This window comes from Butyrivibrio hungatei DSM 14810 (assembly GCF_900143205.1).
In the GTDB taxonomy this organism is placed as follows: Bacteria; Bacillota; Clostridia; order Lachnospirales; family Lachnospiraceae; genus Butyrivibrio; species Butyrivibrio hungatei.
In genome coordinates, this window is the sequence record NZ_FRDH01000006.1 from 1 (window position 1) to 115,343 (window position 115,343).

General features: G+C 40.6%; 121 protein-coding genes (1 of these 121 running past the window's edge). 32 read left to right on the plus strand and 89 right to left on the minus strand.

Features of this window, described 5'->3' with window-relative positions:
• The coding region (locus tag BUA02_RS07765; RefSeq protein ID WP_178297622.1) for a transposase domain-containing protein at window positions 1–219 on the plus strand (219 nt) is incomplete at its 5' end.
• A gap of 633 nt (window positions 220–852) precedes the next feature.
• On the opposite strand, the gene BUA02_RS07770 is transcribed toward BUA02_RS07765, so the two are convergent.
• From BUA02_RS07770 to BUA02_RS07790, 5 genes are all read right to left on the minus strand, one after another.
• Entirely contained in the window at window positions 853–1,521 is a 669-nt protein-coding gene (locus BUA02_RS07770) for a hypothetical protein (RefSeq protein WP_072702480.1), read from the minus strand.
• A 23-nt stretch (window positions 1,522–1,544) separates the two neighbouring features.
• Window positions 1,545–2,474 (minus strand): helix-turn-helix domain-containing protein, encoded by a 930-nt coding sequence (locus tag BUA02_RS07775; protein WP_072702483.1) that lies wholly within the window; start codon window positions 2,472–2,474, stop codon window positions 1,545–1,547.
• Entirely contained in the window at window positions 2,467–3,897 is a 1,431-nt protein-coding gene (locus tag BUA02_RS07780) for a carbon-nitrogen hydrolase family protein (RefSeq protein ID WP_072702486.1), read from the minus strand. The genes BUA02_RS07775 and BUA02_RS07780 overlap by 8 nt, the downstream gene beginning before the upstream one ends.
• A 521-nt stretch (window positions 3,898–4,418) precedes the next feature.
• Window positions 4,419–5,384: an IS3 family transposase gene (locus BUA02_RS07785; RefSeq protein WP_072702489.1), complete on the minus strand. Its 966-nt coding sequence runs from the start codon at window positions 5,382–5,384 to the stop codon at window positions 4,419–4,421.
• On the minus strand, window positions 5,381–6,058 hold the full coding sequence (locus BUA02_RS07790; protein WP_072702493.1) for a helix-turn-helix domain-containing protein: 678 nt from the start codon (window positions 6,056–6,058) through the stop codon (window positions 5,381–5,383). Before BUA02_RS07790 ends, BUA02_RS07785 begins: the two co-directional genes overlap by 4 nt.
• Before the next feature lie 141 nt (window positions 6,059–6,199).
• On the opposite strand from BUA02_RS07790, the gene BUA02_RS07795 reads away from it, so the two are divergent.
• From BUA02_RS07795 to BUA02_RS07805, 3 genes are all read left to right on the plus strand, one after another.
• Window positions 6,200–7,039, plus strand: a complete 840-nt coding sequence (locus tag BUA02_RS07795) for an FRG domain-containing protein (protein WP_083572697.1) — start codon at window positions 6,200–6,202, stop codon at window positions 7,037–7,039.
• 43 nt (window positions 7,040–7,082) lie between these two features.
• The gene (locus tag BUA02_RS07800; protein ID WP_072702496.1) at window positions 7,083–7,934 is read left to right on the plus strand and encodes a retron St85 family effector protein; all 852 of its coding nucleotides are present in this window, start codon (window positions 7,083–7,085) and stop codon (window positions 7,932–7,934) included.
• A 169-nt stretch (window positions 7,935–8,103) separates the two neighbouring features.
• Complete coding sequence (locus tag BUA02_RS07805; protein ID WP_072702499.1) at window positions 8,104–9,117, plus strand: retron St85 family RNA-directed DNA polymerase; 1,014 nt, start codon at window positions 8,104–8,106, stop codon at window positions 9,115–9,117.
• A gap of 140 nt (window positions 9,118–9,257) precedes the next feature.
• Here the strand turns inward: BUA02_RS07805 and BUA02_RS07810 are convergent, their stop codons facing one another.
• The 17 genes from BUA02_RS07810 to BUA02_RS07890 all read right to left on the minus strand — a co-directional run bounded on the left by BUA02_RS07810 (window position 9,258) and on the right by BUA02_RS07890 (window position 21,375).
• The gene (locus BUA02_RS07810) at window positions 9,258–10,052 is read right to left on the minus strand and encodes a hypothetical protein (RefSeq protein ID WP_072702502.1); all 795 of its coding nucleotides are present in this window, start codon (window positions 10,050–10,052) and stop codon (window positions 9,258–9,260) included.
• Between the two features lie 116 nt (window positions 10,053–10,168).
• On the minus strand, window positions 10,169–10,912 hold the full coding sequence (locus BUA02_RS07815; RefSeq protein WP_072702505.1) for a glycosyltransferase family 2 protein: 744 nt from the start codon (window positions 10,910–10,912) through the stop codon (window positions 10,169–10,171).
• 146 nt (window positions 10,913–11,058) lie between these two features.
• On the minus strand, window positions 11,059–12,075 hold the full coding sequence (locus tag BUA02_RS07820) for an AbiH family protein (RefSeq protein ID WP_072702508.1): 1,017 nt from the start codon (window positions 12,073–12,075) through the stop codon (window positions 11,059–11,061).
• A gap of 226 nt (window positions 12,076–12,301) precedes the next feature.
• On the minus strand, window positions 12,302–12,976 hold the full coding sequence (locus BUA02_RS07825; protein WP_178297623.1) for a DUF2806 domain-containing protein: 675 nt from the start codon (window positions 12,974–12,976) through the stop codon (window positions 12,302–12,304).
• 42 nt (window positions 12,977–13,018) lie between these two features.
• On the minus strand, window positions 13,019–13,294 hold the full coding sequence (locus tag BUA02_RS07830) for a hypothetical protein (RefSeq protein ID WP_072702514.1): 276 nt from the start codon (window positions 13,292–13,294) through the stop codon (window positions 13,019–13,021).
• Window positions 13,291–14,403, minus strand: coding sequence for an AAA family ATPase (locus tag BUA02_RS07835; RefSeq protein ID WP_072702517.1), 1,113 nt, complete (start codon window positions 14,401–14,403; stop codon window positions 13,291–13,293). Before BUA02_RS07835 ends, BUA02_RS07830 begins: the two co-directional genes overlap by 4 nt.
• 154 nt (window positions 14,404–14,557) lie before the next feature.
• Entirely contained in the window at window positions 14,558–15,364 is an 807-nt protein-coding gene (locus BUA02_RS07840) for a DUF2238 domain-containing protein (protein ID WP_143147395.1), read from the minus strand.
• A complete protein-coding gene (locus tag BUA02_RS07845) occupies window positions 15,345–16,370 on the minus strand; it encodes an acyltransferase family protein (protein ID WP_072702523.1) in 1,026 nt (341 codons plus the stop codon). The genes BUA02_RS07840 and BUA02_RS07845 overlap by 20 nt, the downstream gene beginning before the upstream one ends.
• A gap of 228 nt (window positions 16,371–16,598) precedes the next feature.
• Complete coding sequence (locus BUA02_RS07850; protein WP_072702526.1) at window positions 16,599–17,336, minus strand: hypothetical protein; 738 nt, start codon at window positions 17,334–17,336, stop codon at window positions 16,599–16,601.
• 3 nt (window positions 17,337–17,339) lie between these two features.
• On the minus strand, window positions 17,340–18,185 hold the full coding sequence (locus BUA02_RS07855; RefSeq protein WP_072702529.1) for an ImmA/IrrE family metallo-endopeptidase: 846 nt from the start codon (window positions 18,183–18,185) through the stop codon (window positions 17,340–17,342).
• On the minus strand, window positions 18,178–18,528 hold the full coding sequence (locus BUA02_RS07860; protein ID WP_072702532.1) for a helix-turn-helix domain-containing protein: 351 nt from the start codon (window positions 18,526–18,528) through the stop codon (window positions 18,178–18,180). Before BUA02_RS07860 ends, BUA02_RS07855 begins: the two co-directional genes overlap by 8 nt.
• 206 nt (window positions 18,529–18,734) lie before the next feature.
• Window positions 18,735–18,965 carry a hypothetical protein gene (locus BUA02_RS07865; protein ID WP_072702535.1) on the minus strand — a complete coding sequence of 77 codons (231 nt, stop codon included), beginning with the start codon at window positions 18,963–18,965 and terminating at the stop codon, window positions 18,735–18,737.
• A 4-nt stretch (window positions 18,966–18,969) separates the two neighbouring features.
• A complete protein-coding gene (locus BUA02_RS07870; protein ID WP_072702538.1) occupies window positions 18,970–19,311 on the minus strand; it encodes a hypothetical protein in 342 nt (113 codons plus the stop codon).
• On the minus strand, window positions 19,308–19,706 hold the full coding sequence (locus tag BUA02_RS07875; RefSeq protein WP_072702541.1) for a hypothetical protein: 399 nt from the start codon (window positions 19,704–19,706) through the stop codon (window positions 19,308–19,310). Before BUA02_RS07875 ends, BUA02_RS07870 begins: the two co-directional genes overlap by 4 nt.
• A 45-nt stretch (window positions 19,707–19,751) precedes the next feature.
• Window positions 19,752–20,309, minus strand: coding sequence for a rhomboid family intramembrane serine protease (locus BUA02_RS07880; protein ID WP_072702545.1), 558 nt, complete (start codon window positions 20,307–20,309; stop codon window positions 19,752–19,754).
• Entirely contained in the window at window positions 20,306–20,494 is a 189-nt protein-coding gene (locus BUA02_RS07885) for a hypothetical protein (protein WP_071175228.1), read from the minus strand. Before BUA02_RS07885 ends, BUA02_RS07880 begins: the two co-directional genes overlap by 4 nt.
• A 245-nt stretch (window positions 20,495–20,739) precedes the next feature.
• Window positions 20,740–21,375, minus strand: a complete 636-nt coding sequence (locus BUA02_RS07890) for a flavin reductase (protein WP_072703088.1) — start codon at window positions 21,373–21,375, stop codon at window positions 20,740–20,742.
• Window positions 21,376–21,549: 174 nt separating this feature from the next.
• Here BUA02_RS07890 and BUA02_RS07895 point away from each other — a divergent pair, with 174 nt between their 5' ends.
• On the plus strand, window positions 21,550–22,149 hold the full coding sequence (locus tag BUA02_RS07895) for a hypothetical protein (RefSeq protein WP_072702549.1): 600 nt from the start codon (window positions 21,550–21,552) through the stop codon (window positions 22,147–22,149).
• A gap of 28 nt (window positions 22,150–22,177) precedes the next feature.
• Here BUA02_RS07895 and BUA02_RS07900 read toward each other — a convergent pair whose 3' ends face one another.
• From BUA02_RS07900 to BUA02_RS07920, 5 genes are all read right to left on the minus strand, one after another.
• Window positions 22,178–23,770 (minus strand): hypothetical protein, encoded by a 1,593-nt coding sequence (locus BUA02_RS07900; RefSeq protein WP_072702552.1) that lies wholly within the window; start codon window positions 23,768–23,770, stop codon window positions 22,178–22,180.
• A 39-nt stretch (window positions 23,771–23,809) separates the two neighbouring features.
• Window positions 23,810–24,775 (minus strand): glycosyltransferase, encoded by a 966-nt coding sequence (locus BUA02_RS07905; RefSeq protein ID WP_072702555.1) that lies wholly within the window; start codon window positions 24,773–24,775, stop codon window positions 23,810–23,812.
• 44 nt (window positions 24,776–24,819) lie between these two features.
• Window positions 24,820–25,227: a sugar 3,4-ketoisomerase gene (locus tag BUA02_RS07910; RefSeq protein WP_071175224.1), complete on the minus strand. Its 408-nt coding sequence runs from the start codon at window positions 25,225–25,227 to the stop codon at window positions 24,820–24,822.
• Window positions 25,228–25,319: 92 nt separating this feature from the next.
• Window positions 25,320–26,597 carry a glycosyltransferase family 4 protein gene (locus BUA02_RS07915; protein WP_072702558.1) on the minus strand — a complete coding sequence of 426 codons (1,278 nt, stop codon included), beginning with the start codon at window positions 26,595–26,597 and terminating at the stop codon, window positions 25,320–25,322.
• A 47-nt stretch (window positions 26,598–26,644) separates the two neighbouring features.
• On the minus strand, window positions 26,645–27,793 hold the full coding sequence (locus BUA02_RS07920; protein ID WP_072702562.1) for a glycosyltransferase family 4 protein: 1,149 nt from the start codon (window positions 27,791–27,793) through the stop codon (window positions 26,645–26,647).
• 80 nt (window positions 27,794–27,873) lie between these two features.
• Here BUA02_RS07920 and BUA02_RS07925 point away from each other — a divergent pair, with 80 nt between their 5' ends.
• On the plus strand, window positions 27,874–29,490 hold the full coding sequence (locus tag BUA02_RS07925; protein WP_072702566.1) for a hypothetical protein: 1,617 nt from the start codon (window positions 27,874–27,876) through the stop codon (window positions 29,488–29,490).
• 70 nt (window positions 29,491–29,560) lie between these two features.
• Complete coding sequence (locus BUA02_RS07930) at window positions 29,561–29,899, plus strand: hypothetical protein (protein ID WP_072702569.1); 339 nt, start codon at window positions 29,561–29,563, stop codon at window positions 29,897–29,899.
• Window positions 29,900–29,904: 5 nt separating this feature from the next.
• Here the strand turns inward: BUA02_RS07930 and BUA02_RS07935 are convergent, their stop codons facing one another.
• The 13 genes from BUA02_RS07935 to BUA02_RS07995 form a co-directional block, all read right to left on the minus strand.
• The gene (locus tag BUA02_RS07935; RefSeq protein WP_072702572.1) at window positions 29,905–31,083 is read right to left on the minus strand and encodes a glycosyltransferase; all 1,179 of its coding nucleotides are present in this window, start codon (window positions 31,081–31,083) and stop codon (window positions 29,905–29,907) included.
• A gap of 23 nt (window positions 31,084–31,106) precedes the next feature.
• Window positions 31,107–32,126, minus strand: coding sequence for a hypothetical protein (locus tag BUA02_RS07940; RefSeq protein WP_072702575.1), 1,020 nt, complete (start codon window positions 32,124–32,126; stop codon window positions 31,107–31,109).
• A gap of 12 nt (window positions 32,127–32,138) precedes the next feature.
• Window positions 32,139–33,551, minus strand: a complete 1,413-nt coding sequence (locus tag BUA02_RS07945; RefSeq protein WP_083572698.1) for an MBOAT family O-acyltransferase — start codon at window positions 33,549–33,551, stop codon at window positions 32,139–32,141.
• A gap of 13 nt (window positions 33,552–33,564) precedes the next feature.
• A complete protein-coding gene (locus tag BUA02_RS07950; protein WP_072702580.1) occupies window positions 33,565–34,476 on the minus strand; it encodes an SGNH/GDSL hydrolase family protein in 912 nt (303 codons plus the stop codon).
• A 279-nt stretch (window positions 34,477–34,755) separates the two neighbouring features.
• A complete protein-coding gene (gene rd, locus BUA02_RS07955; protein ID WP_072702583.1) occupies window positions 34,756–34,914 on the minus strand; it encodes a rubredoxin in 159 nt (52 codons plus the stop codon).
• Window positions 34,915–35,507: 593 nt separating this feature from the next.
• The gene (locus BUA02_RS07960; protein ID WP_072702586.1) at window positions 35,508–36,803 is read right to left on the minus strand and encodes a polysaccharide biosynthesis C-terminal domain-containing protein; all 1,296 of its coding nucleotides are present in this window, start codon (window positions 36,801–36,803) and stop codon (window positions 35,508–35,510) included.
• 79 nt (window positions 36,804–36,882) lie between these two features.
• Window positions 36,883–38,139: a glycosyltransferase family 4 protein gene (locus tag BUA02_RS07965; RefSeq protein WP_083572699.1), complete on the minus strand. Its 1,257-nt coding sequence runs from the start codon at window positions 38,137–38,139 to the stop codon at window positions 36,883–36,885.
• Between the two features lie 60 nt (window positions 38,140–38,199).
• Window positions 38,200–39,240, minus strand: a complete 1,041-nt coding sequence (locus BUA02_RS07970) for a polysaccharide biosynthesis protein (RefSeq protein ID WP_072702589.1) — start codon at window positions 39,238–39,240, stop codon at window positions 38,200–38,202.
• Window positions 39,241–39,332: 92 nt separating this feature from the next.
• A complete protein-coding gene (locus BUA02_RS07975) occupies window positions 39,333–40,715 on the minus strand; it encodes a sugar transferase (RefSeq protein ID WP_072702592.1) in 1,383 nt (460 codons plus the stop codon).
• Entirely contained in the window at window positions 40,715–41,884 is a 1,170-nt protein-coding gene (gene wecB / locus BUA02_RS07980) for a non-hydrolyzing UDP-N-acetylglucosamine 2-epimerase (protein WP_072702594.1), read from the minus strand. The genes BUA02_RS07975 and wecB overlap by 1 nt, the downstream gene beginning before the upstream one ends.
• A gap of 12 nt (window positions 41,885–41,896) precedes the next feature.
• Entirely contained in the window at window positions 41,897–43,096 is a 1,200-nt protein-coding gene (gene pseC / locus BUA02_RS07985) for a UDP-4-amino-4,6-dideoxy-N-acetyl-beta-L-altrosamine transaminase (RefSeq protein WP_072702597.1), read from the minus strand.
• Entirely contained in the window at window positions 43,059–43,562 is a 504-nt protein-coding gene (locus BUA02_RS07990) for a hypothetical protein (RefSeq protein ID WP_072702600.1), read from the minus strand. The genes pseC and BUA02_RS07990 overlap by 38 nt, the downstream gene beginning before the upstream one ends.
• A 33-nt stretch (window positions 43,563–43,595) precedes the next feature.
• Complete coding sequence (locus BUA02_RS07995) at window positions 43,596–44,828, minus strand: sensor histidine kinase (RefSeq protein ID WP_083572700.1); 1,233 nt, start codon at window positions 44,826–44,828, stop codon at window positions 43,596–43,598.
• Window positions 44,829–44,923: 95 nt separating this feature from the next.
• Between BUA02_RS07995 and BUA02_RS08000 the strand changes: the two genes are divergently transcribed.
• On the plus strand, window positions 44,924–45,109 hold the full coding sequence (locus tag BUA02_RS08000) for a hypothetical protein (protein ID WP_071175207.1): 186 nt from the start codon (window positions 44,924–44,926) through the stop codon (window positions 45,107–45,109).
• A 183-nt stretch (window positions 45,110–45,292) separates the two neighbouring features.
• A complete protein-coding gene (locus BUA02_RS08005) occupies window positions 45,293–46,087 on the plus strand; it encodes a PDDEXK family nuclease (protein WP_072702607.1) in 795 nt (264 codons plus the stop codon).
• 161 nt (window positions 46,088–46,248) lie between these two features.
• Here BUA02_RS08005 and BUA02_RS08010 read toward each other — a convergent pair whose 3' ends face one another.
• A complete protein-coding gene (locus BUA02_RS08010) occupies window positions 46,249–46,443 on the minus strand; it encodes a DUF6465 family protein (protein ID WP_072702610.1) in 195 nt (64 codons plus the stop codon).
• A gap of 163 nt (window positions 46,444–46,606) precedes the next feature.
• On the opposite strand from BUA02_RS08010, the gene BUA02_RS15830 reads away from it, so the two are divergent.
• Window positions 46,607–46,765: a hypothetical protein gene (locus tag BUA02_RS15830; RefSeq protein ID WP_161487283.1), complete on the plus strand. Its 159-nt coding sequence runs from the start codon at window positions 46,607–46,609 to the stop codon at window positions 46,763–46,765.
• Between the two features lie 17 nt (window positions 46,766–46,782).
• Here BUA02_RS15830 and BUA02_RS15835 read toward each other — a convergent pair whose 3' ends face one another.
• The 4 genes from BUA02_RS15835 to BUA02_RS08025 form a co-directional block, all read right to left on the minus strand.
• Window positions 46,783–46,932 carry a hypothetical protein gene (locus BUA02_RS15835; RefSeq protein ID WP_178297624.1) on the minus strand — a complete coding sequence of 50 codons (150 nt, stop codon included), beginning with the start codon at window positions 46,930–46,932 and terminating at the stop codon, window positions 46,783–46,785.
• A gap of 214 nt (window positions 46,933–47,146) precedes the next feature.
• Window positions 47,147–47,449, minus strand: a complete 303-nt coding sequence (locus tag BUA02_RS08015) for a hypothetical protein (RefSeq protein WP_072702613.1) — start codon at window positions 47,447–47,449, stop codon at window positions 47,147–47,149.
• 149 nt (window positions 47,450–47,598) lie between these two features.
• Complete coding sequence (locus tag BUA02_RS08020) at window positions 47,599–48,342, minus strand: lysophospholipid acyltransferase family protein (RefSeq protein ID WP_072702616.1); 744 nt, start codon at window positions 48,340–48,342, stop codon at window positions 47,599–47,601.
• Between the two features lie 57 nt (window positions 48,343–48,399).
• Window positions 48,400–49,434 (minus strand): 5'-3' exonuclease, encoded by a 1,035-nt coding sequence (locus BUA02_RS08025; RefSeq protein WP_072702619.1) that lies wholly within the window; start codon window positions 49,432–49,434, stop codon window positions 48,400–48,402.
• A 132-nt stretch (window positions 49,435–49,566) separates the two neighbouring features.
• Between BUA02_RS08025 and BUA02_RS08030 the strand changes: the two genes are divergently transcribed.
• On the plus strand, window positions 49,567–50,349 hold the full coding sequence (locus BUA02_RS08030) for a mechanosensitive ion channel family protein (protein WP_072702621.1): 783 nt from the start codon (window positions 49,567–49,569) through the stop codon (window positions 50,347–50,349).
• A 27-nt stretch (window positions 50,350–50,376) separates the two neighbouring features.
• Window positions 50,377–51,645, plus strand: a complete 1,269-nt coding sequence (locus tag BUA02_RS08035; RefSeq protein ID WP_072702624.1) for a hypothetical protein — start codon at window positions 50,377–50,379, stop codon at window positions 51,643–51,645.
• A gap of 435 nt (window positions 51,646–52,080) precedes the next feature.
• Here BUA02_RS08035 and BUA02_RS08040 read toward each other — a convergent pair whose 3' ends face one another.
• The 4 genes from BUA02_RS08040 to BUA02_RS08055 all read right to left on the minus strand — a co-directional run bounded on the left by BUA02_RS08040 (window position 52,081) and on the right by BUA02_RS08055 (window position 55,196).
• The gene (locus BUA02_RS08040) at window positions 52,081–53,190 is read right to left on the minus strand and encodes an ATP-binding protein (RefSeq protein WP_072702627.1); all 1,110 of its coding nucleotides are present in this window, start codon (window positions 53,188–53,190) and stop codon (window positions 52,081–52,083) included.
• Window positions 53,191–53,293: 103 nt separating this feature from the next.
• The gene (locus BUA02_RS08045; RefSeq protein WP_072702630.1) at window positions 53,294–53,599 is read right to left on the minus strand and encodes a helix-turn-helix domain-containing protein; all 306 of its coding nucleotides are present in this window, start codon (window positions 53,597–53,599) and stop codon (window positions 53,294–53,296) included.
• Between the two features lie 32 nt (window positions 53,600–53,631).
• Window positions 53,632–54,879 (minus strand): type II toxin-antitoxin system HipA family toxin, encoded by a 1,248-nt coding sequence (locus BUA02_RS08050; RefSeq protein ID WP_072702633.1) that lies wholly within the window; start codon window positions 54,877–54,879, stop codon window positions 53,632–53,634.
• 5 nt (window positions 54,880–54,884) lie between these two features.
• A complete protein-coding gene (locus BUA02_RS08055) occupies window positions 54,885–55,196 on the minus strand; it encodes a helix-turn-helix domain-containing protein (RefSeq protein WP_072702636.1) in 312 nt (103 codons plus the stop codon).
• 251 nt (window positions 55,197–55,447) lie between these two features.
• On the opposite strand from BUA02_RS08055, the gene BUA02_RS08060 reads away from it, so the two are divergent.
• From BUA02_RS08060 to BUA02_RS08085, 6 genes are all read left to right on the plus strand, one after another.
• Window positions 55,448–56,500: a hypothetical protein gene (locus BUA02_RS08060; RefSeq protein WP_072702639.1), complete on the plus strand. Its 1,053-nt coding sequence runs from the start codon at window positions 55,448–55,450 to the stop codon at window positions 56,498–56,500.
• 91 nt (window positions 56,501–56,591) lie between these two features.
• Window positions 56,592–57,197, plus strand: coding sequence for a thymidine kinase (locus BUA02_RS08065; RefSeq protein WP_072702643.1), 606 nt, complete (start codon window positions 56,592–56,594; stop codon window positions 57,195–57,197).
• A 270-nt stretch (window positions 57,198–57,467) separates the two neighbouring features.
• Window positions 57,468–57,932 carry an Hsp20/alpha crystallin family protein gene (locus tag BUA02_RS08070; RefSeq protein ID WP_072702646.1) on the plus strand — a complete coding sequence of 155 codons (465 nt, stop codon included), beginning with the start codon at window positions 57,468–57,470 and terminating at the stop codon, window positions 57,930–57,932.
• A gap of 106 nt (window positions 57,933–58,038) precedes the next feature.
• A complete protein-coding gene (locus BUA02_RS08075) occupies window positions 58,039–58,245 on the plus strand; it encodes a hypothetical protein (RefSeq protein ID WP_071175197.1) in 207 nt (68 codons plus the stop codon).
• Window positions 58,246–58,261: 16 nt separating this feature from the next.
• Window positions 58,262–59,569, plus strand: a complete 1,308-nt coding sequence (glnA, locus tag BUA02_RS08080) for a type I glutamate--ammonia ligase (RefSeq protein ID WP_072702649.1) — start codon at window positions 58,262–58,264, stop codon at window positions 59,567–59,569.
• 35 nt (window positions 59,570–59,604) lie between these two features.
• Complete coding sequence (locus tag BUA02_RS08085; RefSeq protein ID WP_072702652.1) at window positions 59,605–60,153, plus strand: ANTAR domain-containing response regulator; 549 nt, start codon at window positions 59,605–59,607, stop codon at window positions 60,151–60,153.
• Window positions 60,154–60,219: 66 nt separating this feature from the next.
• Here BUA02_RS08085 and BUA02_RS08090 read toward each other — a convergent pair whose 3' ends face one another.
• The 7 genes from BUA02_RS08090 to BUA02_RS08120 all read right to left on the minus strand — a co-directional run bounded on the left by BUA02_RS08090 (window position 60,220) and on the right by BUA02_RS08120 (window position 68,423).
• Window positions 60,220–61,386 carry a serine hydrolase domain-containing protein gene (locus BUA02_RS08090; protein ID WP_072702655.1) on the minus strand — a complete coding sequence of 389 codons (1,167 nt, stop codon included), beginning with the start codon at window positions 61,384–61,386 and terminating at the stop codon, window positions 60,220–60,222.
• A gap of 15 nt (window positions 61,387–61,401) precedes the next feature.
• Window positions 61,402–62,679 (minus strand): O-acetylhomoserine aminocarboxypropyltransferase/cysteine synthase family protein, encoded by a 1,278-nt coding sequence (locus BUA02_RS08095; RefSeq protein WP_072702658.1) that lies wholly within the window; start codon window positions 62,677–62,679, stop codon window positions 61,402–61,404.
• A gap of 33 nt (window positions 62,680–62,712) precedes the next feature.
• Entirely contained in the window at window positions 62,713–64,056 is a 1,344-nt protein-coding gene (locus BUA02_RS15840; protein ID WP_072702662.1) for a hypothetical protein, read from the minus strand.
• A gap of 169 nt (window positions 64,057–64,225) precedes the next feature.
• Entirely contained in the window at window positions 64,226–65,212 is a 987-nt protein-coding gene (locus BUA02_RS08105) for a diaminopimelate dehydrogenase (protein WP_071175191.1), read from the minus strand.
• A 39-nt stretch (window positions 65,213–65,251) separates the two neighbouring features.
• Window positions 65,252–66,439 carry an EAL domain-containing protein gene (locus BUA02_RS08110; RefSeq protein ID WP_083572701.1) on the minus strand — a complete coding sequence of 396 codons (1,188 nt, stop codon included), beginning with the start codon at window positions 66,437–66,439 and terminating at the stop codon, window positions 65,252–65,254.
• Between the two features lie 348 nt (window positions 66,440–66,787).
• Entirely contained in the window at window positions 66,788–67,774 is a 987-nt protein-coding gene (locus tag BUA02_RS08115; RefSeq protein WP_072702666.1) for a DUF4003 family protein, read from the minus strand.
• Window positions 67,758–68,423 carry a hypothetical protein gene (locus tag BUA02_RS08120; protein WP_072702669.1) on the minus strand — a complete coding sequence of 222 codons (666 nt, stop codon included), beginning with the start codon at window positions 68,421–68,423 and terminating at the stop codon, window positions 67,758–67,760. Before BUA02_RS08120 ends, BUA02_RS08115 begins: the two co-directional genes overlap by 17 nt.
• Window positions 68,424–68,759: 336 nt before the next feature.
• On the opposite strand from BUA02_RS08120, the gene BUA02_RS08125 reads away from it, so the two are divergent.
• On the plus strand, window positions 68,760–69,560 hold the full coding sequence (locus BUA02_RS08125; protein WP_072702673.1) for a zinc ribbon domain-containing protein: 801 nt from the start codon (window positions 68,760–68,762) through the stop codon (window positions 69,558–69,560).
• A 49-nt stretch (window positions 69,561–69,609) separates the two neighbouring features.
• Window positions 69,610–69,783 carry a chorismate--pyruvate lyase gene (locus tag BUA02_RS08130; protein ID WP_071177404.1) on the plus strand — a complete coding sequence of 58 codons (174 nt, stop codon included), beginning with the start codon at window positions 69,610–69,612 and terminating at the stop codon, window positions 69,781–69,783.
• A gap of 84 nt (window positions 69,784–69,867) precedes the next feature.
• Here BUA02_RS08130 and BUA02_RS16080 read toward each other — a convergent pair whose 3' ends face one another.
• Both BUA02_RS16080 and BUA02_RS08140 read right to left on the minus strand, forming a co-directional pair.
• On the minus strand, window positions 69,868–71,178 hold the full coding sequence (locus tag BUA02_RS16080; protein WP_083572702.1) for a hypothetical protein: 1,311 nt from the start codon (window positions 71,176–71,178) through the stop codon (window positions 69,868–69,870).
• A gap of 488 nt (window positions 71,179–71,666) precedes the next feature.
• Entirely contained in the window at window positions 71,667–73,694 is a 2,028-nt protein-coding gene (locus BUA02_RS08140) for a glycoside hydrolase family 127 protein (RefSeq protein WP_143147401.1), read from the minus strand.
• A gap of 156 nt (window positions 73,695–73,850) precedes the next feature.
• On the opposite strand from BUA02_RS08140, the gene BUA02_RS08145 reads away from it, so the two are divergent.
• Entirely contained in the window at window positions 73,851–74,687 is an 837-nt protein-coding gene (locus BUA02_RS08145; RefSeq protein WP_072702676.1) for an AraC family transcriptional regulator, read from the plus strand.
• A 42-nt stretch (window positions 74,688–74,729) separates the two neighbouring features.
• On the opposite strand, the gene BUA02_RS08150 is transcribed toward BUA02_RS08145, so the two are convergent.
• From BUA02_RS08150 to feoB, 7 genes are all read right to left on the minus strand, one after another.
• Window positions 74,730–75,191, minus strand: a complete 462-nt coding sequence (locus BUA02_RS08150; protein WP_071175186.1) for an RpiB/LacA/LacB family sugar-phosphate isomerase — start codon at window positions 75,189–75,191, stop codon at window positions 74,730–74,732.
• Window positions 75,192–75,209: 18 nt separating this feature from the next.
• Window positions 75,210–75,986, minus strand: coding sequence for a hypothetical protein (locus BUA02_RS08155; RefSeq protein ID WP_072702679.1), 777 nt, complete (start codon window positions 75,984–75,986; stop codon window positions 75,210–75,212).
• Window positions 75,987–75,998: 12 nt separating this feature from the next.
• Window positions 75,999–76,688: a DUF4230 domain-containing protein gene (locus BUA02_RS08160; RefSeq protein ID WP_072702682.1), complete on the minus strand. Its 690-nt coding sequence runs from the start codon at window positions 76,686–76,688 to the stop codon at window positions 75,999–76,001.
• 38 nt (window positions 76,689–76,726) lie between these two features.
• Window positions 76,727–77,119, minus strand: a complete 393-nt coding sequence (locus BUA02_RS08165; RefSeq protein WP_071175183.1) for a pyridoxamine 5'-phosphate oxidase family protein — start codon at window positions 77,117–77,119, stop codon at window positions 76,727–76,729.
• Window positions 77,120–77,269: 150 nt separating this feature from the next.
• Window positions 77,270–77,812, minus strand: coding sequence for a hypothetical protein (locus BUA02_RS08170; RefSeq protein WP_072702685.1), 543 nt, complete (start codon window positions 77,810–77,812; stop codon window positions 77,270–77,272).
• A gap of 23 nt (window positions 77,813–77,835) precedes the next feature.
• A complete protein-coding gene (locus tag BUA02_RS08175) occupies window positions 77,836–78,132 on the minus strand; it encodes an STAS domain-containing protein (RefSeq protein WP_071175180.1) in 297 nt (98 codons plus the stop codon).
• A gap of 177 nt (window positions 78,133–78,309) precedes the next feature.
• Window positions 78,310–80,649, minus strand: coding sequence for a ferrous iron transport protein B (gene feoB, locus BUA02_RS08180; RefSeq protein ID WP_072702687.1), 2,340 nt, complete (start codon window positions 80,647–80,649; stop codon window positions 78,310–78,312).
• Window positions 80,650–80,849: 200 nt separating this feature from the next.
• On the opposite strand from feoB, the gene BUA02_RS08185 reads away from it, so the two are divergent.
• The 3 genes from BUA02_RS08185 to BUA02_RS08190 are packed head-to-tail and all read left to right on the plus strand — an operon-like array spanning window position 80,850 to window position 82,188.
• A complete protein-coding gene (locus BUA02_RS08185) occupies window positions 80,850–81,080 on the plus strand; it encodes a hypothetical protein (RefSeq protein WP_072702690.1) in 231 nt (76 codons plus the stop codon).
• Window positions 81,081–81,089: 9 nt separating this feature from the next.
• The gene (locus BUA02_RS15845) at window positions 81,090–81,227 is read left to right on the plus strand and encodes a hypothetical protein (RefSeq protein WP_178297626.1); all 138 of its coding nucleotides are present in this window, start codon (window positions 81,090–81,092) and stop codon (window positions 81,225–81,227) included.
• A gap of 4 nt (window positions 81,228–81,231) precedes the next feature.
• Window positions 81,232–82,188, plus strand: coding sequence for a PstS family phosphate ABC transporter substrate-binding protein (locus BUA02_RS08190; protein ID WP_072702694.1), 957 nt, complete (start codon window positions 81,232–81,234; stop codon window positions 82,186–82,188).
• Between the two features lie 106 nt (window positions 82,189–82,294).
• Here the strand turns inward: BUA02_RS08190 and BUA02_RS08195 are convergent, their stop codons facing one another.
• Together BUA02_RS08195 and BUA02_RS08200 are read right to left on the minus strand one after the other, a co-directional pair.
• The gene (locus BUA02_RS08195; protein ID WP_071175176.1) at window positions 82,295–83,242 is read right to left on the minus strand and encodes an L-lactate dehydrogenase; all 948 of its coding nucleotides are present in this window, start codon (window positions 83,240–83,242) and stop codon (window positions 82,295–82,297) included.
• A 137-nt stretch (window positions 83,243–83,379) separates the two neighbouring features.
• Window positions 83,380–84,183 (minus strand): ATP-binding protein, encoded by an 804-nt coding sequence (locus tag BUA02_RS08200; RefSeq protein ID WP_072702697.1) that lies wholly within the window; start codon window positions 84,181–84,183, stop codon window positions 83,380–83,382.
• A 145-nt stretch (window positions 84,184–84,328) separates the two neighbouring features.
• On the opposite strand from BUA02_RS08200, the gene BUA02_RS08205 reads away from it, so the two are divergent.
• The 3 genes from BUA02_RS08205 to BUA02_RS08215 all read left to right on the plus strand — a co-directional run bounded on the left by BUA02_RS08205 (window position 84,329) and on the right by BUA02_RS08215 (window position 87,068).
• Entirely contained in the window at window positions 84,329–84,979 is a 651-nt protein-coding gene (locus tag BUA02_RS08205) for a Crp/Fnr family transcriptional regulator (protein ID WP_072702700.1), read from the plus strand.
• Between the two features lie 429 nt (window positions 84,980–85,408).
• Complete coding sequence (locus BUA02_RS08210) at window positions 85,409–86,104, plus strand: YczE/YyaS/YitT family protein (protein WP_083572713.1); 696 nt, start codon at window positions 85,409–85,411, stop codon at window positions 86,102–86,104.
• A gap of 184 nt (window positions 86,105–86,288) precedes the next feature.
• Window positions 86,289–87,068 (plus strand): hypothetical protein, encoded by a 780-nt coding sequence (locus tag BUA02_RS08215; protein ID WP_072702703.1) that lies wholly within the window; start codon window positions 86,289–86,291, stop codon window positions 87,066–87,068.
• Between the two features lie 248 nt (window positions 87,069–87,316).
• Here the strand turns inward: BUA02_RS08215 and BUA02_RS08220 are convergent, their stop codons facing one another.
• From BUA02_RS08220 to BUA02_RS08230, 3 genes are all read right to left on the minus strand, one after another.
• A complete protein-coding gene (locus BUA02_RS08220) occupies window positions 87,317–88,087 on the minus strand; it encodes a histidinol-phosphatase (RefSeq protein ID WP_083572703.1) in 771 nt (256 codons plus the stop codon).
• A gap of 54 nt (window positions 88,088–88,141) precedes the next feature.
• A complete protein-coding gene (locus BUA02_RS08225; RefSeq protein ID WP_072702706.1) occupies window positions 88,142–91,297 on the minus strand; it encodes a toll/interleukin-1 receptor domain-containing protein in 3,156 nt (1,051 codons plus the stop codon).
• A 109-nt stretch (window positions 91,298–91,406) separates the two neighbouring features.
• Entirely contained in the window at window positions 91,407–93,551 is a 2,145-nt protein-coding gene (locus BUA02_RS08230; protein WP_072702708.1) for a M13 family metallopeptidase, read from the minus strand.
• Window positions 93,552–93,739: 188 nt separating this feature from the next.
• Here BUA02_RS08230 and BUA02_RS08235 point away from each other — a divergent pair, with 188 nt between their 5' ends.
• Complete coding sequence (locus tag BUA02_RS08235) at window positions 93,740–93,955, plus strand: hypothetical protein (RefSeq protein ID WP_072702710.1); 216 nt, start codon at window positions 93,740–93,742, stop codon at window positions 93,953–93,955.
• Window positions 93,956–94,025: 70 nt separating this feature from the next.
• Here the strand turns inward: BUA02_RS08235 and BUA02_RS08240 are convergent, their stop codons facing one another.
• The 4 genes from BUA02_RS08240 to BUA02_RS08255 form a co-directional block, all read right to left on the minus strand.
• The gene (locus tag BUA02_RS08240) at window positions 94,026–95,741 is read right to left on the minus strand and encodes a CotH kinase family protein (RefSeq protein WP_072702713.1); all 1,716 of its coding nucleotides are present in this window, start codon (window positions 95,739–95,741) and stop codon (window positions 94,026–94,028) included.
• 10 nt (window positions 95,742–95,751) lie between these two features.
• The gene (locus tag BUA02_RS08245) at window positions 95,752–96,423 is read right to left on the minus strand and encodes a DUF4956 domain-containing protein (RefSeq protein ID WP_072702715.1); all 672 of its coding nucleotides are present in this window, start codon (window positions 96,421–96,423) and stop codon (window positions 95,752–95,754) included.
• Between the two features lie 34 nt (window positions 96,424–96,457).
• Window positions 96,458–97,153 (minus strand): polyphosphate polymerase domain-containing protein, encoded by a 696-nt coding sequence (locus BUA02_RS08250; protein WP_242946492.1) that lies wholly within the window; start codon window positions 97,151–97,153, stop codon window positions 96,458–96,460.
• Window positions 97,154–97,618: 465 nt separating this feature from the next.
• Window positions 97,619–98,023, minus strand: coding sequence for a (deoxy)nucleoside triphosphate pyrophosphohydrolase (locus tag BUA02_RS08255; RefSeq protein WP_072702720.1), 405 nt, complete (start codon window positions 98,021–98,023; stop codon window positions 97,619–97,621).
• Window positions 98,024–98,504: 481 nt separating this feature from the next.
• Between BUA02_RS08255 and BUA02_RS08260 the strand changes: the two genes are divergently transcribed.
• Window positions 98,505–100,178 (plus strand): hypothetical protein, encoded by a 1,674-nt coding sequence (locus BUA02_RS08260; RefSeq protein ID WP_072702723.1) that lies wholly within the window; start codon window positions 98,505–98,507, stop codon window positions 100,176–100,178.
• Here the strand turns inward: BUA02_RS08260 and BUA02_RS08265 are convergent.
• From BUA02_RS08265 to BUA02_RS08285, 5 genes are all read right to left on the minus strand, one after another.
• Window positions 100,164–101,720 (minus strand): PP2C family protein-serine/threonine phosphatase, encoded by a 1,557-nt coding sequence (locus BUA02_RS08265; protein WP_072702726.1) that lies wholly within the window; start codon window positions 101,718–101,720, stop codon window positions 100,164–100,166. The two genes, BUA02_RS08260 and BUA02_RS08265, sit on opposite strands and share 15 nt — an antisense overlap.
• Window position 101,721: 1 nt before the next feature.
• Window positions 101,722–103,494, minus strand: coding sequence for an MATE family efflux transporter (locus tag BUA02_RS08270; protein ID WP_072702729.1), 1,773 nt, complete (start codon window positions 103,492–103,494; stop codon window positions 101,722–101,724).
• A gap of 140 nt (window positions 103,495–103,634) precedes the next feature.
• Window positions 103,635–104,636 (minus strand): hypothetical protein, encoded by a 1,002-nt coding sequence (locus BUA02_RS08275; protein WP_072702732.1) that lies wholly within the window; start codon window positions 104,634–104,636, stop codon window positions 103,635–103,637.
• A 29-nt stretch (window positions 104,637–104,665) separates the two neighbouring features.
• Window positions 104,666–104,953 carry a Nif11-like leader peptide family natural product precursor gene (locus tag BUA02_RS08280; RefSeq protein ID WP_072702735.1) on the minus strand — a complete coding sequence of 96 codons (288 nt, stop codon included), beginning with the start codon at window positions 104,951–104,953 and terminating at the stop codon, window positions 104,666–104,668.
• A 17-nt stretch (window positions 104,954–104,970) separates the two neighbouring features.
• Window positions 104,971–105,498, minus strand: a complete 528-nt coding sequence (locus BUA02_RS08285) for an NUDIX domain-containing protein (RefSeq protein ID WP_072702738.1) — start codon at window positions 105,496–105,498, stop codon at window positions 104,971–104,973.
• A 204-nt stretch (window positions 105,499–105,702) separates the two neighbouring features.
• Between BUA02_RS08285 and BUA02_RS08290 the strand changes: the two genes are divergently transcribed.
• Complete coding sequence (locus tag BUA02_RS08290; protein WP_072702741.1) at window positions 105,703–106,851, plus strand: PP-loop family protein; 1,149 nt, start codon at window positions 105,703–105,705, stop codon at window positions 106,849–106,851.
• Between the two features lie 36 nt (window positions 106,852–106,887).
• Here BUA02_RS08290 and BUA02_RS08295 read toward each other — a convergent pair whose 3' ends face one another.
• From BUA02_RS08295 to BUA02_RS08310, 4 genes are all read right to left on the minus strand, one after another.
• Entirely contained in the window at window positions 106,888–107,484 is a 597-nt protein-coding gene (locus BUA02_RS08295) for a TIGR04100 family radical SAM protein (protein ID WP_072702744.1), read from the minus strand.
• Between the two features lie 12 nt (window positions 107,485–107,496).
• Window positions 107,497–108,024, minus strand: a complete 528-nt coding sequence (locus BUA02_RS08300; protein ID WP_072702747.1) for a TIGR04002 family protein — start codon at window positions 108,022–108,024, stop codon at window positions 107,497–107,499.
• The gene (locus BUA02_RS08305) at window positions 107,999–108,868 is read right to left on the minus strand and encodes a bifunctional hydroxymethylpyrimidine kinase/phosphomethylpyrimidine kinase (RefSeq protein ID WP_178297627.1); all 870 of its coding nucleotides are present in this window, start codon (window positions 108,866–108,868) and stop codon (window positions 107,999–108,001) included. Before BUA02_RS08305 ends, BUA02_RS08300 begins: the two co-directional genes overlap by 26 nt.
• A gap of 196 nt (window positions 108,869–109,064) precedes the next feature.
• Entirely contained in the window at window positions 109,065–109,691 is a 627-nt protein-coding gene (locus BUA02_RS08310) for a flavodoxin family protein (RefSeq protein WP_072702750.1), read from the minus strand.
• 178 nt (window positions 109,692–109,869) lie between these two features.
• Between BUA02_RS08310 and BUA02_RS08315 the strand changes: the two genes are divergently transcribed.
• Entirely contained in the window at window positions 109,870–110,514 is a 645-nt protein-coding gene (locus BUA02_RS08315) for an SDR family NAD(P)-dependent oxidoreductase (protein WP_072702753.1), read from the plus strand.
• A 1-nt stretch (window position 110,515) separates the two neighbouring features.
• Here the strand turns inward: BUA02_RS08315 and BUA02_RS08320 are convergent, their stop codons facing one another.
• From BUA02_RS08320 to BUA02_RS08345, 6 genes are all read right to left on the minus strand, one after another.
• Window positions 110,516–111,097: a hypothetical protein gene (locus BUA02_RS08320; RefSeq protein ID WP_072702756.1), complete on the minus strand. Its 582-nt coding sequence runs from the start codon at window positions 111,095–111,097 to the stop codon at window positions 110,516–110,518.
• Window positions 111,094–112,041, minus strand: coding sequence for a nucleoside hydrolase (locus BUA02_RS08325; RefSeq protein WP_072702759.1), 948 nt, complete (start codon window positions 112,039–112,041; stop codon window positions 111,094–111,096). The genes BUA02_RS08320 and BUA02_RS08325 overlap by 4 nt, the downstream gene beginning before the upstream one ends.
• Window positions 112,042–112,229: 188 nt before the next feature.
• Complete coding sequence (locus BUA02_RS08330; RefSeq protein WP_072702762.1) at window positions 112,230–112,817, minus strand: class I SAM-dependent methyltransferase; 588 nt, start codon at window positions 112,815–112,817, stop codon at window positions 112,230–112,232.
• A 2-nt stretch (window positions 112,818–112,819) separates the two neighbouring features.
• Window positions 112,820–113,599, minus strand: a complete 780-nt coding sequence (locus tag BUA02_RS08335) for a class I SAM-dependent methyltransferase (RefSeq protein WP_072702765.1) — start codon at window positions 113,597–113,599, stop codon at window positions 112,820–112,822.
• Window positions 113,600–113,695: 96 nt separating this feature from the next.
• The gene (locus BUA02_RS08340) at window positions 113,696–114,484 is read right to left on the minus strand and encodes a hypothetical protein (protein ID WP_072702768.1); all 789 of its coding nucleotides are present in this window, start codon (window positions 114,482–114,484) and stop codon (window positions 113,696–113,698) included.
• A 14-nt stretch (window positions 114,485–114,498) separates the two neighbouring features.
• On the minus strand, window positions 114,499–114,978 hold the full coding sequence (locus BUA02_RS08345) for an RNA polymerase sigma factor (RefSeq protein ID WP_072702771.1): 480 nt from the start codon (window positions 114,976–114,978) through the stop codon (window positions 114,499–114,501).
• 182 nt (window positions 114,979–115,160) lie between these two features.
• On the opposite strand from BUA02_RS08345, the gene BUA02_RS08350 reads away from it, so the two are divergent.
• A protein-coding gene (locus tag BUA02_RS08350; RefSeq protein ID WP_072702774.1) for an RNA polymerase sigma factor crosses the window boundary here: on the plus strand, window positions 115,161–115,343 show its 5' end (the start). Its footprint extends 381 nt past the window's final position; 183 of the gene's 564 nt are visible here — the first part of the coding sequence; its start codon is at window positions 115,161–115,163; its stop codon lies off the right edge, out of view.

The window sequence follows — 115,343 nt, forward strand, 5'->3', positions numbered from 1 at the left end:
GGAGCTAATGCCAGTGCTTTAGTCTATTCACTGGTCGAAACAGCCAAGGCAAACAATGTAGATGTTTACTATTACCTAAAGTACCTGCTTCTCAAAACTCCGACATCACAAACAAGTGATGAAGAACTAGAAAAGCTCTGTCCATGGAATCCAGAGTGTAAGGAAGCTCTGGAAGATCTTCACAGGCAGCATCAAAAGGAAATCTTCGATGCGATGTGATCTTAATCATATGTGAATTGTCAAGGTGCTCCAGTCTCATAAGAGGCTGGGGTATATTTATGGGCAAAAGCCCTTGTACCCAATAACATATATGTGGTGGTAGCGCTACCCACCTAATTATTTAGCGCTTACGCTCTATCCCGCTTGTTTGCTTGGCTTCCCCTCACTGTCTGCCCTCTTGCTCTAGTCTGTAGTCTATGGCACGGAACGAAATGGAAAGGAAAGAGAAGGGCGTAAAAGGGAAGGAAGAAAAGAAAAACCATGCCTCGATAACTACCGCAACAATGCAAAATAAAAAAGCGTCAATGAAAGAATCTCCATTAACACTTTTTTAAGTCCGTTCTCACGGTAACTAATGTATGAAATTTACAAAAATAGGTATCATTCTACGCTACTTCTCTGCTATCTGTTATATCTAAATCATCATCAAAAATATCACTCATTTCCCCTCTTCCTATGCCCCGAAATGTATAAACATAAAGCTGCTTTTATCTTGATTTTTTCAATCAAGTACTATCACTTATTATCCCAACTCCATCTCTGTAGGTTTATGTTAGTAATGGAATCCATTTCCATTTACCCAATGCAGAGAGTTCCTTTTTCTCTTCTCATGCATTTCAATCTGTGTAATTATTATTGTTCCCTTTCATTTGTTAATACATTCACCAAAATTTGAATATTGCTGAGTATCTCTTCCTGATCATTCATCAGCATTTTCATCCGAAGTTCATTGAAATGCCTATCAAATATCTCTGCGTATACAGCGCAACAAGAATCATCTAGGTCTGTAAGCATTTTAAATTCCTTTTTTGCTGTTTTTTTGCAATATTCCATATGGGTATGATTCCATACAATTGCGCTAATCACACTAATTGCAGCAGACATCTTCTGTTCAGAATCAAATCCATAATTTTGCCACTCATCTTTGGAAAAATCAGGGTCTCTACGTAAAATGGCTTTATTGAAACACTCCATTATAAACATAGCTGGATCACTTTTTTTTGATAAATCTTGCATAGTGCGAAATATACGAATCATCGATTGCATCTTTTTATATAATCCAACAAATGCCTTTTTTCCCAAAATCAAGGAGACGTCTTCGTTAAATTTATCAAAATCTTCATTTGTCTCTATGACGAATTTTACTGCAGAAAAATAAAAATCCTCCAATTCATCTTCTAATGATTCAAATTTTTCATCATCTTTCTTTGAGTATATAATGCTTTTCCATTTTGAATCTATCTTGCTAAACTTCTCTGACATTTTATCAATCTCATCTAAATATTCTCTTATTTTCTCCATGTTTCTTTTCTCCATCCTGTACCTTATATCACCACACTATCAAAACAAGTATTATAATTATATTTATAATTATTTTTATAATTACTCGCTATCCAAGAGATTTTATCCACATTCTCAGCCGAATACTCTATCCCATTCGTATTATCGCCCCATACTCTATTCATTTCAGCCGAATCATATTCCATTCCATCCTCAAGCATCAAACCATCCACTTTTTCGGCATAATGTTTGCAACTTGTATTTTTACCAAATGACTCATATATATAATTTCTTTTTAAACAATTTGAATCCACGATTATTTTGCAAGCCTCTCGGAATTCCTGATTATTCTTATATCCCCCCCAATCTCTACCAACTTTTTCTTCTATTAAAGTTGTCAACTCATTCTGTTTTTCTTCTAATTCACACCTGCTCCCCCCAACTGATTCCAGGTATTTTCTAAACCACCATGTTAATCCATAATATTTATATTTGCTATATTCATAAGCAACAATGATTTTATAATCCAACATATCTCTCATTATCTTCGATAAATAATTGGGCTTAATATTTAATTTTTCCGATATGAATTTACTTTGTAACAAATCTCGCCCATACAATAAACTAATTATTTTTTCATAATGTTTTTTTCCAATTATTTTCTGATACACCTTATCGAATTCTTGAATTCGCTCAAGCTTTTCTAATAATAGCTCTAGCTCTTCTACAAGTGCCGTAAAATAGCCGCCATCAAAAAAGCACCTCGTTTTGCTGACATTTGCATTCTCACTAAGTAAGGTGGCTATTTTTCCATATTTCATCGCAAGTTCATAGACGTATGACAAATCAAGTTGTTCAGGCTTATCTTCATGCAGTGTCTCCTTTACATCGTCTATGTACTTCTCAAAAATTTCTATTAATCGATCATATTTTTTTTCAACCATAAGCTTTTCGATTTTTTGAATATCATTCATTTCGAACTACTCCTTCTATATCCGCAGTAAACAAGCACACTCCACCGTTTATACATTCTTTATTACAATTATTCATCGGAATAAATCTTTTATAGTTTGGAACCTCCATATTTCGAACTTTACATATTTGAGTGGCCATACATATCGGTTCCTTATATTCTTTCTTGTTATCTATATTTTCTATAGCAGAGCACGTATTTACCCATATAATATTACAGTTCATATCAGCAACACTAAGCATCATTCTTTCAAATGAATGGCTCTTAGAACTCCACGAAGGTATAATTAAGAGTTTAACGCCAAGCTCATCCACAATCATATTTCTTACCTTAGTCTCCAGTGCACTTCTACAAATCATGATTCCCATGCATCCATGTGCATCATCGTATAGCAAATTAATAGTATCATCTGGTGTAAGAGCTTCTGCCCTATCAGTATTCTTATCGTTATATGCAATCAACTTGCCTTGCGAAAAGACTTCAATTCCATCATATGTCTGAATAAGGCATGATGTATTTGTTCCTTTGTCATCGCAAATTGTCCAAACAGACGGAAGCACAATCAATTTTAAATATATATGATTATTACTTCTAACAAAACTACATATTTCCTCTTTCAAGCCGATGTACCCAAGCATTTCAGGAAACACAAGCAAATTTACATGTTCTTTCTCCGCTTTCTTTATAACGTCAATAACTGTACTCTTAATTTTCTCTTTATCCATCCTATTCCAAGGCTTAGGCAAAAAAAGATCACCCTTTTTGCAGTTTTTATTTTGAAGTTTGTAATCACAAGACATCGGAGACATACCGATTTTTAGAGAATTCTTTCCTATCGCATAAACATCAGGATGTGCAGCTTTCAATCTTCCAAGGAAATAGCAATTGATTTTATACTTCTTCTTGCTATATTCACCTGACATATCCATATATCGTGCATATTTCAAGAAAACATTAAAACTATCAGATTCAACCTCTCTATCCTCTCCACTTCCTTCCCACATAGCTATACACCTTGGAAAAATCATTAAATTTGTAGTTGACTGACTTTTACTGGAATTTATACCATTTTCAAATTTTAAATAATGATTTTTACCTATCCGAATAGAAGAGTTCTCCACACATTTTCTAAGACATTTTCCTATCAAATGATCCGTTCCAACCAAAAGTGGATATGCTTCAACCAAAATAGACATTGCATCTTTCTCATGTTTTAGCTTATGAAATGCACTTTCTATCTCTTCTTTTGATTGATAATCATATCCTGATTCGTATTTATTTTTATCTAAACCTTTATGGTTTCTATTTTTATTAACTTTGTTGTATACCTGTTGTATTCGATCTTTATGTTTAATTAGATAAGCAATCATCTCCGCCAACAAATCGGCCGTTGCTGTTAATTCATCAATTTCTTTCTTCCCCATGATAAGAATTGTACCTTTTTTCTTTAATTATATCTCTCATGGCACATGTGTCAACATTATTGTTCACTTATTGTTCACTTGAAACGTTTTTGCATCTTCTACCCCATGCGCATCTGAACAATTCATTCCAAGGTATTATCTGTTCAAATTTCATCTATAAATCATCTTCTAACTAATCACTACTCCATAACAATATGCATTCCGATTAATAATTGCATTATTGATGAATATATTCTGTACAACAAAGCGATGTGTATATAATTTTGAACAGGGGTCTGTCAAGTAGATAAGCCAAATAAACAAAATAAGTCAAGAGAAAAGGTGATCACTTCATTAGAGGTGGTCACCTTTTTAGATGCTGAAATCATATAGATTTGGAAATGGTGACAGTTTGAACTGTCACTATAATCCTTGGTCTGCTTAATGACAGATATTCTGTAGTCAAGCAGATCAAGGATATTTGTGCGCTTGGCGCACTTTATTCAAGGCCAGTAGCCTCTGGATTCATTTCTATTCTTTTGTTAAGCTGCCCATTTAGCTTTATACTTCTGGATACGCTTATTCTCAGGAATGGGATAATCAGTAGGCTTATCTGTAAGCATTGCTTCATTACGTACCTGGGCAGACGTCTTTCCACCGAATCTTTCCTGTGGCCTTTCGTTGGTATAAAAGTACATGTATTTCTCTATGGCGTTCCTTAGTGAAGTTTCATCAGTTATATCAAACATGCAGTACATTTCAGTCTTGATGATGCCCCAGAATCCTTCAGTCGGTCCATTATCTATGCAGTGTCCTACTCGAGACATTGACTGTTCCATTCCTTGTTCTTGTAACTTCATTTTAAAGACTTTACTGGTGTACTGAAATCCACGATCCGAGTGAAAAAGTGGGGCGGCATCAGGATTTTCAGCTATTGCTTTGTCAAACGTTTTAAATACGAGTGCATTATCATTTCTTGTACTGATAACATAAGATACCGGCGTTCTGTCATAAAGATCAAGGATGGCACTCAGATACAGCTTCTTATTAGCTTCAGGGATCTTAAACTCAGTAACATCAGTTGTCCATTTTTCATTAGGTTTGTTTGCGTGAAAGTCTCTTTTGAGCGTGTTCTCTGCAACAGTTTCTGGAGTTGAAGGTTCATACTGCTTTCTTTTCGCACGAATAATCGCATGAACTCCAATAGCCTTCATGATCCTGTGTATGCGCTTAACTTTATAATCAGTCCCATTGAAGTGGTTAATCCAGAGAGTCATCCGTCTGTATCCAAGGATATGACCAAAGCGATCATCGTATTCTCTGATAAGCTCAGCAATTCTATGGTCTTCCAATTCTTGTTCTGGAACTTCTCTGTGAAACCATTTGTAATAAGCTGCGTGTGATACACCCAGCGTCTTACACATCCAGTTTATACTCCAATGTTTATCATTAGAATAAGCCTGTATAGCTAAATATTTACATTCAAATCGAGTCTTACCGAGCCTCACATCCCTTCTAATTCTCTCACTTTTTTTAACAGTTCTACTGTCATGTCCCTTTCCTGAAGTTGTCGCTTTAGTCTTAGGTTCTCACGGCGTAAGCGCTCCAATTCATTAACTTCATCATCTGTTTTGTGATGACCGCGTCTATCAACAAGCGCATCTTCTCCATCTGCGTCATACTTTCTTACCCAGCTATAAACCTGTGTATAAGAAACATCATACAAAGAAGCAGTGCCTTTATAATCGCGATTGTGCTCTATGCAGTACTTGACGATTTCTTTGCGTTCCTCGATAGTGGTTTTTCTTCTAGCCTCTGCCATATAGACCTCCCGCTTAGGATCATAGTCCTTAAGCTCTCTATTGGCATTATACTCTGAAATCCATCTTCGAAGTACACTATCACTAGATATCCCAAACTTTGCAACACATCCATTTACACTTAACTCACCTTTTATAACTGTATCTACACAAGATGTTTTAAATTCTTTGCTATACTGCTTGTTTCCAGCCCCTTTAGTAAATGCGTCTGCTCCATAATTACGGTAAGCAGCCACCCATCTTATAAGTGTGGCTTGAGCTATATCGTTAGCATGGGCAATTGAATCATATGAGCCCATTCCGCTAAGGTATTCATTTACTCTATCAATCATCCATTCTACGGAATGTTTCCTTTTAGCCATAAAAAATCCCCCTAAAGGAGACTTTGGTTATTTCCATTGTCTACTTTAGGGGAATCATATCATTTGCGCAGTACTACTCTTTTTATTGTATAATAAAAGTGTTTTCACAATAATCCCAATTGATCGCCGGAAAGGAATAATATGGCTATTAAAACAGTTAACATAACTACCATTGAACAAATCAATGACATGATATGGGAGCAAAATCTAGAACCAAGTATAAATAGATATAGATCAAACTATCTATTCAGAGGTTTACCAAATATCGACTATCACTTAGCTACTTCTTTACATAGAAATTGTCAAGGTAAAGAATCCACTATCGAAGAGTCTCTTCTTAGGAATTTTACAAAATATGCTGCAATTGAAGACGATTCTCTCAAGTCTTCCGTGTGGAGGCAGTTGGTAATAGGTCAACATCACGGTCTTCCTACAAGATTATTAGATTGGACATACTCCGTGATGGCCGCACTTCATTTTGCAACAAGCGGCGAAGACTTAGGATGTATGGAGCAGCATGATGGTGTTATATGGCAAATAGACATTATGGAAATGAACGATTCGTTGCCCTCTAGATACAAAAAAACTTTAGCTAGAAAAAAAGCTTATTTAATGACTATAGAAATGTTAGATGACCTCATCCATGATGAAAGCTATACTGCGTTGAAAAAATATGATGATGAACTAAATGGAAAAGGTCTATTATTGCTTGAGCCACCATCAATAGACCAGAGAATAATTAGCCAGTATTCTTATTTTTCTGTTGTTCCTGCTGGTATGGAAAATCCTAAAGATGATAATGGAATTGAAGATTTTTTATGTAAAACCGCAAACACAAGAAAGTATATTATCGACAAAAGCATAAAATGGAGAATACGAGATATGCTCGATCAAATGAATATCAATGAACGGACAATATATCCCGGTATTGATGGATTAACCGCTTGGTTAAAAAGGCATTATTATGTCAAAAGAATTTAAAGCTCATTATAAATTGTTCTTTTACTGATGCGAGGGCATACTAATGAACGAAAAAATTATCAACGAAATATATCATGACATTTATTGCAGAATATATGAAAATCATATTACCATTTTTTTGTGCGGTGGAACAGATACAGACAATCATCGCAGAGACAAACTTAGAGATTACTTAGTTAGTCAAAAGAAGAACATCTCAGTACTATATCCTGAAGATTTACTAATCGAAATGCTTAATGGAAAGCAGAAGGATTTAGTTTACCTAGAACAAAAGTTAGCAGAAAACTGCGATATCATCATATTATTCTGCGAAAGTCCAGGATCCATGGCTGAACTAGGTAGTTTCGTAACAAATGAATCCATAATTAAAAAACTAGTGGTACTAATTCATGCAAAGCATAAGAACGATAAAAGTTATATAATGTACGGTCCTGCAAACCTCGTAAAAGCTAATAAGGAAAGCTCACTAATTTTCTATAATAATGATTTCAGTAAGATGCAGAATGAAATAGACCATTTTATAAAGAAAGCTAAAGTTCCTTATCACACAAGAAGGAACATAGATACTATTGTAGGGTTGTTTAACTTTGTCATTATATTATTATATTTTTACGACACAGCTGAAAGCAAGGAAATAATTAATGAAATCATAAAACTATCAAAAAAAATTGAAACTGATACAAAGCAGATCAAACTTAAATATAGTATGGTAATTAGGTGGTTGTATAAAGAACGACTAATCGAAAAAAAGATAGATAAAACCATTGCTAAGCTTGCGCTTACACAAGATGGGTATAACTATGCCAAACGACTAATTCATCTAGCCATAAATAATATTGGCGAGTATAATGTAAATGGAATACGTATAAGAATACTAAAAGATCAATATTATTAGCATCTCATATCTTAGATGCGTTGCAGCAAGTGTTGTGTACGGAAGATGATTCGTCTTCCCAAGAAAATCATTTGGTTTAGTTGAATAAAACTAGTCTTTATGCGCATAGCCATGCACATAAAGATTGTTTTATCCAAAATATATTTGGTAAGAATGAGGTGCTAATAATTTGATTGATAAAACAAATAAGTTAATATTAGATTCAATTGGTATTCCGTATTTCTGGGATATTAATTCATTTGCACAGAAGGTAAGATACACAAATAAATTGCTGTTCTTCTTGTCCAATTACAAAGCTGTTGAAAGATATAATATCTTCTATCTTACAAAAAAGAATGGGAAAATGCGGAAAATAATGGCACCATCGTTTTCGTTGCTAATGTTGCAAAGATGGATTTTGCACAACACATTGTACAAAATCCGCGTCTCCGAATATTCCTATGGTTTCGTAAAATCAAATTCTGACTCTGAGTCCCCCTTGGTTGAAGTAGCTGGGGCCCATAAAAATCATAAATACATTCTAAAAATAGACATAAAAGACTTCTATCCCTCAATATCGAGAGCAAGAGTATTTTTCTTATTTAAGAATTTAGGATACAATTTCTGCTGTGCCAATATGCTAGCCAACATATGTACTAATAATAACGAACTCCCTCAAGGCGCTGCAACATCGGCGCGCCTTGCAAATATATTATGCACTAGGTTAGATGCAAGAATATCTGGTTATTGTAACAAAAGAGATATTACTTATACTAGATATGCTGATGACTTAATCTTTTCATGTGACAACAGAAATGTTCTTCATCATATTTACAAAATGATTAATACAATAATTCAGGATGAGGGGTTTGAAATCAATCAATCAAAGACTCGTTTTCTGTCTCCCAAAAATCATAAGGTTGTATTAGGTGTGACTATTAACGATGGCTATTGTAAGGCTGATCGAAAATTAAAGCGCAAAGTACGAGCTATGATTCACTCATCCATAGTAAATGGAAATTACTCTGAACGTGCCATAATTCAGGGATATATTGCTTATTTTTCTTCTATAGAAAAAGATTATACAGAAAAAATAAAGCGTTATATTAACAAATTCTATGGAACTTTGCCAAAAGATAAAGCAATAGCATACAATAATAATAAATTTTTAAACAAAATGCCTGATATGTCAACGCAAAGCTAAATTGCCAAAGGAGATTTTATCATAATCTCCTTTGGCAATTCTCTATTGTCATGTAATCAAAGTTCTTAAGTAAGTCTTTTATTTCAGCTCGCTGTCATTAATTCATGATAAGCAAAACATGTACAATATTATATCCAATCTCAATCTAACTCCGCAAAACCACACTTAACCGCTTCAAGAAATCTTTCCGAGTATTGATAATTATCATAAAAGTTTTTCATATATTCAAAAGTACGAGGATAGAGTTCAATATCTTTTTCTTCTGCAAATATAATATGATTATCCAAGTTTTTATAACGCTCATTCGCATAGGTACAATACCAAATAGCAAACCCCTGTGCAAAAGATTCCTCTAGATATCTATTCATCTGTGCATCAGGAGAAAGCTTAGTGTTTGTATATCCTTCATTCAGCCACTCATTGTCTTTCCATTCAGCTTCATACACACTTTTCCATTCTTTGCCATGGCTGATCCATGAGTGCGTATCATCAGAAAAATGAGCTAATTCATGAAATAAATCTAGTGATTCTAAGCATTCATCCCAAACATATATATCTTTAGTATAAGGCATGTAATATGCTCTTGTATTTTTGTTATCTTTACCTATGTCCGAAAAAGTCTTCATGACCAAATCAGAGTCAGGACACCAAGAAAAATCTTTATATAACTTACATTTGTATAATCCTTCTTTACTATCAAACAACCCCAAAACTACATCATTTAATTCCTTATCTAAATTTATACGACCTTCTGGTAGGTCGACAGATATAGCATACTTTTGCGCATAGGTACCTGTGTTTTCCACATGTCTCTTATCAATACACAAATAAATATCACGTGCAACAAATCCAACTAAAGCCATAAATAGAGAAAAGATTATTGCTATATCTATACGAACCTTTTTTATATTCTTTTTCTTTATATTTCTTCTCACCCTTTTCACCTGAAACTTATAGTCATTTTTTAACTGTATTTTCTATGTATAGCTCTACTTTCTCATAATTGTTATTATGCACCATTCAAAGCAAAAATAATGATGCTACTGGCATTTTACACTCCACGTATCTTTCTAACCACATCCCCCACATGGCTCTTTATGGTATAAAACCAGAAATATGATTTTGGAATCTGATGATATTCCAGTTGAAGTTTCAGTGTTTCTCTATAGCCAAGGTTTGATCCTGACATGCCGCCAGCTCTCATGTTAGCAATCATCTCATAATTGGTTGAGAACGTGGTCTTGCCTTCGGAATATCTTTTTAACATCCAATCATAATCTGAGGATGAGCGGTACTTGAGGTCGAAAGTCCCTAAGTCTTCGTAGGTTGCTTTGGTTACGAAACATGAAGGATGGCAGATCATGTGCTGCAGCATGAACTCGTGGCTGTAGAACTGGATTTCACTTATCTTTTCATCCTGATAGATTCTAATCATGCCATAGACGATTTCGTACTTCTGGTGCTGATATGTCCTAAGAGTCTTTTCAATGGCATCTGGCTCGTACCAGTCATCAGAGTTAATGATTCCGACGAGTTCGCCAGTGGCTAGGCCTATGCCTTTGTTCATGGCGTCGTAAATGCCGTTATCTTTCTCAGATACAATCTTGACTTCGTATGGAGCTTTTTCTTTGTATGCATTTACGATGACGAGTGTGTCATCAGTGGACTTGCCGTCGACGATGATGTGCTCAAGGTTTGTGTAGTTCTGGGTCAGGACGGAGTTTAGGGTGTCTTTTATTGTCTTGGCACTGTTGTAGGTTGGGGTTATTATTGAGATTTTTGGGGTTGAGGTCATATTTATATCCTTTTGTTATATCTAATTTGTTTTTTGTATAATTGAAGCGGCGCAAATGCGCCGCTTCAATTATACTATTTTGGGGATTGTGGGGCAAATTATCCTGCTTTTGTCGGATAGTCATAAAATATATTGTGTGTTGTAGATTATTTCAAATCAAAAATCGGTGAATTTAGGCAAACAATTATCCTTTGAGCAACTGTATTCCTAATTTCATCCTTGATTCCAGCCCTCTCGATGAACAAATCTCTTTGTCTGTCTTTACTCATAGCCTGAGACATAGCTACTCCTTCAACAACTGTCGTATCACGAACAAAAATAACCAATCTTTTTCCTTCACCCGATAGTAACCATGTTCCAAGATACTTCCATAGAGCATTATCTGTCACTCCTAACGATGCGCCAAAAATACATATGTACCTGCTGTTATCAATTATGTTTTTGGCTTGCTCCACATTTCTAGCACCGATTTTCCTATTTAAAGATTCCTTAATAATATAGTCAGCACATAAATTTCTATCCCTATAATCCGCATTTAAAATCTGCTCTTCATTAGCTACACCTAAAATCATTCCATTCTTATTATTTGGATCATCGATTCTTCCATGCAAATAAAGTGGTTTAGAAATTTTGTCAGGATAATTCACTCCGTTGTTAGCACGATGTGTTAAGACTGGGGTTGCCTTTTTACCAGCCTCTTTATAGATTTTATCTAACACACTTGTGTAGTTCATTGTAATTAGTTTGTAGTCAATAGTATCAGCAACGCTCCTTATAAACTTTTCATATTCAAGCAGACTATCTGAATCAAATGCACTACTAAAATTACCTATCGCCACTCTAAATTTTTCTCCAGCAGAAGCATAATCAATAGAAATGGATTCCTCTTGGTTTTTCAAATATTCCAGCAATCTGCATTCCAACTTCAACTTATTATTTAAAAATGTAACAATGCCATCTTTGGGTAAGCATGATGTATGTTTTCCCAAACTTTCTTCAAGATCAGACCAATTATCTCTTCCTGAATCAATATCGTCCTTCATTACCTGCGCAAAATATTCATCTTCATATTTATCCATATACCACTTTTGAAAGTTAGCATAGCTTGTCTTCATCCCAAGGTTTATGTCAAAACCATTCCCAAATATAAAAGTAATATTCATAGTTTACTCTTCTTTCTCTCAGTTAGTTTTTGCTTGTTCCAAGATTATTCAGTATATTCCCTTCTACTACTGATTCCCAAAAACCATCTAGTTTTTTAGTTTTCACCAAATTATATAGTGCCATACCATCACGAGTAAAAAGGACATTTCCAACAAATACTCTATCTTTCTCTTTAGGAATACTTACTTTCTTATCAAAGTAACATATGCAACCTTCAGTTGATTCTCAACTTTTCTCATCTATCTGTATAAAAAATCCTCCCGCATACACAGCACTTGTCTTGACTAATCCTAATGCTTCCAATTGTGTCAAATCTTCATAAGTCATACCACTCGTTTCATAGATACCTCTTTTTTCCTTGCCCGATTCATAAAATTCATCAAATAAACATGGTGCCGGCACTCCACACACTTTAACTACTAACGAAGAAAACCTAACAAATAATTCAGCATCATTCTTATCCATTCTCTGCAAAACAAACAGCAAACTTTTGGGAACGCTTCCAGGTTTACTGCATTCTGAAGCAAAAATCAAAGCCCAGACTTTTTGAAACTCCACATCAGAAATATTTTTGACAGATTCCATAAATTGAACTATCCAGTCATTATCAACATCTTCTATTTTATCTGCTTTAGTTATGCTATTTATTGCAATTGATAATGTATTATGCTGATTTGTTCTTTCTCTAATTATCTTCCCTGATTGTGAAATTAGTAATGCCTTTGACACTGGATCAATATCACTATTTTGTATATCTTTTATGAATGTTTTTTGCGCTATACGATGTGCTGTATCATGATTCACTATCCAACCTGTTGCCGATGCCAGCTTGTTTATTAAGTTATTTACCACATCTGAAGCACCATCAAAATTAAATAAACTATAATTATCTCCTGCCATATTTTGCCCCCAATCTTTTTCTGAAATCATATATTGCATTTTTTATCTTAATAGCTCCGCCAAGCAAAACTCATCCTTCCCATGAGCTTTGCCCTTAAGCTTCTGATACTGTTTTATTGCATCTACAAGCACTTCCACTTCTCCAGGGAACATATTAAGTTCCAGCTTAACTTGAGCATTATTCTTTATCTGTCTAGCGTGAAAAATGCTTAATCCTAGCAGATCATCTTCTGAAAAAGTTAGGCAGCTGTGTTCCAAAAGAATATCCATTATCTTCTTTTCATTCGAGCCTTCGCACATTACTAGCAGTCTTTTCATTTAAGCTCCTTCTTCAATGACATCAGAGCTTCGTAATTTACTGCTGTCTCGAAAACGTTATTATAGAACTGCTTACTCTTTAAGAGTTCTGATCTTACATCATAGTCTTTGTACATGTTGTGGATATTGACCTTTTTATCTGCCTTGGTGATGTAGATATTGTCCTGTCTGCCAAAGAGATCCAATAACTCACAATAATGAGTTGAAAATACAAGGGTTGAATTGTATTTATTTACGCTCTTATCCTTGTAAAGACTTATGATGTTCTCAACTAGTGTCTTATGGAAATGATTCTCTACTTCATCAATGATGAGGTCATCGCCTTCGAGCAGAGTCAGCACGACTAATGTATAGAGCAGTAGTCCTTTTGTTGTACCGTTTGATAATCTTGAATATAGCTCTTTATCTGACAAAATCTCAGTCTTTCCGCATGATGTGAGCTTGAAATTGCTATCATCTACCATCTTGAGGCTAGTAATGTTCTCATCAAAAATTCGGATGATGTTCATGAGCACTCTATCTGGCATATCTATTATTCTCTGCGCCATGAATGCAGCTTTATAAATGCCATATCCAAGGTCGAAGCTACCATAGTAAAAAGCTCTTCTACCAAGTTTTTTCATCACAAAAAACACGCTGGATGTATCCTCAGGAAGTTCACCCTCTAGCGGATACTCTTCGTAGCCTTCTTCATCAAATATGCTATTTACGTTGGTTTTGTAGTACTTCTTGTATGTGATCTTCTGATCAGCAAACAGGACTTTATCGCTTATTTCATCTTCTTTTAACTTGGTCTGATATTTGTAGATATTGCCCTCATGATAAAAATATATGGTTAGCTTATCGCCGTCTAAACTGTATTCCTTCTTGTTTACGCGAAATGTTCCTAGTATGTCATAGCAAACGCTGAGAAGGTCTAACACAGAAGTTTTACCAGAAGCGTTTTTACCCACAACTCCTATTGTAGAAAAAACATAGAGTCCATCTGCTATTTCCTGTAATTCGTATTCTTTATCTTCAGCAGTTTTCCTAGCTGTAGGAATGTAGCTTACTTCAAAATTATCTGCGCAATTTTTAAATCCAGAAGCGATTACTTTTAATATTTTCATGAGTTTTATCTCCCTTCTGAGTATATTTTACAATACCAAACAATTTAAAACAACTTTTTTGTTTGAAATTGTTTAGAGAGATTTAAAAAAGAGCTTTTGGAAGCATCCAAAAGCTCTATAATACGAATAAAGTCACTTTATTTTCCCAGGTATACTAATCCTCGCTTTTATCAACTGGTTTAATCATAAGATTGTCCGCTATAGCCGATTTCTTTGAAAACTTCAACGTACTATAACCAACGATGCTAAAAACAACTGCCCCTACAAGATTTACCATCAGATCCTTCATTGTATCGATAATGCCGATATCAAGATATCCACCATTTACAGCATATGTTTTACCATCAGCTGTGTTTATTACAGTATCAGTGATATCCCTGATTACAAAAGGCATCCCACTATTGTTGGGATCAAGTGTCACTGAACCAATTTTCTGCACTATAAAATCCTTTTGCATATCAAGGGCAAAAAACTGATCCATAGTAAACTCAAAAAATTCCCATATTACTCCTACTGTCATGGAAAAGCAGAAGGCTACCAATGTCAGATAAAACGGTGATAGATTAAAATGTTTACTCCCGCGATTTAACAGATAAATGAGTGAAAAGCCTATTGCCGCACACAAAAATCCATTGATAGTGTGGAGCATGGTATCCCAACCGGGAATAATCACATAATAATGATCTACCTCTCCGAGAATTTCCGCAGCATAGATGAATCCAAAAATGATAGCCTGAAAAAGCGGTGGAAACTCTATCTTCATCTGCTTTTGCAAAAATGCCGGCAGTAAAAACAGCAATAAAGATAAAACACATATTGCTGCGCTTTCATAATTTCTGGTAAAAATGCACCTTATAAGTGTAAGGATTACCAGTCCTCGCAAAACGAGGTAAAAAATAAAGGTTCTCTTATTCTGTTTGTAGCTGTTTACAAGGGATTTTTTATAATCGAATATCTTCATTTTCCTGTTCCTTACGCCTCCTCTTTTCCACAAACCAAGAACCTATCATCGTAATCCCAAACGCTATGACACTCCAAACCCAGATATTCACATCTCCAACCTTGCTATACACTCCATGAACCAGGTTGATCACGGGAACGTGGATCAGGAATGCATATTGGGAAATTGTTCCTAGGTATAGTATCTTTTCTGTAACCGCCTTTATTGCTTTACCTGAATCAAGGAGTTTACTGATCTTATCTTCAGTCTTGGCAAGGAAATAGATGAGTATAGCTGTAGGAATAGTGAAATAGAATCCTGTTGAAACGATCCATTTATTATCTCCTGATAAAACAGAAGTACCCAAGTAAATGAGTGCGCAGGACAACAATATGGACAAAACTACTGCTGCTACTGCAAGCTTACTGTTTTCCTTAATGTCTTTTTCCTGCTGCGAGTGCAAGTATATGTATCCTAATTGTAGAGCTATGAGATAGTCGCCTATTCTGGATATTGGAGACTCATATGTATAGAGGAAAGCTCCTGATGGTCCAAGCTCTTTTACCAAAGCTAGATTTATGGCTATTGTCACCAGGTATATGACGAGCGAAACTATAAGGGGCCTACGCCAAAAGTTATTACTGCTCTTGTTGTCATATAGCCTATGCATTAGCCTCAGGAATAATGGTGTTAGGATAAAGAGCAGAAGGCTTAGTGATAAATACCAGGTAACTATATTGTATTCGCTAAATACGTTGTACCACCAGCCGCTCTTTGGGCTCCAGTCAGACACTAGAAGGATGTTTGATAATATCTTAAGGCTCTCTGTTACGATCCTGGACTTGAAGTTCTGCATAATCTCTGCTCTGAAGCTATACATATAGAGTCCAAAGGCTACTACCAGCATCACAAGGTGCAGGGGATAGAGCTTTTTTATTTTCCTTGTAGCATATTCCCAGGAGCTACGTACGTCTGCCTTTATATCTTTTTCATATCCATGAAGAGCGTTTAGGAAGCCGCTTAGCATGAGGAATACTGTAATGCTCTATCTGGAGAAGGTATCGTCCAGTACTGTCACATGAAAGAAGAATATGGATAAGAACGCAAGGGCTCTCAGGATTTGAAGGGATTTGAAGTATTTATGGGTCATGGTTTTGTCCTATAGGGGTATGGTGATAGGGTGAATAGAAAAGCGGCGCTATGCGCCGCTTAAATTATACTATTATGTAGGGGTGAGGAGCAAATTAGATGTTTTCTATTCTGCATTTTCACATGCCTCGTTTTCTCTTATGGAAACAAATTCCTTGTACATAGAATCCATTTTTTCGATAAAATCGCCCCACGATGGATTGACCTTCTTATCCGTTCTAGTAGCATAGTACATATATTTATACAAATTGCGAAGTCCATCCGTATCAGACATCTTCATCACAAATAATATATAGATAATTTCATACATTTGGAGCACTCTCATATGTTCCAAACCAGTTTCCAATTCTTCTGCCTTAGTAATCAATCTAATAGGTAAATGATCATTTGCAGAAAAGTACAAGTACTGTTTTACAGCCATATAAGCCAATGAATGCACTTCTCCTCTATCATCCGAATTATCTAAGTCTGGTTGATAATTTGAAAATTGCGCTAGAACATCAATGTTTGCATAGAACAAACTCCTCTCTTCTTCATTTAGCTGATCATTATTGTATATCTTCAGCTTTGGAGGAGTATCATTCACATTCATATCTGCATATTCTTTGACCTTATTATCAACAAGTTCCATATAAACAGATTCATGAATAGCCAAGTTTTTCCAATTATCAAATAAAGGTTCCAAAATAATTTCTTTATAATTTTTGAAATCGAAAGCATTCCTTGCTCCAATGCTAGTTCTATCTGGTGGAATAAAAATATTCGCATCCAAAAAGACTACACTTTCCCTATTACACAGAAAAACACATACTGCCTCATTCTTATGTGATAATTCAATTTTCATTTATCACTCTCCTTCAATATCACAGTCTGCATCAAAATCCCCTATTTGATAACCGTAATCTGAAGGCTCTAGCTTAAACACTCCTAATAGTTCAACAAACTCATCCTCTGAAATATATTCATCATCATAGTTTTTTAGTATCGTTCGTATTACTTCATTAGACACGGTCAAATTCCCAGTTGGGTTATTTAATCGAATTGCAGCATTTTTATCAATGGCCTTTAATATAGTATAGTATTCACTATTTTCATCACGTACATCAAAGTCCTCGTATAGCTTATTAAATAGCTCCTCATCAATTAGCTTTTCTTCGCGCAATCTTAATACAATTGATTTATATGGTAGCCACCAAACAACCTGCAAATTAGCAATAAATCTCAATATTCGAAGGACATTATCATCACTAATGCTTTCATTTGAAAATTCATTTATCACATATGTTCTTAGTACTGTCTCAGGTAATAGTAACTCAGCAGCAAACCTATCTGCTTTTTTCTCAGTTCTTGCATCCTCGTCATCCTTTTCTAAACTATACGCTTTTCCAGATTTAGTTTTAAAATGAAATATCTCATGAGCCAAAGCAAAAATCTGCTCATCGTAATACAACGAAGAATTTAACCCAATAAAAATAAGAGGTTTGTCCACTGTTTCAAACCTCACTATTTCTGCATCTATTTTGCTATTATTTTCAAATGGATATTCGCACAGATATATACCTTGCCTATCTAAAAGCATCTTCATATCATTGGCAATAGGAACTTCATCATTAACACCAAATGACTTTCTTGTGTCTTTTGCCAATTGCTTTATTTCTGATATTTCTTTTATTGTTAATTCAACATCATACATCTTTTTCTATCATCTTTCTCAGTAACAATTGCTGCTTAGAAACCATCATCATCTTTAATAAATAGTCTATTCCTCTTTGGTCAGTATCTGTACTATTTTCGCCTCTAAATGCAGAATAATACATAGGTTTTCTTTCCTCTAAAACATCAGTAACCTCAAAATCCAATTTTTCGCACAACTGCTCTAGCTGTCCCAACGAAGGAATATATGATTCTTTTTCAATTTTCCCAATCATAACCCTATTTATACCAGTTTGTTCACCTAATTGTTCTTGAGTCATGCCCTTTTGTTCACGTCGGTTCCTTACAATGTCAGCCAATAATTTCTGTGACATCTTTTTCATCTTAGTTCCTCCATTTATAAAACATATCACTAACACTTCTAAGAATATGATGATGTCATTCCTTGTACATTAATGATATCATAAATTACATTTTTGTGTATCAAGAATAGAATTTTAACAGTTTTTTAACAGTTATGCAACATTTAATTACACCATTCTTTGCTTCTGGCGACATCCAAAAGCTCATTAATACACATAAATTCGCATTATTTCTTTTGTTTTCTTTTAGCCTGCATCTCTCTTCTATACTCATCCGCTATATAATCAGGTCCATTCATCCACATATCTGTTGATTCATCAAAAAGCATCTCACCAGTTTTCGACTTCATAAACTTGAAAAATGCTTTAGTTCTAGAAATCTTCTGCTGCCTTGCAATATTTATAGATGCCATAGCAGCAAGTAGCTGCATGGTATACTCATATTTACTAACTTTCATTTTGCTATCTCTCATATACCAATGCATCATAGTATCTAAACATTTCCAGCAATTGTTTGGCAATTATATTGTCTTCTTTCTTCAAATATCCATTGCAATACGAAAACTGCTTATTTGAACTTATCTCACCAAGAATTGTCGCCTTATCACCTAGGAAAAAGGCAATATCCTTGCCCAACATCGATGCCAGTTCCTCTGCATCAGCCATCTTTATTTCTACTTCACCATTAAGGATGCGGCTAACTTTACTCTTATCCCATCCAGTAATCAGTGAAATATATGAATTTTTAATCTTTTTTCCACCTAAATATATATTTAAGTTCTCTATAAACTTATTCATTTTCATTCTTCCTCTTTAAAATCAAAGTCATGGAACAAAAATCTCCTACACGCCAGTAATATAGCAATGCACACTATACTAACAAGTGTTTCCAAGGTCTTTTCATGTCCAACCACAAGTGATCTGGCGATGGCAAAGATCAGGACTTCCACCACAGTGTTCATGGAGTGTTTGACCAGCATACGTATAAACTCTATGACGATTACTGCGTTGAAAGCTGTTACCAGTATATCTTCCACATATATACCAAAGTCAAGGCTTGAGAAGGTAAATACGTGAAGTGCCAGCTGAATGCAGCTGTAGACGACACCTACCAGCAATATGGCAGCTACTACTTTTTCCAAAAAGCTCGGAAGCTTTAGGATTAGGGTGTGTATTTTTTCGCAAGTGGATTTCTTCATGATATGTACCTCCTCTTTAAAAAATGTTCCATTATCTCTTTTGACTTAATATGCCACAAAACTATACATATTCACAACCACTATTCCGCAGATAAGCCCTGTCAAAAGACCTGTGAAATGCCCTACAGAATCTATCTTTGGAGATAGTGTCATGGCTACCAGGATGACAATGGTTGGTATCATTGATCTTATCCCGGCAAATCCCCATATACTAAAGGCTATGACCATATAGATTCCAAATAGTCCGCAGAGAACACCTGAGGCTCCAATTGATAAAGTGAAGGGGCTTTTCTTTTTCTTTATCCTGGCGGATAACAGACCGCCTACCACCATGATGAGTGCGTAGAAGAGTATGTATAGCTCTTTTCCCAGGGCACGTTCCAGAGTTGTGCCAATGTTGTAGAGGGAGTACATGTTGCAAAAAAGGTGCATGACTTCTCTCTGTGTGAAGGCGCTGGTGATTACGCGGTGGTACTGGTGATTTTGAATTGTCATCATGTAGGATGAGCCAAGGCTACCTACATCTAGTTTCTTGGTATTTACGAGGCCGAATATGGCAATGTTGATCAGGATTATGATTATTGTAACTTGAGAATTCATCATTTCTTTTTCTGCACCTGCTCTATGATAGTAAATACTATTACAGCTATTCCAGCGATTATCATTGCAATTCCACGCAATGTAGATCTAATAGGATTTCTTGAAGTTTGGGCTGTGCATATTGCAAAGATTCCTACTAAGATCACTAATACTCCAAATGCGATGTATAGTAAGTTGTTCTTTTTCATTATTGTACCTCCAATATAAATTTATCGTCTTCGCACGACAAAATAATGGATTTTTATCGTTCGTGAACGATACTCTTGACATTTATTCTTTTTGCTAATATTATATCGATGTTTCATATGAAGTAAATGAACTTTCACGATTCATCTACTTCTCTCAAAAATATTTACGTTATATTTATCTAGTTATTTATGACACGAAGAAGAAAGGAGATGGACGGGAAACCATCTCCTTTTTTGCTTTATGCTTATCTGATTATCTTCTCAAAATCATCTTTCCCATGCTTGCATATAGGACAGATAAAGTCATCTGGAAGATCTTCGCCAACGTATTCATAACCGCAGATGGTACATCTCCAAATGGTCTCGCCTTTAACTGTTGTGCCGACAGGCTGTGGCTTTGGCTTAATGTTGTTCTGGTAGAAGTCGTATGTGCAGGATGGATCTTCATTTAGAACCACCATGGCTGTTGGTTCACAAATGAAAAGAGTATGTGAACCGAGGTCTACTTCCTTATCTACCTTCAGCGAGAAATAGGCATTTGTTCCAGTTGTGATATATGGAATGCCGTTATCTGCAAGCTTATATGCGATATCTTTTATAAGTTCTGGTGCGAACTTATCCACATCGCGTCCAGACTGGAATCCAAAGTGTTTAAAGAGATCAAAGCTTGCCTTCTGGCTAATGACAGAAACGTTGCACAGCCCAGTCTCTTTTACCATGTCATGGGTGTAGTTTGCCTTGTTGATGGCGATGGAAATCCTGTTAGGATCTGAAGCCACCTGAATAGCTGTGTTGGTGATGCAGCCGTTCATCTTGTCACCGCGAACTGCAGTGCAGACAAATAGTCCGTAGGATAACTTGTACATTGCCTTTGTGTTCATCTCGCTCATAGGTAACCTCCCTCTATCATGGTTTATTGTTATAAGTATTTCTTTGCTTCTACTATGTATTTTCGCACTTTGGACACTTTCTTTGCAACATCTTCTTGTGATCAGCTGATATAATTACAGAACATTCTTTTATCTACATAATACAAAAATCCAGGGAGAACTATCATGAGAAGATTCAAATATACAGTATTACTAACACTTAGCCTTGCACTTTTATCTGCATGTGGGACCACCAATCCTTACCCAAATTTTTTGAATGGCGATTTGAGTCAAGTGAATGAAGATTCAGTTGAAAGCTTTTTTCTTAAGGATATGGCTAGTGGTGATACTCGTTCAGAATATGAGTATTTACTCATGGATTTAGACGGCGACGGGAGCCAAGAATTACTGATTCAGTATGTTGATGACCCTGGTTCTTTTAATGCTGTTTTCCATTATGAGAATGATAAGATTGTCTGCTGGTGCAGCGATTCTATGGAAATGATCTGTTACAGTTATCCTCTAAAGAATGGCATGATGGTGGAAGAATACGACTACGACGGGTCTATTTCATACAACTTATACCGCTATCTTCCTTCAGGCGAGACAGAGCAGATAGGTAGCTTCTTTATTCGAGAAGAGCCTTCAAGCTTAGAAGAATCTCTGGATGCTCCTATTTATAAGATTGATAATGAAAATGTCTCTAAGGAAGAATTTGAAAAAGAACTAAAAGATCAAGTGCTTGATGAGATGGTGAGTAGAAACGGCTGGACGAAGATGAAGTGAGCTAGGGGGACGGGGTTGGTGAGCTAGCTCATTTTCCAATTCCATAAAGGGTAGGTCTGACGCTTAATTTATCCAGATACTCTTCGCCTATCTCATCTATTACTTCCTTTTTGAAGTAGATGTCGATACTTCCACATTTCTTTTGCACATAATCAGAGAAGTCTATGTTAGGCTCTATCACGAAGTGCCTGTCGTCGCGGTTGTAGGCGTAGATCACATCCATCTCATCTATGTCATAGAGGTTGACGCTGTCTGCCTTGAGCATAGGTCTTACATCTGTAGCCTTGTTCATGACTGTGTTGAGGTAGTAGATATCAGGAAGGCCTTCTGATTTCATATACATGTCTACAGTCCAGTCTGCTTCCGGATTGGCATTTCCGAGGCAGCACATGACCTTATAGCCTTTCTGAGACATATCCTTTGTAGTAGTCAGCACCTTAGTGACGCTTTCACCGCGAAATCTGAAGTAATCCCCTTCTACCACCATACCTCTTACATTGAGGATCAGCATCAGAGCCAGGACCACTGCATATATTCTTTTCCTGTGTCCATCCAGAAAGCCATTCCTGTAAACGAACAGGATAAAAAGCATTGCGATACCGATCACTACAGGAATGATGTACCTTTCTGCGATACCTTCCTTGCTATATAGCACGAACTGTGGAGCAATGAAGACAATAGCGATTACCACATCCGCCCACTTGTTTTTGATCTTGTCGTAATAGGTCAGGATCACGCCAAGAAGCGCTATTCCAAAGTAGTAGTACCATTTAAGGCCATCTTTTAACGAATAGATGAATGTAGTTATATACTGATAGATCGAGGTGCTCTGATCAAAGCTTACAGGATCATAGCTGTTAAGGCCAAGCCTTAGAACAATCTCCAAGAGAACTACTGCGCAGCAGATCATAACTGCGATGGTGTACCACCAAAGGCCTGTGCACTCTTTCTTGAGGTTTTTGATCATGCCTTTAAGCTTGATGTCTTGCTGGTTTATCTTTTCATAAATTGGGAAAAGAGCTAAAAATGGCATTACCAGAATAAAAGACTCATGGAAAAAGCCCATAAGAACTGAGAAAACAATGCTCCACACTGCGAAATGTCTTTTGTCTGGAGTTTCGAGCCACTTAAGGAGCAGTAAAAAAGATATCCCAAAGCAGATACCTGCCTGAACCTGCTCAGGACCAAGCTTCCACCACAGGGCACTCTGATATCCCACAAGACAAGTGAATGCAAAGAAAAGCGAAACAAAGAATTTGCCTGTGATCTTCTTGCCGCAGGCATAGAGAAGCACCATGAACACTACTATCTCTACTGCTTTGATGATTGAAATCGCAACAGAATCAGCACCAACAAGGTAACACATGGTGATCCTGAGCGGATAATACAGGAAATTGTTCCTGGTGGTCGTATCCCAAGACATAGCCCACTTGATGACGTCCCATAGTGACTTGCCCTGATACTTGAACATATATTGAAATTCCAGAAATTCGTGATCATCAACGAGATGCCAGCCTGATGTCAGTGTTCCAAGGCCACACACTACGCCGAATACCACCAGTATAGAAAGAGCTGTGACTGCAACTAGCTCTTTGATAGAAATTTTCTTCCCCTCAAACATATTCTTTGACCCCTCATAAATCTTTTAGTCATCTAATACCTAGGCAGTTGGCTTAACTCGCTTAAATCTGTTAAACACAAATGCAAACATCTTAGGAAGCGCCTTCCAAAAGATTCCCTTATATCTCTTTGGAATTGTTGCCATTATCTTTTTATATCCCTTGAAATCTCTGCTAACAAGCATACTAAGAAAACCTGTAGCATAGTACTCTGCGTACCATCCGGAGAAATCTATCTCATCGCCCCATCTCTCGCTCATGCCATTCAAAAGTCCTATGTGATGACCGAACTTCTCAAGGCGAGAGTAGCGGGAGTTGTAGTTCTTTTTGTCCTCAGTTGAACTTACTACGCGGTGCGCATCAGTTACGATGTCTAAAATGTAGACTGGGCCTTTCTTTAAGATCAAAACCTCGTCTACTGCATCGTCTACGAATTTACTGATCTGCTGAGCCTGAGCGAAATATTCTCTGCCTTCTTCGGTAAGGAAATAATTGCGCATAAAAAAGCCATGTGTTCCGAGAGGTTCGCACTTCTCATAGTCTTTTAACGAATACTCTCTGTTAAACTGTGACTTATCCCTTGGTATAACATCATAAGCAGTTGTGGAATCATCCATTCTGAGCTCGATTCCGTTGAATGCTGCAACGTACTGCGGATGCTCATCCAGAAACTTAACCTCAGTTTCGATCTTCTGGTCATTGATCCAGTAATCATCTCCGGAAAGAGCTGTGATATAACGTCCTCTGCACATGGAGCGGGCTTTGTAGATGTTCTTTGGGATTCCGATATTTTCATCGTTTAGATTAACTCTGATGATGTCAGGATATTTCTCAGCATACTCCCTTAAAATATCTCTTGTGCCATCCTGTGAGAAATCATCTGAGATCACAAGTTCATAGGTGTACTGAGTCTTCTGAGCTAGAACGCTCTCTATGGCCTGACGAATATATTTTTCATGAAAATATGTGAGCATATAAATGCTCACATCTATCTGTTTTTCTGACATATTCTTACCCTGTCTATATCTTTTCTAATACAAATGTGGTTGTGTTACTTCTTTTCTTCCTCTACCATCTTGAGGAACTCGTCATAGTCCCTAATATAATCGCTCTCATCATAGAGTTCTGAAGCAAGTACCATGAGAACTGCATCAGGTGAAAAGTCGTACATCTCACGCCACATGTTATTGGCAATGTAAAGGCCCTCGTAAGGCTTTTCAAGAGGCACTACCTTTTTCTCAACGCCGTTATCAAGGCGAACCTTACAGCTTCCGTGAATGCAAATAAGAATCTGCTCAAGCTTCTTGTGAGCATGCTTGCCTCTTGTGACGCCATCAATGGTGTCGTACATGTAATATACTCTTTTTATCTGAAATGGTATGTCTTTGAACTCTTCCAGTGCCACCAGCTGGCCTCTCTCGTCGCCGTGGGGCTGGAACATATATTTAACAACCTGCATAATAACTCCTAAAACAATTCATGAATTCCTATAGATTATATCATACATCTACCTGGTCTCGTAGTGTTACAAACATAATAATCCAACGTATATTACTTGATTTCGCTTATTAAATCAAGAAGCCAATCGGCGTACTGATCAGCGTCCATGCGCTTAAGGTTCTGGAGATTAACGCGGATTTTCTTTATATCTAGATCCTGGTCAGCCTCCCAGATTTCTTTGATCCTGGCTGCAAGCTCCTTGGCATTTCCACTCTCAAAGAGCCATCCTGTCTTGCCATCCTCTACAAGCTCAGGAATTCCGCCAATTCTAGCTCCCAGTACCGGAGTGAGCCTCTCCTGGCTCTCCATTACTGAGAATGGACAGTTTTCGTACCATTCAGATGGGCACACTGAAAATAGCGCTCCGCGGATTAAGTCATCCAGTTCTTTTCCAGATCTAAAACCAAGATTCTCGGCATTAGGAAGAGCCTCTATCTGCTCTGCGTACTCCCCTGCTCCTGCAAAAAGAAACTTCACTTCAGGGAGTTTTTTTGCTGCTTCTATAAGTGTACGTACGCCTTTCTCTTTGGAAAAGCGTCCAAAATACAGGACGTATCTATTATTTCCAGAAATGAGCTCTGGCCGACCTCCCTGGGGCTCATTTTCGGAAATGGACCAGGAACCCCGTCCCTGTGGACCATTCTCTACATGCTCAATGAAGTTGTGCATGGCCACTGTCTTCCCTACAAATACAGGATTTGTGTCCATCTTGGTCTTCATAAATTCTGAACAGCAAATGATCTTGTCGATATATTTATAGGTTCCCTTAAGCTTCCAAAACTCAGCTTCCATGGCGCCTACAACGGACTTGGCCATAGAGCCGTGGATGCACTTACCCTTTATACAATTTCCAAACCTGCCACCGATGCACTTCTCACAGTTTTCGTGGGTTGCAGGGTTATTAAACATATGGTTTGGGCACAGGAGCTGATAATCGTGGGCTGTGAAAAGAATCTTACACTGACGGGAAGTCTCTTTTCTCCACTTCACAATTTCCAGGATAATGGAAGGCGTCAGCTGATAATTGAAGTTGTTAAGGTGCACCACATCTGGCTTAAAGTCATCGAGAACGGCTCTTATCTTTTTCCTTGCTTCGCTGCTGTAGATTGTTTTAAGTGGATAAGTCAGCTTTTTTAACTTGCTGCCACCGTGGAAATCCATATCGGAAGTGTAGCTTTCAGCCTTATTTCCAACAATCCTGCCCTCGTGTTCCATGCCAAAGTACTGGACTTCATGGCCTTTTTTTACAAGGGCTTCACCCAGCTTAAATATATATGTCTCCGACCCTCCGTTTGGGTGGAGGAATTTGTTTACCATCAAATATCGCATCAGGCTATCCTACTCATCTATCACTATTTGAAAATTTCTGAAATTCTTTACAGTCCCCTGTAAAGCTCCAGGGTCTTCTCTGTAACCTTGTCCCAGTCATACTTGCCGCAGATGAACTCCGCAGCCTTTTCCTTGTACTGTGCAACCTTCTCCGGGCTTTCATCCAGCTCTTTTAACTTACTCCTCAGATCCGTCACATCGCCCTTGTGAAAAGAGATCGCTCTATCCTCCACAACCTCGGTGCACTCCGGAATGTCCGATGTGAGGCAACAGTTGCCATAGCTCATAGCTTCCAAAAGAGTAAGTGGCATGCCCTCAAGGTCTGACGGAATAACGTAGGTATATGCGTTGCTAAGAAGCTCCGCCAAAATCCTACCCTGTACAAATCCAGTAAAGATGATCCTGTCATCGTCCTTTGCGAGGCTCTGAATCTTATCTTCAAACTCTTTCATATCGCTGCTGCCGCCTGCAACAACGAGCTTTTTGTCAGTATCAAGATCTTTGTAGGCTTTGATCAGGTATTCAAGCCCCTTCTCTGGCACAAGCCTTCCAAGATACAGAAAATAGCTATCTTTCTGAAGTCCGTATTTCTTTTCAATCTGAGTTGGAAGTACGGTAACAGGCCTGTTCACACCGTTTGGAATAAGGACTGTTTTTCTTCCGTATTTATTCTGGAAATAGTCCTGAACGCTCTTACTAAGGACTATGATCTCGTCAGCATGCTTCACTGCGCCTTTTTCACCAGCCATGATGTATCCACTGGCAAGACGTCCCCACTTCTGTCGCTTGTGATCAAGGCCGTGGATGGTTGCGATGCATCTTTTACCAAATAATTTGGGAATCCACATGGCTGCGCAAGGTCCCTCTGCATGGAAATGCACGATGTCATAGGGGCCAAATGCCGCCATTATGGCGCCAAAATAAGACGAGGTGGCTGCCGCAAAGCCTCGCCTGTTGATCGTTGGAACATTTACGAGCCTGACTTTCTTGTACTCGCCCGTTACGTCGTTGTCGTACTGCTGTCCTGCCACGTGGTGCCCTGACCTGTTAAAACAAGTCACCTTGTGCCCCAGGGCTGCCATCCTTGTGGAGAGCTCCTCCACCACAACCTCAACGCCGCCTTCCCTTGACGGAACGCGCTTTTGTCCCAGCATTGCTATGTTAAGTTTTTCTTTATTCTTATATCTATTATCCATCTAACAGATTATATCATGGCACGATGCATAATGGTATGCTAGAATTTAGTGGTAATATTACAGTTTTTGAGGGAGTTTTTATGTCTGACTTTATATATAAACATCAAAAATTATTCACTTGGATTCTAGCGATTATCTTCGTGATTTCGCTCATTCCTATATTTATAGTTGCGGGCTTTGACGCCGCATCAGGTGATGACTACAACTACGGCTCAGCATCACGCCTGGCTTTCCTGAGCACTGGCTCAATTTGGGCTGCTATCACCGCTGCTGCCCGCACCACAGTTTCTATCTGGCACAGCTGGCAGGGCACCTGGTTTGACTGCTTCTTGTTCTGCCTCCACCCGGAAGTCTTTTCAGACTCTGCCTACGTGATTGTGCCCTACATCTTCGTGATCATGCAGATTCTGGCATATGTCTACTTTGCTCATCATTTTGTCAAAAGACGCTTCGGCATGCCTGGGCTTACATACCTGATTATCAGTTTGTTATATCTACTATTCGTTTTCCAGCTTGTTCCATCTCAGAAATCTGCATTCTTCTGGTGGGTTGGTTCTATTCACTATGCAATGCCCATGTGCCTTGCCCTTGTGGGAATCGTCCTTGCAGATAAATTCCTTGAAGATCACAAGACATCAGATTTGGTATGGCTTTCTGTAGTTGCCGCTTTAATTGGCGGTGCAACCTACCCTGCTGCCTTGCTACTTCTAATGTCACTGTTTTTGCTGTGGCTATCCGGATTTGTTCTTGGAAAAGTGCGTAACAAGCGTAATCTCCTGTTACTTATTCCTGTAATCCTTGAAATCTCCGGACTTGTGATCAGCATGATTGCTCCTGGTAACGCGGTTCGCAGTGCATCAGATATTGCTGATGGTGCCGCGCCTACAGGAGGCATTTTATCTACTATCATTAATTCCATAACTTTTTCTGTGACGGATGCTGCCACAAGCTTTGTAGGGGAGAAGACCTTCGTGGTCATTTTGTTTCTTTCCGTTATAATTGCTTCTTTTTCACCGCTCAAAGAAGCATATAAAAAGGATACTGAGAATTTTCAAAAGACCTTCTCACATCCTGTTCTCTTTATACTTGTGGTATTTCTTTTAAATGCCAGCATCTATGCCCCCAGGCTATATGCCGGCAACCACGCTTCATCTGGCTACAACAACTTTAATTTCTGGGTTTTCACCCTCTGCAAGATTGCAGGGCTGATCTATATTGAGGGTTTTGTGATACAATGGTTAGTTGGAAAGCCTGGTTTCAGGTTATCTCCTATCCTTGGAATCAGCTCTCAAGCTGATAAAAAAGGCTCCTCTACCGGTAATCTTCTTCTACAATTTGTGGTTTTGTTTGCAATATTTGGGGGTATTGCATTCTGTGGCCGTCACGGCGTCAAGACCTACACTGATTTTGTCTGTCTTGACTACTACTTATCTGGTCAGGCTGCTGACTACAAGGAGCAGATGGCTCTTCAACGTTTTCTTTTTGAGGATCCTTCCGTCACAGAGGTGGTTGTTCCAGAAATCAACGACAAACAGGGACCTCTTATGCATATGCCTGTTGTTGCTGATGCCGATAACGTTGACAACTACATGACCAGAATCTTCTACGGCAAAGACAACTGCCGCGCCATTCCTCGCACAGAGTGGATGGAAACCTACGCTGACAAATATCAGGAGTTTTTAGAATCTAAGAAATGATCACTTCCTGAACTTTATGTTCAAGAATGATGATTTGTAAAAAACGCGCTTCAAGAAAGGAAAGACATCGATGTATTTAAAAAAGATCAGAAAAAGCCTACTAGTCCTTGTTGTGGTCCTGGCTGCAATTATTTTAGGCGGGCTCCTTGCCCTCCTTGGTTATTCAATTGACGGAAATGATCATCCGCTTTATGTAATCGGATTTGCCGGCGCGATGCTTATCGTAGTTTTCGGTTGGATCATTGCTCTTGTTGGCGAGATCATCGCCCTTATCAATATCATCAGGACCAAAAAAATAAACGCCCCTCTCCCCACAAAGTACATTATCTTCTGGGTATTAGAAGTAGCGTTTACTCTTGCCTGGATGATCTATAGTTTTGCGGTCTTCCAGAGTTCTATGAGTGTTTAAACTAATTACATATCACAAATTGCATTCCGCAGGGCTTCAACGTTCTGCGGAATTACTTTACTATCCTGACTTTTTATTGTCTCTTTACATCCCCCTGTATCATAGGTGATTACTGGTGTTCCGCAGGCCTCTGCCTCCATGTTTACTGTAGGGAACGTATCTTCATAGGTTGGATTTGCAAATACATCTGCAGCGCTGTAGATCTTTTTGAGCTCCTCTACGCTGCTGGTACGCTCTAAGCCAATAATATTAAGCTTCTTTTCTGAAATCTCATCTACCTGATCTTTACTAAGTCCCACCAATACTATTTGGAACTTGTCTTTATCCAGCATCTCAGAAAGCTTGTAGAAATCCTTAAGTCCCTTTCTGTCATTCCAAAGGCTCGCAACTCCAAGAATCATCTTCTTATTTTCAATTCCATTGTCTTTTTTAAATGTACTTTCTACTGGTTTGAACACATCTGTATCCACAGTGTTGTACTTTACTTCTACTGGATATCCACAAAGATAGCTCTTTTCCACATTTTCTTTTAGCCACTTGGAGGGAGTGATAATTGTAAGATTCTTGACTCCTGTGAAAGCAGCTTTTTTCCTGCGGTAATTGTCACGGCTGTTGTCAGCCTTCGACTGCGGATATTGTGCTAGCTGTGGGCAATTCATACATCCCTGTGCTTCCTGTCCACTCTTCTCACTACATTCACTCTGTCCATCAGTTCCTTCACATCTCCACTTTTCGCACCCCACATATGCAAAGTGTGAGCAGTGCCCTGTAAATGTCCAGCAATCATGCAGTGTCCACTTTACTTCCATCTGCGGTCTTGACTTGATCCAGTCAAAGAGCATCTCATAGTTAATATAGTAGCCGTGGATGTTATGCATCCAGAGAACATCCGGATCATACTCACTGGCCCACTTAAGGAACTTCTTTGTTGCCATCTTTGACGCTAGGCCATGCCTATCAGTCAGTCTTGTATATAGCACATGATAGTAGACGTCCATATCTTTCCCGATACGTACGCCATATTTCTTAACATCTTTCTCAAGATGACTTGAAACCTTCATGTTTCTTCCGTATGCAATTTTTGCTTCGTATCCGTCTGCCTCGTACTCTTTTGCAATGTCCAGAACTATGCGACCTGTCGAGCCAAAGCCAATGACGGAGTTTATAAGGAGTAGTCTTTTCATAGCAATGATAATTATACTCTATGTTACGCGTTTTGTTCTACTTTCCGCTTGATTTCTTCCACATGTCTGTCCCAGGACTCATACCCCTCCTGGCCTCGCCTGTCGGGAATCTCATAGGATTCCTTTATGAGCTTTCCCAAATACCTGGTGTATTTACAGCTACCCCAGTAATTTAAGTGGGACTCATCATTAAAATCCTTTGAGCAATCTATTCCTAGCTCATCGAATAGCTTCATTCCATTTAGGAAAAGATATCCCTCATCAAGTGCCATCTGCTCTACGCGGTTGTAGATTTCATGCGCCTTGTCAGCCTCTTCAACATGAGGCGCCGTCACAAACATAAGCTCCATATCATTTTCCGCGCAAAAGTCTTTTATCTTTTGCAGATACTCTGCTTCCTTTGGTTCAAGTTCAGTAACTTCTGTCACTTCCTGCGGTTCAGCCTTTTCCTCCACACCAAAGTATGGTGTATATCCTTTAAATGCCATTCTCTCATAGTCAGTCGCAAAAAGCTGTTTTAGATCCACCTCTGACAGCTCTTTATACCTGTTGTGCCAGGTCACAAAGCTGGGGAAATGATCTGCCAATGTCTCAAATCGGCAGCTGTTCTTCATCATCTCAATTTTATTTAATGAAAACTTAAAGCCATTAAGATTGTCTGACAAAAAAATGAAATCCTTGAAATACTCTGTATCGTAGACCGCTACACTAAACAGATCAAGCACCACCAGCTTAGGCTTTTGATACTTGCATATTTCTTTTAAATAATTGTAGCTCATCCACAGAGGCTGGTCAGCGCCGCTATAATCATAGGCTGCAATTCCATGCTCGCTCCAAAGCTGCGCAGTATTTACATTGGTGTGAATATGGCTAGACCCTAGAAACACCACATCTATCGAGTCCTCAGGCTGCACATACATGTCGCTTGCCTGTCTGATGCCATGCTCTGTCTTGATTGCAAGGAGTCTTTCGCAAAAGAAATATGTTACAATGAGCGCCGTCATCAGAATTATCAATCTAACTTTTTTCAAACTTTTCTTCATAACCTGCTCCGATCAAAACTGCATGTAGATAGGCTTTGTTGCCATATCAGGCCCATAGATTCCGAAAATAAATATAGTTACTACAAGTACGTAAAATACTGCATATCTTATACTGTCACTGTTTGAAGCTATCATGGATGGAATATCTTTGTTCTTTTTGTATGCAATATAGTCAAAAATTATCTGAAGAGTTACTAATACTAATATCAGTATCAATTCTACCTGGTTGATTCCTAGGCTGTGAAGCTGCGCCCACAACGTTTCTCCCATCACCAGATTTTTTACGGTAAAAGAGATATAGCTAACCGCCGCCGTAAAAGAAGATGCCCTAAAAAAGATCCAGGCAAAAGCCACTTCCAAAAACATGATGATTCGTCCAATCGCGCCTTTTCTAACCAGCTCGATTCCTTTAGATTTGAGTATAGCATCAACTCCAGAAAACAAGCCATGCATCAATCCCCACGCCAAAAAACTAAAGCCAACTCCATGCCACACTCCGCATATTGCAAAGATGATCATGGTATTAATAATCTTCCTGACTGGTCCTTTTCTATTGCCTCCAAGAGGAATGTACACATAATCCTTGAGCCAACTACTAAGAGACATATGCCATCTGCGCCAGAATTCTGTGATATTCTCTGCCATATATGGAACATTGAAATTTTGCAGGATATCGATTCCATAAATCTTGGATACTCCGATAGCAACAAAGGTGTATCCAGCAAAATCACAGTAGATCTGGAAAGTGTAAGCGATCACTCCTGCAATCAGTATCAGTGTTCCGTAATTCCCCCTATCTTCAAAAAGCTTATCAACGTAGATTCCGAGCCTATCCGCGATAACGAGCTTCATGAACATTCCAAATAGTACATAATACAGTGCAAGCTTAAAGCGCTCTCCATCTTTAAATTTTACATATTTTAGCGCATAGATCTGCTTGTTAAAGCCTTCAAATCTCTCGATTGGTCCACTTACAAACTTAGGAAAAAAGCTGAGATATAAAACGACATTTATTGGATCCTTTTCAGCTTTGGTAGTACCTCTTTTGACATCAACAACATAACTGATAGCCTGAAAAACATAAAAAGAGAAGCCAATTGGTAGAAACAATTTCCCAAAAAGCCCGCCTCTGGCAGGAAGAAATTTAAACATGCAAAGAACAAGGACATACAGGCACACTGCCGCAAAGGTGCATAATTTAGCCTTTTTTTGCTCTTCTTTTTCCACGAATGAGCCTATCATCATAGAAAAGAGCCATGTAAATAACGAAGTTACTGTTACTATGGCACCTGCATACTTATCAAGTCCAAAGACATAGGTAAGGCTCGCAAGTGCAAGCAAGTATTTCCGCGCATTTACAGGAATTATGTAAAATATGATCCCTACTACAAATGCATACAGTAAGGACACTACAGTAATGGTCATAAGCGTCACCCTATCAAAAACTTCCGGTTACTACTCCCCAAATGTTACTTGTTGGCTTTGGTCCATAATGGATGCCATCATCCGCATCAATAGTTACGTTATTGCTAACGTATGTGTATAGGTCGATCACCTTAACGCCATGCTTACTAGCCCAGGCATTAAGCGCGACGTTAAAGGAAACAATTCGTTCATTGTCATAATATGGTCTGTCATCAGCTGCAAGACAGTTATCATCTGTAGGTCCAACTGTACAGAGAATGAGTGTCTTTCCGCTTGCCAGGACAGAATTATAGAATCCTTCATAGGATGCAAAATCGCCGTAATCATTTGCTCCCATCCAGGATACAAGAGTATCAAAGTTATCAAAGCCGTATGAGTTTACCGTATCTATGAGATAGTTGTGGTTTGAAGCATCCCTCGCATATACAACGACGTTCCCTGCAGAGTAAGCGCTCAGCTCTGATGCCGACTCTGAGAAAATGTCTACAGTACGGGAATCACCCACAAAGAGAATTCGTCCATAATCTGGTTTACTTGGATTCTGAACCTGCTGTTGTGCTACTTCTTCCTCTGAAGACTGCACATTTACTTCTGCAGACTGTGTACTCTCCTCTGAAGACTGCACTTTTACCTCTGCAGACTGTGTATTCTCCTCTGAAGACTGCACTTTTACTTCTGAAGACTGTGTACTCTCCTCTGAAGACTGCACTTTTACTTCTGCAGACTGTGTGCTCTCCTCTGAAGACTGCACATTTACTTCTGTAGACTGTGTACTCTCCTCTGAAGACTGCTCATTTACTTCTGAAGACTGTGTATTCTCCTCTGAAGCTTGTTCATCAATTTTTTGACTTCCGCATCCGAAAGCAAGCAATATGCATGCCATCATCAGTAGAACAGACACTTTTTTCCTGATTCCCCGGACCATTTCCTTCTCCCATAAAAAACAAATCCCCACTATTGTTTTCATAATTATATCGTACTCTTTAGGATTATTCACGTCGTAAATATGGCCAAAATCCCTCCATATACTTTATCTATTTATTCACTTGTAAATATGGTCAAAGTCCCTCCGTATACTTTATCTATTTATTCACTTGAAAAATGAAAAGTCACTACCATTGATTTATTTTTTCCACAAATACTGGGAAAATATCATTGGCAGTGACTATATGCTTTTTTATTAAGTTGTTTTTTAGCTGTTATCTTACGCCTGAGCTGAGAACTCTTCCTTGCCTACTCCGCAAAGTGGACAAGTAAAATCTGCTGGAAGATCGTCCCACTTAGTTCCAGGGTTTATTCCGTTATCTGGATCACCTTCTGCTTCATCGTAGATATAGCCACATGTGTTACATACGTACTTCATAAGCCTTGTCCTCCTATCTTGTTAAGTGACTGTAGTTTGTTGCAAATTAACAATCGAATATTTCTTATCGCTATTATATCATATTGTTGTGATATCTATCTTGCTATTTGCTTTTTTGTGCTATCTCCATATGATTATGGTTTCATTTAATTCAGCACTTAGCCTACTTTACGAGTGTGATTCGTTTTAGGCTAAAACTTCTCGGCTTGCAATAGAGCTTACTTTTCTCTTCTTTAGCTCATTTTACTTGCATTGAATATTTTAGGCTAAAAATTATTCTTTCTTAAACAAGCTAGCTTATTTTGTCTTTAGCCTATTCTTAATAAAGACTAAAAAATAGGCTAATCTTCCGCAATAGTACTTCTGAAACCGCAAAAAATTCTTTAGCCAAATCAACTTAAACAAACGTTAATAGGCTAAGTTAGAAGCCAACTCCCTAGATTCCCCCTTAAAACAAGTAAAAAAAATTAGCCTAAAACAAACAAATATATGCTTTAGGCTAAAATAACAATTCTCAATCCATTTCAACATCGCAAGCTTTTCATCAAATCTCAATCCATTTCAACATCGTAAGCTTCTTATCAAATCTCCCTTTACTCCACAATCTCTCTATAGGTTTCAGGCTTCTTCTCATCAAAGATCTCATTAGCCCACATAACTGTCACAAGATCCTCTGTATCTGACAGGTTGATGATGTTGTGGGTGTATCCAGGAAGCATCTGAACTGCCTGGATCTTGTCTCCGGAAACCTCGAAGTTCACAACAGGATACTCCTTGCCAGTCTCGGGATCTATGCCAAGCTTTCTCTCCTGAATAAGTGCCTTACCGGACACAACGATGAAGATTTCCCACTTTGAATTGTGCCAGTGCTGGCCTTTGGTCACACCTGGCTTGGATATGTTGATGCTCACCTGTCCACAGCTAAGGGACTTGATGAGCTCTGTGAAATGTCCACGCTCATCAACTGCCATTGGGATGTCGTAGATCATCTTTTCAGCTGGCAGATATGATAAATATGTAGAATAGAGCTTTTTAGCAAAAGAGCCTTCTGGGATATCCGGAATTACTAGGCTACGAGGCATATCCTTGAACTTGTTAAGAAGCTCTACGATTTCTCCAAGTGTTACCTTGTGAGAAACAGGAACGTAGCAGTATTCCCTAGAATCGCCAACAGCAACTGTCTTACGAGCACTTGCCCCATTGCCTGCATCTGCGCTTCCATTAGCTTCCATCAGGGCTCTGACTTCTGCCTCATTAAGTCTTTCTTTTCTCTTGTGCTCTTTGCCCTCAAGAGCATCCAACATCTCATTTACAAGATCATCAATGTAAACAAGCTCAAGCTCGGTCTTAGGATCATTTACCTGAATAGGCTGGTCTGTTGCGATGTTGTTGCAGAACGTAGCAACAGCTGAGTTATAATTTGGTCTGCACCACTTTCCAAAGAGGTTAGGGAAGCGGTAAACAAGCACCTTTGCGCCTGTTTCTTTTGAATAATCAAAGAAAAGTTCCTCTCCTGCAAGCTTGGACTTACCATACTCTGAGCCCTCAAACCTGCCTTCAAGAGAAGCCTGAATCGATGATGAGAGCATGATTGGTGCGGTATTCTTGTACTCTTTTAACAAATCAAGGAGTTTGCTTGCAAAGCCAAAATTACTCTCCATGAACTCCCTGGTATCCTTGGGGCGATTAACACCGGCAAGGTTAAATACAAAGTCCGCCTCCTGGCAATAGTCCTTCAAAAGGAGCGGATCTGTATCGACATCATATTCAAAAATTCCCTCAATATGGAGCTCTGGTCTTGTTCTATCCTTGCCATCTCTAATGTTCTTGAGATTCTCCACAAGGTTCTTGCCAACAAAACCCTTGGCTCCTGTAACTAAAATCTTCATTCCTGTAACACCCTTATTTTTTCTATATGTTTTTATCTGTGCAAGCTTATAGTCTTCAGCTTAACTTATCCCTGCCTGCTTACTTTTTTCTGCGCTTTTTACGCCTTTTTGCATAATTCTTGATCAGCAATTTAAGACTATTCTCAAGGTCATCAAAATGCTGATATTCCATGAAGTTCTTCATGAAATACTCTCTGGCATTCATGCCGCTTTCGGCATATTTCTCCCGATGCTCTACAAAGTCTAAAAGATAATCACCAAGTTCCTTGCTATTTCCAGCATCTGCGCATCTTCCGCAGCAGGCCGACCTGATGATCTTTTTAGCAGCACCGTTAGCCGCAGCAAAAATAGGCTTTCCTGTCGCCATATAGGTCTGAAGCTTGCCTGGAAGCGTATCTCCAATGTGGTTACTGCCATCAAGGGTCAGCACGCAGGCATCCGCCATCCTGTAGAACTCTTTTGCTTCATTAAATGGTTTTGGACCATAGAAAAGAACTATATCATCCAGCCCAAGGTCACGGGTAAGCTTCTTGATATTCTCAAGATTTGTTCCGCCGCCGACCATATGTAGCTTAACATCTGTTCTGTCTTTGAACACTGTCATGGCGTGGATCAATGTCTCAAGATTCTGTGCATTTCCTATATTTCCGATAAAGACAAAGTCGCAGGCATTCCCAGTTTCGATATCCTTCCTGGGATCAATATCCAGAAGCTTGATATCGCCGTACTGAGGCAGATAGCTCATCTTTTGCCTGGAGATTCCATTAACCTTCTCCATATATTCAAAGAATGGCTCCGAAGAAACCGCGATGTGATCGCATTCTTTGTAGATCCTCTTGGTCCAGCTATGGATCATCCTGTAAGGGAGCGTGCCCTCGTTAATGTGCATAGCCTTCACGCACTCTGGCCAAATGTCCATGCAATACAGGAAAAGAGGCTTGTCGTATCTCTTTTTCAGATGAATTGCCGGAACAGCCATGGTAACTGGCGACACTTCCCAGACATAGATAACGTCAAAGTCGCCCCAGTTCTGAAGTCTTGCCCGCAGTGAGCCAAAGAACACGAAAGACAGATAACTAAGGCTCCTCCAGATTGGTCCGTGGTGCCTTGCTATGGTCTGAACGCGATAGACATCAGCCCCTTTATAGTTCTGATGTCTATTTCTAAAATGTCTATATTCTTTTGGAATTTTGGTCGTTGTATAATCTGGAAGTCCGGTCAGTACCGTGACTTTGTGACCTCTTTTGACCAGTTTCTCCACAATATCATTGATTGCGTAGATATCAGGCCAAAAGCACTCAGTGACTACCAGGATCTTCAATCCTTCACTAGACATGCAAACTCCTAACTCTTGGAATTCTCACTAAGCTCATAAACATCGCTACTTGCCCGTGAATTACTTTCCTATTATTTCCAGTTCATCCTGAACATACTTGGTTGTAAGGAGTTTCTTAACAGTGCCTTCAACATCGAGTCTGTCTGTGTTGTGGCTTGTGTAAGCCTCGTCAGCAGCTGTGTGCACTTCGCCGTCAACGTAGAACTTATCGTAGTTAAGGTCTCTTGCGTCGGCAACGACTCTGTAATAGTCGCCCATATCCTCTGCGCGGAGTCTCTCTTCTTTTGTCAAAAGAGTCTCATACAGCTTCTCACCGTGTCTAGAACCGATGATCTTGGTCTCTGTCTCGCCAAAGAGCTGCTGAACAGCCTTAGCAAGGTCGCCAATAGTTGACGCATCTGCCTTCTGGATGAAAAGATCTCCAGGATTGCCGTGTGTAAAGGCAAACATAACAAGATCAACAGCCTCATCAAGGTTCATCATGAATCTTGTCATGTTAGGGTCTGTGATTGTGATAGGATGGCCGTTCTTGATCTGCTCAATGAAAAGAGGAATTACAGAACCTCTAGAGCACATAACATTGCCGTATCTTGTGCAGTTGAGGATAGTTCCCCTCTCTGCAGCCATTCTGGCGTTAGCATATACTACGTGCTCCATCATAGCCTTTGAAATTCCCATAGAATTGATAGGATAAGCTGCCTTATCTGTTGAAAGGCAGATAACATGCTTAACTTTGTTCTCAACTGCGGCATGGATCAGGTTATCTGTACCAATGATGTTAGTTCTAACAGCTTCCATTGGGAAGAATTCGCAACTAGGAACTTCCTTAAGTGCTGCAGCGTGGAAGATATAGTCAACACCTGGCATGCAGTCGCGAAGACTCTGAATATCACGCACATCACCGATGAAGAACTTAACCTTGCTGTAGTACTCAGGGTAAAATGCCTGAAGCTCATGTCTCATGTCGTCCTGCTTCTTTTCATCACGTGAAAAGATCCTGATCTCGCCGATATCACTTGCAAGGAAGTGGTCCAGAACGCAGTGACCAAAGCTTCCTGTTCCTCCTGTTATAAGTAGTGTTTTGTCCTTAAATTCACTCATTTTTATTTCCTCTGTTCTAATATAATGCGCTTTATTTCGTCATGTATTTTATGCGCTACTTAGGTCTATTTACCAATGCATCTCTTCATATGTCACTTAGAATCATGCATCTCTTCCTGCCTCTTCTCGGAGAACCCTTCAGTGCTCTCTTTCTGGGCCAGGATCTTCACTGTCTCGAACAGGATCTGGAGATCTAGGAGCAGTGAGTAATTTGTAATGTAAAAGAGATCCATCTTCAATTTATTTAATGGGCTTGTGTTGTACTTTCCAAAAACCTGCGCAGGTCCTGTAAGACCGCCTTTTACTTTAAGTCTGTACACAAACTCCGGAATTTCTTCGGTGTATTTTTTGACATGTTCGATTCGCTCAGGTCTAGGACCAACAATGGACATATCGCCCTTTAAGATGTTTATGAGCTGTGGAAGTTCATCAATTCTCGTAGGTCTGATCACATGGCCTACCTTGGTGATCCTATCGTCTGCTTCGCCAGCTGGATGAGGCTTTCCGTCTTTTTCTGCATCCACGATCATGGATCTAAACTTCAGGATATCAAACTCAGCTCCGCCGATTGTAGTTCTTTTCTGCTTGAAAAAGACAGGTCCGTGGTCCTCAAGCTTGATGGCAATAGCCACAACAAGGAGTATTGGACTTGTTAATACCAGGCCAATCAAAGAAAAAACTATGTCACAGATTCTTTTAACAATTATCTGAGACGCTGTCAGCCCTGAGTTTCTGCACAGATAAAGAGGTGTGTCAAAAAGATTTATGTCCTCGGAATTCTTACCGATTATATCAGAAATCTTCGGTGTGAAGTAGACTCTTTTACCTCTGTAAAAACATTCCTTCAGGATGTCATTTTTCTTTTCAGAAGGAATATCGTTGATGAGCACAGCTTCGTAGTCATCGAGCTTGTCAAAGATCTTGTCGAGGCCTTCGTGAATGCTGATAACATCTGCGATGTGGTACTTGTCAGGTCTTGCGTTCATGAAGTGAAGCTTCTCATCGTCGGCTTCATCGTAGATCTCAAGCACCTGCTGAGGCTTGAACATTGATCTATACAGGTCTACAAGTGGCAGTATCAAAAGACATATGACAACGCTCTGAACCAGTGCCAGCAGCACATATCTCCACAAGAAGTTTGGGAAGAATCTGAACTGTCCGGTGATAGCACAGGAGATGAAGGTCTCGATTCCGTCAACGCAGAAAATAGCCATAACCTGCGATGCCAGGAGATTTGCTTTTCTGTCAACGCCGATTCTAAAGGCTTTGAGGGCATTTCCAATGATGTAATACAGCACAAAGTAGATGCCTGCTGCCATCAAAAGGTTACCTGTTCCAAGGAGGTTACCTGTCTGGTTGTTGTCCTCAACGAACTCGTGCCAAACCCAGAAGAACATAGCTGTCGCGATCAGCACCAGTGCCATTTTGCAGAGCCATCTATATACATATCTGTTTTGTATTTTGACATGCTCCATCAATACTTTCTCCAAACCATTTTATCTACAACTCCAGTAAAACTCTGGATTATCTTGACAACCTTATCTGAAACATTTGTGTCAACGTAGTCAGGAACTGGGATTCCGAGATCTGCATTTTTGTTCATCTCAACTGCAGTATCTACGGCCTGTAATAGGCTCTCCTCAGTGATTCCAGCAAGGATAAAGTTGCCCTTATCCATGGCTTCAGGCCTCTCTGTGCTGGTTCTGATGCACACTGCAGGGAATGGATTGCCCTTGCTGAGGAAGAAGCTACTCTCCTCTGGAAGTGTTCCTGAATCTGAAACTACCGCAAATGCGTTCATCTGCAGGCAGTTGTAATCATGAAATCCAAGTGGCTCATGCTGAATAACTCTTTTATCAAGCTTGAAACCTGACTCTTCAATTCTCTTTTTGCTACGTGGGTGACATGAATATAGGATCGGCATGTCATACTTTTCAGCCATTTTGTTAATAGCTGTGAAAAGAGATGTGAAGTTCTTTTCAGTATCGATATTCTCCTCTCTGTGAGCAGAAAGAAGAATGTATTTGTGAGGCTCGATGCCGAGCTTTTTGTGAACATCGCTTGCTTTGATCTTGTCGTAATTGGCATCCAAAACTTCTGCCATTGGTGAACCTGTTACGAAAGTTCTTTCCTTTGGAAGTCCGCAATCTGCAAGATATCTTCTGGCATGCTCTGAATATGCCATGTTTACATCAGAAATAATATCTACGATCCTGCGGTTGGTCTCCTCAGGAAGGCACTCGTCTTTGCATCTGTTACCTGCTTCCATGTGGAAAATAGGAATATGAAGGCGCTTAGCACCTATTACTGAAAGGCAGCTGTTGGTATCGCCGAGAACCAGCACTGCGTCTGGTTTAATTGTTGCCATGAGCTTGTAACTCTTGTCGATGATGTTGCCCATGGTCTCTCCAAGGTCTGCTCCAACAGCATCCATGTATACTTCCGGCTCATCAAGTTCAAGATCCTTGAAAAATACGCCATTTAAGTTGTAATCATAGTTCTGACCTGTATGTGCCAGTACTACATCAAAATATTTTCTGCACTTTTTGATAACTGCTGAAAGTCTTATTATCTCAGGACGTGTTCCTACTATAATAAGAAGCTTAAGTTTTCCGTTGTTTTTGAATCCCTTAAATTCAGGCATGGTGTACCTCGTTCAATCTTTGTGATAATATGCTGCGATCTTTTTGACTGCTGCGATAGTATCTGCTACATCCTGATCATTCATCATTGGATAAAGAGGAATGCTCATGATTCCTTTGTAGATATCCTCCGCAACAGGGCAAAGTCCACGCTTGTAGCCCATCTTTTCATAGAATGGGAACCAGTATACAGGAACATAATGTACCTGAGGCTGGATATTCTCTGCGCTCATAGCCTGGAAGAACTCTGCTCTTGTGCAGCTAAGCTTGTCCAAGTTGAGTCTGATAATATAGAGATGTCTCGTTGTATCTGACTCTGGAATTTCTTCCTGCACGATGATCTCTGGCATATCCTTGAAGGCTTCATTATATGCATTGACAATTTCTTTTCTTCTCTTAGAGAACATGTCGAGCTTGTTGAGCTGGCTGATGAGAAGTGCTGCCTGGAAGTCAGTCATACGATAGTTGTATCCAAGCTCCTGCATCTCGTAGTACCAGATTCCTTCAGGGTTCTTTTCAACAAACTCTTCTGGATGACGTACGATTCCGTGCTGTGAAGCAAGTCTAAGTCGTCTATATAAATCTGGATCATTTGTTGTGATAGCACCGCCCTCACCTGCAGTTACAGTCTTAACTGGGTGGAAGCTAAAGCAAGTCATATCTCCAATTGAACCTTCTGGCTTGCCCTTATACTTGGTGCCGATAGCATGTGCTGCATCAATGATGAGCTTGAGGTCGTGCTTGTCGCAGATCTCTCTGATTCTATCATGCTCTACAGCCTGACCTGTAAAATCTACTGCTACGATAGCCTTTGTCTTTGGTGTGATGTGTGCCTCGATGCTGGCTGGATCAATGTTATATGTCTTAGGATTAACGTCTGCAAATACTGGTGTTGCTCCTACGTATACAGCGCAGTTAGCAGATGCAGCAAATGTAAGAGGAGTTGTGATAACTTCATCTCCTTCTCCAAGTCCTGCAGCGATGCATGCACAGTGAAGCGCAGCTGTTCCGTTACATACAGCTACTGCATATTTAGCCCCTGTTACTTCGCAAAGCTTTTTCTCAAGTGCCTCAACTGATGGACCACAAGTAATAAGGTCTCCCTTAAGCACTGAAGCTACTGCCTGAACATCATCATCACCGATCCACTGACGTCCATAATATATTTTCTCTTTTCTAACCGGAGTTCCACCGTGAATTGCAAGCTTCTCCATATTGTTTCCTTCTTTCTAAATATAAAAATTCTTTAGTATTATACCATAATTCTAATTGCGTGTATGTATATCCTTGAAGTGCGAACATATTTACCTGCATCCGGTTATGTTCACTGATTTCAGGTAACGTTTTCTCTCGCCATACATCCTTTTTAACTTGTTTTATTACCTGCATTCCTCCAAATCCTTCTCGTGCAGGTAACACTTTCTTTCGCCATAACCCTCTTTTAGCTTGTTTTATTACCTGCATTCCTCCAAATCTTTCTCGTGCAGGTAACACTTCCTCTCGCCATAACCCCCTTTTAGCTTGTTTTATTACCTGCATTCCTCCAAATCTTTCTCGTGCAGGTAACTCCTTCGCCAGCCATACCCCTCTTTTAGCTTGTTTTTTTACCTGCATCGCTTTAATTTGCCTTCTTGCAGGTAACACATCTCCGCCAGCCGCCACTAATGCAAATCCCCGCAAGCCATAGCCTCGCGGGGACACAATTTTTCATATTTACATGCATGTCATGACAGCCTTCACCGTGAAGCTATCCTCATTCTGGATAAAGCTAGCTACGCCACTATATTTTTCAGCAATTGACTTGATCTGTGAAGTTCCAATGCCACTCTGCACCTCACGAGTACTGATAGGAAGACCATTTTTAGTAAATCGAGTTGCGATAACGCATGGGTTCTTGGTAAGAAGTTTTAGTTTACGACCATCGTAAGTCAGTTCAAATTGAATACTTCTCTTTTCCTTGTCAGTTATGCGTTCCTGGGCCTCGACAGCATTCTCAAGGGCGTTGGCCACAAGACTTGTGAGATCCATCTCTTCCATCGGAAAGTGTTCAGGCACGGAAACCTTGACCCGGAGCTTGAATCCCATCTTTTGACATCTGGAAGTGTAGATTGTAAGTAGCTCATTAACGATCTGATTGTCGCAAAAAGAGACAGCGGTCACGTCTTCAAGCATAGAATCGAACTCTTTTAAATAAGCTGAAGCTTCGTCATATTTCTTTTCATTGATAAATCCAGCAAGCACGCGGTTGAAATGCCTGATGTCATGCTTGTACTTGCGGATGACCTTCTCGTTTGTATCGTAGATCTGGAGCTGCTCTTTGAGCCTGTTAGCGCGGACTGTCTGGTAATATGCAAGCTTGGCATCAGTCTCCGCCTTGGCTATCTGAAACGAAGTAAGCTCATATTCGATAACAGCTGCCGACATCATTCCTACTATGTAGATGATCGCAAACCACTGCATCATGTTCTCACCATAGGGCTGAAGGCAGTATTGGAGCGGAGTGTAGAACAGCACAATGCTGAGGATCAAGCCACTAAGCGCACTGATACTTCCGTAAAAAACTCCCGCAAGATAATTTGTGATAAACGGCGTGATGAGCACGAAAAGCCAGAAAGCGTCCATGCCAATGCTCCAGTCAGTCTCCATCAGCAAATGAAAAAACAGGATCAACATGAACATGTAGGTTCCAATAATCGTCACCATTATGTGATTATGCGTGTATTTGAGAATAATTGATAAAAAAATAAATAGAATTGCGATACTGATATTGGTCACAATACCATGTTTATAATCAATCCAAAAACCGGGAATTGAAGCGACAATACTATACACGACAAAGCCTATCAAAAGAATCAGCGTAGCCCTTGCCTTTTGCTTCATGATTGCTTTATCTTTTTCAAATTCAATAAGTTGCCTCAAAGAATAAGTAGGTTTAAAGCGGTTCATTTGATCTACCCCCGTAACAAGCCTGTTTCCTCACAATAAAAGTATACAAGATTTCTGCGCTCTAGTGTATAATAATATCAAACAAGGAGGATAGCATGAGTAAGCTTCTAGCTATTTATGCGGCTGTCATCTTCATCGTAGGAGTGGTCGTTTTTACAATTGGTGAACTTAACAAGGACAACGAAGAGGAAAAAGAGACCTACAAGTGGATGCGTATCCTCGCGCTCATAGTTGTGATCATCGCGCTTGTCTGCGCAATCGCTAGCGCCAATATTGCGTAATCTGTTTCACGCATGACGTTTGATGGCATTTCAAAATAAGATTTTTCATTGAGTTGACATTCCCTATTTTTCTTATATAATCTTAGATGTTTTCATGCTAATTTTTTAGCACGTGCGTTCCAACTCTTGGAATTCAAACGCACAATTTCTCAAACAATTTTTAATGTGAAAGAGAGAAGTTCTATGTTTAGTGATGAACTATGGGCTGAACGCACCCATCTTGAACGCGTTCTCAGACAAATTGATATTGACATTGAGTCTGCGCCGCCAGGAACACTACGCATTGGAGGCGTCAAAAAGAAGCCTGTATTATATTACAGGAAAAATCCTTCTGAAAGGTTTGGCACTTACATCAAGAAATCCGACCTGGACACAGCTCGCAAACTAGCGCAAAAGAGCTATGCGCAAAGATGTAAACTTAATATTGCCCCCAAGCTTGATCTGATTGATGCTTTGATAAAAGACTATGACTATAATAGTTTATTATCTGTTCAAAAGAGCTTGCCAGAAATCAGGCAGAAGCTGATCACTCCATATACGCTAAGTGATGATGAGTATGTAAAAAGATGGCTTGATACTCCTTATGACCAAAACACTGATTATCCAGAAAGTCTTATTTTCAAAACCGCAAACGGAGAACTAGTCCGTTCCAAATCTGAAGTTATCATCGCAGACACCTTGCTGCGTCTCGGAATTCCATATAAATATGAAATGCCTTTTTATTACACAAAAAATCAGTCTTTTAGAACTGACTTTACGGCTTTGAATGTCAAGAAAAGAAAACAAGTTTACATCGAACACTGTGGACGTATGCACAAAGAAAACTATCGCGATAGCTTTTTTTACAAATTAAAAAAGTATTCCAGCGCAGGCCTTGTGCTAGGCAAAGACATCATCTTCACATTTGAAGATGATGACCACCCATTTGATGTGTCGGTGTATGAAAAAACCTTTCAAGAATTGCTACTGAAATATTAAACTTTACCTGCATTAAAACATGAAATGTAATGATGGGAATGAATATGATAAAAAAAGAAGCTGGATGCTTACGTGCACTAGCTTCTTTTTCGATAGATTTTGATAGTCTTTTGTTTTTGATCTTACACCAGTTAGCGTATCAGATCTGATCAATTTTCAGATCAAAGATCGTAGCTTCCTGTGATCTCGCCGTTTACTACATAATAAACCTTGTACTCTTCAGGCTTTACATAGATATTGAGAGTCTTGATATCTTTTTTACCATATGCCTTCTTAGCACGAGTTACAAGTTCATCATCGCTTAAAGCCTTGTCACCTAACTGAAGTTCAATCTTAGTTGCTACTTTAGTTGCCATCTCGCATGTCCTCCCCATCAGTAAAAAATTATCGTTGGATTTATTATACTACTCTTAATCAAAAAAAGTGAATCTTTATTTCAAAAATCAGTTAACTTTATAGTTTTTTTAGCATATTTTATTAGAGACTTGCTTATAATGTACCTACAAGGAGGTAACCACTATGGCAAATAAGAAAAATGGAACTCCCCCTATAAAAGATCTGAATCCAATAGTTATTTCCATTGGAACATTTAAACCAAGTCTTCAGACACTTAGCAGTGTCGATTGTGGCATTGATCTTTCAAGCTACGCATATGAAGGACTAAAAAAGTGGAAATAAATCTTTGAGATGTTAGATTAAAAACTAAATAAGATAGTAAAGGCGTCGTGCATCATATATGTACGACGCTTTTTATTGGATGCAGTATGTGTTGCATTTTTCTTGAGAAAAGAAATACCTGCATGAACAAAAATATTTGTCATGCAGGTAACATTTTGGTTAGCCATGGTCCCTCATAAACTTGTTTTATTACCTGCATCGCCGAGAAATCGTCTCGTGCAGGTAACACTTTCGCCAGCCTAGTTTCCTTTTTAACTTGTTTTATTACCTGCATCGCCGAGAAATCATCTCGTGCAGGTAACACTTTCGCCAGCCTAGTTCCCTTTTTAACTTATTTTATTACCTGCATTGCCGAGAAATCATCTCGTGCAGGTAACACTTTCACCAGCCAAGGATCAAATTAACTTGTTTTATTACCTGCATCGCCGAGAAATCATCTCGTGCAGGTAACACTTTCGCCAGCCAAGTTCCCTTTTTAACTTGTTTTATTACCTGCATCGCCGAGAAATCGTCTCGTGCAGGTAACACTTTCGCCAGCCTAGTTCCCTTTTTAACTTGTTTTATTACCTGCATTGCCGAGAAATCATCTCGTGCAGGTAACACTTTCGCCAGCCTAGTTCCCTTTTTAACTTGTTTTATTACCTGCATCGCCGAGAAATCGTCTCGTGCAGGTAATGTTTTCACCAGCCAAGGATCAAATTAACTTGTTTTATTACCTGCATCAGGCAAAATCTCCATCTTGCAGGTAAAAATCCCCGACCAGCCACGTATTCTCGGCCAGCCACGTACTCTCGACCAGCCATCACTCTCTCGGCCAGCCATGTACTTCCGTCTTACACAAGTACCTCTTCTGCCTTCCTGCTTGCCAGGTGCTCTGCGATCTTGGCCTTGATCCTGTCCTCAACCATCTGCGCAATCTCTTTGCTCTTAAGTCCCTTGTACTCCTCATAAGGAATAGGCTCAAGGTAATACACGTAGGTCTTCACCGGTCCAACATGATCGCTGTTGAAAACCTTGTAGGAATCAACTAGCGCAACAGGAACGATAGGCACCTTGGCCATCTGTGCAAGCTTGAAACTGCCAGCCTTGAAGGGTTCCACAACGTTGCCGTTATTTTCCTTGTATCCACCCTCTGGGAAAAGGATGAACTTCCTGCCTGCCTTGAGTTCCTCAGCCATCTCTCTGAATACAGTAATTGTCTGCCTTGGATTATCAAGTTCAAGACGCTTGCCATCTACCATCCACATAACTTCTGAAACCAAAACAAGATGAGATCTCTTCTCATCCATAACAAAAGAGCATGGCTTCTTGTGAGTAGCAAAAATACCAGGAACATCATACTTGCCCTGATGATTAGGATAGAGCATGTAACCGCCCTCAGCCGGAAGATTCTCAGTACCGAAGGCCTCTGTCTCATAGCCTGATGACTTGTTCATGTAATAGATCATCTCATTGGCCATGCCGTAGCGCTCCTCTTCGGAGTGCCTCTCAGGATGCTTCATCCAAATTCTGGTCTTAACAACGTAGTAAATAATTCTATGAAGATTTATCAAAATAGTGTGATAAAAATTACGCATCTATATTTATTTCTGTCTCCTCAAATTTTTACCAATGCCGTATTTTACCATATTTTTTCACAGTTTTTCAAGAAGTGACTTGAACCCATACTTCTCAAATTGCGCTGCTGCCTTGTCTTTATCAAGTTCAAACTTGAAGTCCTCAAGACTCTTCTCAAATGGATAGTCCCTACGGATCTGCGCAAGCTCTTTTGACAAAAGAGCTATATCTCTATATTCGTTAAGAGCCTTCATTGGGCTCCTTGAAATGCCAAGTTCCTCTTTCCAATAAGTACCAAGTGCCTTCAAAGCCTTGTCGTCTGCGCACTCATCGATAGCTTCGTAGATTCCCTCAACTGTGCCATATCTAGCTAAAAGAGGCATCGCAGCACTACTAACTCCCTTAACTCCAGGAATGTTATCACTTGAATCACCCTGGATTCCCTTAAGATCAGGAATCTGCTCAGGTCTAACGCCATACTCAGCAAGGCATAATGGTGGTGTCACTTCAAAAGCCTTGTCAGGAAGAGGCGCCATCTTGCTGTTCCATCCAAACTCAGCGCCATACTTGTTCTGAAGCTCCTCAGCTGTCTCAGCCTTGGTCTGGATCAGCCACACTCTTGTATAGTCGCTTACAAGCTGCAGATAATCGTGATCCTTAGTGATAATGTAGGATGGGATTTCTTTTTCAAACTTAGAAACAACGCTACCTACGATGTCGTCCGCCTCGAACTTCATGTCGTACATAACCTGGAAGCCCATGTCTTCCAGCATCTTCTCCATGTTCTCAAACTGTTCCTTTAGAGGCTCTGGAGTGTCGCCGCGGTTACCCTTGTAGTCAGGATACTTCTCACGTCTGAAGGTATCCCTCGTCATATCAAAAGCAAACATCATGTGTGTAGGCTTCTGCTCATTAAGGATCTTCATGATAGTACGCATCATGCCGTACATAGCGTTTGTGTACTGACCTTTATCGTTATGCATGATCTGAGAATAAAGAGCTTTCTTTTTCTCAGGGTCTTTTTCAAATAAAAGAGCTTTGGGAAGGTTGCCGTAATAGTTTGTAACCAGCATTGAGCTTCCATCTATTAAAATAAACTTCTCGTTTGACATATTATCCTCACTTTTTTCTTCTCATTATACACTATACATTCTCGTAAGATATATATATTATGATTGTCTTCTTATGATAATATGTTATATTGAAAAGAACTATGAAAAACCCATAATAAGGAGCAAACACCTATGAATGACGCCTTATCCATATTTTTGAAATACGTTCTTCCATTTCTGGTTGCGTATATTTTAAATCTTCTTATTAATAAATTTTTGAGCAAAAAATTCCTTAGAGGAAAGTTATTCTTGATCTTCCTCAAAGGCATCATAATTGCCGTTATCTGGCTTGCCGCAGCACTTACAGCCCTCTCCGGAATCCCTGCTTTTTCTAAGACTTGGGAGACAGCCGTTGCTTCATCCGGAATCGCCGCTGTTGTTCTCGGTCTTGCTGCCCAGTCAACACTTGCCAATGTCTTTGCCGGAATCTCACTTTCTGCAACACATTCAAGAGCATTTGATATCGGCGACAGAGTCAAGATCGACGACCATGACCCGGGCTACGTTGAGGACATCACCTTAAGGCACACGGTCATCAAGACCTACCAGAACGAGATCATCTACATTCCTAACTCCATCGTAGGTTCTGCAACCATCGTCAATTACACCCAGGAAAAGAGCTTTTCTTTTCCTGTAGAAATATCTGTAGCCTACGGAACCGACATGGAAAAGGCCATGAATATCATGGCTGACGTCATCTACGAGCATCCGCTGCACCACGGTCCAAGGCCTACAGTTCTATGCAAAAACTGCGGTGATAGCGGCATCACACTTAGGGCCCTGGTAGAAACCAGGGATTTCAAGGACAACCCTAAGTCCTGTTCAGACGTACTTGTAACGCTTATGGAAAGATTCGCTGCAGAAGGCATTGAGATCCCTTACAACAGACTGGTTGTACTTCACGGTGACAAGTAATTTTTATATAGGAAAGAGTTTTAAATCATGTTTTTTGTTTTATTATTTTTAGCTTTGCTGATATATCTCATCATCGAGATCATCCACTACTGCAAGGTCAAGGCCAATGTCATCAGCAGAAACGAGGTCAAAAAAGCTGCTGAAGAAAAGGCCAGGAATTTAAAGATAGACGATCCTATCATCTCCTGTGATTACTGCGGAGCCAAGGTAGACACTAGAATACACAAGGTTTGTCCTCAGTGCGGAGGCGCTTTTGACAGGGACATCGAATGGACTTCCAAGTTCAATGTAAAAAGTGAATTCATTGATGAACAGACCAGGGAGATCATCTCCCAAAGAGAAGAAAAGGCTCAGGAAGAAGCCAAAAAAACCTTAAAACGTATTAGAAATACAATATTTGCACTTGTTGGAATAAACATCTTTATATTTGGTGTGGCTCTGATCTTCTTGCTATTAAATCCTTTGACCTCAGCAAGAGGTAACGAGACTATTGATAAAGAGTTTCCTGGTTATGTCAGATCCGACTACGATATTGAGGGAGACGGTGTCATTTGTGACTCCAACGGCTTTAAGATCACCTTAACCGGCATCTATACCAATCCTAAGCGAATTGGTGACGACGGCTACTACGGAAGCATTGTCATGGAGTTCCAGGTTGAGAATAATACAGGAAAAGACGTTTCTGCTTCACTTTACTGCGCTGGAAATAGCGGAATGTCCCGTGAAAACCTGATTCTCTTTTACGATAATTTCAGAAAGAATAAGACCGTTAAGATTTATGAGCAGATGTACCTTGGCAGCTCCGAGAAAGTTAGTGAGCTTGTCTTTAACGAGCTTAGAGCTACTACAACCAAGAACTACGAAAAGATCTATGAATTAAAGGATCCTGTGAAGATAAAGACTACAAGCAACTTCACTTATCCATTAGAGCTTGAAGAAGGATCAGTTCTGATTTTTTCAAATGATATGGTTGATATTTACAGGACTTATAATCTCCGGGAAAATGACTGTGGCTACGTGCTTACGATAATCAATAAGTCAGACAAGGACCTCACCGTTTCCTCTGATAATCTCCTGATCGACGGAGCAGAAGAGGATTCTAGTAAGCTGCGAAAAGATCTGATTCCTACCGGATATTGGTTTAAATCAAATGATCTGTCGCCCATTAACTCTGACTACAGTGATCTTTCACAAAATGATACACGCCTCAGCCTTAATTTCTCTTGCAAAGAAGATCCAGCCCTTGGATTCTCCACAGGCTACCTTGATCTGAATCAGCAATCAGATATTGAATAATACAAAATGCGCCGGCAATTGTGCAATTTGCTCTCACCGGCGCAGACCTTTCTTCCCTGGTTGACGAAATTGATAATTGCGTTTTTATTACTATGTATTGCGTTTTTTGTAATATCTTTTGTAATATAATTCACGTTTTTCCAAAGATGATCCATGAATAATAAAAAAGCGTACCAGCTTTTTGTTTTTTACTGGCACGCACGCTTATAGGCATGAAATACGCCGGCTGTTGCAGTCACCGGCGTATTTCGCTTTTATGAGATTCAAAAAGGATTGGGATTAGCGATTTGTATAACTTACAAATTGCTTTTATTATAAGTGTCACAGCGAATGTAACATCTTATGTAATATATCTTAACATCTTTTCAAAATTTTGCAAGAGAAAAATGAAAAAGCGTGCTGGCTTCTATTTTACCAGCACGCAACAAGGCCTAATCAAACAACATAATGCAATCTGTCATCGTTAACTCTGCTAATCATTATTTTCTTTATTCCACGAGTCTTAAATTCTTTTTCCTTCTTTTCATTTTCTTCATCTTCTAAGTCATAATCATAATAACTGAATTCAACATCTTCATTATCTAGATATAACTCTCTAGTATAGGAATTATATTTAATATTTTTAGGAATAAAACTAATACTACCAGCATAATCCCCGTTAAGATTATAGAGTTGGCAACTTAAATTTTCATTGCTAAATGAATCCATATACTTTTTGTTGTTTAATATACATGATCCGTCTGCAAAAACAACACTAATGCAAAACTTTTCAGAATCAATGTTTACAATATTTAAATCTTTTATTGCTTCCGAAAAGCCTAATCCTGTGTTAATTTCAAATGCTATTGCTCTTAAGCAGTCATAATTAAGTGATACTCTTTTTGAAAAATCTACTACATTGTTTATTTCCGATACATAATCTCTGTTTATTGTATCAGTCAAGTACTCTCTTATATCATCCTCATTAGGATACTCAAATCTAAAATGGTAATGAAAACGTCCGGGTCTATTTACTAAAAAATCATTTAGTCCCTTTATCTCATTACACGTTATAACAAATAATTTTTTTCCTTGAGCAACGCCATCAAACAATGAAAGCATGCTGGTTTGAGCATCATCATCACTAGAATCTGAAAATGTTTTATCAAATTCATCAAAGAACACCATTACTTCTTGATTTATTCCATCAAGAAAACTGCCAATCCCCTCTACATACGAATCTACAATTATCACCGGTGTGCCATTTTCTACACTTTTCTTGCCAAGAAGCCTAGAAAATAGAGACTTTCCTATTCCCTTATCGCCACTCAGAATGACCCCAAGATTCCTGTTAAATTTCTTAAAAGTCGCTAATACCTTATCTACTTTTTCTAAATGAACTCCATAGATTTTAGCATCTGTGATACTAAATTCAGTGTATTTCTCAAGAAAAAAACCTTGCCTCTCAGCAAATCGCACAACGTAATAATCTGCAGGTAACTTATCATAGCTTTTTAAATCATCAGGATATATATCATATCTTGATCCAGTACTTATTATCTTCATAACATTTTCTCCTCTTCATAGTTCTTCAATCCGATAAATATCTTATTTGTAAAGAGGATAATTGTCATTGAACTTGTAATTCAAAAAAACAAAAGTACTGTTTCTACGCGATATTCTTTATCAAATATTCGTAATAACTTGATATTCTACTAATATATTCATTTTTAGAAAAATTATACTTTACCAACCTATCTCCCACTAAAAGTTCATCAACTGGAACCGACAACATTTCACTTAATGCATAGATATTATCTAATGTTGGTAAGCTTTTCCCTTCAATCCAATGATATACACTTTGGACACTAGCAAAATTAAAATATTCAGCTACATCTTTTACAGTAACGCCCTTGTTATCCATAATGTACTTAATACGAGCGCCAGTTCTATTTCTATCTATTTGGCTAATCATTCTTCACTCCATATATTACTTGCATTACTGAACTATTTAGCAGAAAAAGCAGGACTCATTCTTTCTACCTCACTTCTGCTTATTCCATATCTTTTCGCTATATTCATCCAGTTATCAGCAACTATTGTTTTTATTTCATTTATAGTTTCTTTCGCTTGCTTAGGTTTTAATCCATAGTATGCTGCCGAGTTATAAGCTAGCTCAAAATCCAGCGCAGAATCATTATCATCAACATTCAGTTTCAGACAATCTCCGTAAATATCAGGATTAACATCGTACAAAGGTGACAATCTCCACCCGTTCTCAGTTAGTATAAATCCATGGTTTCTAAAGTGGTCATCTGTGTTTGATACTGCCATACTGAAAACAATTCTTTTCCAAAGTTCATACAGGTCATTTTGAGGAGAAGCACCGTTAGCTTTAAGAAATGAAACTATTTCCAAATAACTACCGCCTTCAGTATGATCATCACCATCATTTTTCCCAAGCATAGTCATTGCAGAAGAAAAATGCACCCTGCGATTTCCTTGTCTATCAAAACGCTTCACAAGGTATGTTGATCCCAACTTTGAGAATTTCTGCATTTGTGCTTCAGGAACATTCAAGTAGCACATTTTTGCAAGTTCATGTACAACCATTTCCCATGCACCAACATCTGTATCATCATTTCTAGATGGAAACTTAGCTATCCATAAAGAACCATCTGGTGACATAACCGAAGCCTTTGGTCTAGCACCACCAAGAGATGAGCCTGGTGCGATAAGTTGTTTAAGCCATTTTTCATTAAGAGCTTCATCTTCTTTTTCAAAAGCAAGTGACGCATGCTCTAGTTCTCTAAGAGACGTCATGGGTGGAGTGGCATATTCTTTATCATTAGATACAAAATCTCCATCTTTATCAATTTTAAAACGTAGGCCGCCCATTCTTGATTCATCATAAACGCCTAATAAATAGTCACTTTCCAGTAGTTTTCTAGGTTTTTCTTTAGATGCCTTGGCCTTAATCTCTTCCCTACGTTTCATGAGCAAACGTCCCCATCTATCTGGACAGGAATCTGCAAATACCCCAAATATTGATTTATCGTTTCGTGTATATTGCCTTCCTCCAAACAGTTGAAGGTCAGGATCCAAATAATAATTTGCTTTTAACAACCATTCCTTCTCATATTCAAAGGCATACATTTCTTTTCCCCTTATTTCAGAAATGTATATTCTTCCAACAGGGGTACAATTATAAGCTCCAAAATCAGCATATACAAAAACTTGTTTTTCACTACTCATTTCTATTACCTTCTAATACGTTTTTTTACAGTAAGATCCAAATCTTGCAACTTGCGACCAAATTCATCATCTTTGGCCACAAGCAATAAATCTTTATCCATATAATTTAACGCATGTAGCACTGCAGCATAACAGCCCAATGCAACTGATGGCGCTCCCTTCTCTATTGCAGAAAGAGTTGCGCGACTTATACCTGCACGTTCAGCAACAAGTTCAGATGTTAGTTTACGTCTAAGCCTCGCGTATTTTATTTGCATCCCCATTTGAGACATAATATCTATTGTTTCTGGTAAAAGAACTATTGATTTTTTTGCCATATTTATTCTCCTTATGTAAATAATATTATACATTAGTCCGTTCTTTGTCAATTTTTATCGACATTAATCTCGCCGTTATACATTTAAATTTCTTTCCCTCATTTGTTAATCTACCGCCCATTTTCTCCGATAATATAATTAGATGACGTGCCAACATCTACTAGCTATGGAAAGCGTGGGGTCTTCATGGACGAGTTTCTACTTCGCATGAAGGTCCTTTTTTTGGGCCTTCAAAGACATAAGGAGGTACCATGAAAATTGCACAGGCAAATGTGAACATGGTCTCAAACAACAGGTACTACGAGGAAAACTCAGTTACGGTACAGACTGGTTTGGTGACCAAAGGCTCTTTTCTTGAAAGTCTAAATGACCAGGAAAAGAAAGTGGATAGCCTGGAATTATCCAAAACAAGCGGTGAAGATGAGGCTGTAAGCAGCCAGTCCTATTCATCGCTAAAGCCATCAAAGACCGAGCAGATCAGTAAGATCGGATCTACGCTGGAGGATCAGATCTCTGAGATAAGGAGCACTCTCCTATCGAGAATCTTACAGCTCCTTGAACTTCTTGGCGGCGACAACAAAAGCAAGTATTATACAAAAACTCTTGGAGAAGCATCAGGGCTGCTTGAAAACAATTCTTATGTAAGTGTCACTACAATCGAGCAATTACACATTGAGGAGGAACAGACCACATTTTCAGGACAGGGGATGGCCCTTACTGAAGACGGCAGGACAATTGACTTTAATGTTCAGTTTTCCATGTCCAGACGCTTATGTGAATATGCTGGAATAAGCGTTGCAACCAAAGGTCACTACCTCGATCCACTTGTTATCAATGTGGGCAGCGATGTGACAAGTATCAGTGATCAGACTTTCTATTTTGACCTCGACAGCGATGGTCAGGAGGAAAAGATCTCTAACCTTGGCGAAGGAAGTGGTTTCCTTGCACTTGATAAGAATGGTGATGGCAAGATAAACAACGGCTTGGAGCTCTTTGGCACAAAGAGTGGAAATGGCTTTAAAGATCTTGCTATGTATGACAAAGATGGAAATGGCTGGATCGACGAAAACGACGAAGTCTACGAGCATCTCAGAGTCTGGCTTCGCGATGAGGACGGAAAGGACCGTCTCTTATCACTTTCGGAAGCAGACGTAGGCGCGATCTATCTTGAAAGCGCTGAGACTGAGTTTACGCAGTACAACAGCTCTTTTGCCATTGCAGGAATGCTGCGCGCAAGCGGCATGTTCCTCAGGGAAAGCGGCGGTGTTGGAACTGTTCAGCAGGTAGATATGGCAGCCATGTAAAAATGCTCTCTGCTCCGAAAAATGTGGATAAAAAGCCTTGAAAAGTGTATAGTTAAATAGCTGGAAAAAATAACGATTCGGGGAGTTTACAATGGGTAAATTATATTTCAGATATGGAGCTATGGGGAGTTCTAAAACGGCTAATGCACTAATGGTGCGCTATAACTATATCGAAAAGGGTCAGAATGCGATTCTTTTAAAACCAAAGGCTGACAACCGCGACGGAGATACAACTATCAGATCAAGAATAGGACTAAGCGCAGAGTGCACCTTCGTTGAAGACTTTCTTGATGAAGTCAAGAATGAGTGGTACACAGGTAAGTCCAATGCATGGGACAAGCTTGACTGCGTAATAGTCGATGAAGCGCAGTTCCTCACCGAGGAGCAGGTAGATCTCCTTGCCGAGATTGTTGACAAGTATGATCTTCCTGTAATTTGCTACGGACTTAGGACCGATTTCACAAGCCATCTTTTTTCAGGATCCAAGAGGCTTATGGAAATCGCCAACTATATAGAAGAAGTGCCAACTGTCTGCTGGTGTGGACGAAGAGCCCACTTCAACGCTCGTGTGAGCAACGGAAAAATTGTGAGAAGTGGCGAACAGATCATGATGGGTGGCAACGAATCTTATGTATCACTCTGTAGGAGACACTTCCTCAGCGGTGAAGTTGACGGAGCAAGAGAAAGAGAAATTTAATAGAGGTAGACAAGACCCGTAAAATAGAGATGCGTATCGGCTTAAAGCTAGCTGATACGCATCTTTTTTCGATTTTATACTTTTTTTATTTTTTAGGTGTTGACTTATTGTTCTAGTTGTTCTATAACATACTTGTAACAAGAAATTGGCAGCCAACATTGGAGAGTGCTAATTAAATTTTAAGCAACACATCTGAGTACGCTCTAAGGTCAACTGCTACAAACTACTACAACCTACAACAAAATTTAAATAGAAAAGGAGTGATGACTTATGTTGATGCCTATGATTTGGAGTAACAATGATATCTTTGATGAGATGGATAATTTCTTTAACAGAGGATTGTTCGATGGCCTTTGTGATACAAATGCCAAAGACCAGCAGTTCCAGTCAATGACAGGTCTGATGAAGACTGATGTTATCGAGAAGGACAACTGCTATCAGCTGGAAGCTGAACTCCCTGGATTCAATAAGGAAGATATCAAGATTGATCTTAAAAATGATGTCTTGACAATTAGTGCTTCACACAGCGAAAATAAGGATGAAAAAGATAATAACGGCAAATATATCCGTCGTGAGAGAAGAAGTTCATCCTACCAGAGATCCTTCCGTGTAGATGGTCTTAAGCCTGAGGACATAATCGCGCAGTACAGAAACGGCATACTTACAGTTAGTCTTCCTAAGAAAGAGGCAATTCCTGAGAAGGAAGAAGCAGCCAGAATCGAAGTTAAGGACTGATATGATACCATAACTATCCTACCCCTAGATTCTTAAATCCTAAAGTCTTAGATATGACCTCTGCTTTTTACGGCATTATATATGCCTAGAAAGCAGAGGTATTTTTATGTCTACTGATAAATTCGAATACGAAGGATACACAGGAACCGTTAACTATGACAAGAACTGTGATTACTACACAGGAGAAGTCGAGATAGACGGCGAGATCTACACCTACGAAGGCGATACTTTGGAGGAACTCCGCGAGGACTTTGAAGATATAATCGATTCGATTATTGCTTTTAATGATATGGATGACGAGGAAGAAGACTAATTAGGAGGGTTTGGAAATGGCCAGATACACCAAAGAAGACATTTTTAGAATTGTCGAAGAAGAAGATGTAGCATTTATCAGACTGCAGTTTTGCGATATCTTTGGTATTCCAAAGAATATTGCCATCGCTGCAAGCAAGCTCGAAAGCGCTCTTAACAATGAGTGCATGTTTGATGGCGTGTCCGTAGAGGGCTTCATGAGAAGCGACGAAAGTGACATGTATCTTTATCCTGATCTCGACAGCTTCGAAATCTACCCATGGAGACCACAGTCAGGCAAAGTTGCCAGAATGTTCTGCAACGTTTACACAGCAGATGGCAAGCCTTTCGCAGGTGACTCCAGAAACGTTCTTCACGAAGTTGTCAAAAGAGCTATGGACATGGGCCTTAACTTCAAGATCAACCCGGAGCCTGAGTTCTTTTTATTTGATTATGATGATGACGGACAGCCAACAACTAAGACTCATGAAAGAGGCGGCTACTTTGACGTAGCACCTGCAGATCAGGGCGAAAACGTACGTCGTGACATCATCTTGAACCTTGAGGAAATGGGATTTGATATCTCCTCTTCTCACCACGAGATTGCTCCTGCTCAGCACGAGATTGACTTCAAAGAAGAAGACGCTGAGCGCACAGCAGACATGATCATGACATTCAGAATGGCCGTTAAGACAATCGCTAAAAAGCACGGTCTCTACGCCACCTTCATGCCAAAGCCAGTTGAGGGAATCCCTGGATCAGGTATGCACATCAACATCATCGCTGAGGATGAAGATGGTAAAAATGTTTTCTGCGGAGAAGGTGAGAAGCTTTCAGATACAGCCAAGCACTTCATCGCTGGCGTACTTGCCCACGTTAAAGGTATGACTCTTGTAACAAACCCTGTTGTCAATTCCTACAAAAGGCTTGTTCCCGGCTATGATGCACCAGTTAACGTTTCCTGGTCCTCTCTTTCTGCCAACAGAAGCGCTCTTATTAGGATCCCTTCCAATAGGGGTAACGGCACCAGAATCGAGCTTAGAAATCCAGATGCAACCTGCAATCCTTACCTTGCTATCGCTCTTATCCTCGCTGCAGGCATGGACGGAATCTCCAAGAAGCTGACTCCTCCTGCAGAAGTAAGTGGTAACAATGAGAATGGCCTTGAAACTCTTCCACTTACACTTGGCGAAGCTCTAAATGCTTACCAGAGAGATCCATTTGTAAAAGAGATTCTTGGAGATGCGATCTATACCAAGATTCTTGAAGCCAAAAATAAGGAATGGAAAGACTTCCGCACCTGCGTAACTCAATGGGAAGTCGGCAAATACCTTAATCTTTTCTAAAATTTACCACTTAATGAAACTTCGAGGATTTTGGGTTGAATATCATTGTAGCCTTTGCTAAGACCGAAGATGGTCTTAAGTTTAAGAGCATATTGGGCCGTGGTGGATACGATAACGTACTTGTCTGCTCCTCTGGAATGCAGGCTTTATCTGCCATGGAAGATTTAGGAAGCGGTGTCGTCATATGTGGCCACCGCTTAAGTGACATGCTCTACAATGAACTCCTTGATAATATGCCCGAGTACTTCCAGATGCTTATGGTGGCGTCTCCAGACAAGGCGCCATTTGATAACGCAGATGGCAAGCTCATCTTCCTTCAGTCACCATTAAAAAAGTCAGAGCTCTTTTCATCTCTTAGTATGATGCTGGAAGGCGTAAGCAGACGTAAAAAGAAAGCTAAAGAACGCCGCTTGCAGCGAAGCGCTGCGGATCAAAAGACAATAGATGATGCCAAACACTTGCTGATGGAAAGGCATCATATGACTGAGCCTGAAGCTCACAAATATCTCCAGAAATGTGCCATGGATTCAGGGACTAGCCTCCTTGAAACCGCCGAGATGGTAATATCATTGTCGGAGATCTAAGGAAAAGAGCCATGGGGACGGGGTTGGTGCTCACCAACCCCGTCCCCATGGCTCTTTTTTTGTTTCTTACATAAATATATTTCTGATTCTTCTGGTTACATGTCCTGTGCCGTAGTCAGCTTTCTGAGTCATCATCAGGAAAGTAGTCTTGGTGGATGGATCATTCATAAAGTATGTTCCAAGCCAGCCGTCCCAACCGTACTCACCCTTGTTTCCAAGAATAAGCGCCTGCTTAGGATCATCCATAACACGCATGAGATTGCCATATGTGTGGCCCTCAAGTCCGCGCCAGTTCCAAAGGTCTCTCTGCTGATATTCAAGAAGCTTACCTGTTGTAAGGAACTTCACAGCTGATTCTGTGAGGATTACCTTACCTCTGTAAACACCATCATCCATGAGCATTCTGGCAAAGTGTGAGTAGTCATCTAATGTTGAGAAAAGACCTGCCCCACCTGATTCAAAAGCATTAACTCCGCCATTATTTCTGATACCAAGGTTATTTCCCTTATATTCTTCAAGGTCATTACCCTTTGCCTGGTATGCATGGGCAAGACGAGGTTTCTTTTCATCTAGTACAAAAAATGCTGTATCAACCATCTCAAGAGGATCAAAAAGTCTCTCTTTGAGGAACTCGCTGAACTTCATACCTGAAGCTTTCTCGATAACAGCGCCGAGGATATCTGCTGATGTTCCATACTGCCAATGGCTTCCAGGGAGGAAATTAAGTGGAAGCTTACCAAGCTTTTCAGCAAACTCCAAAGTTGACATCTGGTTATCAGATGAGAGGCGATCAATAAGTTCATCAAATAAAACGCCTGTCTCTTTTTCTGCTTCTGAATTAACACCTGGATAAACAAGACCTGATGTCATGTTCATAAGCTCGAAGATCCTCATCTTCTTATCTTCAGGAACCTTGTGCTTTTTGCCGTTCTCATCAAGGTATTCCTGATCATTAAAGCTATCTATATATTTGCCTACAGGCTCGCACAGATCAACGATACCATCCTGTACAAGGAGCATCATTGCTGCAGCTGTAATAGGCTTGGACTGTGAATACAGGTGGAAGATAGTGTTTCTTTCAATAGGCACCTTATCTTCTTCGTCAGCATAGCCACTCTTTAAAAAGAACTTTTCTGTTCCGTCCTGAATAAGAAGTGCGCTTACTCCTGCAAGTTCTCTTTCTTCTACTGCACGATCCATGCATTTCTGTATTAAAGCTAATTTATCTCTCATATTAAACTCCAGTAATTATTTCAAAGCATTCGCAATATCTGCGATAAGGTCTTCCTTGTCTTCAAGTCCACAAGAAATTCTGATAAGTCCTGCTGGGATACCAGCAGCTTCAAGCTGTTCATCTGTCATCTGACGATGAGTTGATGTTGCAGGGTTGAGGCAACATGTTCTAGCATCAGCTACGTGTGTTTCGATAGCTGCAATCTTGAGCTTCTTCATGAAGTTCTCTGCTGCTGCCCTTCCGCCTTCAAGTTCAAATGAAACAACGCCGCAACCACCATTTGGCATATACTTCTTAGCAATCTCATAATATGGATCAGACTCAAGTCCAGGATAGTTTACCTTCTTGACCTGTGGCTGCTCCTGAAGGAACTTAGCAACTGCAAGTCCGTTCTCTACATGTTTTGGCATACGAACGTGAAGTGATTCAAGTCCGAGATTTAAGATAAATGCATTCTGTGGAGACTGGATGCATCCAAAGTCTCTCATGAGCTGTGATGTACACTTTGTAATGAATGCACCTTCTTTGCCGAACTTCTCAGCATATACGATCCCGTGATATGAATCATCTGGCTGTGTAAGTCCTGGGAACTTGTCAGCATGCGCCATCCAATCGAACTTACCTGAATCAACGATGACACCACCAACTGCAGCTCCGTGACCATCCATATACTTGGTTGTTGAATGAGTTACAATATCTGCGCCCCATTCGATAGGTCTGCAGTTAACTGGTGTTGGGAATGTATTGTCCACAATAAGTGGAACGCCGTGGCTGTGTGCAGCCTTGGCAAATTTCTCTATATCAAGAACTGTAAGTGCCGGGTTAGCAATCGTCTCACCGAATACTGCTCTTGTATTGTCCTTAAAAGCTGCATTCAGCTCATCCTCTGTGCAATCAGGTGAAACAAATGTAACTGTTACTCCCATCTTTGCCATTGTTACAGCGATGAGATTAAATGTTCCTCCGTAGATTGAAGAAGAAGCTACGATATGGCTTCCACACTCACAAATATTAAACAGAGCGAAGAAATTAGCAGCCTGTCCAGATGACGTAAGCATAGCAGCTGTGCCGCCCTCAAGTGCTGCGATCTTGGCAGCAACATGATCATTAGTTGGATTCTGAAGTCTTGTATAGAAATAACCTGAAGCTTCAAGATCAAAAAGCTTACCCATGTCCTCACTGGTGTCATACTTAAAAGTTGTAGACTGGATAATAGGTATCTGACGTGGTTCGCCATTACCTGGAGTATATCCTGCCTGTACACATCTGGTTCCGATTCCCTGCTGACTCATTTCTTCATCTCCTCTTAATATTAAATTTTAGAATTATAAGTTTGTGTTATCTGCTGGAGCTTCTGGTGCTACTGGAGCCTCTGCTGCTACAGGTGCTTCTGCTGCAACTGGAGCTACTGGTGTCTCCTGAACTGGTGCTGTCTGTCCAGGAGCAACTGGTGTAGGCTGTACTGGAGCTGCCTGCTGTACTGGAGCTACTGGTGTAGCCTGAACTGGTGTTGCCTGTACTGGGGCTGCCTGCTGTACTGGAACTACTGGTGTAGCCTGAACTGGAGTTACAGGTGTCTGCTGCATTGGATTTACAGGAGCTGCCTGTACTGGCTGCTGCATTGGTGCTACACCCATTGGCACTGCCTGTCCTGGGATAGCTGGCTGAGCAACAACTTTTTTCTTCTTGTTCTCTTTGCCCATTGTTACGTACTTATAAAACTTGTTAACATCATATCCAAGCTCTACTGCTGGGTTCTTAGCCTGGATAGTAGCCATGATATTTGAAAGTGTCTCATTAAGATTTGCCATGTTCTTAGGAGCTTTGCAAATCTCATGAACATCGTACTTCTGATCAAATACTGTGATGAACTTACCTGTCTGTGAATACATCCAACGAACATCTGAATACTTAACGATATCAAGTGTTGGACCAGCACTGATAATATAGTTTGGTGTGAAATATGTATTGAGCTGAGGAACAACTACTGATGTAGGATCAGCAAGTTCCATGTTGATCTCCTGTGCATTCTGAAGAGTGAGATCTCTGATTGTCTTATGATAGCTAAGGAATCCTTTGATATTTACGATCACGATAACAATCGCAGCTACAAGGAAAAGAACTCCAAATACGATAGCTACTGGCTCTGGATCAGCGTCTTTTACCCAAAGAGCCTTACCCATGTAATACTCATCAAAGTAATCACGAGCTTCCTTGAGCTCATCCTCGTTGTTCTCATCGTCTACATAGAATGTAATAGCTTCATCAATTACTTCATCTGAGAGTGTGTAGATAGAACCTTCAACTTCTGCATATCCTTCATCAGCGATTTCTTTTGAGATAGCATCTGCCTGGTCTTCAGAACATCTAATGATATAGATATCTTCATAATAGTCATAAACGAAATAGTAAGCTTCTGATGAATCGTAGTAACCAATCTGTACAGGATCTTCTGTAGCATAGATCATTACTCTCTTGCCTTCATCAAGATCATCATCATTGTAAGCTTCTGAAAAATGAACTGCTGCCTCATCGTTTCTCAAGGCGCTTCCAAGATCACCTGCTGCAAAGCAGATAAAAGAAAGAACAACAAGTACTGCAGCAACGATCATCATGATCATGTTGTGCTGATACTTCTTGTTGATAATAGGGCTGTTAATCTTATTCATATATTTTCCTCCGTTTTCCCCTCAAACACTTTATATAATTTACCATATACAGCCGACAAAAAAAATAACATTTTTTAGCAAATTAATTATGTATATAGACCTATTTTTGCAAAATAAAACGCATGGTCCACAAGCCCATGAACCATGCGAATCTATACTTTTTTACCAATTAAAGAAGATGTGCTCTGAGCTCTTCTCCAGACTTATCAGAAAGATATGCTGGTGGAATATCAAGAATTGTCTTGCATCCTTTCATTCCCTCGCTCTGCATACGATGTGCAGCTCTTGCTACAGCTACAAGCACGCTTGTTGTGAACTCTGGGTTTGAATCAAGTTTCAGGCTATACTCGATAATGTGGTTGTGCTCTTTGTTTGCACCAGTCTTACCACTTCTAAATACGAAACCGCCGTGAGCCATTCCGCTGTGATTCTTCAAAAGCTCTTCCTCGCTGATGAAATGAACTGTTGTATCATAATCAGCAAAGTAATTAGGCATTTCCTTGATCTCTTTTTCTACTAAAGCTGCATCAGCTCCGTCCTCAAGAACTACAAAGCACTCTCTTGTGTGCTTCTGTCTTGTTGTAAGCTCTGGATTCTGGCCGCTTCTAACTGCCTCAAGTGCACTCTCAACCGGGATTGTGTACTGCTTGGCATTCTTGACACCCTTAATTCTGCGAATTGCATCTGAGTGTCCCTGTGAAACGCCCTTGCCCCAGAATGTGTAGTCGTTACCATCTGGAAGGATAGCGTTTGAATAAACTCTAGCAAGTGAGAACATTCCTGGATCCCAACCGCATGATATAACTGCAACCTTGCCTGCTGCCTTAGCTGCCGCATCAACATTTGCAAAATGCTCAGGGATTCTGGCATGTGTATCAAAACTGTCAACAACGTTGAACATAGCAGCGTACTCTGGAGTCTGAACTGGAAGATCTGTAGCGCTTCCACCGCAGAGGATCATAACATCGATCTTGTCTTTATAATCTGCTACGTCGTTAACTGAAACAACAGGTACTCCCTTAGTTCTGATCTGAAGTGAAGCTGGATCTCTTCTGGTAAAAACAGCTACAAGCTCCATATCAGGTGCCTGCTCAACTGCAAGCTCTACACCCTTACCAAGGTTACCGTATCCTAAAATACCAATCTTTGTACTCATAAACTCCTCCTATCACCATCTCTATACATCTGGGATATTTTACGATATCTCTTCTATAACATCATTAAATCCAATGATAATAATATCATTAGATGATGGCATTTTCACAAAAAAATCATTGGTCAGGATCTTAAGCTTCTTGCCATCTTTTTTGGTGACAATTGAAACTTCCTGAACCATCTCTTTTCCCTCTTTATAAGCCTTCAAAAGGGCAAGTCTTGAAAATGTATTGTTGAAGATAACCTTCTCTTCGCCTTCACGCATTTCGATTCCAACCCGTGTCAGCTCATCAAAAGAGCCTGCGGAAGGAATGACGTTATCAACATTATTCTTCATTATAAGGTAACTGTTCTTGGACAAATTACCATATACGATAAGTGGGTATTTCTTGTAAATAGCCTCCAGCAAAAGATCTATGGTACCGAACTGTCCTCCATCTGTAAGGACATCATAGTTTACGGCTACATTTTTGGAAGATCCGCAAAGAAGCATGAACTCCTCTTTTGGCATGGGCTTAGCAAATAAAAAGCCTTGGATCTTCTGGCAGTCAAAGGACTGCATAAGCTTGAGCTGGCTTGAACTCTCAACACCTTCAGCTACAGTCTCAAGATTAAGTCTGTGTGCAAGGTAAAAGATTGACTCGATTGCAACCTTACCTTCTGCTGTCTTACTAGTCTCCTGCATGAGACCTTTATCTATCTTAAGGACAGATACCGGCATCTCAGCCAAAAGTTTTATGGAAGTAGAACCGCTTCCAAAGTCATCGATAGCAATCTTGATACCCTTTTCGTGGATATCTTTGCCCCAGTTTACAATATTCTCGTATTCATCTAAAAAAGCTGTCTCTGTAATTTCAACCTCAAACAAGCTCTTGTCTACTTCATATCTCTTGAGAAGTCTCTCAAGCCTGCTGGCGAAGTCTTTTTCATTAACATGACGCTGAGAAAAATTAACAGATATAGGAACAGCGCGGTCTCCAAGTTCCTTAATGGTCTTGCAGGCTTCCTCAGCAACAAACCAATCAAGATAAGTGATAGCATTGGTCTTCTCAAGCTCTGGTATGAATTCTGAAGGCATCTTAATATTACCCTCAGCATCCCTCCAACGAACCAGCGCTTCTGCACTTACCAAGATTCCAGTGTTGGCATTATACTGTGGTTGATAATATGCAATTAACTCATGAGACTCCATGGCCTCAAACAAGTCATCAACTATAGTTGGCTCCAATATGTGCCTCTTTCTTAAATTATTGTTGTGATCTTTTTGGAATTTCCCCACAGATGTCAGAACAACATCTCTCGATTTATATTATACCAATTTATTGAATATTTTATTCATGTTAAGTGTGACAATTTTGTGATTTTTTTGAACCTTTTTTTCAATGGGCGATTCCAAAAATGTAGCTTTGCTTCAACGCTTTAAAGGAATGTGTAATAAAAAAGTTCCCTTAGTTAATCATTACGAAACCCTCTTCAAAAAATGCATAAAAAATGTATGATATGCATAAAAAAATACTCATTCCACTCGAAAAGTAGAATGAGTATTTTATAATAATCTAAAATTTACTTTTATCGTTTAGTTTGAAGATATGCTTGCTATGCTACTGCACATAACTACAATAAGCATAAAGGTAACTTCCTGAGCAATGGTAACAGCTATCGTATTTCCAATGGCTGAACTTGCAGGATTTTTCTCTTCATTGTAAATTGCAGCTGTGATCATGCTAGCATACATGAGCCTTGTCTCTTTGCTCATATCAAGAACGCCCAAGCCTTTCTGACTTCTAAGGTAAACTTCAGCTTCTACAACATCCTGGATAAGCTGTTCCTGATCTACATCAAGATCAACAAGGCAACCCAGCATTGAAAGTTCATAGTTCTTTCCGTAAGGAGCGCCTGCTGCCTTAAATGCATCATATAGATTCAACGCCTTCTCGCATTTTTCCTCTGAAGATCCACCAAGTGCTGTGATAACCTGCGCAAGTGAATAAACATCATTGTCGTGGAAGAGGAATTTCTTTTTAAGGATCTGATATGAATCCTCTAGCTCTGTAAGGATATCATCTACATTCTTGTCGCTCATAGCAAGAAGAACAGCAAAGCATGTATCTTCATCTGTTGTAAGGAATGGATGTTTCTCTTTCATTCCTTTCATGATCTGGCTTGTTCTATCAACGATAACGTCTGCATCTCCCATTCTCTTAGAATCACAGATGACCATTGCTGCAACTGCTCTGTAGATAGAGCCCATGAGCTTGCCTTCTTTTAACTTGTCATAAACTGCAACAGCATCCTCAAGATACTTCTCTGGCTGACCACTTACAGCCATCTTGGATGAAACGATAACCTCGTTAAATCCGCGGAAATATGAGAAATAGTTTTCCTCCTTCTGAAGGATCTTTTGACATTCCTTAACATATTCTGCATCTACTTCTCTGCCGTTCTGGGTAAAAGCACTGCTGGCAGCAACCTTGATAAGTCCATATTCAAAGATAAAAGCCTTTCCCATGGCATATCTATTTTCAGCAAATAGATCACATCTTTTTTTAATTAAGTCTTTCATACATTTTCTCCTTTGTTATTGTCGCGATTCCCCAAAATAGTAATGGAGAATACTTGATCACATGTGCCTTTAATGTGTCTGCAATCAGCATAGAGCCTGTCTCAAGGTCAACATACAGATCAGCGTTAAGGACATATCTGAATGCTATCGAGATCAGCGCCAGTACAAATGGCACCAAAGCAAGCAGATAGTACTTTGATCCTACTACCTTTCCTCTAAATGACGCTACCACAAAGAACACAAGAAATGCAAGTCTTATAAGTATCTCAAATCCTGCATCTCCGATTGCATCAATGAGCCAATAGGCTGAAGGTGGGCTCATTAGCGTATCCTTCATCTGTAACAACTCATAAATGTAATAGAACATTGTCAAAAGAGCTATGACCTTACTGATGGTCTTTTTCTCTGCCTTTTCTATGAGGGTTATGATCAGAAGTGCGTCCAACACAAACCTTATAAGTGTGTTTGTTAAAAGTTCCTTGAAAAGATCCGGAACTTCATCTTTCATGTCCCAGTAAATTGAACCCACTACTATATGCTTGATGCACACTGAGACAGCAAATATGATCATCATCACTATAAATGCTATCTTGCCGTGCTTTCGTTTTTCGTCCATATTGTTTGCGGTGTAAGTTACCGTGCCATCCATTTTTTCGACCTCCCGTTGCCTATATAACTAGTATACAAGCTTGTCTGGGAAAATGTTGCGAAAAATGGGGCGTTTTTACCACTTTGGCGTGGGGGAGACTAGATTTTTACCTGCAATTTAACTTTTGTTAGACTTGCAGGTAATGATTTCGGTGCTTTTTAACTTGTTGACTCGAGTTTATTACCTGCATTTACTCTTTTTCTGCCATTTCAGGTAACAAATCAGATCACTCACTCGATAACTCTCCGTATTTTGTTACCTGCAATTCACATATTATTAATTTTGAGGTAAACTCATATATGGCTAGAACCAAATATACGCTTAGGGGGAAAGGAAATGGAACTTAAAAAGGTAACATGCCCAAATTGTGGCAGCTCAGAAATAGAGAAGGTAAGCGATGAGCAGTACAAGTGCTCATATTGCGGCGCAACCTTCATGATCGATTATGACGAAGAGGATGCGCAGATCATCAGCAAAGAAAAAGAGCTGACAATGCAGAGGGAGCGCTTCGAACATGAAGAAAAGCTTCGAAAAGAAGCTCAAACAAGCACATCAGGAAAAAAAGCGCCACGATTCTTTGCACTATTTATGTTTGTAATGATTGTAGCAATTTTAGCGCTGTCTCTTTTTGCAAGTATTTATGAGCCAAACAATAGCTCTTCAACAGAATCACAAACAGAACAAACCTCAAAGAAAAAATCACAATATCGTCTCCTCGACTCCAGCGACATCTCAGCAGGCATCAACCTTTCAGAATTCAAAAAAGCTGCTGATACTTTCGCACAGAACAAAAAAGAAGCCTACACTGGCTCTTGGACTCAGGCAGGCGAGCCAAAACTCGTTGCAGAATACTTTTTAAGCAGCGAAGATGCCAACATGCTCTGGTTCTTTTACGAGTATACATGGGAAAAAGAAGGTAGCGACCCAGAAAAGCGCTATGTTGCTGTCCACTTTGACGACATCCGCATGACTGAAGATGGCAAGATCAAATCCAATTACCGTCCAGAAGAATATTACCACAGTGAATTCTTAGGAAATTACTTGATTAGCGGCTACTTCGATTTTGATTCCGCTTACAGAGAGACGATTACCGCTCATCCAGAATGCGAAATTACAGAGATTGCCCTTAATGATTAAGGAAAAGAACTGTGAGGTGCAGTTAACAAAAACGCGCAAGGAGGTTATTATGGAAACTTGGTATTACGTAGTTGAAAGCATTGACGGCGATTACGCCAATTTAAGAAGAACAGACATTGAAAGTTCAGAACTTAAGCTAGTTGCAAGAGCTCTTTTACCAGAGGGAATCGCAGAAGGCACTAATTTAAAATACGAGCTCATGCAGTATTCAATCATAGAATAAATAACCTCCAGGGAGGCCGGTTGTGGCTCAAAAAATAAGACCTGCTCAAGCAGGCCTTTTCTTTTTCTCATATGTCACACAAAATCATCCTACTTCGCTGCCTCCCCACTCAACTACTGTGAAGCCCTTCCTCTCCGGGGTTTCAATTTCCTGCCTGGAAATGTTGATGTAGTTTTCGCAGCCGTAATATGTCATGAACACGCGGATCACTGTATCCGGTTCAGGACTGATCTTAAGTTCTGAGTGGTCTGTGTACTCATCAGTCTGGAAGCGAATGATGTTGTACTTGTTGTCCTCCATCTTCGGAAGCCAGTATGCGACGAATTCTTCAGTTTCTTTTTCATTGAGCCCCAGCTGAGGAAGCATAGTTGTCAGAAAACTTTCCGTTTCTGCGCCCGCAACGCAGAATCCGTCGTGGAATGTGTAGGTTGACTGAAGCATTGCTTCCCAGAACAGGTAGTCAAAAGACTCATCGTCAAGATGTATGGTTCCATCTGAATCCGCAGTTACTGTCCAGCCATTATCTTCGTTAAAAGCAGGATCTGTATCTGTAAAATAGCCATCAATACTAAGTTCCACCGAAACCTCAGTGCCATCTTCTTCAGGATAAAGATAAATTGCAGGCTTAAGGCATGGCACCTGCTGCGCCTGGTCCTTATAATAAATCGCGCTATAATCTTCAGAAAGAGCGGCCTCTATATCAACGCCCGTATTAATCGTCGTAGCAATTCCAGGATTGAAAGTAATGTAGCCGTCTCCATCATTTACATTGTACTCATCCCCAAGCTTCTCCACATCTTCCTTCGTCGCCTCGTCACCATTTATAAAATACGTGGTCTCACTTGTCTCAAACTCAGTGCAAAGCGCCAGCTCAAGATCCAAGTATACTTCATCCTCATCAGCCTTAAAAATGTACTCATAAAGCCACACAGAATCAGTCCCCGCCTGCTCCCGATCATAAAAGAAAAAGCTTTTTTTATCATAATAACTGAAATTTCCATATTGTCCATAAAACGTGAAGCCCTCGGTAGCAAGCGACTTAACCTCGCCATCTGCATAGGTAAAAAGCTGCGCTCCACAGTTCTCAATGGATGGATCATCCACAATTGCCAGCTCATAAGCATCATCTTCATTCAAATGTAAAAGAGCTGCTGTAAATCCGCCGCCCGTCGTATCAAGCTTTTCTGTTAAAAAAGTTCTGTAAGCATCGATTTCTTCCCCTTCAAGAGCCTGCTTTGTTGTGCTCACCGCATATGAAGCGCCAGTTCCACTTACATCAGAGTCATTTCCATTATTCACTGAAGACGTTGTTTTTTCTTGACTTGCAGAAGCTCCGCAGCCCGAAATTGCCATAATAACTGCCATTCCCAATGCCCAAAGTCTAATTTTTTTCATACTTCTTTATCTCCTGCCTGTATATAAACATGCGCAATTCAGTAAATATGCGCATTCCGAATATATCATGATTATATTTTTAACCGACTAATTTTAACACAGATAAAAAGGAAAGATAAACCGATATATTCGATAAAATCCAGCAATTTCCTCAAGTAATGATTCCGGTGTTTTTTTGCTTGTTGACTTGGAGGTATTACCTGCATTCACTCTTTTTCTTAAATTGCAGGTAATGATTCCGGAAGTTTTACTCTTACTAGCTTGCTTTTCTTACCTGCATTCACTCTCTTTCTCCGATTGCAGGTAATGATTCCGGAAGTTTTACTCTTACTAGCTTGCTTTTCTTACCTGCATTCACTCTCTTTCTCCGATTGCAGGTAATGTTTCCGGAACTTTTTTACCTTGTTGACTAGGAAGTACTCAAATTCCCATTATCTCCACCTGCAAAAAAGAAACACCCACCGCCTCATGCGATGGGTGTCTCAAAATCATCTATTAATCCAAACCCTCATTTCACCTTCACCTCGGTTAGCCCAGGTGTAGTAGGGGATCAGCTCCAGTGTCACATCCTCATATTCAGGTTCTTTATAAACGCTATAGAGTGACTCCGCCTTCTCTTTTTCCCTCTTTCCTGGTAAAAGGATCTTTGTGATCTCGTTGCCCTCTATTATCGTTTTTTCAAACTTCGCTTTTGCGGCATCCGTTGTGACAGAGACCATGTGAAGATCCTTGCCGTTGTCTTTTTCCTCAATGCAGTAAACGAATGGGCCGTAGGTAACCGCTACCTTGCCGTGATCCTCGAAGACTCTGGAGCTGGCCTCCATGATTCTCACTTTCTTAGCAAAAGTGATCTCGATAACGTCACCTTTCTTGAACACACCGGTAATATATTCATAGCCCTTCTTCAGCTCATGCTTGCAACCACCGGCATTAAGGTCATATGAGTCGCACCAGTCAGGAATCCTAACTGCAATAGTCTCTTCCTTGTCAGCTCCAGCTTTCTCCTTGACGTCTTCGCAGACAATTCGAAGCTTGCCGCTTCCAAGCACATCTGATTCAATTTTCCACAAAACAGATGCATTCTCATACTCTTTTTCCACAGTGCCACCGACATAAAGGTGCATAAACAGTGTATCGTCACTTTCAGTGTAAGCGTAAGCCGCAACTGAACTAAGAAGTCTTGCAATGTTAGGTGGGCAGCAAGCACAAGGGAACCACTTCTGGCGAACAGGCTTCACATGATTTTTTCTCTCATCCCTGTAGCATGCTTCTGGTCTAACTTCCAGAGGATTTACGTAAAAGAAGCTCTTTCCATCCAGGGCCATTCCCGCAAGAACAGTGTTATAAAGAGCTCTTTCCATGGCGTTCGCATACTTGCTGTCGACATTCATCTGAAGCATACGGCGGGCAAAGAACACAAGGCCGACAGATGCGCAGGACTCAGTGTAAGCCAGGTCATTTGGAAGGTCATAGTTGTAGGTGAACGCCTCTCCAATATTGGTTGATCCGATGCCACCTGTAATATACATCTTCTTGTTAACAGCGCTGTCCCAAAGTCTTTCGCAGGCTGCGTAGAGTTCCTCATCCCCAGTAAGTCGCGCAACATCAGCCATTCCAGAATAAAGATATACAGCTCTCACAGCGTGTCCAACTGCCTCATCCTGCTCTCTGACTGGCTTATGAGCCTGATAATAGTGGTACCACTCCTTATCTCCGTGCTTTTTGGCTTCATCCGGGTGCTCAATGTCAAAGTAATAAGGTTTCTGGCCTCTCGCATCGATAAAATACTTACTAAGTTCCAGATACTTTGGATCTCCAGTAACTTCATAGAGTCTCACCAGCGCCATCTCGGATATCTCATGTCCTGGGAATCCATGGATCTTGCCCTCTTCTGTTCCGAACCTTGAATACACGTAATCTGCAAACCTTCTGGCTGCATTAAGAAGCTTATCTTTGCCTGTAGCCTCATAATAAGCTACAGCCCCCTCAGTAAGATGTCCCAGGCAGTACAATTCATGATGGTCCTTGAGATGAGTAAATATCTTAGACATATCATTTATGATGTAGTAAGTATCCAGATATCCATTCTCCTGCTGGGCCGCGCAGACAATATCTATAGCTTCATCAGCAGTCTTTTCAAGTTCAGGATCAGGATGCTGAGTAAGCGAGTATCCAACCGCCTCGATCCACTTTGAGAAATCTGTATCCTGGAAAAGAAATCCATAAAACTTATCTTCTAACTCTTTTCCCTCTTCAGGAACCGGTCTAAAGACATCTGTAGGCCAGATTACTTCCTTGTAGGCCGCTCCCAGCTCTTTTCTCCTAGCTGTGATCTTGCCTGCGACCTTGAAATTACGCATAGCATAGCTTGGCTCTGCGCCCTCAACCTCGTCGTTTATGGCCTTCCACTGATAAGGAATAACCTCATTTCTTACAAGCTCCATCTCGCTCTTCCAGAATGGATCATCGATATGGACTTTTCGCAAATTTATTGGCTTTGAAATATTATTGACCATTGTAACTTCCCCTTTTACACTGTCAGTTTTTTTCATGTGCTTGCCAGTATTCAACTGGCCTTTTGATAGATTCAGAATAGCATTTTCGATTTTTAAATAACATTGATATAATAGAATTAAACATGTATATTTTGGAATTTTTATCGAGGTAGACACATGGGAATCTCATTTGAAATAGCTGGCAATCATAAAATAGAAAGCGCTAACTACGTCACTAACGTTGTTCCGATGCTTCATCCGGACCGCGTCCTTGACGTTCATGACTTTTTGTATATTTTGGATGGAACCTGGGAGATCTATGAAAACGGCACTGCTTATGAGATGGAAAAGGACGATCTTTTGATTCTTTCAGCCGGTAACCACCACTACGGCAAAAAGCCCAGTTCTGCTGGGAATAAGCACATGTATATTCACTTATATCAGGAGAACCGTAAACGCAGCACATCAAAAAAAGCAGGCTCCACCGATATTCCATCCTCAACCCTCACTTCCAATTCACCATTATTCCACTGTGCTTCAAATCCGCGCATCAAGCAGTACTTCAAGGAGATAATCGCAACTCACCTAAGCGATAATCCTTCGATCAACCAAGAAATGAAAGAGGAAAAGATATCTCTTTTGATGGGACTAATGCTGTGGGAAATGAGCTCACTGCAGCAGTCTGTGGAAACAAAGCCCAAGCACTCTGAGCTAATTTCAGAAATCATAGATCTGCTACAGACAAATCCGCACCACATGTACACTACAGAAGAAATTGCAGATAAATTCTACGTTTGCTCCAAGACCGTTTCCAACATGTTCAAAGGTGCTTACGACGTCACCTTCTACAGCTATCAGATGAACATGAAACTAGAAATGGTCAGACAATATCTGTCTGACCATCCTTATGAAACTCTGGCAAGCGCCGCCAGAAACTATGGTTTTTACGATGAATTCCATCTAGGCAAAGCTTATAAAAAGAAGTTTGGTTTTTCACCAAAACGAAAAATATAGCATTCAGAGAAATACCAGAAGGCGTCACAAGTACGCTGCTTCTTATTTTACAGGGACGCAATGCTTGTCATTGATCTCACATACTTTCTTAACTCTTCTGCGATATTTTTCTTCCATGAGCGGATCCGTATTTAGCCAGGTCTTTACGATCTCCATAGCCATAAGTCCGCCAATTATCTTAGCTCCGAGGCACAATATGTTTGAATCTGTATGCTGTCTTGCAAGTGTAGCGCACACAGGGTCCTGACAAACAGCCGCATAACAGCCATTTATCTTATTGGCAATAAGAGCACTTCCATAGCCAACTCCATCGCAAAAGATTCCTCTTTCGCAGTCACCCTTCGCAACTGCCAGCGCTGCAGGATAAACATAATCCGAAAGATCACAGGACTCACTATCATAAGTGCCAAAGTCCTTAACATCGTATCCCTGCTCAATAAGATACGCCTTGATCTCTTCCTTCATCTGCGTTCCCGCATGGTCATTTGCCATAGCAATCGTCATAGTGCACCTCCTTAATTTTTATTCTTTACTTTTCACATGATCAGTTAGTGCCTTTAGCCCATCCGTATCCAGTGTCAAAACATTTGTTGTAAAGATTGTCTTCACAAGCCAGATCAGGAACACGAATACAAGCACAGGGATCACGCAGGCTGTAACTATCATGACAGCAAGTGATTCCAGTAGACTTCCAAGGAAGCCAGAAACCTTCTCAACTGTCTCCGTTGTTATCGTGGTGAACTCGTTAAAAAAGCTTGTTTCACCCTCGCCCTCTATCTGCAGTTCCTCATACTCCTCAACTGCATTTTCAACTCTTGCAGCCTGTGTTTCGTATACCTTATCTGAAAGCCACACGCTGAAAGGCACGATGATAAAGAAAATAATACCAACTACTGCCAGCTTTCCCGCAATGGTTCTCAATTGTTTTTTACCAAAGGCTATAGACGCGCACACCAGCAAGCACGCTACCGGTATGAGCACCGAAAATGCAATGTATCCAGAAAGACTCACCAGGAATTTTTCCAGATAAAGCGCACACAAAATCACTAAAAAGTATTTTGCAAGCTCAGCAAGCTGCTCTGCGATAGGCGTACACAGATCTCCCGGCAAAAGAGATATGGTCGCAGACGTTGCTGCCGCTCCGCCAGATAAAGTCATGACTTTGGCGATCTTATCCTCAGTCTGCTCAAGTGTATGCACATGATTATTTGGATCTGCTGCCCATGGTGCGATTTTAGTAAAAGAAATAACGGCCACAAGTAGCATCACCACTATAAAAGTAATCTTTTTGATATCCAAAGCTGCTCCTCCTTACTGATAAACAATGGTGTACTCTGCAGTTGCTGGGAAGCTGTTTACAAAGTTCTGCACTATTGCCTTCGCCTGTTCATCAGCTCTTTCTAGAATTCCACTATCAAGTGCCTTCTGCTTTGCTGTTTTTTCATACTCTGCCATAGCAGCATTGTAATCATCAAGCTTCAAAGGATTCCAAATAGATTCTTTTTCCGAATAGCTCTCAAAAGAATCCTTGTCGATAGCAACTGACTGGATCTCAGCATCCGGGATATCAATAGTCACTGTCCTTGTGGCATCATCCTTAGTGATAGTGATCTTCTCAAAATCCACTCCTGCAAAGACTTGTCCATCATACTTAAACACCATCTGCGACGAGGAATCTATCATATTAAAAAAAACCTTTTTCTCTTTGGTGTAAGTTTCCACGTTTGTAAAATAGTATTCCTGTGTGACCAGAAAGCCCATGTTTGCTAGTCCATCCCGAATTGTCTCAGTACTGATGGATACAAGAACCTTGGCTTCACTCTTAGTATCTTTTTCCTTGGAAGTCTCCGACGCAGGGCTCACGATCTGCCGATTACCCCTATCCTTCATATAACCTGCAATCAGGACAATGCTGATGATCACCGCCACCGCAATGATCACCAGATATATGATATTTTTATTTCCCTTAAGCTTATCCACAAAGCTAGTCTTCTTTTCCATACTTATCCCCACTTGCTATCAGCGGTTTTCCACCACTCTTAGAACTTCACTACTTCTGGCGCCTTGGTAAAAGAGCTAAAGGTTGCAGTAGCGTTCTTTAAATAGAATACCTCTGTATTTCCGTCGTCAGCCTTGTACATTCCCTGAAGTGATGGGTATGCATCAAGCATAGACTGACGAGCTTCGTTTCTATCATCCTCTACAAGCTCCCCTGCAACTCTGAGCCACTCGCCATTCATGAATGCACAGATCTCCACCTTTGGATTAGCATGGATCTGCTTTGAAACATCTTTTACCTTACCAGTCTGAATATAAAGCTTACCCTCAAATACATGAGCAGTGCCAAAAGGTCTTACTCTAGGCTGATCCCCATCAACTGTAGCAAGATAGTAAGTACCAGCATCTTTTAAAAATTTAACAACTCTCTCCATATTTTCGTCCTCTCTTTCTCAGGGTTATGTGATTTCTTACCTACCATTATAGCAAAAATGAGCCCTAGGGACGGAGGTTGCGGCTCATTTTTGTTAAAATGAGCCCTAACCTCCGTCCCTAAGGCTCACTAAGATCCATAGCTCACCTTTTTAATAATTAGGAAAAGACTTAGAAACCACCATGTTTACTACGCCGCCCTTAATAGAGATCTTTATATCATCAGCAAGTTTTTTGAGAATGGAATGCTCATAGCGGTCCCACTCAGGATCTTCTATATATCTTCCAGCAACGTCAGAAGCCACGTCATCTGGCAGCTCGTAATAACTATTATTATCTGCTTCAGCAAGCATAGCCTCTTCAAAAGCATCTCTCAGCATTCCAAGGAAAGTTTTGGCAGCCTCATTCTTCCTCTCACTAGAAGAGTTGATAAGAAGATATCTCTTTTCCTTGTCCATAACAGTCTCAGTTGTCATGTTGAGGTCAAACTTACTGCCTTCACACTCAACCCAAAAAGAAGCTTTGATCTCGCCAGTGATACTGCGAGCCATGCTTAGAAGTTCCTCAGCGCAGAGCTGAAGCTGGGTTGAATCCTTTGTATCAAGGCACTTAAATTCAGCAACCTTCTTTGTTGCCTCTATAGCCTCTTTAAATCCATTTCCCTTATTATCTATGATTACTACATCTGACTTCATTTAGGACACCTCCTGTTTTTACGTCATTCGACGTCAAGTAAGCTGTCAAAACCAGTAACAGAGAAAACTTCTTTTACAATTTCATTCGCACCAACGACCTTAACTGTTCCCTTGTTGTGCAAAGCTCTCTTGGCCATGAGAAGTGTTCTAAGGCCAGCAGATGAGATGTATTCAAGATTCTTTACATCAATGACCAGTTCCTTGACACTATCAAGATCCGGCTTAATCTCAGCCTCAAGATCTGGAGCCGTCAAAGTATCAAGTCTTCCTTCAAGTACAACATCAAGTCGATCACCATTTAGTTTTTTTGAAATATTCATGCTAATCCTCCTTGCCTAGATATACCATCCAAGTTTTGTACTGTATTGTATCTATAATTTTATCACAATATAGTCAACATAGACACAAAAAAATGAGCCCCAGGGACGGAGGTTGGAGCTCATTTTTTAAAAAATGAGCTCCAACCTCCGTCCCTAGGGCTCACTTTGTCTCTCACGTCACATGAACAGCATCAACACCAGTCTCACCACCAAGGCCACGATCCACGCCACTGCGCACTGCCACAGCACTACTCCAAGAGCCCACTTTTTGCCAAGCTCTCTTTTTATAGAAGCTACTGCCGCAACGCATGGCGTATAAAGAAGGCTGAACACCAGCAGTGTAGCGGCTGTAACCGGTGTAAGAGCGCCTGCCACATCTCCCTCAAAGAGGATTCCCATTGTGGAGACCACGCTCTCTTTTGCTATAAAGCCGCTGACAAGTGATGTACAGATTCTCCAGTCCCCCAGTCCAAGTGGTATAAAAAGAGGTACTATAAAGCTTGATATCCTGGCCATGATGCTCTGCTGTGAATCACTTACAAGGTTAAAGTATGGATCGAAGTTACTTAATATCCAAACAATAATTGTTGCAAAGAAGATGATCGAAAAGGCCTTCTGAATGAAATCCTTAGACTTTTCCCACAGAAGCTGGCATACGCTTCTAGGACTTGGAAGCCTGTAATTTGGAAGCTCCATGACAAAAGGAACCGCTTCGCCCTTGAACACTGTCTTTTTTGACAAAAGAGCAAACAAAATACCTGTAAGAATACCAAGCAGGTATAGTCCTGTCATGATAAAGCCCCCTTTTCCCGGGAAGAATGCATTTACAAAGAACGCATAAATAGGGAGCTTAGCAGTGCAGCTCATAAATGGTGTCAGGACGATGGTCATCTTCCTGTCTCTATCAGAAGGCAGAGTTCTTGTGGACATAACCGCAGGAACCGTACATCCAAAACCGATAAGAAGGGGCACGATGCTTCGGCCGGAAAGACCTATCTTTCTAAGGAGCTTGTCCATTACAAAGGCTACTCTTGCGATGTAGCCGCTATCTTCCATAAGTGACAGGAAGAAGAAAAGAGTTACTATGATAGGAAGGAAGCTAAGTACACTGCCAACGCCTTCAAAGATTCCTTCTACTATGAGGCCTCTAAGCACTTCGTTGACGTTTGTTGCCTGAAGTAAGAGGTCTACTTTACCTGTAATAAATCCAATGCCATCTTCAAGTAGTCCCTGGAAAAATGCGCCGATAACATTGAAAGTAAGGAAAAATACCAGTGCCATGATCAACACAAATACTGGAATTGCAGTGTACTTCCCCGTGAGGATCTTATCTATCTGATTACTCCTTGCTTTTTCTTTGCTTTCCTTTGGTTTCTTGACGCAGGACTTGCAGATTCTTCTGATAAAAGAGAATCTCATATCCGCAATGGCTGCGCTTCTGTCCAGGCCACTTTCTTTTTCCATCTGAGAAACGATGTGCTCAAGAGCATCCTTCTCATTTTCATCAAGTCCAAGTTTGTCGATTATAAGCTTGTCACCCTCTACAACCTTGCTGGCCGCAAACCTGATAGGAATACCAGCTGCCTGTGCATGGTCATCTATCATGTGCATAACGGCGTGAAGGCACTGATGCACTGCTCCGCCTTTATCTTCCTTTGAGCAAAAATCCTGCTCTACGGGCTTTTCCTGATATTTTGCAATGTGGATAGCATGAGAAATAAGCTCATCTACGCCTTCATTCTTGGCTGCAGCAATAGGAACCACCGGTGTTCCCAGCTCTTTTTCCATGGCATTGATATCTACGGCGCCGCCATTACCCGTGAGTTCATCCATCATGTTAAGAGCAACAACAGTAGGAATGCCCATTTCCAGAAGTTGCATGGTCAAATAGAGGTTACGCTCGATGTTGGTAACGTCTACGATGTTGATGATAGCGCATGGCTTCTCGTTCAGAACGTGGTTACGAGATACTATCTCTTCACTGGTGTAAGGTGACATTGAATAAATACCAGGAAGGTCAGTAACCATAGTATTTTTATAGCCGCGGATCTCACCGTCCTTGCGGTCAACAGTAACTCCAGGGAAGTTGCCTACATGCTGCTTGGAGCCTGTCAACTGGTTAAAAAGAGTTGTCTTTCCGCTGTTCTGATTACCAACCAGTGCAAATGTCAAGACCGTTCCCTCTGGAACCGGGTTCTCATGCTCTTTTTGATGGAAGATACCAGCTTCGCCAAGTCCAGGATGGGCTGTTTTAAAAGATATCTCTTCATTCTTGTCAGAATCTTCCTCGCCTGAAAGCTTCTCAATATCAATCTGTTCAGCCTCTGACAGTCTAAGTGTCAGCCTATAGCCGTGGATCTCAATCTCCATTGGATCTCCCATAGGAGCCAGCTTCACAACAGTGACCTTTGCTCCAGGGATCACACCCATATCCAAAAAGTGCTGGCGGAGAGCCCCCTCGCCGCCAACCTTTGTTATTTTTGCTCTTTGTCCGATCTGTAACTGCTTTAGTGTCACAACTTTTCTCCTAAACCTTTTTATCTATACTAAGTATGCTCTCGCAATTGTTAGTTAATGATAACAATTCTCATTAACATTATAGCATCTATTGGCGAAATTAAGCATTCGGAATAAAAGCCCTAAAAATATCGATTTTTTATGAATATTATGTTACAATTTTTGTCATAAATTATTACAAAATGTATTGGGGGTTTTGTATGAATCTAGAGTATTATTCTTTTTTATTCGTCGTGTTTGCTATTCCGGCAGCACTACTGATCTTGTGCATTTATTCCATTGTCAAATTTGTAAAAAGAGATAAGACAGACATGCGTAGTACCAGAAAATATCTCATTATTATGCTCATCTCTGGTTTCTTATTTCTTGCAATCGTAGCTTTTTACATCTTTGTCTGCTGGCTATTGACGCTGATGGTTGCAAATATGTGAGGTGGCGCTATGGATGAAAAAATATTTACTAAGATTCTCGTAACTATTACTTTTCTTGGCCTTGTAAGCATTGTAGTCCTTTCCGTTTTGTCCTTCCTTTTATACAAGGACTGCTCAATAATCTCATACATCGCAAACAGAGGATAATGCCATGAAATTAAAGAATCAGATTTTTGTGATCCTAGGACTGATCCTGGCATTCGTCCTATTTGATCTTTCTATTTTTAATGTTGTAACCAAAAGATATATTGATCCTCGCGGAGACGAGATGAAAAGCCGCTCAATCGAAGTTTCTGAGTACCTGCCATTTACGGAAGATTCCGGAATCGTACATGTAGATTCAAGCGTGAAGTTATCTGGCGACCTTCCTGTAATCGACGGCGCAGCTGCTCTGTATCCAATGTTCTCCGCTTTTGTAGATGCAACCTATCCGAAAGAAAGCGTTTCTTTTGACGGAACAGACTTTACAGAAGATAGTGCCCTTCAGTTTCACAACACTAGAGGCGCCTACCAAGCTGTTGTAGATGGCGACGCCGACATTATCTTCTGTGCAAAACCTTCAGAAGAGCAGCTTGCTTATGCCGAGGAAAAAGGCGTTGAGCTCAAGATGGTTCCTATCGGCTACGAAGCCTTCGTGTTCATCGTTGGCAAAGACAATCCTGTTGACGATCTGACTATAGAACAAGTTCAAGGTCTTTATACTGGAAAATATAAGAACTGGTCTGAGGTTGGCGGAGACAACCGCCTTGTGGATGCAGTTCAAAGAAATACAGGAAGCGGCAGCCAGACTGCAATGCTGTCATTTATGAACGGACAGGAGATGAAAAAGTCTGTCATGGGAGCCTTAACCGGAAGGGCAATCGGCTTTTCTTTTAGATATTATGTGGAAGGGCTCAGCGTCAATCCTGATGTCAAGATGCTCTCCCTAAACGGCGTGTATCCTAGCGAAGAGAACATCGCAAACGGCACATATCCAATCGCCAGCAACTTCTACGCAGTATATGATGCTTCTAACGAAAATGAGAACATATCTCTTTTACTGGATTTCATCCTGTCTGATGTGGGTCAGAGAATTGTAAAAGAAAGCGGCTACACACCTATGCAATAATGTAAAAAACAAAGCACTGCACATGTATAGGCATGTTGCAGTGCTTTTTATCGTTAAACATAGCTATTTTAGTTGCTTTCAGATGTTCTTAATTACTATCGAAATCTTAGAAGGCTTCCTTGAGCACTTCTTTGAGAGTTGTTGCTGAGGCCTTGAGTGCCTCTTTTTCCTGATCACTAAGCTTAATTGGAACTGCGCCCTCAACGCCATTTCGACCTACAATAGCAGGCATGCTAAGTGCGATGTCATCAATTCCAAAATCGCCATGTTGAATGCTGGAAATTGGAAGGATACTCTTTTCATCCCTGATGATTGCTTCACAGATACGCCTTACACTCATGGCAATGCCGTAGTATGTGGCGCCTTTCTTTTCTATAATACCGTAGGCGCTGTTCTTGACGTTTTCCGCTATCTTATTCATTGACTTCTCATGTTCGAAGTGGCCTCTCATCTCGCAGAAATCATTGATTGGAATTCCAGACACATTGGCACTACTCCAAGCGGCAATCTCGCTGTCACCATGCTCACCAATGATAAATGCATGCACTGAACGGCTGTCGATATCAAGGTGCTCACCCAAAAGGTATTTGAACCTTGCAGTATCAAGCACAGTTCCTGAACCAAAGACTCTGTTTTCTGGGAATCCGCTGAGCTTGGCTGCTGCGTATGTCAAGATATCTACCGGATTTGCAACTATCAGAAGAATTCCCTCTTTATTATACTTTGCTATTTCAGGAATGATGGATTTAAATATCCCAATGTTCTTTTTAACAAGATCAAGTCGTGTCTCACCTGGCTTTTGTCCCGCTCCCGCTGTCACAACTACAACCGCCGCATCCGCTGCGTCTTTGTAATCGCCAGCATAGATAGACATTGGCTTTGCAAAAGGAAGGCCGTGGCTGATATCAAGCGCTTCGCCCTCTGCCTTGTCTTTATTTACATCAATCAGCACCATCTCAGAAAAAAGACCACTCTCCATGAGAGCAAAAGCTGATGCTGAGCCAACAAACCCACAACCTACTACTGCAACTTTTCTTTCATTAAGTGACGCCATGATGTACCTCCTTTATGTGATGAACAATGTATCATGATCTCAAGATATACTCCTATTGAGATAAATCGAATTTATGTTGCTTGTAAATATAGTATATCTTTATTTTGGTTTCTCTTAAACGTTATTTAGTGACAATTTTATTCAAGTATGTTTCCGTCCCTTGAAATAGTAACTACCTGCCAAGGGATGAATTTTCCACTATTTCTAAGCGCGTTCTCTGCTGCTCTCTGAAGGCCACCGCAACATGGAACCTCCATCCTTACTACTATCACGCTCTTGATATCGTTGTACTTGATGATCTCTGTAAGCTTTTCTGTGTAATCGCCCTCATCAAGCTTTGGGCATCCGATCATTGTAACCTTGCCCTTCATGAAGTCTTCATGCATGTTGGCGTAGGCATATGCTGTGCAATCTGCAGCAATGAGGAGCTTAGCGCCATCATAGAACTCTGCCTGTGTAGGAAGGAGCTTGATCTGGCATGGCCACTGCATCAGGTGGGAGATGGGTTTCGCCACCACTGCACTGTTCTTGTCTGCAGGTATCTCTTCCATATTATGCTCAAGATCATTGTTTCCTCCAAGTTTCATGAACCTTGATCCAGGGCAGCCTCCTGCATGTCCCATCATTCCTTCATTTTCACAAATATTCATTATCTTCAATCCCTTCTTTACATCTGCCTTTCCTTCGCTGTTTGCTTTTTCTTTCATCTCCTTGCTGGCCTTAACTGCCGCCTCGTCATATTCAGGTGCTTCCCTGTTTTCAAAGGTTATGGCTCCTGTTGGGCATCCTGGAAGGCAGTCTCCAAAACCGTCGCAGAAGTTCTCTCTCACAAGCTTTGCCTTCCCGTTTATTATCTCTATTGCGCCCTCGTGGCAAGCTGTGGCGCAGATTCCGCAACCATTGCACTTTTCTTCATCGATATGAATTATCTGTCTGACCATCTCAATTCTCCATTTCTTTTTTAAACTTGTTCTGATGGCGTCAGTATAATATACTCGAATTGTAAATTATGTTGTTTAAACCACATTTTAAAAATTTATGTTTTTCCATTTTGGATTGGAACATGTCTGGAAACGGCGGTGGATCATGGATTATTCAAATTTATTAAATAGCAGATTATTTTCAGGTCTTTCATCAAAAGAGCTCTCTCAGTGCCTCGAAACTCTTGGCTCATTTGAAAGGTCTTTTCACAAAGATGAGATTCTCCTCCACGCAGGAGACAAAACTTCGATGATCGGCATGGTCATCTCCGGCAGCGTCACCATCGAAAGTAACGACGTCTGGGGCAACTGCACGGTCCTTAGTCACGTTGGAGCCGGCCAATATTTTGCTGAAACCTACGCCCTTCTTGGCGCCGTCATGCTGGTGGATGTCAGAGCCAATGAGGACTGCCGGATTCTCTTTTGCAACATCAGGAATATCCTGGATAGTAGCCAAAAGAGCTCCTCCTGGAAGGAAAAGCTCCTGCAAAACATCCTCATAATTTCGTCTCAAAAAAATCTCGCCCTCTCCGGAAGAAGCTTTTACACTTCTCCAAAGAGTTGCCGAAGTCGCCTCCTGTCCTACCTTAACGCCATCGCCCTCCAGACTGGCTCTAGGGAATTCGACATTCCCTTCAACCGCCAGCAGCTGGCTGACTACCTGAACCTAGAGCGCACCAACATGTCAAAAGAGCTGTCTCACATGCGATATGAAGGGCTCATTGAGTTTAGGAAGAGTCACTTCAAGCTCCTATAAATGCAAAAAGAGCTGCTATAAGTCTTTTCTCCACAAATTATAAGCGTTTCTACTAATATAACACGTGCTGGTAGGGGCATGATGCAAGGAGATGCTGGTGGTTTTGCCTGCATTAGTCAGTGCTACTTTCTTGCTGTCGATGATTTGAAGGCAATATAACATTTTTTTTACAAGTTTTTTACCCCTAAATTCATGATAAAGGGTAAAAGTTTATGAAAGAACTTTCTCGACAGAAAAACAAGCTTGAAAAAAAGGGCTAAAACAAGCCAAAAGGGTAAAGATTGATCCAAAAATTTCTGACATTACCTTCAAAATAACAACCAAAATCAAGAATTAAAACTTGATAAAAATTAATGTGACAATACAATTGTATTGATGTAAAATAGCTAAGGTTGGCTACAGGCCAAATACATGGGAGTTTTTAATGACATGTTAAAAAACGCAAGTTTACATCAGAACAATAGCTGGAAACAGATTGCCATGAACATGCTTCTGGCAGCCGTCAGCCTATTTATAAATGGATTTGGGATCTACCTTACAATTCAAGCTAACATCGGTGCAAGTCCCTGGGACGTACTTCATATCGGAATGTCCAAGAGTCTTGGAATCCTCTATGGAACAGCATCTATCATAGTTTCATTATCTATTCTTGCAATTGATATTTCATTGAGAGAGCCAATCGGAATTGCGATGTTTATTGACTCTTTTGTAGTAGGTAAGTCCGTAGACTTTTTTAACAGGATAAATCTAGTGCCAAAGTGCACTTCACCAGTTCTCGGCGTAGCTGTGATGCTCCTTGGTCTTACAATTGCAGCGTATACGCAGTACACATACATGACAGCGTCACTTGGATGCGGACCAAGAGATACACTTCTTGTGGCACTTTCAAAAAGGATCAGACAGGTTCCAATTGGTGGGCTGAGCATAGCTCTTTTAACAACTGTGACATTTGTGGGCTGGCTCCTTGGAGGACCAGTCGGCATCGGAACTTTGATCAGTGCATTTGCGACAGGTCCTATCATGCAGGTAGCATTTAAGTCAGTTAAATTCAACGCCGCTGAAGTTCACCACCAGCGAATTGACGAATCTTTCAAAACAGTTTTTACACATTCACACGCAGCTTGAGGCCGCAAGATCATCCATGCTCTCCTTACTAGACAGACCAGTGAGGAGGATATTTTTTTAGCACTTTACATTCTTCAAAAAGCATGTTATATTTCTTTCCGGTCATTTCATTTGACCGTTCTATCAAATCTAGAATCTGGGAATATTCTTCCGAACGATTCATTTTAAGTAAAAAGAGGTACATATGACGCTTACTACAATTATAAAGCAGCAGGAGGCTATTCTTAAAAAAGAAATTTCTGCGCTTCAGCGAAAAATCAAAACTATGCCTGAAGGACTTTTTGTATGCTACAAGTATAAAAACAATACCAAATGGTATCAGGAACTCAAGGATTCTTCAGGAAAAGTTACTCGTAAGTACATACCAAAAGCAGAAAAGGCCCTTGCAAAAAAGCTTGCACAAAAGACTTACTATACAAAGCTTCTTTCAGCTAAAAAGCTACAATACAAAAATGTCCAGCGCTATCTTAAACATGATAAAGCCCCATCAGCATATAAATTACTTGATGAAGCAGCAAAAATGGATGACCTGTTAGATGAAATTGTTTACAAAAGAGCTTGGGAAAAAGCTGAATATCCTCGAAATGAGGATCACAAAGAAAAGCTTCTATTCAAAACAAAGAAAGGAGATATGGTTCGTTCAAAAACAGAAGCTTATATCGCTGATACGTTGTTTGAGCTTAGCATACCTTATAGATATGAGTGTCCTATTGTCTTTGACGGAATAACACTTCATCCAGACTTTACAATTCTTCATCCCACAAAAGGAATAACCTTTATCTGGGAACATCTAGGGCTAATGGACAAGCCTTCTTACGTTCAGAATTCTCTTGGCAAGATTCCTCTTTACATATCCCAAGGCTATATGCCAGGTTATAACCTGCTTTTTTCTTATGAATCCAATAAATATCCAATAGACTATGCGCTTATTAGAGAGATGGTGCAATTCTATTTTTGTGAATAGGCAAGTTTGACGCCATTTTGAAGGCAATATGGAAGATTTTTGAATCATTCTTTACCCTTTTGGGCCATTTTAAGCCCTTTTTTCAAGCTTGATTTTCACTACGGAAAACTAATTCAAAAAAATTTACCCCTAAATAAGAATCTAGGGGTAAAAACTTGCTAAAAAAGTCGCCATATTGCCTTCAAGTCGCAAGCAACCGGGAATTCATATCAAATCTCCTTCAAGTCGCAAGCAACCGGGAATTCACATCAAATCTCCTTCATCTCCAGCACATTATCCCCGATGACAATCTTATTTCTATCCAAAAACTCCGCAAACTCAGGGATATCCTCTATCTGCTGGATAACCTGAGGAGCATGGGCATCGCAGCCCACTACAAATCTCGCACCCTTCTCAGAGGCCATCTGGAAAAAGCGGTCACTAGGATAATTCCTATGGTCAATAAAGCCATAGACATTAACTTCAAGAGGCTGATCAAGGCTGACTGCAGCATCAACAAGTCTCTCCATCTGATTCATGTAAAGCTTCTCATTGCCAACAAAATTAATAAGGTCAGGATGAGCAAGATACAGGAAAAGACCTGTCTCCATGCCCTCGATGCAATGATCAACATAACTGGCGAGCACCATCTCATCATCAGTCTGAAATCCAACATAAGCTCCATGAGGTTCATCTGGAACGTTGTGCTGTCCCTGAATGATATAATCAAGCGGATATTTCCTAAGTTCTTCCATAAGAGGATCAAAGTAATCTCTAAAATACTCGACTTCGTAACCTATAAGGATCTTGATCTGATCCTTGTATTCCTCACGAAGATCAACAAGCGTCTGAGTGTAATCTGGAAGCTCAGCCATTTTCATTCTGGTACTTGATTCATAGAATGTCTCATAGGGCTGAGGCGTGTGATCTGAAAAGCCAAGTATCTTAAAGCCCTTCTCTATAGCTCTTTCTACATATTCCCGCTCTGTTCCTACTGCATGATTGCATCTTACTGTATGCGTGTGATAATTTGCCAGCATCTCTTTTTGTCTGTCCTTTCTGTCGTGGCGACCTCCCTAGGGCTCAAAAACTCTTTATAGCCCGTACTGCTGCTTGAACTCCTCGCTGATCTCAGTGCCCTCAAGGAGCTTGTTTCCTTTTTCTATTAACTGTTCTGTAGAATATCTTCTATAGAATCCAACCTTCTTTTCATAATCTTCAACCTCAGACATTACAATAAAGGCATCATTTTGCGCATTGTAAGCCATTCCGCCATTTATAGCAGCAAGCTCGATCCAGCTCTCAAGTTCGATCATATGAGTCACCATACCAGCTTGAACAAATAGAAGATTCTTGTCTTTGTCATGATAGAACGCTGCCTGTGATGCAAATTTTGAAGCATTTTCAAGGTTTGTCTTGGCAATAAATTCGCCAGTTTCATAGTCGTAGCGGTATAGCTCTCCATTAGCATACATCACCAGTAGCTCTTTTGGTGATGTATCGTCCTGGGAAAAGACATACATTCCCTGAACTTCAACTTCGATACAGTTGATCCTCTGAAGTGAATTGCCTTCAAGATCAAATATCTCGATCATGTGATCATCAGTAGTGACTATCTTCCTGCTCTCTGGATCAATGACAGCCTTAACTGTCTCAGCCCATTCGCCACTATGTTCTATCACCTTTGTTTTTTTGTCTCTACGCTTAAGGTTCAAGATCTGGTCCACATCTCCGCCGCAGAAAACAATGTCATTTTCTTTATCAAACTCAATGACGTTTTTGGAATAACTATCAGTGTCGACGCCGTAGCCCTTAGCCACTCTTTTCTCAAGATCATAGCTATAAAGAGCTGGTCCATTAATAACGTCTCCTACATAGTAAAAGATCTCTCCGTCTCCCATAACTGCTTTGCAATCATATGTTTCATCAAAAAGAGTGGTCCTTGTAAGCTCCCCTGTAGCATTGTTAATCTCCAAAAGGTCAAATCCCTTACCAGAAGAATCTGTCAGATAGGTATAGCCATTCTCATAGCCAACAAGCTCATAACCATAGAGACTATCCTCATTGCCAATCTCAACCTGATTCATGAAACTCATAGAACTTAGATCAAAAATTGACACACTGGCTTTTCCACCATTTGATGAAAAAATAGAGAGATATTCTTCGCTGCATCCATATTCGATGTTATTATCATAAGCCAGGTATGAAGGTGAATCTTTAAAAAAACAAATATCATCATCATAAGCTTTTACAGAGTAAAAGATAAGCTCATTACTTCCCTCTTTATGAACATAAGCCCCGCGGTTGGCTATAGCTTTATCCATACCATCAGCGAAATAGTAGCTTATGATCAGCGAATCATCATTAGGCAAAAGTTCGTAAGCCGCGTCACCGTTGTTAAGGTCAATGTATCCACCATCATGGGTAAAAAACATTGGATAGCTCTCTTTTGCACTTAGCCACTGCATATTTGTGATAGGTGAATTAGTGTTGTAGGATTCTAAAAGTTCACCAGTAGTCCTGTCCCAAATGCTTATGATGTTGCCGGCATAGAACAGCACGCCGTTCACATCGTCTATAATTGTAAATTCTGAGTCATAGGCAAAAGAATTCTCGGCAAACACATCCTGCCATCGCAGTGATAAGTCATCTGCATTTATGCAGAATATTCCCAATTTATTTGTTGAAATCACATTTTTATTTTCATAACTGTAATTAGTTTCTCCCATGCCTCTTGTGGTAGCAAATACAATGGTGTCATTGCCAATCCACTTACTCTTAAGGAAATAATATCCATCAGGAAGATACCCTTCTGCAGCGCAGTCTAAGTAGGTAAGATCTCCTGTCTTCATGTCGCAGACCACAAGACAATCAGGAGCTCCTGTTTTAAAACTTGTGAAAAACGACAGCTTGGAGCCATCCTCACTGAATTGGAATCCTGCAAAAGCGATGCTCCTATAGTCATCACTTTCTGTAGGAATAGTGTAAACATCAAGAATTGTCCCTGTGTTGATATCAAGCTTGTAGAGTCCGTCAGAATCAGTAGCTACCATGACCGACCCATCCTTCATAACCTGAAATCCGTCACGGATGGTGTTCGAAATCCACTCGTCACTAAGTTTCTCATGCCTCCACATTTCAGAGCCATCAGAAGTATTTACAGCCATGACAAACTGATAGCCCGTGATCATCAGTATGTCTTTATCCAGGAATTCAATATGCTTGGCGCCATCATCAACGCTGCTGTACTCGTACACAAGCTCGTGACTGCCGTGATTCCACACCCTCACATTATTTGATGCATCAATGGCAGCACATGCAGATCCGTCAAAAGACATCTGGAAATCAGTGATCGTATCTGGCATGGTATAGTTCCATGTAGCAGTAATATTAGCTGAACCGTCATTTGCAACATAGGCCCTTGTAGCCTTGGTTATAGCCTTTTCTGCCTCGGGGATCACCGGTCTGTCAGGGGTTTTCTCATTTGGAAGCGCAGCAAGAGCAAGCCACAAAGCCTTGAGCCTCTGCTCATCATTCATGTACTTCTCAGACTCGTTTGCCAGGAACTTAGACTCATTGCTTAAGGCATTGATATAGTTTTCATTGATCCTGTGGTTGCTGTAGATCATGTAAGCACCAAAGCCTATGAAAAGAGCCATGGAAGCAGCAAAGATAGCAGTGAGCCTCTTCATCTTGTACTGGCGCTGCCTGTCCATAAGTTCGTTGTATGAACAGCCAATCATGGCTGAAACAAGCCTTGGAACTTCCGTTGCCTTAACATCTTTTCTCTGGAGTCTGTAATCGCAGGCAAGTGGCTCAACCTTCTCTGTCACAGTCCTGATCTCGCCATTTACGTCAGTGATCTGCACCTCTCTTGATAAAAGGATCTGCGGAATAACTTCATTTGGCTCTCCATCCGCAACAACTGTAAAGATGTTATCTCTTGAGTGATTCTGTAAAAAGAGCTGGATTTCCCTCTCAACCCAGGTTGAGAGACAAGTATTTTTTGAGCACAAAACGATCAGATAATCAGAATTAGCAAGAGCCTCTTCAATTGTGGCACTAAGGTCACTTGTAATAGGGAGCTCATCAGTATCTCTGAATATTCTCTCAATCTTCTTTATGCCTGTCTTTTTCTGGATCCTGGCTGGAATGTGATAGTGCTCCAGGTCTTTTTCTATCATTGCCGCAACCTTATTATCAAGGTCCGCATGCTTGTATGAAATAAAAGCGTTGTAATGTGTACTCATTTTCCCAATTTCTTTCCTTTTCCCGAAATGAGCCCTAGGGACGGAGGTTGTGGCTCACTTTCAAAAAAATGAGCCCTAACCACCGTCCCTAGGGCTCATTTTTTCCTCGTTACCAGATGATGAGTCTGTCCTCTGGTGCAAGATACATATTGTCACCTTCCTTGACATCGAAGGCTTCGTAGAACTCGTCGAACTGCTGAACCGGTACGTTAGTTCTTGAGTAGTTAAGAGGATGTGCATCCTGTGTAAGCTGGCTGAATTCATCGCTGTAGGTTGCGATAGATGCGTTCATCTGTGCGTATTTGATAAAGAACTTCTGGTAGTCGAAACCTTCTACCTTGGAAGCCATTCTAAGTGCACACTGAAGACCTGTCATATCGGCAACCATCTCTGTGTCAATGTTAGAGCCGATGAAATGGTCATCGCCAAAGGCTACGATAGTATCAAGATAGTCATCCATCTTACCAACGCGCTTCTGGAACTCTTCTTTGTCAGCTTCTGTCCACCAGTCTCTGTAGTACCCTTCAGCATCAAACTGTGCTCCATTGCTGTCAAAGGCGTGTGAGATTTCGTGTCCAACCCAGAAAGCACCGATTGAAGCATAGAGTTCTTCTACGCTCATATCACTTGAATAGAAAGGTTCACCCATCATACCGATGATCATGTTGATACTGTTATCGCTTGGATTGTAGAAGGCATTACAGTCTGTAACAGCCATTCCATCAGCCCATTTCTCATGATCAACCTTCTGTCCCATGAGTTTAATATTTTCTTCAATATTATGATTAGCAATTCTGGTGTCTGCCTCGATAAGTGAGCAGTCTGTCAGGTCGATACCTGTTGTATCGTTGAACTTGTCAGGATATGCTGCATGGATAGTGATGTTATCAAGTTTCTCGATAGCATAGTTTTTAACTTCATCTGAAGCCCATTCATTCTCGGAAAGAAGCTCTCTGTATGTGTCGATGACCATCTGACACAGCTCTGTCATCTTCTGTCTATCTTCTTCTGAACCATACTTCTCGATGTAAACGATCTGCATTGAATCAGGAAGTGAATCAATAACGCTGTCATAAGCCATCTCTTCATCACTTACTGTTCCACTCATGCCAAAATACTGGGCTACAAGCTCATTCTTTTTATCATAAGTCTCTTTATCAACACTTGTTGAGAAAGGAAGAATGTACTTAACGATCAAAAGTGACTTGATGGCTTCAATATTTTCTTCAGTGTAGATCTCATCAAGATATGAGAAGTAGTCTGGTGTTGTAACAAGGTATGGTCCGTCATATACATAACCTGACGCTGTAAGGATCTCCTTTAATGGAAATGTCTTGCTACAAGCTGAAGCATCATCAAAAGACATTTCGTTGTTGATCTTGTCATAATAATCATCAGCATACATATCGTTTGTGCTGTAGATCTTAGAAGCAAGCTTAGTCTCAAAATCAAAAGCCTGATCAAAGCACTTGTTTGCCTCATCCTCTGACATACCAAACTTCTGAGCCATGTATACAAACATGTCTTTTCTATAGCCGTAGTACATATCGCCGTAATCTGTTCTCTCAGAGTACTCAGCGGAATCACTAAGTAAAAGATCTGGTGTGTCCACAATAACGATATTGGTCTCAGGGTCGTTGAGGCCGACGCCTGCGCCGAAGTTTACAAAATTGTAGTAGTCGTAAACTGTTTCTTCATCTGTTAAAAGCTTTGTAACATCCTCAAGACTCTTTACTGCTACGATCTTGTCATAGCCTTCCTGAAGTTCTGTGACACCAAGCTTATTTCTTGACTCCCAATCAAGGATCAGGCTGTTGTATGTACGAACAAGTTCAGCATCGTGGCCTTCAATAGTCTCATCCTTTAAAAGCTCCATACACTGGTTCTTTACTTCAAGACCACGCTCTGCGTAATGGCTCCACTGTGTGTAACCATCTGGAATTTCATTTTCAAGGATCCAGTCCTTATTTGCATAAAGATGAAAATCATCCTTTGGGTCTACAACTGTATCTGCAGTTACGTTTGACTTAAGTTCTGAGTTTACCCAAGGAGTTCCTCCCTGCCCTTTTGTAGCTCCATCTTCGCTCTCATCCTCTGCTTCAGATGCAGATTCTGATGAATCCTCAGCACTTTCACTTGCTTCAAGTGATGCACCATCTCCTGCTGTCTGTGTCTCAGTCTTTGCCCCACATCCTGCCAGGAGGGAAGTCATCATGCAAGTAGTCAAAAGTACACTTAACGCTTTTTTCTTCATTTTTTCTTCTCCTCATTTTCCGAAACGCTTTTCATAACATTTTTTGTAACAATTATAGCTATTATAAATGCTAAAAAGTAAGAAGAAAATAATAAATTTATTATTCCGTATTTACAGTTTTTTTATTGTCAGGTGCTAATATGTCTTTACCACAAAATTGAAATCATTTTTTTTAGGAGATGGAGCTTATGGAAAAAATCATTTCAAAATTATTGTATGCAATATTGGCGTTAATAATGATAGCATGTGCACTGATAGTTCTTTATGCTAAAAACCCGATAATTGCGCAGTTCATAAAGAATACCGCAGATGAGATCCCAAGACCTGTCATCACTGTAAATTTAGAGGAAGGTGAAACAGAGGTCGTAATGGAATCAGCCGCAGCCAATTCTGCACGGAAGTAAATACTGTACTTTTTATCTATCTTTCAATAAAAATGAGTCCTAGGCGTCCTGCCTAGAACTCATTTATATTTTAGCCGTCACTATTTTGATCAGGGCCACCACTTGGTGGACCACTATGTTCACCGTCAACACTTGGTGGACCACTATGCTCACCATCGCCTTGTCCTGGGCCACCGCCCATTCCGCCGCCCATGGATCCCATGTCGGAAAGAGTTATTGATGAAGCATCTATCAGAGCGTCAGGATTTTCCTCCTGCTCTGCATCTGTGGAACCTATGGTTCCATCAAGCTGGCCAGAAATACTCTGACAGCGAAGCTCTACAAATGTCTTCATTGTCTCAACTGCAGTTTCGAATTCCTCTGTTGTGCAGAACTTAGTTGGGTCTTTTTCTACATATTTAGAGATCATGTTATAGGTAGACTCGATAATATCCTGCAAATATCCACTAGTATAGAACTGCTCAAGGAAATCTCCGTAGTACTCGTGGTACATCTCTGTGTACTCATCACAGGAGGTGATCCATGAGAACATTGGTCTATCATCACTATCCTCAGAAACTGAAAGAGGTGTGTCTATAGGATCATTGACCGCTCCGTCAGCATCCTGCCCCTGGAATGATCCATAAGCCAAGTTATAATCCCAAGGAATCATAGAAAGTAAGCCATCTTCCTCGTACAAGTAGTAGTTGTGGATCATGGAGCCTGTGTAGCTATCGCCGTTTACAAGGAAGTTGTGAACTACCATGTATCTCATAACTGCGTCTACATCAACAGCTTCTGCAATCTTGTCGGCATCCTGCTCCTCTATACCTTCACTTAGAGTCTTAAGAGAGTTTATAAGTCTCTTTTTATCTGACTTCTTGATGTTAGTCTTGGCGCTATCAAAAATATTTGAGTAGCTGTCAATGTCATCATCTATATATTTGAGCTTGGAGTCGTCACTGCCCATTCCACCATGTTCTTCTGAGCCCTTCCCCGGCAACTCACCTGAGCTATCACCTGGATCAAATTCCTCCGGCATATCATCATTATCACCTGGCTTTTTATCAAAACCTTCCGGCATATCATCATTATCGTCTGGCTTTTTACCAAAACCTTCCGGCATATCACTAGAGTCCACGTCATTCATGTCAAAATCTCTGCCGTTTCCTCGGCCACCGCCCATACTCAAAGTATCAGGCTTGTAGAGATTTCCGTAATTTGTTCCATTATTTCTTTCGAGGAAAGAATCCTCAACTGCTTCAACTGCAAGATATAATCCCCAGTCTTCGCCGTTAACTGTGATGTAAACATAGCTTACAAGTGGCGCATCTACGCCAAACTCACCCATAAGCTTGTATGCAATATAATCCTTCATCATGGTATAGTCTTGGATCAGGTTGTTGAGGCACAACTTATCAAGTCCGTGATATGTATTGCTGGACTCGTAGCAGTCAAATTCAATTTTGAAGCTGTATCTGTCACTATCAAGCTGTTCTACCGTCGAAAGCGACGTGTTTCCCTTACCTCTGATACCAACGTTGTAAACTGTCTCACCATCAATTGTCACGTTGGCCGCTGAGTACTCTTCAGAAGTTGCTGTTTCAAGGAAACTATCCCAGTCATCAATCTCGATGTCGATGGTATGCACGTAGCTGTCATCAAACAAAAGCTCCTCATATCCCATCTCCACCGAGTCGTCAGCTGTAATACCGATGGCAGAGCCATTCATGAAAAGAACTGTCGCAAGAACAGCGAATATAATAACAAAAATACAAACCTTATCTATAAGCTTGTGTGTGGACATAGATTTCTCCTTATCCCATGTATTCTCCGTTGTAGCTAACAAGAACTGCGTTGTTTACGCCCTTCATATCAGCAAGGTCATTTACAAAATCTGTGTTGTCTTCCTTAAGTCTTACTTCTAGGTTAAGTTCAAGGTTGCCCTTCTGAGCGCTTTTGCTCTTAACAACCATGCGGTTTACTCTCTTTTTGATATAGTTACATGCTTCTACTTCTGCCTCATGATCTACGCAATTGATCACGATGATGTAAGGCATGAGATAGCTCTTTTTATTAACAAAGATAAGTAAGATCGCTCCGATGATCACACTGCCAAATACTGCAAGAGGGATCATTCCAGCTGCAAGTACGATACCAACTGCGATTGACCAAAACAGGAACGCGATATCCAAAGGCTCTTTTATGGCAGCCCTGAAACGAACGATTGAGAGGGCACCGACCATACCAAGTGAAAGAACTACGTTGCTGGTAACAGCCAGGATTACGAGTGTTGTGATCATTGTGAGTGCTACTAAAGTTACGCCAAAGCTGGAAGAGTACATTACTCCCTGGTAGGTCTTTTTGTAGACAAAGAAGATAAACAGTCCGATTGCAAAGGCTAAAACCATGGCCAATACCATGTCTAACACACTTATGCTAGTTACATTTTCCAAAAAACTTGATTTAAAGATGTCATTAAAACTCATTTTTATTAGTCTCCTTATTTGTAATCTCTTTTAATTAAAATTCTCCGTATCCATGCTCTATTCGCGGTTGTCTGCAGGCTTCGTATTTAGAAAAAGAGCCGACTCTTGCGTGGGGCAATTGAACAGCGTCTCTGATGATCTCCGGTAAAAATTCGTCCCACTTAACTTCCATAATACAAACGCCCATAGCTGCAGGGATTGTGACGCATTCAGTATTTAAAAAGTCTGTGTTGTTAAGGCCTGTCCTGATGTTATAATCAAGTGTCACTCGGACATTACCCGGAGCATAGATGAATGGCTCTCTGGTGTAATCAACGATAACTCTTGGCTTTAGCCTGTCTGCTGTCATTTTGGAATAAAGCTCTTTTATTAGTTCATTGTCACTATGCTGCATCCACTCAATGTCGCCATCTACAATTGACTGGGCCTGAGCATCTGTAAGGTTTGCTGATATCTTTGTTCCAAGGCCGCCTACTTTACACTTCTTTTCAAGATGTATTACGGATCTGTTGCCGTTGTAATATCTGATCCTGAACTTCTGTCTTCTGCTAACGCCTGCTTGTTTTTCAACAAGTGCTTTATCTTCCGGCGTATCAAAGTACAAGCTTCTTATCAGATACTTTCCATCAATTGCATGAGTATCTGCCTGAGCCACCGCTCTTAGTCTCTGGCGGATCGCAATCATGTCTGCAGTTGTGATCTCATGCTTAAGTTCGTGCCTGTATTTCACTTTCGTCTCCCTTCTGCCTTTGCTGTAGCTCATTCTATGGGGCGAACCTAAAACCAACCTAAAAGTAAAATAAAAGAAGAATAAAAAAGTGAGCCCTAGGGACGGAGGTTAGGGCTCATTTTTGGAGCGGGAGGCTACTATGACCCGTTCTCGTTACCTGCAACACAAGTTTTATTTAATTTGCAGGTAAAGATTGTGTCTCCGAGAGGGTGTTGTGCCCCGGTTTCGTTACCCGCAACGCAAGCTTTATTTAATTTGCAGGTAAAGATTGTGTCTCCGGGAGGGTGTTGTGCCCCAGTTTCGTTACCTGCAACGCAAGCTTTATTTAATTTGCAGGTAAAGATTACGACTCCGGGAGGCTACTATGACCCGGTTTCGTTACCTGCAACGCAAGCTTTATTTAATTTGCAGGTAATCAGAGTCCAAAGGCAAGCGAGAAATAAGCATAAAAAAAAGACCCGTAACTCAGTTACAGGTCTCTTTCTTTATCTTGTCGATAAGCTCCAGGTCTGCTGGAAGCCAATCCACTGTATTCAGTTCGTCGAAGCCTAACCACTTGGCGGCTTCATGTTCTAAAAGTTTGAGTTCTCCAGAAGCAACTGTCGCCCAGAAACAATGCATGTGTAAGTGAAAAGCCTCGTAATCATAATCAACTATATCAATTAGATCATGAACAGTAATCTCAGCTCCTAGTTCCTCTCTAATCTCACGAACAAGAGCTTCCTCAGGTGTTTCTCCCTCTTCAATCTTTCCCCCAGGAAATTCCCATCCATCCTTGTACTCACCGTATCCTCGCTGAGTAGCGAATATCTTTTTCTTGTTATCATAATTGTCGCAGATAACTGCTGCTACAACATTCACTATCTTCATTATTCATTTTCCCCACAACTATCAATGATAATTCATTTGTTGACTATCGAATGTATGTTCGATATAATTGTGACCGTGCTACCTGTAGCAACGGTAGGCGGTTAGTCCTCTTCCAGAGGACTGTGACCTCTGTTTATCATAGAAATCTCGTATGAGAAATCTTTGTTGGAGGTACTTGCTTATGCCACTAACAATCAGTGACCTCATTGCAGTGCTTGCACTGTGTGCGACTTTTTTTAGTCTTGGTTACATGTTTGGTAGGCATGATTCCAAGACACAAAAATAACCGCCCCAGCCTGGACAGTTGAGCGGTTATTTGCAAACACTTAACTACGCGGGCTAACCGTCTACCGGTAGCACTCACATAAATATACTAACATTACCTATAATTGGCGTCAAATAGATTTACACGTCCCCAGTATTGTGCTAAGGTACAGTCAACTCGTTAATTTTTGCATTATATAAAGAAAGAAGCACTAAAATGAAAAGAAAATTTTTAATCCCCTTATTAACAACAATCCTAGTTCTGACTGCCTGTGGCAAAGACGCAGGTTCAGACCCTGACAATATATTTGAGTCAACAGCTGGTAGCTCAGCAGAAACATCTGCTGAAAACTCAAACAACAGTGACGCACCTGATTCCATGGCAAACGCTGAGCCTATCTCTGAAGACGAGATTAATGAGTTCAACGATTTATTTTCAACTCCAGAATACATTGGCTTTCTCAAGAAGCCTTTTAACGATCCATCTGAGCTTGATTGGGACGTAGTTCTTGAATCCGGCGGCATTATAGACACTAACATTTCTCAGGATGAGATAGACGCATTCGTCAAAGAAGAAAATCAGGAGCGTCTTTATGCAAATTTATGGCGTATTTCAAAAAAAGACCTTGATTCATACGCCAAGTCACATACAGGTGAAAGCTTTGATGCAGGAAATGACTCTTTTACCTGGAGATACCTTGAGCAATACGACTCATACTATATAGAAAAGTTTGAAATGGAAGAGCCTATCTTTTTCACTTGCGTATCTGGTGAAAAGAGTGGAAACGAATACTCTCTAAGATTCACTACTGACCAGCCTGACCATTACGGCTATAACTCTGACAGGATCATAAACCTAACAAAGGATGGCGACAGCATTATCGTAAGATCAAACTCCATACAGTGGGAAGAAAACTGTAATCCAGATCAAACCTTCGATGTAGAGCTTGTTCCTGGTGAAGGACCTGTTCGCTTTATCTCATATCCTGGAGATGCCCAAAATGGTGTAGGGATAGCGATAGTCAAAGACGGCAAGCTTATTACAAGCTTAAGCACTTACACTTCCCGCGGCGACAACTGGGGATATTTCAAGAAGCTAAACGCTGTTGGATTCTTCGACTTCAATGCTGATGGGGTAAAAGATATTGCGATGATCGGAGAGACAGACTTTGGAACAAACATAATCCTTGCAGAATCAGTGCCTGGTGGAAGTTATGAAGACTTCTATGATGTCCCAGAAAAGATTGAAGAGCAGTACGGCGATAGCGTATCTATCCCCCAGATCAAATCATTCCTTTTGGGAGACAACACAGACTGCACATTTGGTCATTACGAAGATGCTTACGAACAGATTGCTAACCTCTATCACATTGGTAGCGATGATGTAACCTTTGATCTTATATATGTGGATGATGACGACATTCCTGAACTTGTGGCAGGCAAAGATGGTTATTATGTTTCACTCTACACCTTCAAAGACGGACATGCTCACTGCTACATGCACCACTGGACCTATGGTGCCATGGGAAATGCTGGATACTACTATTCTCCACGCAAAAATGTTTTTCACAATACAAACTATGACTATGCAGGTGCCATTCAGTACGAAGCTTTCATGTCAATTCGAGAAGATGGTGAGCTTGAAGAAGATTTATGCGCCAAGTATATTTGGTTTCAGGATACTGATGGCGACGGTGCTCCTTCAGAAGACGAAGAAATGTCTGATGACTACACTGAGCCATATGGCGAATACTACACTAATTTAACCGGCAAGGACATGACAACAGAAGAGATCAAAGCTGAAATTGAACGACTTGAATCTCTCGAATTTAAAGAGGTCCACGGCAGCATAAGCTATGAAGAGCTCCTCGGCGCCTTAGGAGTCAGATGAGCCTTCTGCCACTCCATGATACTGAAGTGCCAGCATAGTAATATCATCAAACTGAGGTGCATCCTTGACGAAGTGATCAATACTCATGCGCACGTTCTTATCAATATCTTCAACAGATTTATCAAGATTTTCATTAAGAGCTGTTAGGAGCCTTTCTTCTCCGAACAGCTCTTTTCCTATATTAGTAGCTTCCGTCACGCCGTCGGTGTAGAGGAAGATCACGTCGCCTTCATACAGATTGATCTTGCCGCCCTTGAATCTAATGCCTTCAAGAGTTGCAACTGGCGGAGAATGCTTCTCTTTTACCAGTTCAAACTTGCCTGCACGCCTCTTGAGAGCTGGATACTCGTGACCAGCATTTGAATAGACCAACTCACCTGTAGATATTGTAAGGATTCCATGCCACACCGTTACAAACATCTCTAGAATATTGCCTTCGCAGAGTTGATTGTTCACATTTCCAAGAATCGTATTGGGATCTAAGTCTGTTGAATTCAGAGTCTGAGTCTTTATGATAGTCTTGGCGATCATCATGAAAAGAGCTGCCGGCACGCCTTTACCGGAAACATCAGCCATAGTGATAGCCAGATGATCATCATCAATAAGATAAAAATCGTAGAAATCCCCGCCAACCTCTTTTGCAGGAGTCATAGAGCCATAAAGGGAAAACTCCTCCCTATCCGGAAATGGTGGAAAGACTCTAGGCAGCACATTTTCCTGGATGCTCTTTGCAAGGGATAAGTCCCTGTCTGCCACAGCTTTTTCTCTGCCCTGGATCAGGTTCAGAACACCGTACATCACAAGTATCACCAGCATAATGACGCTAGCAATGATAGAAAGCCCGTAGGCCGGGGATGTTATGATAGATATCACCAGAGGTCCAAGGCCATATACAAAGAAAGCGACGATCTGATACTTCTGAAGATTTTTTCGTTCTATCACCACCACAGTAAGAGTTCCTATCATGGTGACAAAGGAATAGATCATGGACATAGGGTATAATGCGCTTCTTTGGTAGATGGATTCTGGCGTGATAGTATAGTACATTCCATTAAACTGATTTATGATGCGGAAAAAAATGGCAAGAAATAGTCCAACTCTCGCAAGAATGTCCAGTGCTTTGACACTTTTCTTATCAAGCTCTAAGTATGTTCTTGTGTACATCCAGAAAAAGAAAGCCTCAAAGGGTGCGCAACAGTAATAAAGAAAGTTATCTACATAATTAAGCCATCTGTATTTCACAACGCCGTCTACAAGCCAAGCTACTGAATCGCTAAAAACTCCCAAATAAGCGACGTTTATCAGGCACAAAAGCCACTTTAAGTTGCTGCCTGTCTTTTGTACATCAATTAGGCAGCATATGAAGAGAACGTAGCCCATGAGCATTCCAAACATATCGCATCCAATGTTCAGGATGTAGATAGGCTTTAGATTTGTCAGCCCTCTTATGTAGATCAGCTGAGCACTGATCAATATCATAAAGAAATAGACAAACGTTGCTATTATTGCTCTTCTTTTTTGTCTCTTTGAAAGTAGATTCATATCATATCCTCACTGTTAACACATTTATTCCAAGTAGATTCTGGTACTTCACTTCTTCTGCTATCTTAAATACCATTCTGATTCCGATGTTTTTTGTAATATCTTCATCTTCTGCAAGGAACTGACGCTCCCTCGGATCAAAAGCAACGCAATCATCCTTTATTCTCAGTATGATGTCGTCATTTTTGTGAACCACACGGACATCCACGGAATGTTGCCTCTTATCATTAGTAAAGCCGTGCCGCACAACATTTCCTGCCATCTCTTCCATGGAAAGTCCAGCAATATAGGATCTCTTTTTATCAACTCCTCTCCCCCTGCAGAAATTCTGGATCTTCTCGGCAACAAGAGGAACATCCTCCATCTTCTTAAGTGAAATGTCCATCCTGTCATGACTGGAAGTCCCGAATTCATCAGGCATTGCCAGAAATTCCTCCAAATGCCGCGGAATCGTTCCCTTCACCACCAGTGGATACACGCAGATCACGAAGGTCGTAACCACGCCGCTTAGGACGTAGGCTATGTACACGCTATTCATTCCAAGGCTCTTTATCAAAAGAACTGTGAACAGCGATACGCACAAAAAACCGTCAAGAACATTTAAGATATGTAGTATCACGTGCCTATCAACAGCATGGACATAGCAAATGAAATGCATGATGATAAGGCTAAAAGGCATGCTGAGTGGAACGATTCTAAATCCCCAGACAGTCATCATGTAAACTGGATCCGCAGGATCTTTGTAAAAAAGTGATGCAAAGGGCTCAGCCAAAACAATGATAAATACAGAGATTCCGCACATGATAGGGATGTATCTTCTAAACATTCCCCTCATGATATCCGTCAGCGTCTGCCTGTCGTCTTCACCTATGGCAACGCTTATGAGAAGCCTTGATACTGCGATCATTCCGGCAGGTATTGCCATGAACACAGTCAGCAGGTTATTAACCGCCGCAAATGCTGAGATTCCGATGCTTCCCACATAGGTTGTAAGAAGGCCGTTGATGATAAAGCCCCTTACTGAGTGAAATGCGCTTTCCTCTGCACTTGGAATTCCGATGAGAATAATGTCTTTTAACTCATCAAGATCAAAATCACTAAGGCTAAATCTCATGTAGGAGGCGCCGAATGCAAAGTGACTAGCTTCCAGCAGGCAGAACACCCACATTCCAAGGGACGAAGCAAGGGCTAGTCCGAAAGCTTCCATGTGGAGAACACGTACAAATATGTAATTCAAAATGAGATTTACGATGATAAAAGAAATGCTGGCTACAACAGATACTCTCTGCCTGTTTTCAAGAGATAGAAAAACAGTTAGCTGATTACCTAGTATAAAAGGAATGATGCCTATAGCCTGACCTAGAATGTATGTGTTGAAGATTGCTCTTACTGAAATATCTTTTGTAAAGATAAAAGTCAGGTCAAAGGCCGCCAGAAACAAAAGCACAGTGATGATCACCAGAGACAAAAAAACAGACAGAACGACGTCTAAGGTAAAAATGTTGTTTACCTTGTGCTGCTCATTCTGTCCCATGTATTTTCCACATAGAAATGCAGAACCACCCAAAAGGATGGTACTGCATGCTGATATTATAAGATTCAAAGGGCCGTACAAACCCACAGCACCCATGGCATCTATGCCTACAAAGTTGGCTGCAAAATAACTGGAAACTATTCCGTTGACTGTACCCACTGCTGCGAACAGGATCTGTATTGGAAGAAGCCGCATCATCAGTGAAGTGACCATCTTAGCATTAGCTTTATGTTCCTGCATTGCACCGTCCCCTCAAAATATATACATATTATAGCATTTATTTTGACGGCGTGGCGATAGTAAATGAGCCCTAGGGACGGAGGTTAGGGCTCATTTTTGCAAAAATGAGCCACTACCTCCGTCCCTGGGGCTCACTTTTTTCACTTCGTGAGCATTACGTCATAGATACCGCCAAAGTCTGAATTCTGCCAGGTTTCTTCGCCTGTGCCCCAGACATCAAAATATCTGCCTTCCTTAGTAAGGTAGGTAATGTTCTTACATTCTTTTAAAATAGTTCCATCATCGTTCTTTGTTGTCTTTGAATAGTTGACGTTGATGATTCCGTTATCTCTTTTGATGATATTATCAATATCGTAGCCTTCTGCTCTGATCTCTGAAGCAAGGTCTGTTCCAACAGCCTCGTTAAGCTCTTGTTCTGTGATCTCAGTAGCCTCAAACTCTGCAAAATCGCCTGCTGCCTTGTCATAGTAGAAGTAGTAGTTCTTCCAGGAGTGGCCTGTGATCATGGCCTCATCTTCCTTGCCCTCTTCATATTCAAAATAAACATCATAGGCACTCATTGAAATACAGTAATCATCCACATAATCAGGCTCATAGAATGCACCAAGGCCAGACACTATGGATTCATGGTACTCACCGCCATCTACGTAAAAGAGGTATGAAACTGCGCTAGTTGTATAGTTCTTGTTTATTTCAACAAAGATCTTATCTTCTGTTGTAATCACATTAAGAATCTTGCCATCATGGTAAACAACATATTCTTCAGGCAAAGCTTCTTCGCACTTGTCATCTGAAACAAACCAAAGTGTTCCTGTACATTCGCCAAATTCTTCATCAGGCTCATTACCTATAAATACGAAGGCTTCCTCTGTTCCGTCACCATCAAAATCCTTTGAGATAATGTCGCGTACATCTTCTATTGTCTTTTCAGATTTTTCTACCGCTTTCTGAGCAAACTTGTTGTTTGCGGAATCTTCTTCCACCACAGAACTTTCCTCTGTGCTTTCCTCCACACTACTAGACTCTTCGCTACTTTCAGTTCTTCCTTCTGATAGCCCCTCTGGCTCTGCCTTTCCCGCATTACCACACGCCGTCATTATCATCATTCCCGCAAGAATGATCCCAATAGTCTTCTTTTTCATTTCCTTTTATAAACTCCTTTTCCTATATTTTACAGGTCTTTTAACCTCATCATAAAAATAGAATACTCATCATTCTGGAAGTCCAGGTCTGGTGAGTTCTCGCCGCCACCATTGGTGCTACGCTTGATCTCTGCGTAGAATTCCTCGCCCTGGTTGACTATGTCCATCACACTCATAGGAAAACCCTCTTTGGTCGCGATATCGCAGAAATCAGCAATAGGATTGGCAGAATTTCTGGTGTTTAGTAGCTTTTCTTTTAAGTCGCTGTTTGTCTTTGCCTTCTCTATCAGTTGTTCCAACATTTCAGTAATTTCCATAGTCGCCTCCTTATGTATTAAAGTGTATTCTCAATTCTCACAAGTCCCTGCCCAAAATTCTCGTCGTTGTGATCCATGACATGGTCGTAAAACTCATGAAACGGCATAACCTTCACATCATTAACTTCATAAGCGTCGAATTTAAAGCCATCCGCCGGCACATCCACTCTGCACATAAATGTGTATACGAAGAGCCCTGTTCCGTCGTCCCACTCTACGCTACTTTCAAACGCCAGTTTCAGCTGCTCTGGTAAAAGAGCTATGGAAAGCTCTTCCTGAACCTCTCTGCAGGCAGCTTCTAGAGGCGTCTCTCCGCTCCTTACTCCTCCGCCAGTCATATCCCACTTACCAGCGTAGTACTTGGCTTTGAGAGATCTCTGCTGCACAACATACATTCCTTCGCCCTGTCCTGGAGCTGGGCTGTCGCTTGTCTTCATTATTGTAAGGACGTGTTTTCTAAATTCGCCAGGTCTTTTTTCATAATGCTTTGGGACGTTCTCCCTGATCAGGCGCCCCTCTTTATCAAATATATCTACAAATTCCATGCGGTTTCTTCTTTCAATGTCGCTAGTTTTTAATACTATACCACAAAATGAGCCCTAGGGACGGAGGTTAGGGCTCATTTTCACAAAAATGAGCCACAACCTCCGTCCCTAGGGCTCACTCGCCACCATGTTGACATGTCGCACTTATACAGTTAAGCTATTTCTATTTGTTAATAATTTTTTGTATTTATTTAGAGGAAAGAAATGAAAGAGATAACCCTTGAAGAACTTCAAAAGCTCCCAAAGAAATCCTATACGCTAGTAGATGTCCGCAGCGAGGATCTCACAAACTATGGCACAATTCCAGGTGCCAAGATCATAAGTCCTGAAGAGTTAAATGAAGAAAACAACTCTCAGATAGCCGATATTCCAACTGACAAGAAGATCATCATGTTCTGTCAGATTGGCAAAAAGACTCAGGACCTAGAGCTTGATACATACGCAAGCGTCAAGGATAGAGACTGCTACAGTCTTGCTGGCGGATATATGGCATACCTTCAGGCTGAGCTTAATAAGATGGATACTGAAAACAAGCAGAAAAAAGCTGAGGAAAGCATTCAGAAGAAATTCCATAAGCAGCTCTTTACCCCATTTGCGAAAGCCTGCAAGACCTACAAGCTCATAAATGAAGGTGACCACATCGCAGTGTGCATCTCAGGTGGCAAAGACTCTATGCTCATGGCCAAGCTCTTTCAGGAAATCCAGAAGCACAGACAGGTCAGCTTCAAAATCACCTTCCTCGTTATGGACCCAGGCTACAACAAGGAGAACAGGGAGCTTATCGAGGCTAACTGCAAAGCACTTGGCATCCCTGCTACTATTTTTGAGAGCACTATCTTTGATACTGTAGATACTATTGAAAAGAGCCCTTGCTACCTCTGCGCTAGAATGCGCCGCGGCTATCTTTATAGCAAGGCAAAAGAGCTGGGCTGCAACAAGATTGCTCTTGGCCACCATTTTGATGATGTTATCGAGACTGTACTTATGGGAATGCTGTACGGAGGCCAGATTCAGACTATGATGCCAAAGCTTCACAGCACAAACTTCGAAGGTATGGAGCTTATCAGACCTCTTTATCTAGTTAGAGAAAGCGACATCTGCGCGTGGAGAGACTACAACAACCTACATTTCCTCCAGTGCGCATGCCACTTCACAGAAACATGTTCAACCTGCCACGAGGATGGCACTACAGCTTCAAAACGACTTGAGACCAAAAAGCTCATTGCTGAGCTCAAAAAGACCAATCCATTCGTGGAGGCGAACATCTTCAAGAGTATGGAGAACGTAAATATTGATACGGTAATCACCTATAAGAAAAAAGGTAAACGAATCAATTTCCTTGATGAATATTAATAAAATGAGCCCTAACCTCCGTCCCTAGGGCTCATTTCAGGTGAAATGACGAATACGGAGCTTTATTCCTGTGCTTTCAGAAAGGGCCTTGCATTTTGCGATGTCCTCCTCTGGAAGCACATCTACTATAGACCACTTTACGTCTTTGATTTCTTCTTTGCACTTTGTGGCAAAATCCACCATTTTATCAAAAGCCCCCTCATACTTTGGACGGGTAACTTCTGAATACTTCTGACTATCAGGAGCGTTAAGGCTAATGGATACGGCATCTATGACCTTAGCTATCTCCGGCACGATGTTCCTGCCGTTCTCTTCATTTCCAAGTCCGTTAGTGTTGAGCCTTGTTCTTAAGTTCTTTTCCTCCTTGGCAACCTTGGCCGCTGCTAAAAGAGTCTCCAAAGCACAGGTAGGTTCGCCATATCCGCAAAAAACAAGTTCATCAAAGCCTTCAAAATCATAATCCCTTATAGCTTTTAAAACTTCTTCAGTTGTGGGATTTTGCTGATGCCACAGAGTATCTGCACTTCCAACGCCGTCTTTAAGCGAGCGAATGCAGAAAGTACAACTGCAATTGCACTTATTTGTAATGTTTGCGTAAACTGAGTCTTTATATTTGTACAAAATGTCTGCCATGTTCCCGCCTCCTTAACCTTCAAATTGGAATAGATTTCTTTTAACTCCTGCCCTGTCAAAGGCAGCTGCAGCAAGGTAAAAGAAAAGTGCACTTCCACCAGACTGAATAAAGCTTCCTGAAAAGGCTGAAATTATGGCTGTTTTGGTTCCAAAGAGGATTGCCTCCGCGATATAATAGCCAGTTGCTGAGATAAAGAAAGAGATGATAGGCGCTATCAGATTTCTTTTGCTCATAATAGTATTTCTGCGGCTTGAGAATGGAATCACTATCAGCATCTTGATGATAACTGTAGGGATCATCCACATGGGAGCAGTCAAAAGATCTGCTATTCCACCGCCAAGGGCTCCAACCAGCATTGCGTATGGCATTGGAAGCATAGCCGCTGCAAGATAGATGATAGAATCGCCAAAGTGAATGTAGCCGCCATTTGTTCCAACCGGAACGTGAAAAATGTAAGCTGTAAAGATAGTTGTCATTGCAGCCATGAGCCCTGTCAAGGCTATCAGCTTGATCTTAGAGTCTTTGTAAGTTTTGTTCATAATAGTCTCCTCCGCTTAAGTATCCTAAAACCTTTTCAAAATCAACTCCGTAATTCCTGTCTTTATCACCTGTAGCCTCAATTGCGCTACTAATGAACTCTGTAGTAAGTTTCACTGCATCTATAGTGTTTTTGCCCTTTAATATATAGCCTAGAAGCGTTGCCGCAAAAAGATCTCCTGTCCCCGAATAGCTCCCGCCATTGGTCTTGCACTCTATGACTTCGTTACCATCTGGGCTCACAACAAGGTTGCATAGCTCGTGGTCACCTTTGTGAATGCCGGTCACTACAATGTTCTGAGCCTTGCTCGTTCTGACCTTTTCTGCAATCCGTATAACTTCCTGGATCATCTGATCCTGATCTTCGATAGCCTCAAGCTCTTTTGCCTTACCTGCAGTTAAGCCTGCAAGGATGCATAGTTCCGTAAGATTTGGCGTAATAATCTCTGCCGTAGTGGCCAAGAGCTTAATCTTTCTAAGCATCTCATCTGAATAGTTTGAGTAGAATCTTCCGCCATCTCCCATAACTGGATCCACCAAAAGGCTGGTTCCATCTTTTTTGAACGCCTTAACAAAAGAGATTATGTCTTCCGCGTCTCTTTCCTGTGGAATATACCCTGTGATGATGCTGTCGAACCTAACTCCCATCTTGAGCCAGTCCTCTTTGCACTTGTCTATAAGACTTGATGTGTCCAACAAGTGGTGTTCAGGAAATCCTGTCTGAGCCGACAACACAGCAGTTGGCACCGGACAAACCTCAATTTCCATGGCTGATAACACACCTATGTCCGCCATAAGCGAACATTTTCCAAAGCCTGACAAATCATTGATTGCTGCAACCCTCATGATATCTGTCTCTCCCAACATCTAAATTATTTAATGGATACTTTACTTTATATCTGATGATATATAAATATACAGAATCAAAGTTTTTTATAATACCAGATTTCAGCACAAAAAAATGAGCCCTAGGGACGGAGATTATGGCTCATTTTTTTGTAGGTGAGCCATAACCTCCGTCCCTAGGGCTCATTTTCAGGATTTATTTGCCATCGCCAAAGCTTGTAAATGAACCTCTTTCAACTTCAGGAAGTCCGTACTTTTCCTTGGCATCAGCAAATGCTTTGATCATAAATGACATGTTTCTAGCAAGATTTCTCATGGTCTGAAGGCCCTCAAGGTCTTTTTTGACATCTTCAGAACTAAAACCGTGAACCTGATTCCAGTATGTGCTAGAGGCCACAGGCATTCCGCTAATGGTGAAGTACTTATTCAATACGTCAAAAGATGCTGTGTTACCGCCTCTTCTGGCACTGACAACTGCGGCACCAACTTTGAAATGCTTGGAAAAAGAGGTGCTATAGAAAAGTCTATCCATAAATGAGAGAATAGTTCCATTTGGAGAAGCGTAGTAAACAGGACTTCCAACTACAAGTCCATCTGCTTCTTCAAACTTTGGAGCAACCTCATTTACAAGATCATCCACAACGCACTTACCATTCTTGCCACAATATCCACAAGCGACGCATCCGCGAATATTTTTATTTCCAACCTGAATGATTTCAGTTTCAATTCCTTCCTCGTTAAACACTTTAACCATCTCATCAAGTGCTGTAGCAGTGCAGCCATTTGCCCTTGGACTGCCGTTTAGTAACAATACTTTAGCCATTTTGAAATCCTCCTGCTTAATTCATCTTGTAATTATTTCTTTATATTCCATGCTTCCCTAATTTATAATACCAGATTTCGGCACAAAAATGATCCCTAGGGACGGAGGTTGTGGCTCACCTACCAAATAATGAGCCCTAACCTCCGTCCCTAGGGCTCATTTATGCTATACTATAACCATGAAAATTCTAATAACCGGAACAAGCCGCGGAATCGGGCTTGCATGCGCAAAAAAATACATAGAGATGGGACACGAAGTCATCGGATTTGATGTGACTGAGAGCAAATTTACTGCTCCGAACTACACTCACATGATCGTTGATATAGCAAAAGAGCTCCCTAACATCGAAGGCGTAAACGTCATCATCAACAACGCCGGAATCCAGGAAGGGCCTGATGTTATAGACATCAACTTAAAGGCTACCATCAAGGTTACTGAGAAGTATGCGTTTCAGGATGCTATCTGCTCAGTTCTTTTCATGGCGTCATCAAGCGCCTCAAATGGTGCAGAGTTCCCAGAATACGCAGCAAGTAAAGGCGGCGTAGTTACATATATGAAAAACACCGCACTTCGACTGGCGAAATACGGTGCAACTTCTAACAGCATCTCTGCAGGCGGTGTGTACACGCCTCTTAACGCCCACATCATGGATGATCCAAATCTCATGGAGCAGTGCCTTGATGAGACCTTGCTTCACAGATGGGCGTCAGCAGAAGAGATCGCTGAATTCTCATATTTTCTGACCAATGTTAATAAGAGCATGACTGGTCAGGATATTCTCGTGGATAACGGCGAACAGCTAAAGTCCAATTTTATCTGGTAAATCACGCTGTTTCACGGTTCTTTTTCTGGTCATCTGCAAAGTGTGTGAACTCGTAAGGGAGATTTCCCATGCACACCATTACCAGGAAAAGAGCTATGAACTTGTCCGCATAATCAGTTATAGCCTGAATTATAAAGGCACTTCCAAAGAGCCTGAGTGCTGTCTGAGAAAGAACCTGAATTATAAATGTTGTTGTAGCAGCTGATGTGATGCCGCCAAAAAGGAATGTCTCGATGCAGGCTGAAAGGGCAGATGCTGGCAAAGTTACAATAAGAGTCTTCCAGAAAAGCGCGCGGGTAGGGCATTCTTCTTTGCCATGGAAAAGAGCTCCTGCAATAAGTCCCATCAAAACTCCGCTAAGTGAAAAATAGATAGCGTAAACGTCTCCAAGAACTCCGTTTATAAGTCCCCCAACAAGAGCTGCAGCGGCGCCGCCAAGTGGTCCTAATACAACAGCTGCGAACATTGTTCCAATGCTATCAAGGAAGATCGGAAGATGCAGCAAAAGAGCCAGCTTACTTCCTGCAATATTGATGGCAACTGCAAGTGCAATAAATGTTAATTTCTTTGTATTGTTCTTCATTTCTTTTCTCCAATTTCTAAAATTCGCGTCAAAAACAACTCCCAAAATGCCTCCACATCTACTTTTGTGAAGACTAAGGCGTTACTTTCCTTTTGGTAGAATCCCATGGAATCAACAACGGTCTGGCCCATACTGATGCCGCCAGTCTCAACTTCCGTGAAAGCCTCGATTCCATCAAGGATATTAGGACAAATAAACTGAGCCACAGCAAGAGGATCATTTATGACACAGCCCCTGATGTGCTCCCATTCCCAGTGGAACTTAAAGTAAAACTTCGTGATCTTCTCGATGAAATCCCCAACAACTGCGTTTCTAGCTTTGATATCCTCAAGCTTTTCAGGTGTCAGCACAATCTTTCTCGTAACATCAAGTCCCACCATCTCGATCATCTTGTGATGTTCATAAAGAGTGTCGAACACAACCTTGGCGCTGTCTGGGTCCTCCCAGTAGTTGTACTCCGCTACCGGTGAGCAATTCCCGTGGCTTCTGAAGTTGCCGCCCATGGATACCAGTCTTTCAATAGACAAAAAAGCTGAAATATCCGCATCGATGAGATCTGCCAGGTTCGTAAGTGGCCCCAAAGCGATAACTGATACGTCGCCGCCCTTTAAGGTCTCCCTCATGAACTCCACAGCACTCTTTTCCGGAATCTCCTGACCTGGAACCTCTGGTAAAAAACTCTCTCCAAGGCCGTCACAACCATGAGTATCAAGTGCGTTCACATACTCCCTAACTCTTGGCCTGTCTGCGCCCACGTAAACTGGCACATCAAGTCTTCCAAGGAAGTTCAAGACTCTTTTTGCATTTTGAAATCCAAGCTCTGCTGGTGAATTGCCTGCAACGATGGTGATGCCGATAACCTCAAGCTCCGGGCTCTGAAGAGCCAGCATAATAGCCAGAGAATCGTCAATTCCAGGGTCGCAGTCGATAATGATCTTCTTCATCCTAATCTCCAAAATAATCTTTCTGCATAAAAAAAGTAGCTCCGCACCAAAGCAGAGCTACATAAAAGACAAAATATTCCTATGCAGTCCTGGTTTTGTTTAGCGACAGGAAGGTACAAATGAACTGTCGTTTGTTGCGCTAGAGGATTATACAACTATATTTCTAATAATTCAAGCCGCACTCTAGATCACTTCTTGATGCCGACCACGCAGACCCACATCTCTTCTCCTCTGCCGGGTCTGTTGTCGTTTCCTACAGAGTTCCTTACGATCTCAAATCCTGCATTTTCAAATAGCGGCACAACGCTCTTTTCGTTAAAGTCGCTGAACTTACGCTCACCTCGCATCTTGGTACCATCGCCGTATTTAAACGAAGCGTACAGCGCGCCACCTGTCTTAAGCGCCTTATTGAGCTTATTAAATGTCTCTGGAAGTTCCTCCATTGGCACGTGCAAGAGTGATGCGCTTGCCCAGATTCCATCGAATGTATTGTCAAAAGAGATCTCATTAAATCTCATATCCAGAACTTCCCGTCCAATGTATTCAGAAGCTCTTTTTCTCATTTCTTTAGATGCGTCAAAAGAGACCACATCAAAGCCGGCATCCAGAAAAGCCTTGCTGTCTCTTCCACTTCCGCAGCCAGCATCCAAGATTCTGCCACCCTCTGGTATATAAGCAAGGAAGCTATCCTGTTCATCCTTCATATCTGCAGCCACAGAACCAGCAAAAAACGAATCCGCATTTATGTTGTAATACTCCACGTTGTTGTCTGTCATAGTCATCTCCTAAAAGTTATATACCAGCTGTAGCCATAAAAGATCAGCGTCTTTTCTTTATCTTCAAAAACAGGTGCTAATGACTCAAGCATCCAGGCTCTAGCCTCATCATCCGTATTGTTCCCACTCTCAATCTGAGCATTAACATTTGACTGGATCATCATGAAATCGACGAATTTCTCAATGTCAAAAGCATACTCCATTTCATAGTCTGTCTGCTTCTTCATTGTGAAACCTTTTATCAGATCATCCTGAGTCCACTTATTTTCTTTTCTCGGCGGCTTTGGGAATCTCATCAGATACTCATCCTGATACCACTTGGTATAATCAGCATTTCCCATCATCTTGTCTGTGATTCCAAAATCGTATATAACTATAAGCCCGTTATCTGCCATAACCTGTGCCATGTTAGCCATATACTTTTTTTCATCAACCCAGTTGATGCATCCAGCAGCCGTTACAATGTCATACTTCTCATCAGGAACCCTGGTCTCTTCTGCCTTGGCAACATAGAAAGAAAAGCCTTCATTCTCGACATATAATTCCTTGCAGACTTCAACCATTGAATCTGCTATATCAGTCCCTGTCACCTTATTACATATGAGCTTTAATGCCTTTGTGGAAAGACCAGCTCCACAGCCTACATCAAGACCATTCCTAAATCTATGATCTTCAGCCAGATCACAATCTCTTTTTAGCTGCTCTATCACAGACTTGTGAAGCCATGGTCTTTTGGCATAGCCAAGGGCTATTCTCTTTGAATCGAATGATTTATTGTTCATGTTTTCCCCAACATTATTTTCTGATGTCTTCGCTATATTATACTACACGTGTAATTTAAAATTTCCTTTCTTTTTTCCTCCTGGCAAAATAATGCCTTATCTTGCCATAATTATCTCTTTTGCCATCTCAAAAAGCTCATCCGGTGACATATCTAGATTAAAGCCTATGAGCACATAGGAAACACCATCGATTTCAAAGTTAACGCCGCTTACGTAATCTGTCTGGCGCGTATCACTTCCTATGCTGATAAAAAAGTGATCGTCCGTTTCTTCGCGCTCTCTTTCAGAATCTGTAGGCTCCTCATCTTCCGGCAGAGAAAGATATTCGTCATAATTGTAATGTACTGTTATTCCGTCGTATTCCCGTGTCTCTGTAGCTCTGGCGCTGTCATATTTCTCATGGTCTTCGCCATAAAGCGCTTCCGGGAACATTGAAAGATAAAGCTCTGGACTTCCATCCTTTACATAATCGATCCTGATACCCTTATAAGTGCTGAGCTTGTTGCCCTCATCATCCGTGGTGCTAGACTGATCGACTTCCATCTCCTCCACTGAATATCCGTTTGTGAAAAGACCTACTGCTGCAACATCAATTCCAGCCTCCTCTTCAAGCTTTCCAATGTCCTCAAAGTTACTGCTCTTTCCTCCAAAATAGATATCGCTGACTATTCCTGTAGCCTTACCTGCCGCAAATGCTGTGACGCTAAACAATGTAAGGCATGCTGCAACAGCAACACCAATCTTTCTAAAATCATACTTTTTCTTCATAGGTCCTCCATTCTTCTTGCCATTCAAGAGATTATTCACCATATTCTCCTTTTCGCTGTCGGAATAGTGGATGTCATCCATAGCTTTTTTGTATATTTCCAAATTCTTATTTTCCATATGAGTTATCTCCTTTATTGCATCCCATAGTCATCAGCCAACGTTTCCCGTAAAATCTTTTTACCTCTGGCTAGATACTTTGATACAGAAGTCTTTCTCTTGCCCATCATGTCTGCAATCTCTTCTGTGGAATATCCTTCATAGTAATGAAGATAAATTGCTGTGCGGTAATTTCCAGGAAGCCGCTTTATCTCCTCCAATATTTCGGATTTCTCTGATGCAGGCGCCTCTTTATCTCCAAGTTCTTCAAGTCCTACTGTTTTGGTAAAAAAAGCACTTTTCCTAAAATCCTTACAGGCATTGATCGTGGTTCTAACTAGCCATGCTTTCTCATGTTCGCTGCTTTCAAATTCATAATCCCCAGTTAATAATTTCATAAAAACTGTCTGGCAGATATCATCACAATCAAAGGGCTGCTTCAAATAGTTATAGCTGATCCTCTTTATCATGCTGGAGTACTCAGTCACTACCCTCCTGACTTCTCTATCATCCATGTAATAACAATCTCACTTTCCGATCTTTTTAGAAGGCCTTCTACTTATAATACGATTCATCCTGATAAAAGTGGACACTCATTAAAAAAAAGTAGTTATATAATAAAAAAGTTGTGACTTTTAAAAAGATTTCTTGGCTATATAAGTGTAAGGCGCTTACAAATACCAAGAAGGGAGCATCTATGAAAGACGAAGAGATAATAAATCTGTATTTCAGGCGTGATGAAAGAGCCATCGAAGAAACAGATTTAAAATATGGAAAATATTGCAAGACTATAGCTAAAAACATTCTGTGGAGTGAGCAGGACATCGAGGAATGCCTTGATGATACCTACGTAAAGGTGTGGAACCGCATTCCACCTACA

Excerpts from the sequence above, each read along its gene's own strand:
- BUA02_RS07770 (WP_072702480.1), bottom strand. The coding sequence starts at position 1,521 with ATGGAGAAAATAAGAGAATATTTAGATGAGATTGATAAAATGTCAGAG.
- BUA02_RS07775 (WP_072702483.1), bottom strand. The coding sequence starts at position 2,474 with ATGAATGATATTCAAAAAATCGAAAAGCTTATGGTTGAAAAAAAATAT.
- BUA02_RS07780 (WP_072702486.1), bottom strand. The coding sequence starts at position 3,897 with ATGGGGAAGAAAGAAATTGATGAATTAACAGCAACGGCCGATTTGTTG.
- BUA02_RS07790 (WP_072702493.1), bottom strand. The coding sequence starts at position 6,058 with ATGGCTAAAAGGAAACATTCCGTAGAATGGATGATTGATAGAGTAAAT.
- BUA02_RS07795 (WP_083572697.1), top strand. The coding sequence starts at position 6,200 with ATGGCTATTAAAACAGTTAACATAACTACCATTGAACAAATCAATGAC.
- BUA02_RS07800 (WP_072702496.1), top strand. The coding sequence starts at position 7,083 with ATGAACGAAAAAATTATCAACGAAATATATCATGACATTTATTGCAGA.
- BUA02_RS07815 (WP_072702505.1), bottom strand. The coding sequence starts at position 10,912 with ATGACCTCAACCCCAAAAATCTCAATAATAACCCCAACCTACAACAGT.
- BUA02_RS07820 (WP_072702508.1), bottom strand. The coding sequence starts at position 12,075 with ATGAATATTACTTTTATATTTGGGAATGGTTTTGACATAAACCTTGGG.
- BUA02_RS07825 (WP_178297623.1), bottom strand. The coding sequence starts at position 12,976 with ATGGCAGGAGATAATTATAGTTTATTTAATTTTGATGGTGCTTCAGAT.
- BUA02_RS07830 (WP_072702514.1), bottom strand. The coding sequence starts at position 13,294 with ATGAAAAGACTGCTAGTAATGTGCGAAGGCTCGAATGAAAAGAAGATA.
- BUA02_RS07835 (WP_072702517.1), bottom strand. The coding sequence starts at position 14,403 with ATGAAAATATTAAAAGTAATCGCTTCTGGATTTAAAAATTGCGCAGAT.
- BUA02_RS07840 (WP_143147395.1), bottom strand. The coding sequence starts at position 15,364 with ATGAAGATATTCGATTATAAAAAATCCCTTGTAAACAGCTACAAACAG.
- BUA02_RS07845 (WP_072702523.1), bottom strand. The coding sequence starts at position 16,370 with ATGCTAAGCGGCTTCCTAAACGCTCTTCATGGATATGAAAAAGATATA.
- BUA02_RS07850 (WP_072702526.1), bottom strand. The coding sequence starts at position 17,336 with ATGAAAATTGAATTATCACATAAGAATGAGGCAGTATGTGTTTTTCTG.
- BUA02_RS07855 (WP_072702529.1), bottom strand. The coding sequence starts at position 18,185 with ATGTATGATGTTGAATTAACAATAAAAGAAATATCAGAAATAAAGCAA.
- BUA02_RS07860 (WP_072702532.1), bottom strand. The coding sequence starts at position 18,528 with ATGAAAAAGATGTCACAGAAATTATTGGCTGACATTGTAAGGAACCGA.
- BUA02_RS07865 (WP_072702535.1), bottom strand. The coding sequence starts at position 18,965 with ATGAAAGTTAGTAAATATGAGTATACCATGCAGCTACTTGCTGCTATG.
- BUA02_RS07870 (WP_072702538.1), bottom strand. The coding sequence starts at position 19,311 with ATGAAAATGAATAAGTTTATAGAGAACTTAAATATATATTTAGGTGGA.
- BUA02_RS07875 (WP_072702541.1), bottom strand. The coding sequence starts at position 19,706 with ATGAAGAAATCCACTTGCGAAAAAATACACACCCTAATCCTAAAGCTT.
- BUA02_RS07880 (WP_072702545.1), bottom strand. The coding sequence starts at position 20,309 with ATGATGAATTCTCAAGTTACAATAATCATAATCCTGATCAACATTGCC.
- BUA02_RS07885 (WP_071175228.1), bottom strand. The coding sequence starts at position 20,494 with ATGAAAAAGAACAACTTACTATACATCGCATTTGGAGTATTAGTGATC.
- BUA02_RS07890 (WP_072703088.1), bottom strand. The coding sequence starts at position 21,375 with ATGAACACAAAGGCAATGTACAAGTTATCCTACGGACTATTTGTCTGC.
- BUA02_RS07895 (WP_072702549.1), top strand. The coding sequence starts at position 21,550 with ATGAGAAGATTCAAATATACAGTATTACTAACACTTAGCCTTGCACTT.
- BUA02_RS07900 (WP_072702552.1), bottom strand. The coding sequence starts at position 23,770 with ATGTTTGAGGGGAAGAAAATTTCTATCAAAGAGCTAGTTGCAGTCACA.
- BUA02_RS07905 (WP_072702555.1), bottom strand. The coding sequence starts at position 24,775 with ATGTCAGAAAAACAGATAGATGTGAGCATTTATATGCTCACATATTTT.
- BUA02_RS07910 (WP_071175224.1), bottom strand. The coding sequence starts at position 25,227 with ATGCAGGTTGTTAAATATATGTTCCAGCCCCACGGCGACGAGAGAGGC.
- BUA02_RS07915 (WP_072702558.1), bottom strand. The coding sequence starts at position 26,597 with ATGCGATATTTGATGGTAAACAAATTCCTCCACCCAAACGGAGGGTCG.
- BUA02_RS07920 (WP_072702562.1), bottom strand. The coding sequence starts at position 27,793 with ATGGATAATAGATATAAGAATAAAGAAAAACTTAACATAGCAATGCTG.
- BUA02_RS07925 (WP_072702566.1), top strand. The coding sequence starts at position 27,874 with ATGTCTGACTTTATATATAAACATCAAAAATTATTCACTTGGATTCTA.
- BUA02_RS07930 (WP_072702569.1), top strand. The coding sequence starts at position 29,561 with ATGTATTTAAAAAAGATCAGAAAAAGCCTACTAGTCCTTGTTGTGGTC.
- BUA02_RS07935 (WP_072702572.1), bottom strand. The coding sequence starts at position 31,083 with ATGAAAAGACTACTCCTTATAAACTCCGTCATTGGCTTTGGCTCGACA.
- BUA02_RS07940 (WP_072702575.1), bottom strand. The coding sequence starts at position 32,126 with ATGAAGAAAAGTTTGAAAAAAGTTAGATTGATAATTCTGATGACGGCG.
- BUA02_RS07945 (WP_083572698.1), bottom strand. The coding sequence starts at position 33,551 with ATGACCATTACTGTAGTGTCCTTACTGTATGCATTTGTAGTAGGGATC.
- BUA02_RS07950 (WP_072702580.1), bottom strand. The coding sequence starts at position 34,476 with ATGGTCCGGGGAATCAGGAAAAAAGTGTCTGTTCTACTGATGATGGCA.
- rd (WP_072702583.1), bottom strand. The coding sequence starts at position 34,914 with ATGAAGTACGTATGTAACACATGTGGCTATATCTACGATGAAGCAGAA.
- BUA02_RS07960 (WP_072702586.1), bottom strand. The coding sequence starts at position 36,803 with ATGAAGATTTTAGTTACAGGAGCCAAGGGTTTTGTTGGCAAGAACCTT.
- BUA02_RS07965 (WP_083572699.1), bottom strand. The coding sequence starts at position 38,139 with ATGTCTAGTGAAGGATTGAAGATCCTGGTAGTCACTGAGTGCTTTTGG.
- BUA02_RS07970 (WP_072702589.1), bottom strand. The coding sequence starts at position 39,240 with ATGAGTGAATTTAAGGACAAAACACTACTTATAACAGGAGGAACAGGA.
- BUA02_RS07975 (WP_072702592.1), bottom strand. The coding sequence starts at position 40,715 with ATGGAGCATGTCAAAATACAAAACAGATATGTATATAGATGGCTCTGC.
- wecB (WP_072702594.1), bottom strand. The coding sequence starts at position 41,884 with ATGCCTGAATTTAAGGGATTCAAAAACAACGGAAAACTTAAGCTTCTT.
- pseC (WP_072702597.1), bottom strand. The coding sequence starts at position 43,096 with ATGGAGAAGCTTGCAATTCACGGTGGAACTCCGGTTAGAAAAGAGAAA.
- BUA02_RS07995 (WP_083572700.1), bottom strand. The coding sequence starts at position 44,828 with ATGAACCGCTTTAAACCTACTTATTCTTTGAGGCAACTTATTGAATTT.
- BUA02_RS08000 (WP_071175207.1), top strand. The coding sequence starts at position 44,924 with ATGAGTAAGCTTCTAGCTATTTATGCGGCTGTCATCTTCATCGTAGGA.
- BUA02_RS08005 (WP_072702607.1), top strand. The coding sequence starts at position 45,293 with ATGTTTAGTGATGAACTATGGGCTGAACGCACCCATCTTGAACGCGTT.
- BUA02_RS08010 (WP_072702610.1), bottom strand. The coding sequence starts at position 46,443 with ATGGCAACTAAAGTAGCAACTAAGATTGAACTTCAGTTAGGTGACAAG.
- BUA02_RS15830 (WP_161487283.1), top strand. The coding sequence starts at position 46,607 with ATGGCAAATAAGAAAAATGGAACTCCCCCTATAAAAGATCTGAATCCA.
- BUA02_RS15835 (WP_178297624.1), bottom strand. The coding sequence starts at position 46,932 with ATGGCTAACCAAAATGTTACCTGCATGACAAATATTTTTGTTCATGCA.
- BUA02_RS08020 (WP_072702616.1), bottom strand. The coding sequence starts at position 48,342 with ATGCGTAATTTTTATCACACTATTTTGATAAATCTTCATAGAATTATT.
- BUA02_RS08025 (WP_072702619.1), bottom strand. The coding sequence starts at position 49,434 with ATGTCAAACGAGAAGTTTATTTTAATAGATGGAAGCTCAATGCTGGTT.
- BUA02_RS08030 (WP_072702621.1), top strand. The coding sequence starts at position 49,567 with ATGAATGACGCCTTATCCATATTTTTGAAATACGTTCTTCCATTTCTG.
- BUA02_RS08035 (WP_072702624.1), top strand. The coding sequence starts at position 50,377 with ATGTTTTTTGTTTTATTATTTTTAGCTTTGCTGATATATCTCATCATC.
- BUA02_RS08040 (WP_072702627.1), bottom strand. The coding sequence starts at position 53,190 with ATGAAGATAATAAGTACTGGATCAAGATATGATATATATCCTGATGAT.
- BUA02_RS08045 (WP_072702630.1), bottom strand. The coding sequence starts at position 53,599 with ATGATTAGCCAAATAGATAGAAATAGAACTGGCGCTCGTATTAAGTAC.
- BUA02_RS08050 (WP_072702633.1), bottom strand. The coding sequence starts at position 54,879 with ATGAGTAGTGAAAAACAAGTTTTTGTATATGCTGATTTTGGAGCTTAT.
- BUA02_RS08055 (WP_072702636.1), bottom strand. The coding sequence starts at position 55,196 with ATGGCAAAAAAATCAATAGTTCTTTTACCAGAAACAATAGATATTATG.
- BUA02_RS08060 (WP_072702639.1), top strand. The coding sequence starts at position 55,448 with ATGAAAATTGCACAGGCAAATGTGAACATGGTCTCAAACAACAGGTAC.
- BUA02_RS08065 (WP_072702643.1), top strand. The coding sequence starts at position 56,592 with ATGGGTAAATTATATTTCAGATATGGAGCTATGGGGAGTTCTAAAACG.
- BUA02_RS08070 (WP_072702646.1), top strand. The coding sequence starts at position 57,468 with ATGTTGATGCCTATGATTTGGAGTAACAATGATATCTTTGATGAGATG.
- BUA02_RS08075 (WP_071175197.1), top strand. The coding sequence starts at position 58,039 with ATGTCTACTGATAAATTCGAATACGAAGGATACACAGGAACCGTTAAC.
- glnA (WP_072702649.1), top strand. The coding sequence starts at position 58,262 with ATGGCCAGATACACCAAAGAAGACATTTTTAGAATTGTCGAAGAAGAA.
- BUA02_RS08090 (WP_072702655.1), bottom strand. The coding sequence starts at position 61,386 with ATGAGAGATAAATTAGCTTTAATACAGAAATGCATGGATCGTGCAGTA.
- BUA02_RS08095 (WP_072702658.1), bottom strand. The coding sequence starts at position 62,679 with ATGAGTCAGCAGGGAATCGGAACCAGATGTGTACAGGCAGGATATACT.
- BUA02_RS15840 (WP_072702662.1), bottom strand. The coding sequence starts at position 64,056 with ATGAATAAGATTAACAGCCCTATTATCAACAAGAAGTATCAGCACAAC.
- BUA02_RS08105 (WP_071175191.1), bottom strand. The coding sequence starts at position 65,212 with ATGAGTACAAAGATTGGTATTTTAGGATACGGTAACCTTGGTAAGGGT.
- BUA02_RS08115 (WP_072702666.1), bottom strand. The coding sequence starts at position 67,774 with ATGAAAGACTTAATTAAAAAAAGATGTGATCTATTTGCTGAAAATAGA.
- BUA02_RS08120 (WP_072702669.1), bottom strand. The coding sequence starts at position 68,423 with ATGGATGGCACGGTAACTTACACCGCAAACAATATGGACGAAAAACGA.
- BUA02_RS08125 (WP_072702673.1), top strand. The coding sequence starts at position 68,760 with ATGGAACTTAAAAAGGTAACATGCCCAAATTGTGGCAGCTCAGAAATA.
- BUA02_RS08130 (WP_071177404.1), top strand. The coding sequence starts at position 69,610 with ATGGAAACTTGGTATTACGTAGTTGAAAGCATTGACGGCGATTACGCC.
- BUA02_RS16080 (WP_083572702.1), bottom strand. The coding sequence starts at position 71,178 with ATGAAAAAAATTAGACTTTGGGCATTGGGAATGGCAGTTATTATGGCA.
- BUA02_RS08140 (WP_143147401.1), bottom strand. The coding sequence starts at position 73,694 with ATGGTCAATAATATTTCAAAGCCAATAAATTTGCGAAAAGTCCATATC.
- BUA02_RS08145 (WP_072702676.1), top strand. The coding sequence starts at position 73,851 with ATGGGAATCTCATTTGAAATAGCTGGCAATCATAAAATAGAAAGCGCT.
- BUA02_RS08150 (WP_071175186.1), bottom strand. The coding sequence starts at position 75,191 with ATGACGATTGCTATGGCAAATGACCATGCGGGAACGCAGATGAAGGAA.
- BUA02_RS08160 (WP_072702682.1), bottom strand. The coding sequence starts at position 76,688 with ATGGAAAAGAAGACTAGCTTTGTGGATAAGCTTAAGGGAAATAAAAAT.
- BUA02_RS08165 (WP_071175183.1), bottom strand. The coding sequence starts at position 77,119 with ATGGAGAGAGTTGTTAAATTTTTAAAAGATGCTGGTACTTACTATCTT.
- BUA02_RS08170 (WP_072702685.1), bottom strand. The coding sequence starts at position 77,812 with ATGAAGTCAGATGTAGTAATCATAGATAATAAGGGAAATGGATTTAAA.
- BUA02_RS08175 (WP_071175180.1), bottom strand. The coding sequence starts at position 78,132 with ATGAATATTTCAAAAAAACTAAATGGTGATCGACTTGATGTTGTACTT.
- BUA02_RS08185 (WP_072702690.1), top strand. The coding sequence starts at position 80,850 with ATGAATCTAGAGTATTATTCTTTTTTATTCGTCGTGTTTGCTATTCCG.
- BUA02_RS15845 (WP_178297626.1), top strand. The coding sequence starts at position 81,090 with ATGGATGAAAAAATATTTACTAAGATTCTCGTAACTATTACTTTTCTT.
- BUA02_RS08190 (WP_072702694.1), top strand. The coding sequence starts at position 81,232 with ATGAAATTAAAGAATCAGATTTTTGTGATCCTAGGACTGATCCTGGCA.
- BUA02_RS08195 (WP_071175176.1), bottom strand. The coding sequence starts at position 83,242 with ATGGCGTCACTTAATGAAAGAAAAGTTGCAGTAGTAGGTTGTGGGTTT.
- BUA02_RS08200 (WP_072702697.1), bottom strand. The coding sequence starts at position 84,183 with ATGGTCAGACAGATAATTCATATCGATGAAGAAAAGTGCAATGGTTGC.
- BUA02_RS08205 (WP_072702700.1), top strand. The coding sequence starts at position 84,329 with ATGGATTATTCAAATTTATTAAATAGCAGATTATTTTCAGGTCTTTCA.
- BUA02_RS08210 (WP_083572713.1), top strand. The coding sequence starts at position 85,409 with ATGTTAAAAAACGCAAGTTTACATCAGAACAATAGCTGGAAACAGATT.
- BUA02_RS08215 (WP_072702703.1), top strand. The coding sequence starts at position 86,289 with ATGACGCTTACTACAATTATAAAGCAGCAGGAGGCTATTCTTAAAAAA.
- BUA02_RS08220 (WP_083572703.1), bottom strand. The coding sequence starts at position 88,087 with ATGCTGGCAAATTATCACACGCATACAGTAAGATGCAATCATGCAGTA.
- BUA02_RS08225 (WP_072702706.1), bottom strand. The coding sequence starts at position 91,297 with ATGAGTACACATTACAACGCTTTTATTTCATACAAGCATGCGGACCTT.
- BUA02_RS08230 (WP_072702708.1), bottom strand. The coding sequence starts at position 93,551 with ATGAAGAAAAAAGCGTTAAGTGTACTTTTGACTACTTGCATGATGACT.
- BUA02_RS08235 (WP_072702710.1), top strand. The coding sequence starts at position 93,740 with ATGGAAAAAATCATTTCAAAATTATTGTATGCAATATTGGCGTTAATA.
- BUA02_RS08240 (WP_072702713.1), bottom strand. The coding sequence starts at position 95,741 with ATGTCCACACACAAGCTTATAGATAAGGTTTGTATTTTTGTTATTATA.
- BUA02_RS08245 (WP_072702715.1), bottom strand. The coding sequence starts at position 96,423 with ATGAGTTTTAATGACATCTTTAAATCAAGTTTTTTGGAAAATGTAACT.
- BUA02_RS08255 (WP_072702720.1), bottom strand. The coding sequence starts at position 98,023 with ATGAAGATAGTGAATGTTGTAGCAGCAGTTATCTGCGACAATTATGAT.
- BUA02_RS08260 (WP_072702723.1), top strand. The coding sequence starts at position 98,505 with ATGAAAAGAAAATTTTTAATCCCCTTATTAACAACAATCCTAGTTCTG.
- BUA02_RS08265 (WP_072702726.1), bottom strand. The coding sequence starts at position 101,720 with ATGAATCTACTTTCAAAGAGACAAAAAAGAAGAGCAATAATAGCAACG.
- BUA02_RS08270 (WP_072702729.1), bottom strand. The coding sequence starts at position 103,494 with ATGCAGGAACATAAAGCTAATGCTAAGATGGTCACTTCACTGATGATG.
- BUA02_RS08275 (WP_072702732.1), bottom strand. The coding sequence starts at position 104,636 with ATGAAAAAGAAGACTATTGGGATCATTCTTGCGGGAATGATGATAATG.
- BUA02_RS08280 (WP_072702735.1), bottom strand. The coding sequence starts at position 104,953 with ATGGAAATTACTGAAATGTTGGAACAACTGATAGAGAAGGCAAAGACA.
- BUA02_RS08285 (WP_072702738.1), bottom strand. The coding sequence starts at position 105,498 with ATGGAATTTGTAGATATATTTGATAAAGAGGGGCGCCTGATCAGGGAG.
- BUA02_RS08290 (WP_072702741.1), top strand. The coding sequence starts at position 105,703 with ATGAAAGAGATAACCCTTGAAGAACTTCAAAAGCTCCCAAAGAAATCC.
- BUA02_RS08295 (WP_072702744.1), bottom strand. The coding sequence starts at position 107,484 with ATGGCAGACATTTTGTACAAATATAAAGACTCAGTTTACGCAAACATT.
- BUA02_RS08300 (WP_072702747.1), bottom strand. The coding sequence starts at position 108,024 with ATGAACAAAACTTACAAAGACTCTAAGATCAAGCTGATAGCCTTGACA.
- BUA02_RS08305 (WP_178297627.1), bottom strand. The coding sequence starts at position 108,868 with ATGAGGGTTGCAGCAATCAATGATTTGTCAGGCTTTGGAAAATGTTCG.
- BUA02_RS08310 (WP_072702750.1), bottom strand. The coding sequence starts at position 109,691 with ATGGCTAAAGTATTGTTACTAAACGGCAGTCCAAGGGCAAATGGCTGC.
- BUA02_RS08315 (WP_072702753.1), top strand. The coding sequence starts at position 109,870 with ATGAAAATTCTAATAACCGGAACAAGCCGCGGAATCGGGCTTGCATGC.
- BUA02_RS08320 (WP_072702756.1), bottom strand. The coding sequence starts at position 111,097 with ATGAAGAACAATACAAAGAAATTAACATTTATTGCACTTGCAGTTGCC.
- BUA02_RS08325 (WP_072702759.1), bottom strand. The coding sequence starts at position 112,041 with ATGAAGAAGATCATTATCGACTGCGACCCTGGAATTGACGATTCTCTG.
- BUA02_RS08330 (WP_072702762.1), bottom strand. The coding sequence starts at position 112,817 with ATGACAGACAACAACGTGGAGTATTACAACATAAATGCGGATTCGTTT.
- BUA02_RS08335 (WP_072702765.1), bottom strand. The coding sequence starts at position 113,599 with ATGAACAATAAATCATTCGATTCAAAGAGAATAGCCCTTGGCTATGCC.
- BUA02_RS08340 (WP_072702768.1), bottom strand. The coding sequence starts at position 114,484 with ATGGAAAATAAGAATTTGGAAATATACAAAAAAGCTATGGATGACATC.
- BUA02_RS08345 (WP_072702771.1), bottom strand. The coding sequence starts at position 114,978 with ATGGATGATAGAGAAGTCAGGAGGGTAGTGACTGAGTACTCCAGCATG.